We start from the raw sequence: 115,343 nt of genomic DNA, 5'->3' as shown, positions 1-115,343 counted from the left end.
TTAATTGTACGCTTCCAAAAGGCACGGTTGCCCCTGGATAGGTATGCCCCATTTTGGCCGTGCCTATCATGGGGTCCACGTAACGGGCAAGATCTGCAGTAGGGAAGTTCTTTTCTTTTTTTACTGTCCTTGTTTCCTGTTTATCCGCACAGCTGGCAGACAACAAAGAAACCACAGCGAAAAGTCCCGCCCATCCCTTCGGATAGAAAAGACGAAACGGAGACATATTTTTACTTTTAATGTTTTGCGACATAGATTCGGATTATTGGTTGGAAAGGGAATAAGGAAAATCCGCTTTCTTTACTCCCCTGTTCTTATTCGGTGTATCCGACATTTCCATATCGATAACGGCACCTTTCATAAGTGCTTTATGGCTCAACCAGTTTTTGGTATATTCTTTACCGTCAACACTCATCTTTTGTATATACCGGTTAGCATCGTTGTTCTGAGGGGCATTGATGATCACTTCTTTACCATTCTGCAATTCCAGGGTTACTTTTTTAAATAAGGGTGTTCCCATTACATACTCGTCGGTGGCAGGACAAACGGGATAGAATCCCATAGCGGAGAACACATACCAGGCGGATGTTTGCCCGTTATCTTCATCCCCGCAGTAACCATCGGGGGTAGGTCTGTACATCCTGTTCATCGTTTCTCTCACCCAGTACTGAGCTTTCCAGGGTTCGCCGGCATAGTTATAAAGGTATGTCATATGTTGTATGGGCTGGTTGCCATGTGCATACTGTCCCATGTTGGCCACCTGCATTTCCCGGATTTCGTGGATGACACCACCGTAGTAACTTTCGTCAAAAACAGGAGGAAGAGAAAATACTTTATCGAGTTGCCCTGCGAATTCTTCTTTACCGCCCATCAAATCTATAAGTCCCTGTACATCGTGGAACACGGACCAGGTATAGTGCCAGCTATTCCCTTCGGTAAAGGCATCACCCCATTTAAATGGACTGAAGGGCTTCATGAATTTACCATCTTCGTTTTTTCCCCGCATCAGCTTGGTTTCGGGATCGAAGAGATTTTTGTAATTGAGGCTTCGCTTTTTATAAAGTTCTATTTCCTTTTTCGGTTTGCCAAGGGCTTTTCCGAGCTGATATATGGTAAAGTCATCATAGGCATATTCCAGCGTCCGGGCGGCATTTTCATTGATCCCCACATCATAAGGCACGTATCCGAGCTTGTTGTAATATTCTACCCCGGCCCGACCTACGGCTGTGAGCGGACCTGCATTATTAGCCCCGTGTATCAATGCTTCATACAAGGTTTCTATATCGTATTTGTATTTTCCGTCTATTTTCAGGTAAGCATCGGATACTACGGAAGCAGAGTTGTTCCCTACCATTACATTCCGAAGTCCCGGGCTGGCCCATTCAGGTAACCATCCGCTTTCTTTATAGGCATTGGCCAGTCCTTCCTGCATCTGAGCGTTCAGTTCCGGGTACATAAGGTTCAGGAAAGGAAATAAGGATCGGAACGTATCCCAGAAACCTGTATCCGTAAACATATAACCAGGTAGTACTTTTCCGTTGTACGGACTGTAGTGTACTACGTCCCCGTTTTCATCGTATTCGAAAAATTTTCTCGGGAACAACAGGGAACGGTAAAGGCAGGAATAGAAGGTACGCATTTGTTCTACGGTGCCTCCTTCTGCTTTTATACGGCCGAGTTCTTTGTTCCAGATATCCCTTCCTTTTTTCTTTACGGTATCAAAATCGTCGTTTCCGATTTCTTTGAGGTTGCGTTCCGCCTGTTCGAAACTTATGAAGGAAGAAGCTACCCTGGCATTTACTTTTTCTCCTTTTTTGGTTTTAAACCCGATAACGGCCCCGGTATGATCTGCTTCCATTTCAAGAGCATCTCCGAGTTTATCCCCGTTAAACGTAGAAGTTACCTCAAAGGCTTTATCAAATTCGATAACGAAGTAATTTTTAAAGTTTTCCGGCACGCCACCACTGTTTTTGGTCGTATACCCTATAACTTTATTTTCACCCGGTATTATTTTTACATAAGACCCTTTATCCAGGGCATCGATAACCACATAAGAACTGTCTGTTTCGGGGAACGTAAAACGAAAACGTGCCGCTCTTTCGGTAGGCGCCAATTCCGTAGTAACATTGTGGTCGGCCAGGTATACGCTGTAGTAGTATGGTGTTACGGTTTCTGCTTTATGGGAATACCAGCTTGCACGGTCGTCTTCGTTGAAACGGAGCTCTCCGGTCACCGGCATAATAGCGAACTGACCGTAATCGTTCATCCAGGGAGAAGGCTGATGTGTTTGCTTGAAGCCTCTTATTTTGTCGGCAGTGTACATATAGGCCCAGCCATCTCCCATTTTTCCGGTTTGAGGGGTCCAGAAATTCATTCCCCACGGAAGGGCTATGGCAGGATATACATTACCGTTAGACAGGCTGTACTTAGAATCGGTACCCATAAGAGGGCTCGCCCAATCTACGGGATTATCCACTTTTTCCACCATCACGGTTTGCGCCTGTGACATCTGGAACAGGGCAATAATGGCGAAAAGAACTGTTGTTAACGATCTCTTTTTCATAGGAGGTTTTAAAATTTATTAAAAATACAGGTATAATCGAACTTATACAAGCATCCCGCTGAAGGAAAAATAAAAAAAGCTGCCTGAAAACGGCAGCTTTTTTTAGTCTATTTACCACCCCGGATTCTGGGTCAGTTTGGTGTTGTTACTGATCTCCCTCTGTGGTACGGGGAATAACAGATATTTCTCTGTAAGTGTTGGGCGACTTTCTCCTCCGTAGGAGAACTGGTGTCCTACAAAGTTTTCCCATTCCCCGGTTTCAAGGTTAAGCACTTTTCTCCTTCTTACCATATCGAACCAGGTTTTATTCTCGAAAGACAGTTCGTGGAAACGCTCTATCCAGATATCTTCCTGAGTTACGGAAGCGTCAAAGAAAGGCAGGTTTGCCCTGTCACGGACCTGGTTTACAGCATCCAGTACTTCCTGGGTAGGACCGTAAGCTTTCAAACCTGCTTCGGCATAGGTAAGCAGTACTTCCGCATAACGGAAGAATGTAAAGTTCAGGTCGTTCTGGGCCGTACTTAAAGCAGCTTCTTCATTAAAATATTTAAAGATATAACTTGCCCCGAAGTCTACAATTTTCGTTGTATCACTGTAAGACTTATACTCGGTAAAATAAAACTCCTGTTCTTCGGTACGTTTATCTCCCGGCTCATGTGAATTGATAAAAGCCTCGATAGGATACATCACACCAAATTCATCTGAGAAAGCAGAAATACCTCTTTGCCTGGGGAGTAACCACGCTGTAAGCCCGTTGGTGATATTTGCTCCTGCAAGATACTGGTTCTGGAAGATAAATTCTTCGCTGTTCTGATATCTTTTATCATGCAACTTTGAATATTCATCAAACAAATTATACCCGAAATCATTAATGACTTCTCCGGCTTTGTCAGCTGCCATTTGATAATATTGATCTCCAGCCTCTAAAGGATATCCTGCCATCGTCAGATACACACTGGAAAGTAATGTTTTAACCGCTCCGAGACCTATCCGGCCAGTATTATCCATCTTAGGAAGTCCGGAGTCCTCAGCCTCAACGAGATCTTTTACAATAGCGTCATACACTTCTTCCTGAGCGGTTCTTTCCGGATAAAGTAATTCGGAATTAGAATCCAGTACGGGTTCGAGAATCAAAGGCACGTCACCGAATATCCGCACCAGGTTGAAATAATTGAATGCCCGCATGAATTTTGCCTGTCCTATCAATCTTTGTTTATCTCCTTCATCCATTTCAATTTCAGGAATTCTTGCAATGGCAAGGTTTGCATTGGCTACGGATTTAAAAGATCTTTCCCACCAATAGATCAGATAATTGTTTTCTGCATTGGTAGTAAGGTTGCGAAGGTCCCTGTTAGACTGGCTTTGCCCAACTTCTGTATTCAACAGGCCTGTTGGAAACTCGAGCATCATAAACGGACTTTCTCCGTATGTCCCCGCCCCGTCAGACACAAACCGTAATTCGGAATACAGGGTATTTATGGCTGCTTCGGCATGTTCCGGTGTCTGGAAATAGTTTTCCTCTGTATAATCGGATTCGTTCTCTTCTTCAAGGAAATCCGAGCACGAACTTCCCAATAGTAAAACTGCACTACTGAAAGCTGCTATGTATGTACTTTTATTTATAAATTTCATTGCTTCTGATTTTAAGATTAAAAACTTACATTCAATCCGACGGTATATGTACGTGGCTTCGGATAATCGAAGAATGTAATTCCTTGTGCGAAGGAATCCCCGTACGTAGTAACTTCCGGATCATAACCACTGTAATCGGTGATCAGGAAGAAATTCTGTAAAGAAGCATATACCCTTAAACGTCCGAGCTTAAATTTATCCAATACATCGGAAGGAAAATTATAACCCACGATCAGGTTTCTTCCCCGGATAAAAGATCCGTCTTCCACCATTCTGCTGTCTACCGTAGAAGTATAGGTAGAATTAGCAGGGCGGTTCTCCGCGATCATAGTGTTCTGATTGTCCGGAGTCCATCCGTTAAGTACAGTGGCATAACTGTTCGCCTGTCCTGTCCGGTCTTCTCCCGAGTGTTTGGACAAGTTAAGAATGTCATTACCGTACATAAATTGAAGATCCAGGGTAAGGTCGAAATTCTTATAACGGAACGTATTGTAAAGTGCTCCGAAACCATCTGCATAGCCGTTCCCTAAAATAACGCGGTCCGAATCGTTAATCTGTCCGTCTCCGTTTATATCCGTATGTTTAATATCTCCCGGCAGCTTATCGTACCTTGATGCTTCTGCAGCCTCATTGGCGCCCCAGGTCCCCTCTCTTTTCAAACCATAGAAAGAACCTACCGATTCTCCTACTCTCAGAACATTAGTATTGGATAAGAACCACGGTCCGGGAAATATGTCATCATCAGCTGCTCCCAAAGCAAGTATCTCATTTTTGTTTATGGAGATATTGAAAGCGGTAGTCCACTCAAAATCTTCGGTTTGAATATTTACCGTATTCAAGGTTATTTCAAAACCTTTGTTTTCCATGCTACCGATATTGGTATAGATGCTGGAATAACCACTGGAAGTCGGCACCGGGGCATCCAATAGCATGTCCGTAGTTTTCTTGTAGTAAAAGTCTGTTTCCAGTTTAATACGGTTATCAAAGAAACCGAATTCCAGACCCGCATCGAACTGCGCTGTTTTTTCCCATTTCAGATCCGGATTGGTAAGTGTTCCTATACCTACACCAGACGCTCTTTCTCCTCCAAGAATAGCCGTGTTTGAAGACATACTTGCCAGGGACTGATATACTCCGATCTCAGAGTTTCCGGTTTCCCCGTAACTCGTACGGAATTTTAAGTTAGATAATCCGTGACTGTCTTTCAAAAAATCTTCCTCGGATATTTTCCAGGCAAAAGCCGCTGAGGGGAAGAAAGCCCTTTTCTGATCCTGACCAAATTTGGAAGAACCATCGAGACGACCGGTTACCGTAAATAGGTATTTGTTCATCAAGGAATAGTTGACTCTTGCAAAGTAGGAGTTCATTGCCCACTTTTCCGTATTGGATGTTGGAGTTATCGGGTTTGCTCCGACTTCCAGATTGTTCCACTCGTAAAAATCATCAGTAAATCCTCTGGAACCACCACGACTTCTAAAGAAATCCCATTGTTGCCATCCCAAACCGGCAAGAGCAGTAAGTCTGTGGTCCTCATTGAATTCTTTGGTATAGGTCAGGTAGTTTTCAAACTGCCAGTAGTTGGTCCTGGTGTTTTGTGCCCAAGCCTCTCCATCATAATCTGCACTTAACTGGCGAAGGTCTTTACCTGAATACCAGTTCTCCTGGATGTTCTGGATGTTTACCCCTAAGCTGGTTTTGAGCTCCAGTCCTTCCGCCAGATTCATAGTAGCACTAATATCCCCCAAAAGACTTTGTGTTTTGTGGATATTCTTTCTGTTTTTTAACAGGTTAACCGGGTTTTCGCCACCTTCCATATTCGGATAATCGGCATTACTGCCCCAGGTTCCGTTTTCATATTGTACTGGAATGATAGGAAGAGTTTCTACAACCATCCTTAACGGGGTTAGTCCTCCTACGGAACCGTCTACCCTGTTTTCTTCGATATGGTTGAATGTCATACCTCCACTTATTTTAAGCCATTCTTTTACCTGGCTGTCCAATACAAATCTTCCCGAATAACGCTTGAGGTAAGATTCTTTAACAATACCTTCCTGGTCCGCATAGTTCAGGAATACACCATACGAAGTATCTTCATTCCCTCCGGTAAAGGAAAGGTTATGGTTTTGAGTAACTGCTGTGCGCATAGCTTCTTTCTGCCAATCGGTATCGTACAGTGGGTTTCCATTAGCATCAAAAAGATTTCGGTCAGTCCGGTAATCCATCGGATTGGTATATTTACCTTCTGCCCAACCTGTAGGGTCGTACTTCTGTGCATTGTTGTATGAATTCATTTCCACCTGTAAAAACTCTTCGGCATTAAGCACATCAAGTCTGTTGGAAAGTTCTCCAATACTTAAGAAAGTATCATAACTTACACGCCCACCATCTTTATTTCCTCTTTTCGTAGTGATGATAATAACACCATTTGCACCCCTGGCACCGTAGATAGCAGTAGCGGAAGCATCTTTCAAGACTTCCATAGACTCAATATCATTAGGGTTTAAATAATTGATCGGACCGGCACCTATTACTCCGTCTACAACGTAAAGCGGACTGTTACTGGCGTTAATAGAGTTATTACCACGTATCCTTACATTAGTGTTACCACCGGGACGACCAGAGTTAGTGGATACGTTTACACCGGCTGCCCTACCTGCCAGGGCCTGTTCCGGGTTCGTTACCGGCGCTTCCTGTAAGGATTTGCTACTTACGGTGGATACGGATCCTGTAACATCCGATCTTCTCTGCGTTCCGTATCCGACAACTACCACTTCATCAAGAGCCTGGGTATCTTCCTGGAGCGTTACGTTTATAGAAGTTTTCCCATCTACGGAAACTTCGTTGTTTTTATAACCGATATAGCTGAACACTAATACGGCATCTTCAGGAACATCACTCAGCGTATAGTTCCCGTCAAAGTCGGTTTGGGTCCCGTTAGTCGTACCCTTTACCAAAATGTTAGCCCCGGGTAGGGGACCCATGGCATCGGATACGGTTCCGGAAACCGTAATCTGGGCCTGCACTGCTCCTACAGCACAAAACAATGCTGTGAAGAGTACAAGCTTTTTCATTAAAATTGTCTTCATAAATGCTGATTTAGTTTAGAATTAAGTTTTTTGGTTACAAACTATTGTTAAAAACACCTTTTTATTAAAAACGCTAAAACGTTTTAGCATTTCAGTAAAAAATTTAGCACCTTTTTAAATATCATTTTATGATATGGGGTGCCAGAGCAAAAAATTAACACTTTATTAGCAGGGTGCTAATTTGCGAAAAAAAATCTATCTCGCAAAAAAAGACTTATTTATTTAAGAGGTTTGTAAAGATTAAATCTCAAAATAATGGTTTTCACTTTTATATATTTACCTAAGCCTCAGTAAAACCAACTACTTTAACAGAATAACTCAATCTTATTGTAGGTAAAACCATATGGCACTCACGTTCCATCTATAACGGATAGTAAAGAAAAGCCGTCGCAGGTTTTCACCCGCGACGGACTTTCACACAACAATCTAAAACATGAAAAAATTTAGTTAAAAAGGACACGGAGTTCTTCTGGTATTTACACTTCGTAATTCTCCCAATCCATTATTTCCCCCCTTTCTTCGGGCTTAATACTCTTTTGCAACATCTTCTCATCGTAAGCCATTTTATGTTTGTCCAGGACATCCTGCGGAACTCCATCCCAAACGTTGGGGGTATTTCCCACATATCCCAGGTCCTTTATACCTATCTGACTGGTATAAAACCCGGTGGCAACCAGGTTCCTAATCCTGGAAAAGAATACCGCACCCTGTTTGAATTCCGGGGTCACTTCTTCCGGGTAGGCTATATCCTTTACAATACTTTCTCTTTCTTCTGCCGAACAGGAAATAAACTGCTTGTTATATCTAAGACCACTTTCACGATCCAGCCACATCAGCCCCCCTCGTAAAGGCACCTGGTGTTCCGGAATATCCTTAACAATAAACTCTATGAATTCCGGGACACCGGCTTCCGTTGCAGAGCCTGAAGTATCATCGGCCGGAATAATAATATCCGCCAGTATGGCGATTGTGGCCATTTCGTGTTCGGTAAAAAAGATCTTACCATTCAGCTCCGTATCCCGTGCAGCTTCTTCCGGGGTACGTCCGTAGCCTTCACCATTGTCCGTAGGCTGTGGGGCGGCTTCTTCCTTCTTTTCTTCTGCGGGCACACAGCCATGAAGCATTAACCCGGAAGCTACCCCTCCTATTACCAGTGTTTTAATTGTTGCTCTTCTGTCCATTTGTTAGTTTTTTTAGTTTGGAAGTTGATTCGTTTTGAATGATTTTTTGGTTTTTAGCGTAACTTGTTGTCTTCCATCTTTCTCATCAACTCATCAACTCATCAACTCATCAACTCATTCAAACATTCATTTTTTTCATTTCTTCCTTCAGGTAATCCGATGCTCTCCAGGCCAGTGCCAGAATAGTCCAGGTAGGATTTTTATCTGCCTGAGACACAAAAGGGCCTCCGTCTACTACAAAAAGATTAGGGACATCGTGTGCCTGGTTATACCGGTTTACTACTGATGTTTTGGGGTCATCACCCATACGGGTGGTCCCTACTTCATGAATGATCCTTCCGGGATTTTCCAGACCGTAATCGGTTTCGGCACCGGGTCTGTCTCCCAGGGCAATCCCTCCCATCGAATGGATCACCTCTTCGAAGGTATCATGCATATGCTGAGCCTGTTTCCGTTCTTCATCAGACCATTTATAATTAAATTTCAGTACCGGGATACCGTATTTATCCACTACATTATGATCGATTTCACAGAAGTTGTCTTTTCTCGGAATACTTTCTCCCCTTCCGGCCATACCGAAGGTAGCGCCGTAGAACCTGCGAAGATCGTTCTTGAAATCCGCACCGTATCCTCCTGCCTTTTTCTTCTGTCCGTCTTTTCCGGGAACCTGGCCATTCATCTTTTCCATATCAAAACCAAATCCGTAAGCAGGCATTCCCATCCCCCCCCAGTATTCGATATGATATCCCCGTGTAAACCCGAGATTTTTGCTATCGTTTAGCCACCATGGAGTATACAGGTGCATTCCGCCCACACCGTCTTCATTATAACGTTTTCTGTCCAGAAGAGATGGAATTAATCCCATTCGGGAAGCCCCGGTGGAATCGTGAAGGTATTTACCGACGAGATCACTGGAATTTGCCACCCCGTTAGGGTGTGCTGCCGATTTGGAGTTTAACAATATCCGTGCGGAACTACAGGCACTGGCAGCCATGATTACCACCTTTGCTTTTAGTTCGTATTCCTGAAGGTCTTCTTTATTTACATAAGAAATCCCGGTAGCCTTTCCTTCATCATTCGTAAGTACTTTGCGCACCATAGCGTTGACATATAGATCTACATTTCCGGTCTCCATTGCCGGGTTGACCAGCACGGAAGACGAAGAGAAATCACCATAAACGCTGCATGAACGGGAACATTGACTGCAAAAGAAACAGGCTCCCCGCTTGTTGTTCACTCTTTTAGTAAGAATGGAAAGCCTGGAAGGGATCATGGGAACGCCTACCTTTTCAGCTCCTTTTTTTATATATAATTCGTGTAACCTCGGCTTGGGAGGGGGAAGGAAGTAACCATCAGGTTCATTAGGGATGTTTTCTTTGGTACCGAATACTCCTATCATTTGGTCTACCTTGTCATAATAAGGTTTTACATCATCATAGCCGATAGGCCAGTTGTCTCCCTTACCATCAAAATCTTTTCGCTTAAAGTCCAGAGGGCCGAAACGGAGAGATATACGCCCCCAATGGTTCGTCCGCCCCCCGAGCATACGGGAACGAAACCAATCAAACTCTGTTCCGTGCTCTTTAGTGTAAGGCTCGCCATCGATCTCCCAGCCTCCATAGGCCATATCAAAATCACCGAAAGGCCTTACGGTACTGGCCCCACGCCTGGGAGATTCCCAGGGCCAGCGCAACTGCGTTCGCTGCTCCGGATTGGCAGGATCGAAATGCGGTCCCGCCTCCATCAGCGCTATTTTAAATCCGGCTTCCGAAAGTACGTGTGCCGCCATACCTCCTCCTGCTCCGGAGCCTACAATACATATATCATAGGTCTTGGTTTGTTCTTTGATCTGAAATGACATTCTCTATTTTTTACGGGTCTTCAATTAAACTGATTAGTAATTCTGCGTCTTTAATTTTTTATTATAAGCTTTTCATTCCAGCGGATCGCTTTTTACGCCCTCCCCGGTAATCTTAACGGGAAGGATAAATCCGTCATCATCAAAATGCATTTCCTCAATACAGGTTTCCCTGGAGTTCCCGTCCGTTTCGTCCAAAGGCCTTCGGTGGTAGACAATATACCAACGGTCCTTTCCGGGAACTTTAATCACCGAATGGTGCCCGGCTCCCGTAGCAACCTCCATATCCTGCTGAAGAATTTTGCCTATGCGCTTAAATGGCCCCATGGGAGAATCCGCAATAGCATAGGCCACACTATAATCCGGCCCCGTCCAGCCACCTTCGGACCACATGAAGTAATATTTTCCGTTACGGATGAACATAAACGGACCTTCAACATAATTTTCCGGAGTGATTTCCCGAAAGGTCTCTCCATTCTCAAAAGGAATAAAGCCGGTAAAGTCATCGTTAAGTTGTGCTATGTTACAATGCTTCCATCCTCCGTAAATAAGATAGTGTTTTCCGTCCGAATCCCGAAATACAAACTGGTCTATAGGTTGCGCGCCATTGTAGAATTTATCGATAAGCGGTTTTCCCAGATAATCCTTAAACGGACCTTCCGGCCCGGATGCAACCGCAACCCCGATACCGCCATACTCATCATCACTTTGTATATCATTGGCCCCAAAAAATAAAAAATACTTATCATCTTTTTCAATAATAGAAGGCGCCCAAACAGCTCTTTTCGCCCATTTCACGGAAGTCGTATCCAGTACTTTTTCATGTTTTGTCCAGTGTACCAGGTCGGGAGAAGAAAATGCGTCAAAAAAGACCTGTTTGTCGTAAGGTGCAGAGTAGGTTGGATATATCCAATACTTATTGTCAAATATAATGCCTTCCGGATCGGCATACCACCCTTCGAAAACCGGGTTGTTATTGCGAACCGGATTTTCTGCCTTGTCCTGGGCATTTACCGAAAAGCCGAAAATTAAGAATACGCTAAAAAATACTGTATATTTCAAAATCTGTTTTTTGTAGTTATACATCCCAAAAACCTTCATGCAGTAACAAAACAGAACCCATAATAACAGGTTTTTGGTATAAAAAATATGCTAAATCGATTTAGCATGTTATTGAAAAAACCAGAATTATGGGACCTTTTAATATCTCGGATTTTGTTAACAAATGAGGTCTATTGAACATTCATTGCGCTATTTTACGAAAAAAAATCTATCTGGCAAAGTACAGGTGTTTTTTTTACATAAAAACCAATAAAATACAAGTATAAATAAAAAACAGGCAAACGCATTAATTTAAAAAAATGGCAATACTCCGGGAATAACACTACTCGAAAAACAGCAGCAAGAAGAGACATGAGGGGGGTTGGGCACAAAAATATTATACGGTTTTCTTCTTTCCTGCCGTTGACTCCCTTACCATCAAACGGGCAGACAATTCAATTTCATTTCTACGGATTTCTCCCGAAGCTTCTTCCTGCATCAATTGGTACAGTACACTTTCCACCAATTTCTTTGATATTTCTTCTACCGGCTGGGTAACTGTGGTTATTGCAGGAGTATGCATCCGGAAAACCTCACTATCGTCAAAGGCTATGATACCAATATCATCAGGGATAGACAAATTCTTTTGTCTCACTGCTTTCAGTCCGCCTACCCCCAGGTAATTTGACGAAAAGAACAGACTATCTATTTCCTTATTCTCCGATAAAAATTCAGTAACGGCCTTTACAATAAAAGTTTCTGTGCTGCCATAGGGGATTCGCAGAACAAACTGTGGTAAACCGGATACTTCGATAGCGTTGACATAGCCAAGGTATCGGCCGACCATCTGGGTCTGGGTAGAATCGAGAGTCACAAAGCCTATGTTATTGTATCCCCGTTCTATGAAATGCTGAATAGCATTCCGGGTACTTTGTTCATTGTCTATTACGACATACCCGGCAGAAATACCGGCAAAATACCGGTCAAACAGCATTAGAGGCACACGGTTAGCAACCAGGTTTTCGATTTCTTTTTCGATACCTTCCGTAGGGGTTATGATATAGGCATCTACTCTTCTATCCTTAAAGGTTTTTATGAGTTCCCTCGTTTTCTCAGCATTGTTTTCCGTACTACAATAAACAATTTTATAACCGCTATTGTTTGCACCATCCTCAATAAGCCTTGCAATACTGGAGAAAAAGGGGTTGGATATATCCTCTGCCATAAAAGCTATGATCTTGGACTTTCCGTTCCTGAGGCTTCTTGCGAAATGATTGGGCCTGTAATCCACCTCCTTAACAAACTTTAACACCCGGTCTATGACCTCCTGGCTGATCCTGTTCTCTCTCGCTTTTCCGTTAAGCACCAGGGAAACTGTAGTAATGGATAGTTGAAGTTCATTTGCTATGTCCCGGATGGTTCGTTTGTTCTTCATTTTCTAATTGGTGTCGGTTAAGATTTAACCCTGCCAGTGGCAGGTGGGTCTGCAATCAGATTGCAGTACATGGGTTATATAAAAAATTATAGTCCAGATTATTGAGCTTATCAGTATCGGGGAAATGACTTAAATAATCTAACTAAAAAGCTATTTCAACACTTATTACAAAACAGAACATATTTTACATTCCTGTTATTTTTAACAAGTGCGCCACAAATATATTAAAACGAAAATTAGCAGTTTCTTCGGAAGGATAAAGAGTTCCGGACCTACATTTTCAGATAAAAATCGCGGGTAAGATTTATGTACTGTTCCGTATAGTGATGTCTTTCTTTTTCAATGATAAGCTCATCCGCTACGACTTCTCTTTCCCGGAAAGAAAATGATAAAAGCGACCTTTTAATTCCCGTTTTTCCTTTCTCTTCGGAACCTCTGACCCTGGTTATCCGGTATGCCAACAGCCCCAGCTCACCTGCCATCTCCGTAAAACTTTCTTCTTCTTTATAAGGAATGACAACATGAAAACTACCTTCTTTTGAAAGCAACAGAGACACAGACTTCAGCAATTTCTCAAAAGGAAGAGAAATCGTGGCCCGCGCTATATCCCTTTGTATATCGCCGGAAGGAACATTTTCTGTAAAAAAGGGGGGATTGGAGATTATCAGCTCGTAAGTATCCTCAGTTTCCTTTGTAAATTCGTCCAGTGAAGCATGATAGCAAAACAAACGATCGTTCCAGGGGGAATTCTCAAAATTTTCAACACACTGCTCATATGCCGCCTCATCTATCTCCAAAGCATCAATCAACTCCGCCCCGCTACGTTGCGCCAGCATCAATGCCAGAAGCCCCGTTCCGGCGCCTATATCCAGGACTGAAAAAGGATTTCCTGACACATCTGCCCATGCACCGAGAAGCACTCCATCCGTTCCGACCTTCATGGCACATTTATTCTGGGCTACGGAAAATTCTTTAAAACGAAATGGCTTATCAGACATCATTGGAAATTTAGTTCCTCCCGAAAATACCAAATCCTTTTACACAAAGGATCAATCGGAAAATCATTGAAAAAAGCCGTAACTAACTATAAATACAGGTCTATCAGTCCTTCGGGAGTGTTAACTTTAATCGTACGCTTATTACGGTCTATTTTTTCGATGAATTCATCATTCATAGGAATAAGCACTTCTTTACCCTCCCGGTCAATCAGGAAAAGGGATTGAGCCGTGCTATCGTTTACTCCTTTTACAATTCCAACTTTTCCGAAGGTTTTATCCATAACCGTAAAACCTATAATTTCATGAAAGTAGAATTTATTTCCGGAAAGTTTGGGTAATGCGGTCAACGGAAGGTAAAGTTCTGCCTTCATCAAGGCATCCGCATCTTCTTCGGTAAGAACATCTTCGAGTCGGAGTCTCAACAAATTTGACTTATGCAGGGATGATTCTTCAATAAAAAAAGGAATCAGGTCATGCCCCATGGCGATGAACACTGATTCCAGATTTTCGTACAATTCGGGCTCATCGGTATCCAGTTTTACCAATACCTCGCCCTTAAAGCTGTATTTCTTAACAATTTTTCCGAGATAGAAGCAATCTTCTTTCTTCATCCCTTCTAAATATTAACTACTCTGCAGCTTCTTTGTTTTCTTCAGCGGCTTCATCCCCGGCTTCTGCCGTAGCCTCTACTTCTTCTACCTCCTCAGGTGCAGCTTCTTCTGCAACTTCCTCTTCAGGAGCTTCTTCCTGGGTAGCTTCTGTTTTCCGCTTCTCGCTGATCTCTCTTTCCGCTTCTAATGCTTTTGCTCTAGCTTCTTCTTTAGCTTTGGACAATCCTTCGGTCTTCTCAGAAACCTTTCCGGTTTTTTCTTCCAGCCATGCTTCAAATTTAGCTTCTGCCTCTTCTTGGGTCAAAGCACCTTTCTTTACACCACCAAGTAAGTGTTTTTTGAGTAACACTCCTTTGTAAGAAAGAATTCTTTTGGCAGTTTCCGAAGGTTGAGCACCATTTTGTAACCACTTTACAGAACCGTCTACATCGAGGTCTATCTGCGCAGGGTTGGTGTTAGGGTTGTAAGTTCCCAGTTTCTCCAGAAATTTACCATCTCTTTTAGCGCGTGAGTCCGCAGCTACGATCCAATAAAAAGGCTTTCCTTTTCTACCGTGTCTTTGCAATCTTATTCTTACAGGCATAGTACATTAATTATATGGGGTTCCCGACCCCGGTTATTAATTATAAATCTCCTTCCGAAAAGGAGGGTGCAAATATAACGATTTTTTGCCGTATCCTATCCTTATAATTTATTTTCTTTTAGGTCATTACTTTTTTCAGGTGAAAAAATCTAATTTTGATCCGTCCTTCAGCAAATAACACATAAACACACAAGATCTTGAAAAAAGCAAAGATATTACATATAGACAGCAATCACCCCTTGTTATGGGAACAGCTCGAACAGACAGGTTTTGAAAACCATATGGATTATACTTCTTCCAAAGCCGAAATAGAAGAGGGTATAGACCAATACCAGGGCATTGTCATCCGAAGCCGTTTTAAGATAGACCGGGAATTTTTGGACAAAGCCGGAAAACTACAATTTATTGCCAGGGTAGGAGCAGGCCTTGAAAATATAGATTGCGACTATGCCCGGGAAAAGAACATTCATCTCATCGCCGCTCCCGAAGGCAATCGAAATGCTGTAGGCGAACAAGCGCTCGGAATGCTGCTCTCTTTGTTTAATAACCTCAACAGAGCAGATCGGGAAATCCGGGCGGGGCAATGGCTCCGGGAAGCGAATCGCGGTCATGAACTCGAAGGAAAAACCATAGGTATTATCGGTTATGGCAACATGGGAAAAGCTTTCGCCCGAAAACTAAGGGGATTTGATTGCCAGGTCATCTGTTACGACATCCTTCCGGATGTCGGCGATGAAAATGCTACGCAAGTCTCCCTGGACGAATTACAGCAGAAAGCCGACGTGGTGAGCCTGCACACCCCGCTCACTCCCTTTACGGATAAAATGGTGGACCGCAATTTTATTAATGGTTTTGCGAGACCTTTCTGGTTGATCAATACTGCCCGGGGGAAAAGTGTTATTACCAAAGATCTGACCGAAGCCCTAAAAGTTAAAAAAGTCCTCGGCGCAGGGCTGGATGTGCTTGAATATGAAAAAACTTCTTTCGAATCTCTTTTCTCCGAAGATCGTATACCCGAAGCATTTCAATACCTGTTACAAGCCGACAATGTATTGTTGTCGCCTCATGTCGCAGGATGGACTTTTGAAAGCAACATCAAACTGGCTCAAACTATCGCAGATAAAATCAAACTCTTTTATAACTGTTAACACAGATAAAATAACCAACCTCACAGACCTTCCGGAAAAGATCCTTTTTTAACAAAAAACCTCCCGGATCGCTCGTATATGAAAAATTTTCATATTTTTAACATACTATAATCAAACCGAAACCATTTTCAATCATGAGTGAAGAAAATAAAGACGAAAAAAGCTTTTCTGACAAAGCAAAAGAAATGGGCGAAGAAGCAAAGAAAACCGCTAAGGAAATAGGTGACGAGGCCAAAGAAAGTGCCAGGGAATTCAGTGACGGTGTACAAGAAGCCCTTAAAAGCCAGGAAAATAAAAAAATACTTGCAGGAGTATTGGCTATCGTGATAGGGGCTTTGGGAATTCACAAATTTATCCTCGGCTATAACAAAGAAGGGATCATTCAAATACTTCTTTCCTTCCTGTGCGGTCTCGGGGGCATCATAGGTCTGGTCGAAGGGATCATATACCTTACCAAGTCAGATGAAGAATTTTACAATACGTACCAGATCGGTAAAAAGCCCTGGTTCTGATATCCGGAACGGCTGATCCATGTCATTTTTCCGAACTATTACTTTTTCAACTAAGTTAAGAAGGGCAATACCCTGTAAACCATAATCTGAGAAGCTATCGGCGTATTCCGGTAGCTTCTTTTTTGATCGGAAACAGGATGCGGAATTTAAAAGATCGAAAGGTATTTGTTAGTTCACCGGTAACAGGTCTCAAAAAAACGATTGCCGATTTTCCTTTTTACACAAAGCCATTATCTTTGTCCGAAACCCTCGTATCTGTCAAAAAATGCTAGACATTAAGGATATTTCATTCCGTTTTTCGGAAAAACCAGTGCTAAATACTGTAAGTTTTCGGGCCAATCCCGGCCAGGTCATATCTGTGATCGGGGAAAGCGGTTCCGGAAAAAGCACACTTTTACGTGCCATCTACGGTCTCTATGACCTCGATGAAGGAGAAATTTACTGGAAAGACAAAAGAATACTTGGCCCTGCACATAATCTGGTTCCCGGGGAGCCCTACATGAAATATCTGGCGCAGGACTTTGACCTTATGCCCTATATATCGGTAAGGGATAATATAGGAAAGTTCCTGTCCAATTTTTACCGGGAAGAAAAATCCGAAAGAATAGATGAACTCCTGGAGATGGTAGAGCTCCGGGAATACGAAGATGTAAGACCGGGAAACCTTAGCGGGGGACAACAACAAAGGGTTGCGCTGGCCAGGGCCGTGGCTCAGAAGCCGGAAATACTGCTGCTGGACGAACCGTTCAGCCATATAGACAGTTTCCGTACCAATAAACTGCGCAGAGACCTCTTTGCCTTCATCCGGAAAAAGAATATTACCTGTATCATTGCCACTCACGACAGTGTTGACGCACTTTCGCATGCTGACAAAACATTGGTTATGAAGGAAGGCAAGGTCATTCGCCAGGACGACCCGGTGCAACTGTATCAAAACCCCGGCAATAAATACATCGCTTCTCTCTTCGGGGAAGTCAATGAAATCCCGGTAAACCTTCTCTTTCCCGGAGAAAATTATTCCGATGACAAAAGAATACTCGTATACACCCACGAATTACACCCCACCGAAGAATCCGCCCTTCGTGTACGTGTCAAGGAGTCCTATTTTGAAGGTAACCGCTACCTCATTAGGGCCCTGCACCAGGGAGCACCACTTTTCTTCGAACACCCTTACCCCATAACACCGGAGAAAACCGTATGTCTCAAAGCGGAAGAAAAGATAGTTAAAGAAAGACTAAAAGAATAAAAAGAAAACCCGCTACTCTATTCGGTAACTTATATTTGCGCCTGAAACCGGTTACGGTGGGCCGTACTAGCTAAATACCTGTTATGAAAAAAATATTGTCCTATCCGCTTTCTGCCCTGTTTTATTCGTGTTTCGGGCTATGTCTGGTTGTATTTCACGGCATCCAGTGGATATGTCTCAACCTTTTCGGGTACACTGCCCATAAGAAAAGTGTTTCCATACTGAACTTCTTTTTAGTACGTTGTACCAATATACTGGGGACTACCTACACATTCGAAAATCGTCATCTCGTACCGGAAGGTGTACCGCTTATTATCGTTGCCAACCATCAAAGCATGTACGACATCCCTCCGATCATCTGGTATATGCGGAAATTCCATCCTAAATTTATCAGTAAAAAAGAGCTTGGCAGAGGCATCCCCAGTGTTTCATTTAACCTGAGACACGGAGGTTCCGCGCTCATAGACCGCAAAGATCCGAAACAAGCGCTTCCCGCTATAAAAGCGATGGCGGAATACATTGAAAAACACAACCGGGCTACCGTTATTTTTCCGGAAGGTACACGAAGTAAAAACGGGGTCCCGAAACGCTTTTCGGAGAATGGTCTGAAAATCTTGTGCAAATATGCAACATCCGCTTATATTGTACCCTTAAGTATAAATAATTCGTGGAAAATTGTTAAAAACGGCAATTTTCCCTTAACTTTGTGTAACCGGATAACCTTCACCATACAACAACCATTTGCCATCCAAAATGTTCCTTTTAATGAAATAATAGAAAGAACGGAAAACGCAGTAAAACAAGGAATAACCATATAAATTTATTATGTCTATAAAAAACGTACGACTGGAAGTAATGCAGCTTCTGGAGAAAGATATCGATACTTTTGTGGATAAATATTTAATCCCTGTGGATACCATCTGGCAACCCAGTGACTTTTTGCCCGATTCCGAAAATGAAAATTTTCTGGAAGACGTAAAAGAGTTACGCGAACTGGCCAAGGAAATGCCATATGATTTCTGGGTAGTACTGGTGGGAGACACCATTACGGAAGAAGCACTTCCCACTTATGAATCCTGGCTGATGGATGTGGAAGGGATAGACCAGATCGGAAGAAATGGCTGGTCAAGATGGGTAAGACACTGGACAGGTGAAGAGAACCGTCACGGAGATGTACTGAATAAATACCTTTACCTTTCCGGAAGGGTTAATATGAAAGAAGTGGAACGCACTACACACCACCTTATTAATGACGGGTTTGACATTGGTACGGATACCGATCCTTATAAAAACTTCGTGTATACCAGTTTTCAGGAACTCGCCACATACATTTCACATAACCGTGTTGCCAAACTGGCGAAAAAATACGGCAACCAGAGACTCTCCAAAATGTGTAAGATCATTTCCGGAGACGAAATGCGCCATCACCAGGCCTACAGCGAATTTGTAAGGCGAATTTTTGAAGTAGACCCGAGCCAGATGATGTTGGCATTTCAGTATATGATGAAACAGAAAATAACCATGCCTGCTCATTTTTTGAGAGAATCCGGTCAGAAACTGGGAGAAGCGTGGGAACAGTTTTCGGATTCTGCACAGCGTATCGGAGTCTACACTTCTTATGATTATGTAGATATCATCCAGAAACTGATTGCCAAGTGGCAGGTCGACAAAATTACGGGGCTGACCGATGAAGCAGAAAAAGCAAGAGATTACCTGATGAAACTCCCTGCGAGAATGCTCAGAATTTCCGAAAGGATAAAAATCCCTCAGGAATCCCATATATTCAGATGGGTAGAACCCGCAACAGTAAGATAAAACAAAAACACTCATACTTTTAAGAATCCTTTCCTCAATCCGAAAGGATTTTTTTAATTTTCCATTATGAATAATCCCGATATAATTCCAAACACTATAGCTTTTGTAAAGCAGCAATTAGAAAACGCGGAGGGTGGCCACGACTGGTTCCATATTCAAAGGGTTTACAACAACACCTTGCTTATTGCGCGCCATGAAGAAGTAGACATGGTGATCGTACAACTCGGCGCCCTGCTCCATGATATTGCCGATAGTAAATTCCACAATGGTGATGAAAGTATTGGTCCCGCAATTGCCCGGTCTTTCCTCGAAGGGCAGAACGTGCCTAAGGAAATTACGGACCATGTCGTGCGGATCATTCAAAATATTTCTTTTAAAGGTAGTTACGAAACCAAAAGCTTTCGCTCCAGGGAGCTCGACGTGGTACAGGATGCCGACAGACTGGATGCCATAGGAGCTATTGGTATTGCGCGTACATTCAATTACGGCGGATTTAAGAACCGGGAATTACACAACCCGGATATCCCGCCCATACGCTACGAAACCAAGGAAGAGTATAAAAAAAGTACGGCTCCTACGATCAATCATTTCTACGAGAAACTCCTTCTTTTAAAAGATATGATGAACACGGAAACGGGCAAACGGATTGCCCTGGAAAGACACCGTTACATGGAAGGCTTCCTGGAACAGTTTTACGGAGAGTGGAATGGGGAAAAATAATTTTCACTACCTTTATTTATTATCAGGTATAACCAAATCTCCCATATATGAAAAATTTACTTATCCCTGCTTTTGCAGTTTTCTTTTTGTTTGTCGGATGTAAAGGCGAAAAAAAAGAACAGCAAAAAGATGAAAGCACTCCTAATGAAACCCAGACCTCAGCCCCGGTCGAGACCATAGACCTTTGCTTCTTATCCACCGGAAAGGACATCAAACGGGAAGATCGCGTTATCCGTGACTCGACCATATTGACGCTTCGTGTGGAACAGAAGAAAGCCCGTGGTATATTCAACTGGTTCCCCGCCGAAAAGGACGGAAGAAGCGGCACCTTCGAAGGAACCATGAAAGACGGGATCATCCTGGGAAAATACACCTTTAACCAGGAAGGAATGACCGAAACCCAGGACATCCGTATAGAGATAACCGATAATGAGGCAAAGATCACTACCAATCCCGGAAAAGAGGGAGCATTCGTTTTAACAGCTGAAAAAACAGACTGTACTCACTAAAAAAGTTTTAACTGTCCGTCTTTGTACCTTTCGTGAAGTGAAGTGTTGAGATGCGGGTAAGACGTATCTGCGAAGTACTTCCGTTTTGCTATCCGAAACAGCGTATGGATCTGCTCTGCTATTCTGCCCTCTCCTGTCATACGCTTACCGTAACGGCTGTCGTTAAGGCTCCCTCCGTGGCAATCTTCGATCTGGTGAAGTACTTTATCTGCCTTGTCCGGCATCGCTTTTCTTATCCACTCTGAAAATAGCTGTCCTATAGCTCCGTTCAGTCTTACAATGGTATGCCCGATAGAAACCGCTCCGTTATCCGCAGCGGCTTTTGCCAGCGGCAACACCTCATGGCTGTTTATCGAAGGGATTATCGGGGCGATCATTACATTCACGGGAATACCGTTTTCCGATAATTTCCGCACCGTTTCCAGCCTTTTCTTTATACTCGCTGTCCGGGGCTCCAGTATCCTCCTGGTTTCTTCAGAAAGAGAGGTTACCGATATATTGACCGCAATCAGATTATCCGCAGCCAGGTCTTTAAGAATATCCAGGTCGCGCATGACCAGGGCATTTTTAGTAATGATCCCCACCGGATGTCTGTATTTCAGGAACACCTTCAAACATTCACGGGTAATAAAGAAACGCTGTTCCGCCGGCTGGTAACAATCCGTATTTCCGGAGAGCACTACAGTATGCGCTTTCCAGTTCTTACTTCTAAGTTTTTCTTCCAGTAACTTCGGCGCGTTTTCCTTGACCAGGATACGCCTTTCAAAATCCAGTCCGGCGCTGTATCCCCAATACTCGTGGCTATTGCGTGCATAACAGTAAATACAGCCGTGTTCGCAGCCCTGGTATGGGTTCATCGAATATCCCATCCCCACATCAGGACTGTCCACCTTATTTACAATGGTCTTGGGAAATACTTTCAGATATTGTGTCTTGTTATTGTCCGCTTCATCGCCCTCCAGCCTGCAATATTCCAGGAAATCATCCCTCATTTCATGCGACATTTCCAGGAATCTGTTCTTCACATTTCCCTGTGCTCCCCTTCCTTTTATGTAGGCATCTTTTTCCATAGTTTAAATTTACAAAATAGGGATCCCTGAAAATGTTAAAGCATAAAATGATTATCAACAACAATTCTATTGCCTGAATATCAAATACATATAAAATTCAAAAGAAGTTCATCTCCGGATGGATGATTGTAAGTGGTGATAAAACGGGACAGGTTTAAAACCTGATGACAAGGGTATAAAAAAATTGTAGAATGTACTGCTCCGGTTGAATAAGCCATTGCCTTGTACATTCTACAATATATAAACAGAGGGACTGTTATCTATAACGTAACTATTCCCCTTTATTGTATTAGTTATACGCTCTTTTCCACATGGTCCATACCTACCAGCCAGGTACGCATGTCTGTCTCACGGAAAATGATGTTCCGCAGTTCCGCAACGGGAACACGTTGTTGCTCCATGGTATCCCTGTAGCGGATGGTTACCGTATCATCCTCCAGCGTCTGGTGGTCCACGGTGATACAGAACGGGGTCCCGGCGGCATCCTGCCTCCGGTAACGGCGCCCTACGGCATCCTTCTCGTCGTACTGTACCATAAAATCCCACTTCAGTTCGTCTACGATCTTACGAGCCACTTCCGGCAGTCCGTCTTTTTTCAACAGTGGAAGTATCGCCGCTTTGGTAGGGGCCAGCACAGCCGGTATTTTTAATACGGTCCTTGTAGTGCCGTTTTCCAGTTCTTCATCCTTCAGGGAATTGGAAAACACAGCCAGGAACATACGATCCAGTCCTATGGACGTTTCTACCACATAAGGCACATAACTCTCATTGAGTTCCGGATCGAAATACTGTAGTTTCTTACCGGAGAATTTTTCGTGGTTACTCAGGTCAAAATCCGTACGCGAATGAATCCCTTCCAGTTCTTTGAACCCGAACGGGAACCTGAATTCTATATCCGTAGCCGCATCTGCATAATGGGCCAGTTTTTCATGATCGTGAAAACGGTAATTGTCTTCTCCCATTCCCAGAGAAAGATGCCATTTCAATCGGTTTTCCTTCCAGGTTTCGTACCATTTCTTCTGCTCACCGGGGCGAACAAAAAACTGCATTTCCATCTGTTCGAATTCCCGCTGACGGAAAATAAACTGCCGTGCTACGATTTCGTTCCGGAAGGCTTTTCCGGTCTGTGCTATACCGAACGGGATCTTCATCCTTCCGCTTTTCTGAACGTTGAGGAAGTTTACAAAAATTCCCTGCGCTGTTTCCGGACGAAGGTACAGATCCATGGCGCTGTCCGCCGAAGCTCCCAGTTTGGTGCCAAACATCAGGTTAAACTGCTTCACGTCCGTCCAGTTCCTCGAACCCGTTTCCGGATCGGCGATTTCCAGCTCTTCTATAAGCGCCTTAACATCGGCCAGATCTTCATTTTCCAGGGATTTCCCAAGACGCTTGAGTATGGTATCGGCCTTTTCCTGGTATTCTATAACCCTTCCGTTTGTTGCCAGAAACTGTTCTTTATCGAAAGTATCACCAAAACGCTTCTGTGCCTTTGCGACTTCCTTCTCTATCTTAGCTTCAATTTTGGCAACATAATCTTCCACAAGCACATCGGCCCGGTATCGCTTTTTGGAATCCTTGTTGTCGATAAGCGGATCGTTAAAAGCATCTACGTGGCCCGAAGCTTTCCAGGTAGTAGGGTGCATAAAGATCGCAGCATCTATTCCCACAATATTTTCATGCATCTGCACCATAGCTTTCCACCAGTACTCCCGGATATTCTTCTTGAGTTCGGCCCCGTTCTGTGCATAGTCATATACTGCACTGAGTCCGTCGTATATTTCACTCGAAGGGAATATATAGCCGTATTCCTTTGCGTGAGCTATTACCTTCTTAAAATGTTCGTCTTGATTTGCCATAGCGCAAAAATAGAATTTTTAACTGCAAAAAATAAGACATTCCGACCGAAAAAAGAGGGTTTTGCCATTATTTTTTGTTACAAACCTTATGCTTCTGCATATTGCACAAAATACTGCTTTCATATTACTGTCAGGGCAAACACATCATAAAATTATAAATAGTCAAGGTTGCAGGTTACCAGTTGCCGTTCTGAGTGGGGCCGAAAGGCACCTGGTCTCCCGGTCATCCTTACAATCTCTGTCCTCTCATTTCCCAAGCTCCTTTAACTCATGGTCACATTCTCACATTATCAGATACTATGTACATGATGCGTTTGCCCTGACATTACCATCTGTTCGTGCATATTTCCCCGGTAATGCCTAAATTTGAAAAAACCAGGTCCTTAAAATGATATTTCCTCTCCGCATTGTAAGTGATATATACAACCTGCTCTTTCCGGAAATGTGCCCGGGTTGTTCTGTCCGTTTATCCCCCGGCGAACGTATTATATGTACGGCATGCAGACACCAGCTCCCGGTAACGGAATATCACCGTACCCGCGAAAACCCGGTAGAAAAAATATTTTACGGCAGGGTAAAAATAGAATTTGCCACAGCATTTTTACTGTTCCGTAAAAAAGGGGTTACACAGCAGTTGATACATCATCTGAAATATAAAGGCCATTCGGAAATAGGGACGTTTTTGGGAAAGTGGTACGGAACCTGTCTATTGGAAACCGATCTGTCAAACAAGGTAGATATGGTCATTCCGGTACCCCTACACCCTAAAAAACAGCGGAAAAGAGGGTATAACCAGGTTTCTGCCTTTGCAAAATGTATTGCCCAAGCCCTGCAAGTGGAATACAGGGAAGATATTCTTGTTAAAACAACCAATGCAAAAGCACAGACATTTAAAACCCGGCTTGCACGCTGGAAGGAAAGTGAAAGCATCTTCGATATACGGCAAGGCATGCCTTCTGTCCCCTGTCATATATTACTGGTCGATGATGTCATAACCACGGGGTCAACACTGGAACGTTGCACCCGAACCCTGCAAAAACACGGGAATGTTAAAGTAAGTATTGCTACCATGGCTATTACCGTATAATTTTTAAAAATAATCGTTACTTTGTCAGGCGATAAACAAGTTTGTTTACATGAGACAAAAGGCTATAAATACCGGGCTGTTCCTATGCATTTTTCTTACCCTTCTGAATTGTGCCAAACGTGGTTCCCCCACCGGCGGAGAGAAGGATATAACACCTCCGAAAATGGTATCGGCGGAACCGGATACATCCAGCACCAATTTCAAAGCGAAAAGGATACGTATCTATTTTGACGAATACATTAAACTGAAGGATATTCAGAAGCAGCTTATCGTATCCCCGCCTATGAAAACCACACCGCAGATCATGCCACAGGGGAGCGCCAGTAAATATATAGATATTAAAATAAGTGATACCCTGAGAGAAAATACTACCTATGTGTTTAATTTCGGGCAGAGTATCGTAGACAATAACGAGGAGAACCCGTATTCCTTTTTCAAATACGTATTTTCCACAGGGGACTATGTGGACTCCCTTACCGTAAACGGATATATAACAGACGCTATTCAGAAAAAACCGGACGACTTCGTATCCGTAATGCTCTATGAAATAGATTCGACATATACCGATTCCATTGTTTACAAACAGGTTCCCACTTATATCACCAATACCCTGGACAGTTCCAGTACATTCCAGATCACCAACATTAAGGCGGGGAAATATATGTTGATAGGGTTAAAGGATAATTCCAGCACCAATACGTATGTGCCTAAAACGGATAAAATTGCCTTTATTAAAGATTTTATCGACGTCCCTACCGATTCGGTGTACCGACTGAATTTATTCGAGGACAATTCATACTACCGGGCTGCCAGGCCGGTACTCGCTGCCAAGAACAGGATCATTTTCGGGTATGAAGGTACGGCAGATGCGGACAGCATTGCCATAGACATGCTCTATCCGGAGCCTCCTGCAGATTACAAGTACAGGATTATAAAGGACAAAGAAAAAGACACCCTGCATTACTGGTTTACCCCTGTTGAGGCAGATTCCCTTATTTTTAAGGTAACAAACCCACGTGTCATGGTCCGGGATACTTTTACGGTAAAAATAAAAGAATTATATAACGATACCCTTACCCTCGCTCCGGCACAAAAAGGAAGTTTGTCTTTCAAAGAACCTTTTTCCATAGGCGCCAATACCCCTATCAACGCTGTGACCATGGAAAAAATTTCCATTCTTAACAAAGATTCTGTGGCAGTTGACTTCACATCGGAGATCGATGAAAAAGAAAACCTTGTCCGGCTGAAATGGGAAACACTCCCCAATGAGAAATACCAGGTAACCATGCTGCCGGGCGCTATAGATGATTTTTTCGGGGAAACCAATGATACCCTGGGTTACAATCTGAGCACCAAAAGCTTTGCCGATTATGGAAACCTGCGCATGATCCTGAGTAATGTCGATTCTTTTCCGATTCTTCTTCAACTTACGACGGAAAAAGGTGAAGTTAAAGACGAAATTTATGCCCAAGAGGCAAAAAGCTATTACGATTTCAACTATCTCGACCCGGGAAAATATCTTCTTCGGGTGATTTATGACGATAATGGCAACGGAAAATGGGATACGGGTGATTACCTGGAGAAAAGACAGCCGGAAAGGGTAAGTCACTTCCCCGGTGTCCTGGACATAAAAGCGAACTGGGAGATCGAACAAGACTTTATTCTCAGGAACCCTGCGCCGCCGGAACCGGAAAAAGACAGTATTCCGGCCAATATCGAAGAATAATGTCCCGGATTTTCTTCGCAGAACAAAAGGATATCAAAGAAGTTTGAATTCATCCCTGTCATCCAGAAAACGAAGTTTATCCCGATAGTATGTTATTTTTTCCTTATCCGGTGTAGCATATACTGTTTCCTCATTTTCGGAAAATACCATCTGCTCCCCGAGTACATCATATACGGCGGAATGCCCCGGGTATTTATGCCCGTTGTGGTCTTCGCCCACCCGGTTCACGCCGATACAGTAGCACAGGTTCTCTACGGCTCTTGCTTTCAGGAGTATGTCCCAGGAACTTATCCGCGGGGAAGGCCAGTTGGCAACGAACAGAAGCATGTCAAAGTTCTCCGTGTTTCTCGCCCATACCGGAAAACGCAGGTCGTAACATACAAGCGGACAGATCTTCCATCCTTTATACGATACGATAAGTCGTTCAGTACCAATATCGTATACATCATTTTCCCCGGCCAGGGTAAAAGCATGTTTTTTATCGTAATGCTCCACCTTTCCGTCCGGATGAACAAATAACAAACGGTTATAATATTTCCCCTGTTCTTCGATGACAACACTTCCCGTTATCGCTACGTCATTTTCTTTCGCTGCTTCCCGCATCCATATCATAGTTTCACCTTCCATACTTTCGGCAACCGCTTCCGGCTTCATGGTAAACCCGGAGGTAAACATTTCCGGAAGCACCACCAGGTCGGTATCCCGTTGAAGTTCGTCTATTTTTTTTCGCAATACCGTTCTGTTTATATGGGGATTTTCCCAGACAAGAGCGGTTTGTATAAGTGCGGTTTTTAATTCCTTACTCATTATTTCATTCATTTTTTAATCGAGTCATCAAGCAAATTTACTCACTAAATGAAACTTGAAATACCCTCTGAGCTATCAGGATGCTTCGAGGTAGTTGTCTACAGTAATCTTTTGTCCCAATGATAATCTTCCGTGTCTTTCAGGATCACTTTGTCAAAATCGGGATGACGGGTATTAATTATATAATTATACTCTCCTCTCACCAAAACGGAAGGGACTTTTAATACCAACGATATCTGCTTCACGTACCAATCACTTCCCTTTTTTTGAAGATTCGCATAATTAGCGATGCTTTTCCAGTTTTGGGATAATTTTCCCGGATTTATTTCTTCATAATATTTTTTTTCATCGGGAAGCGTAATAGTCATAAGTTTATATGTAGCCCTGTTCATAATGGAATTCCTATGAACAACCAATTCCAATACGGCCAGTGCCCTGCTTTCCGCACAGTAAATAACGTATTCATTTTCCTTGTTCCACCTGTTTGCGGCACCCGAAGCCTTAAGAGAAAAAGCATATTTTGCCATTGAAATCCTGAAAACCTCCATATTCATCAAACATTGTCTCCATACTCCATTGCCGTCAGCCTACTGTCTATCAACCTGATACCGCTAATCGTATTAAGAAAACCAAGAGGTTTCCTGTTTTCCAGAAAGACATTGGGCATTTCCAGCCAACGATTAAAGTCCTGTGAACTTCCAAAAACTTCTGCCCCATGTTTTACTAATGACAAAAGCATTACGATATGCTCTTTGATATCAATCCTCACATTAGCCGCATCTTTACGGTACTTGATAAAAGTTTTGGGAGCAATATTGAGTATCCCGGACAGTACTTCATCACTAACACCTATCTTGGATTTTAGTATTGTAATATGTAAAGGAGAAAAAGGCTTTTCAGACAAATACGTCACCATCCAGGCTGCTTCTATTTCACTGGGGATTTTCCGGAACAATTTTTCTTCAGTAACCATACCCGACCCTGTTTCGGTAAAAATACCATTCATGATAAGTAAAATTACATATTTTTATCCATTTAATAAAATATCCGTTCTGATATTCATATGTTTTAACGCACTCCCAACCCGCTTACATCATCTGTCGGGTATTCTTCCCATTCGTTTTCATCATAGGATGTATTGGGCTTTATAACTTCTGCTTTTCTTCGAAATGTTTTGTCCATTCCCCAGTTCTCATCTCCGGGAATGCCTATATGGTCTATAATTATCCCGTTTTTCATGAGCACTACCTGGTCATTTCCATTAAAGCCGAGTGCCCGGCTATTTACATCTGCTACTTCTCCATTATACAAGGTTTCATCATATTGAGTATGTGCATAGACCAACACCTCACCGGGATGAATTATACCTGCGAGTCCTATTGTATAGTTTTCAAAATCCCCATCCCCGTTAAAATCCCTTGCCAAAACATAACCATCCATGTCAATATCCACATCTGTAGCATTATAGATCTCTATGAATTTATTATATGAAGACCCTTCCACATACTCTGTGATCATCAGGTTTGTTCCACCGAGACAATCTTCATAGGGTTCTGTAAAATCAATATCATCCGGGTTTCCGGGTACCAGGCAATATTCATCCTCATATACGGAGACAATTCCCGTGATACTTCCTTTCCCATCATTTACCGTTTCTCCCGAAAAAGAAGCTGCTTCCCTGGTAAATACTTTTGCGGCATCAGTACAATCCGTGATTATCTGTATCCCGGAATAAATCACTCCCAGGGTTTCGAACTGCACGTTATCCATCCTCACAAGCCTGCTTTCATAGGCTTTAAGATCATCGGAAAGCATAATATTTTCCGGTTCCGGAAGATGTCCGGGTTCTGCGGATACTATATTTTCCAACGGAATGTTCTTTATATAAAGCAGCCCATTAGTCTTTTCCAGGGATGCAGCAGCAACGGATAGTTCTACCTTGTCTCCCGGGTTCAACGTGTGCCCCGAGGTGAAAGAACAGACAATTCCGGCAGTGTCATCCTCTATTACGGCATTAACTTCATCCGTATTTCCGGCTTCCCGGTCAGATATGACCGTCGCTGTGATCTTTATGTTTTCGGATATCTCCACAGTCTTTCCGTCATACATATCCCTGACATAGGCAATGGTAGCATCGGCCCCGGTGAGGTCACACGAATATACAATACCTCCGCACCGTTCGCCATTAAAGTCCAGATCGTCCATATCGCGGATGGTAAGCTGATATTTATTACTGTATTTTCCGAGTACCGCAGTTATCGTTCCGTTACCGAGAGGCAGTGTTTCCGACTGGAAATCGGCATAACCGCTGTTTCGCAATACAATTTCTTCTCCGTTACAGTTCCTGAGTATACGGTCCGTTCCGCTTTCTCCGGCAACCGCATATGGCTGGCACATGCCTTCCGGGCTCACTTCCATCCCCGGAAGTCTCACCAGGGTATTTATCATCTTATCATCCAATTCACTCACCGAAGTCATTTCTGGAATAATGTCTTTGGTATCTTCACAGGAAACAAAAATATGATCGTGAACTTTGGAAGCGGGCAATCTGCCTACGGACAAGGTCCCTCCCGCATTGGCAAACACCCCGCCAACTTTCAGCACTCCCTGGCTTTTACCCAGGTACAACCCCTTTAACCGAATACGTATTTTTTTTCCTGTGGAATATAAAAGGTGGTAATCCCTTAAATCCAGATCGATCTGAAATCCCTCCTGCGGATGCTCAGGCCTGTCCTGGATATGCAGGGTTCCGTAAAAATTACCTGTCTTATCACTGGAAATAACATAGCCTTCTATCACAAGGTCTTCATGTATAAGCATTACCTCATCTTCATACAGTTGCTTGACTTCTGCAAACGTAATATTGGGCTCCAATTCTTTTTCTTCGCACCCTGTTGCCGGGGTATCGTAGGTACTATTCACACAGGCCCATTGTAGAACCATAAGTACTATTACCGCATGTTTTTTTACCCTTTCCATATTAGAAACTGACTGCCAGGTTTATAAAATAAGTTCGCCCGAAACCATACCAGTACTTTGGCCCGAACGAAGGGACTCCTCTAGCCATATCGGATGACAATTGCCCGAAGTTACCATTGCGGCTTTGTTCATATCCTCCTGTCCGGTACACGGTATCAAATACATTATTCACACTGACAAAAAGCCCTATATACGTGCCATTTATCAGCCAGGATTTCCCCCCGGTAAGGTTCAGAAGGTAAAAATCATCCGGTTTTTCCTGTTTAAGCAGGGCAGACACTGCTTCATCCGTAGCATCGGGAAAGCGCTCCCCGGTTTCGGGGTTCACATAAAAACTGTCAGTCCGGGTTATTTTGGATATATCCACATAGCTATCCGCCAGGTAATTTGCGGTCATCCCCACCCACCAGTAGTCCGGGTCCCTGTACTCTATTCCCAGGGAGTATGCCTGTTGCGGCCCTGTAGCCAGCCTGTAACCCTTTATCGATGCCTTGCCAATATCCAGGAACCCATCGGGATTTATAAGGTCTTCTTCTCTTCCCGAGGTATCAAAATTAATGGCCACATCAGCATTATCAGCATAGGTGAATTTCCCATAGGCCCCGACTGCCGTAAGCTTTACTTCCGGGGATACCTGGTAAGACACCCCCAGTTCACCACCTACATGACGTTTTTGTATGCCGCTGACCGTTTCCTGTACAAAGTCACTACCTACACCGGCATCCACATAAAAGAAATTCACATCGGTAACATCTTCGAAACCGGTGTAATAGCCACTCAGTTTTGCCGTAAGCCCGGGTAAACGAAGAAGATAGGAAATTTCGCCGCTAATAATCGTTTCCGTGGTAATATCCTTTACCGATTCATTATTCTCTCTCGGGTTCACAAAAGAATTTTGTAACAGGGGCGCCCTGGAAATATACCCTCCACGAATACTCAAGGCATGTCTTCCGGTTATATGATACAGTCCCCCGGCCTTTATGCCGTATTCCGAAAATTTAAGGATATCGCTTTTCCCGAAAGAATTATCCGCGAAACGCTCATTTAAAAAATGGCCTTCTCTCTGGTAACCGGTATATCCGAAATTCGCAGCAACAAACGCATTCCATTTTTTTCGCTCGGCCCGGAGTTGTACAAAACCCTGTGCCTGTTGCGCGTATATACTATAATTGTAATTAAATGTATCTCCTTTATATTTTAAAGCTTCACCGTTAACATCGTTCCTGGTGTCGGTAAAAGGGTCTTCGTCTTCATGAAAATCCCCTCCCAGAAGGTCACTTATACTTGCATAGTTTTCCGATGTCGATGTTTTATAGACACCCCCGGCATTTACAGTGACCGAGCCGCCCAGGCGAACAAGTGCAGAAGTATGGAACGTAAGTGTCGTTTCATCCGAATTGTCGTCATAAAGTATATATGCACTTTTTCCTGCCTGCGACGGATTGCTGTTTATCCGGTATAAAGCGCCCCAGTCTATCTGGGGGTTTTCATAAAATCCTTCCCTCGCCAGGGCGGCGTTTTCAAAGTTGGCGCCGGACGGACTATTAATGTAAAAGCCGGGCAAATACCGGTAATAAACCGGGTCCGGATTCGGGGCATTGTAATACCCCAACCTGCTTCTTCCGTAAGCACCGGACTGCCAGGAAGCTCCTGCCGAAAACCGAAAACTGTCGCTTTCGTGGAAATAGGAAAGCAATGCCACCGGTTCCTCTATGCTTCTTTCCCTGGAATTACGGATATCACCATCCTGCATTCCCCAATACGGATTGTATTTTCTTCCGGCCATATCAAACACTTCCCCGGTTATCGCCGCCGAACCTCCTCTCCGGTTCGGTGCATATATCCCGGAAACCTGAATACTGTTCTTCTCATTGAAACGGTATTCTACCGCACCGAAAAAAGACCAGGCATCATAAAGGGTACCATCCATATACGCTTCTCCGGCCCATCGCCTGGAAGTGGATAAGGTATATGCCAAACCATTCTCCTGCATACCCGAACTATATGTAGCCATAAGCCTGCCATTGTAAAACCTGTTGGATGCAGAGGACGATATCCGGAAACCGGGCCTGTATTCCGATGCCCTTATAATGATATTGGTACTACCCAGAACTCCGCCGAAATGATACGGGGAAGGGGACAACCCGAAGGAGAGTTCCTGGCTCCTGGTCACATCATTCAGACCGCCCCAGTTATTCCATTGCGGTCTGCCGTTGAACATCTTATTCATGGGAATCCCGTTGAGCATCACCACTCCTTCCCTGGAATCATATCCCCTTACTTTAAAAAAAGCCTGGCTAAAATCGAAAGCGGCCCTTTGCAGGTATATGTCTCTCGTAGCCTGTAATATGCCGGATGCCACATCTGCCCCGCTTTCATCATCAGCCAGTTCGTTATCTGTTATAATCGCAAGGGTTTCCGACATTTCCCCGGAAATATCCTGTTCCAGGAATATATCGCCGATATCCACATCTTCGTTCTTGGTCACATCCAGTGGAAAAGCCCTGGAAAGATATCCGTCCGCACTGATATGGAGTGAAAAGTTCCCCGGGGATATCCCGCCGAAGACAAACGTCCCGTCCGTTCCGCTACGCTGCCTGTGTGCGGTTCCTTGAATACGGACGTGAATGCCTTTCAGCGGGACCCGGGTACGATAGTCCAATATCCTTCCCTTGACACGGGAAAGCGTCTGGCCAAAGCTGCAATGTATATATGGTAATAAAAACAGTAAGAGTAGTTTTTGTTTCATATTCTGGTTTTTTAGTTGGAGCACAGGCTTTCAATACATTATACTATGCCCGCTATTAAATTCTACACCACAAAATGAAAGGAGTCCCAATTTTTCGTGATAAATTTTTTCTATAATATCCGTAAGCACCAAAAACACTGTACTTCAGCAAGTTTCATTTTTTTTAAGCCTTTACGGCTACAGATACTTTTTCTATCTTTCTCCCGGTAATTGTATTCATCCTATTCACATTTCATTATGACAAAACCCGTACTTCTTCTACTGTTTGTCTTAGTATTTTCTCTGCGGATGGTTTCCGCACAGAAAAAGTACTCCGTAAAAACCATCGCTTTCTATAATGCGGAAAACCTCTTTGATACGATTCAAAGTTCCGATACGGATGCTGACAGAACCCCTTCCGGAGCCTACAAATGGACTTCAGGGCGTTATGCGGATAAAATATCCAAACTGGCCCGGGTGATTTCGGAAATCGGGGAAGAAGTTACCGGAACCGCCCCGGATGTCATTGGCCTGGCAGAGGTAGAGAACGGGAACGTACTGCGCGATCTGGTCAGCGATAGTGCCCTCGGCAGATATAATTACGGGATCATACATTTCAACTCCCCGGACCATCGCGGCATAGATGTCGCTTTACTGTACAGGAAAAGTACTTTTACGCCTATCGGCTTTAGCAATATTCCACTAAAAATATACAACGAGGAAGGTTACAGAATATACACCAGGGACCAGCTCCTGGTCAGCGGTATTCTGGACGATGAACCCGTCCATTTTATAGTCAATCACTGGCCTTCCCGCTACGGGGGAGAAAAGAAGAGCAGACCAAACCGGCTAGCGGCAGCCGAACTCAATAAAAAGATCATAGATTCCCTTCTTACTGTAAACCCTTCTGCAAAAATTATCAGTATGGGCGACCTCAACGACGACCCTACCGATCCGAGCCTGAAAAAAATACTGAAAACCAGAAAAAAAAAGGCAGGAGTAAAAGACGGGGAACTTTTCAACCCGATGGAAGAAATGGCACAAAAAGGCATGGGTACCCTTGCTCACCGGGATCAATGGCATTTGTTCGACCAGATATTCTTTACGGGCGAGCTCCTTAAAAAGGATAAATCGTCTTATCGCTACTGGAAAGCGGGAATCTACAACAAACATTATCTGCTCACACCGACAGGCCCTTATAAAGGCTATCCGTTGAGGAGTTATGCCAATGGAAGTTATTCGGGTGGATACAGTGATCACTTCCCTGTGTACATATATCTCGTAAAACAGATACAGTAAAGATATTTCAACAAAACAGCCTGCCTCCGGACTACTTTCACCGGTTACATTTCTCACTTTTCAAAACAGAAAAACAACACTTTCTTAACACTAAGCGTTGCATAATATCTTCGCATTTAATATCTTGCAGGCTCTATATAGTTAGATATTTGATTTGGTATTTTTAGTAATTAACCTTAATTCTTTAAATTTTAAGTATTATGTCATTTAAAGCAACTTTATCTGTTGGCGGCAAGAAAGTCAACATTTTGAATGCCAATTATGACCTGGCACAAGAGGTAGATGCTACCGGACGCCCTTCTTCAATAACCCGTGGGGGACGTATTAATCTCACTGTAGAATCTACCGGAGATTCCTTTTTCCTGGAGTGGATGACCAACAACTTCGAGCGTAAGAACGGAGTAATCACTTACATTAAACGCGATACGGATGCCAAACTACGTGAAGTGAACTTCACCGAAGGCTATCTCGTTAAATACCGGGAGAATTTTGACCATAACGGCGATAATCCTCTCACGGAAACTTTCACCATATCGTGCCGTGTCATCGCCAGTGGCGGCGGAGAGCACATCAACGAATGGGTATAGTATTTAATTTCTCATTTGATATTGTAATAAGCGAACCGATCAAATATTACTATCAAAGGGAGTCCGTGTGACTCCCTTTATTTCCTTAAATACCCTGTAGAAAAAATTGTATCCCATGTAATAACCCAATAGCTTATGTCTTTTTTAGCCAAGTTCGAAATCGATGAAATGTCTTATAACGTTCTGGAATATGACATCCGGGTAGAAAAGGGTACGGACCACAACGGAAAGCCCTCTACTAATGCCAAAGGCGGTGAAATCCGCCTGGTACTGGAAACCGATATGAAAGATAGTTTTTCCGACTGGGTAATCAGCAACTCCCAAACCAAAGACGGAAAACTGATCTTTTACAAACGGGATGGTATGAGCCGTATGCGTACTACTTCCTTTAAAAAAGGATACTGTATCCGTTATCACGAAAAATTCCGGGCTATAGGTGACGAACCCATGACTACGGAAATTGTTATATCCGCCAAGGAAATAAACATCGGTAACACTTCTTACACTAAAAAGTGGCCGATGCAGGCATAAGGAACATTCCCGGATTTCCTTAAAAACATATGCCCCGGGAAAGCGTATTCCCGGAGCTTTTAGTTTATTTCCATGCGCCGGAGATCAGTGCGAGTGCTCCGTCTCTCCTTTTTTCATCTCCGCAAGCAGGTAATAGGCGCCTTCCGTTACCACTTCGGCCTTTCCGGGAATGGTGTCCAAAGGCTTTATCTCTATCCAGCCTTCCATCGTACCTCCTGTTATGATTTCCATCCTGGTAAAAGCCCATTTTTCCTGCCCGGCATCCTTAACTTTATCCTCTTCTATATCTCCCGTACTTTCTTTTTTGATAAAAATGTATTTTTTGCCTTCATCTTCCACTACAGCTAGTTCCGGCAAGGCAATCGTTTTCATGTTTTCCACAGCTATCAATCCTTCTACGAACATTCCGGGAACAAACGGTTCTTTGTCGCCTTCCAGGCTGGCATGCATCCGTACCGCCCTGATCGTGCTTTCGTAATTTTTGCCTATTTCCGTGATCTTCCCTGTCACAGGCCTGTCCCTGTCATTGGCAATATACAGGGTTACTTTCTGTCCTTCCTTCACCTTATTCAGGTCCTTTTCATACACCAGCAGATCGGCATGAATGTTTTCCTTGTCCATGATACGGAAAAGCTGGCTTCCGGTAGTGATCCGCTGTCCTATGGTCACTCCTATTTCCCTGACGTAACCTTTTATCGGGGAAACAACCGGAAGGGCATCGTAAGTTCTTCCGTTTATAATGGCGTTGGGATTTACCCGAAGTAACCGCAATTTGGCCTTCGTACTTTCCAGCCTGGCCGTAACCGATTTATAATCGGAAGTGATGCGTTGGTAATTTTTTCCCGAAGCCACTTTATTCTCATAAAGTTTCTTCTGCCGGTCAAATTCCTGACTGAGATATTCATATTCGCTCTGTAATTCCCTCAGATTGGCCTGCAGGTCGATAAATGCGGGGTCTTCGATATAAGCAAGTACCTGTCCTTTTTTTACTTTTTTGCCTGGTTTTACCAGTATACGGCTTATATTTCCGTCCATAAAAGAGCCCACTGTTGCTTCATCTTCCGGGTACAATTCCAGTTCGCCTGTAACCCTTATGGTTCCGTCCAGGTTAACTGCGGTAAGATCCCCCAGTTTCAAGTTTATGGCTTCCCGTTGCTCCCCGGTGAGGGTCACCGTATTTTCTTCAGTATGGTCCTGCCGGTCCTGTTCTTCCGCAATTGTTATTTTCCGGGCTTCAGATCTCCTATCGGCTTCCTTGTTTTTAGTCTTGCCACAGGCGGCAAATAAAAGGACCGTGGCGATAAACATTATTATTCGAATTGTTTTCATTGTTTTTCTTTTTATATTTTTGGGACACAGTGTGATTGAGATACACGGCCGTGTGTCTTTACTTTATATTTTTCCCGGGTTAATTATCGACTATGGTACCGGGTTCTAAAAGGTATTTAAGCTGTATTACGGTCATATTGTATTCGCACAGGCGGTCCAGGTAAACATTCTGGACCTCCTTGGCATTATTCAGGTTCTGAATAAAAGACACGTAATCGATCTCTCCTTCACGATAGCTCAGATCTGCCGCGGCAATCTGCTCAAGTGCCAGTGGCAATAGCTGTTCCCGGTACAGTTTTACCGTGGCGTTAAGCTTATCGTAATCGTTCAACATGGTACGCACCCGGGTTTGCAGGTTTATCTGCTGTTGTGCCGTTTGCTCCTTTGCCATTTCCACCTGTACCTTTGCCGCTTTGGCCTGTGCGTTCCGGTTCCAGAAAAACAACGGTACGGACACACCGAGATTCCAGGAATAAAATCCACTTTGCCCTGCTATTTCCTGCCAGCCATAAGAAGCGTTTAATTTGGGCAAAAAATCTGCCTTTTCCGTACGCCACAGGGATTTCCGGGTCTCCGTCTCCAATTGTGCAAGTTGCATAACCGGATGTTCCTTTACCTTTTCTTTCCATACTTCCTGCATTCCTTCCTGTTCTATAAACAAAGCAGCGGCATCTTCCACTTCAAAAGGGGTTTCTTTTAGTATCCAGCGGTTTAAGGTATTCAGCCCTTTTTTATAGTCATTTTCCGCTTCAATTTTCCTCGCTGCTATTGCCCCGTATTGTCCTTCCGCTGCCAGGAGTTCCAGTTTTGTGGTCGCTTCCGTTTCGTAACGCAATCTTGCCGCCTTTAAAAAATCGCTGTAAATACTGTCCAGCTGTACGGCAAGTCTGAGTTTTTCCCGGGCATTTACCGCATTGTAATAGGCGCTGTATACTTCCATGGCCATATTAAGCCGCACCACATTAAGTCGCCCGGTCTCTTCTGTCACACGGGCTTTAGTAAGCGCTGATTTTGCGATGGTACCAAAAACATCGATATTACTTTGCCCTATCGTCAGTGTGTTCCGTACCCTATCTGCTCCCCCGTATTCTTCGCCGCCGGTACTGATGCTGGTCTGCCCGGGATCAAAAGCCGTAGCCCGCAGCGCTTTTTTCTGCTCCACAGACAGTTCTGCCTGTTTTATTCCCGGATGTTCTTCCAGGGCTCTGGAAAGTGCCTCTTTTAGCGAAACAATTTCCTGCGACTGTTGTGCTCGCATAGTTCCGGGAAGCAAAAGCAACAGCAGTAATCCCAGTCCGGGCAAAACATTTCTGTTCTTCATTGGATTTTTTTCTTTTTTTACTTTTCTGTTTTCTATGATATAATAGAGAATAGGCACCACAATAAGTGTAAGCAGTGTAGCTGTAGCCAATCCTCCTATAACCACGGTTGCCAGGGGACGTTGTACTTCTGCGCCCGCGGAGGCAGAAACAGCCATCGGAAAGAAACCGAGCACGTCGGTCAGCGCCGTGAGGATTATGGGCCGCAAACGTTCTTTTGTCCCCAGGAGGATACGCTCTTTTATATCAGACACTCCTTCTTCTTTAAGGCTATTGAAGCGGCTTATCAGTACCAATCCGTTGAGTACGGCAACACCGAAGAGCACGATAAATCCTACCCCGGCAGATATGCTGAAAGGCATTCCCCGTATCCATAGGGAAAGTATTCCCCCTATCGCGGCCAATGGCACTGCCATATAGATCATAACGGTCTGCGACAGGGACTTCAGGGCAAAATAGAGCAGGATAAATATCATGGCCAGTGCAATGGGTACAACAATGGCAAGCCGGTCCTTAGCCCTTTGAAGGTTTTCAAAAGCGCCCCCGTATTTGATGTAATATCCCGCCGGGAGATCCAGTTCCGCTTCCATCTTTCCCTGAATTTCTTCTACCAGCGATTGCACGTCCCTGCCCCTTACGTTAACACCTACCGATACTCTGCGGGATGTATTGTCGCGGCTTATCTGCATAGGGCCGGGCTTAAAATCTATTTTTGCCACTTCCTGTATTGGTATCTGTCCTCCTTCCGGAAGGTCCACATAAAGGTTCCGGAGATTTCCAATATCTTTCCGGAACAGTTCATCGAACCGCAGTACCAGGTCAAAACGCCGCTCCCCTTCAAAGACAACCCCTGCCTTACGCCCTGCGAATGCTGTACTGATATAGGTATTCAGCTTTTCTATGGTAAGTCCGTATTTGGCCATGTTCTGCCGGTTATAGCTCACCGTCATCTGGGGGAGTCCGGATGTGGCTTCGGGCCGTACATCACCTACACCGTCAACACTCCGGATAATACGCGCCATCTGCTCCGCCTTTTCCGCAAGCACTCCCAGGTCCTCTCCGTATAGTTTAATGGCTATATCCTCCCTCACTCCCGTAAGAAGTTCATTGAACCTCAATTCCACAGGTTGGGTAAACACGGTGTTTATCCCAGGGATAACCTCTATGGCCTCTTTTATTTTTTCTATGAGCTCCTCCCTGGTCTCTACCGTTGTCCATTTGGATTTATCTTTTTCCAGGGTAAGGATACAATCGGCAATATCCATAGGCATGGGATCGGTGGGTATATCGGCAACCCCTATACGCGAAACCATGGTTTTTACTTCGGGGAAAGAGGTCACTATTTTCTCTACTTTGGTCGTTGCGGATATACTTTCGGACAAGGAGCTGCCCGGACGGAGCAAAACCTGCATGGCCATATCACCTTCATCCAGCCTGGGCAGGAATTCCCCTCCCATGCGGCTGAAAACAAAAACGGATAACCCGAGAAGCACTATCGAAAAGATGATCACGGCCTTCCCGCCCTTAAGTGCCTTTATCAATACGGGACGGTATGCATCCTGGCAGAAATTAATAATCCTGTCTCCCGTATTCTTAATAACCCGTTCAAAGCGGTAAAACCTCGTATTCCCTTTCGATGGTTTCAGAAATAATGCCGACATGGCAGGCACGTAGGTAAGGCACAGTACTATAGCCCCGATCATGGCAAACCCGAAAGTATAGGCCATAGGCTGGAACATCTTACCTTCTACCCCGGTGAGGAATAAAATAGGGGCAAAAACGATAAGGATGATCAGCTGCCCGAAAAAAGCGGAATTCATCATCTGGCTGCCGGATTCGTATGCAATGGTATCCATTTCCCGCCCGGTCAGCGATTTTGTTTTATTACCAAGCCTTTTTTCTATGAAGTGCACCGCCCCTTCAACTATAATCACCGCCCCGTCCACGATGATACCAAAATCGATTGCTCCTAACGACATCAGGTTGGCCCAGACCCCGAATACTTTCATCAGGATAAGAGCTACAAAGAGAGACAACGGTATCACGGAAGCCACCAGGAGCCCTCCGCGGAAACTACCCAGCAACAATACCAGGACAAAAATGACGATTAACGCCCCTTCCACAAGATTTTTGGTTACCGTGTCCGTAGTTCGTTGGATCAGGTCGCTCCTGTCTATAAAAGGTTTGATGGTAAGTCCTTCGGGAAGGGATTTTTCGATCTCCGTTACACGATTTTTTACATCCTGTATCACTTTATTGGAATTCTCCCCCTTGAGCAATAGAACCATGCCTCCTACAGCCTCTCCTTCACCATCGCGTGTTACGGCGCCATAGCGCACCTGGCTTCCGAAACGGACGTTTTCGGCGACCGAACTGATAAGTACAGGCTGTCCGTTTACGGTTTTTATAACGATATTCCGTATATCGTCGAGGGATTTGATAAGCCCTTCTCCCCGGATAAAGTTGGCCATATGGCCTTTCTCTATGTATGCTCCTCCGGTATTCGCGTTGTTTTGCTGCAAAGCCTCATATACTTCGTGGATGGACACCCCCGCGCTGTTAAGCCTTGCCGGGTTTAAGGTCACTTCATACTGTTTGACTTTTCCCCCGAAGGAATTGACCTCGACTACACCAGGCAACAGGGCCATTTGTCTCTTTACAATCCAGTCCTGGACCGAACGGAGCTCGGTAGGGGAATACTTGTCTTCATATCCCTTTTCCGGGACTATGGTATACTGGTATATTTCCCCGAGCCCGGTTGTAATAGGTCCCATAGAGGGTTCTCCGAAACCCGTGGGAATTTCTTCCTTTATTTCGGAAAGTTTTTCACTTACCAGTTGCCTGGGGAGGTAGGTCCCCATATCGTCTTTGAATACAACGGTAACTACGGAAAGCCCGAAACGGGAGACAGACCGTATTTCATCCACCCCCGGGAGATTGGAAACGGCGAGTTCTACCGTATAGGTTACGAATTGTTCAATGTCTTCCGTGCCCAGGTTAGGGGCCACGGTAATGATCTGTACCTGGTTATTGGTTATATCGGGAACGGAATCCAGGTTTATGGTCTTTACAGCGTACCACCCGCCACCGACAATAGCTATTACCATTAAGAACACGATAATTTTGTTCTTAATAGAAAAGCCGATGATCTTATCAATCATGCGAATTCAATTAAGTTTAACATTCGGTAAATAGGACTCCGCGTATTTTCGGCGAAATCCGTCCTATCAGAAAATGTTAAACCAATTGAGGCGGTTGTAAAACGGAATGGTGGTACTCCCTCGGCAAAGAATAGTGCAGGGGGAAATTATCGGTATAGTTCCCGACAGTTTTAAAATCGGGGTAAACGGGAAGAGCTTCTAAGGAAATTACAATCCCGCAACAGGCACAGGTGCAAAAAGGGGTACAGTCCAGGTGACCGACGTCCGTGCTATCCACATCGCAGTGCACTTCCTTAAGACTGCCATCATGCGGATCGGGGGTAACCGTATCCGAACAGGGTGTCACAGACAGCGCCAGTACATAAAGACTTAATAATATGGTTAATACTTTTCGCAACAATCTGCTGTTTTATCAAAACAAAGGTACACTTTTTAAGGTTTTCCGCACATAACGATATCTTAAAATTTATTCCAGTCAAGAATATTGCCCGAATTATAAGACAGGTTTGTCACATTACCAATAATAGTATAAATTTTTCTGTAATTTATAAAAGCATCATCAAATAAAATCCAAATATATTCCGGCATATTAACCATATATTAACGGTGATGCCCAAAAATACCACTTACCGCAATTTCATACTCCGCAAATATTTTCCGATATTTGTATATGATGAAACCTATATGGCAAGGATTATTAGCATATTTACAATTCCTCATAAAACGCAGTCCGGAATGAGGGAGGTGGACTTTTGTATTTAAAAAAAGTTTAACCTTAATACCACGTTATGCCATTCTATCATAAACTGGGTAACATACCCCATAAAAGACACACCATATTCCGGAAACCGGACGGGAGCCTTTATTACGAACAATTATTCGGCACGGTCGGTTTTGATGGCATGTCCTCTAATATTTACCACGAACACCGGCCTACGCAGGTAAAAGAAATAAAAAGTTCGGTTGATGTCGCTCCGAAAATTGCAGTGGGAAACAACATTAAATCCTATCGCTTTCACGGGTTTAAAATAGTCCCCGAGAACGATTACCTGCAAAGCAGGAAAACTGTGCTCACCAACAATGATTGCAGCATTATCCTCGCGGCACCTAAACATTCTACAAAAGATTACTTCTATAAAAACGCAGATGAGGACGAGTTGATCTTTATTCACAAAGGGAGCGGAAAACTTCGGACACACCTGGGAAATCTCGATTTTAAATACGGGGATTACCTGCTCATACCGAGGGGGACCATTTATAAAATGGATTTCAATTCCGAAGATAACCGCCTTTTTATAGTCGAGTCGCGCCGTCCGATCTACACCCCGAAAAAATACCGTAACTGGTTCGGGCAATTGCTGGAACATTCGCCGTACTGTGAGCGGGATATCCGCCAACCCGGGGAACTGGAAACTCATGACGAAAAAGGAGAATTCCTGATAAAGATCAAAAAGCAAAACGAGATCTTCGATGTCGTATATGCCACACATCCTTTTGATGTTGTAGGATATGACGGGTTTAATTACCCGTACGCCTTTTCCATTCACGATTTCGAACCGATAACCGGGCGTATACACCAGCCGCCACCGGTACATCAGACCTTCGAGACCGATGCTTTCGTGGTATGCAGTTTTGTACCGAGATTATACGATTACCATCCGGAAAGTATTCCTGCACCGTATAATCACAGCAATATAGACAGCGACGAAGTGCTCTATTACGTAGACGGTGATTTTATGAGCAGGAACGATGTTGCCGAAGGGCATATTTCCCTGCACCCGGCGGGCATTCCCCACGGGCCCCATCCCGGCGCTGTGGAACGCAGTATCGGAAAGGAAAAAACCGATGAGCTTGCCGTTATGGTAGACACCTTCAAGCCGCTGATGCTTACGGAAGACGCTATGAAAATCGCGGATGATTCCTATCACAAATCCTGGTTGGAATAATTCGATAATGGGATAATGTGCCAATGAGGCAATGAGTTAATTATCACATTTCTTAGTACGTGACAAAATTAGATTTTGGCACTATTTATCGGAAAATCAGTTTTACCCTAGCCCTAAAGGGAACCCGATTTTCCTCGTCCCGATATTTATCGGGATCTCCCTTTAGGGCCGTGGTCAAAAATCGAGGAAAATCCTGCGGAATTGAATTTTGTCATGTACTAAAATCACATTAACTAAAGAACGTATTCATTAAAATTTTAACCGATGACTTTCAATGAAAAATACAAGGGTAATATTATCCTCGTAAAATCATCGCCACATCCAAAACAGGAAGGAATTACCTGTCCGAACCCGCCGCCAATTGGCACATTGACTAATTAACAAATTATCAAATTAAAAAAAAGATGAAAACCGATAATACATCCCTTCACCTCGAAAAAACAGTTCCCCAGGCAGAAGATTTCCTGCCTATACTTGGAACGGACTATGTAGAATTATATGTTGGTAATGCCAAGCAGGCCGCACATTATTACCAAACCGCCTGGGGCTTCCAGCCCTTGGCATATGCCGGACTGGAAACCGGCGTAAAGGACAAGGTATCCTATGTATTGCAACAGGATAAAATACGTCTGGTACTGACATCTCCTCTGCAATCCGGTGGCGATGTCAACCGGCATATCGACGCTCATGGCGACGGGGTAAAAGTAGTGGCTCTATGGGTCGATGACGCCACCAAAAGCTACGAAGAAACCACCAAACGCGGTGCCGAGAGCTATATGGAGCCTAAAACCATAGAGGACGAACAAGGTAAAGTTGTGCTTTCCGGGATACACACTTACGGAGAAACCGTCCATATATTCGTAGAACGAAAAGATTACAAAGGCGTATTCATGCCCGGGTTCAAACCCTGGTCTCCTGCATATAAGCCGGAACCCACAGGACTTAAATATATAGACCATATGGTAGGAAATGTGGGCTGGAACGAAATGAACAAGTGGTGCGAATTCTACGCCAAGGTTATGGGCTTCGCCCAACTTATTTCTTTTGACGACAAGGACATCTCGACCGAATACACCGCTCTTATGAGTAAAGTAATGAGTAACGGTAACGGAAGGATCAAATTCCCTATCAACGAACCGGCGGAAGGAAGAAAAAAATCACAGATCGAGGAATACATCGATTTTTACAATGGCGCCGGTGTGCAACACATAGCGGTCGCCACGGACAATATTATCGAAACCGTAACACAGTTGCGCGACCGTGGGGTGGAGTTTCTCAAAGTCCCGAAAACATATTACGAAACCATCCTGGACAGGGTGGGGGAAATAGACGAAGACCTGGAACCACTAAAAGAACTCGACATCCTGATCGACCGGGATGACGAAGGTTATCTTCTCCAGATATTCACAAAGCCCATACTGGACAGGCCCACAATGTTCTTTGAGATCATCCAGAGAAAAGGGGCGCAATCTTTCGGAAAAGGGAATTTCAAAGCCCTTTTTGAAGCTATTGAAAGAGAACAGGAATTACGGGGAACCTTATAAAAATCGAAAACATGTATATACCATAAAAAAATCCCCGGATTTGACGATCCGGGGATTTTTATTGTTTTCCTTCAGAGCAATTAGTCCGCGAGGACAATCACCCTGTTGTTTTTCATCTCAATAGTACCGGAGTTAATCGGTAACAGTGTTTCGTTCTTCTCTCCTCTGGAAAATCTATCCTGAAACTCTTCCCTGATCTTTACATCCCCATAAATTTTCACATGGCCTTTTCCCAGCAGGGATACGATAGGCGCGTGATCTTTCAACATCTGGAACTCCCCGTTTATTCCGGGAACCGCAACCGAAGTCACATCTCCGCTGAACAAGGTCGCTTCAGGCGATACTATCTCTAAATACATATATTTATCTTTACGATTTATAGCTTACGGTCTGAACAGACCCGTAAACAACAATTCTAAGCTTCAGCAAGCATTTTCTCTCCGGCTTCGACAGCTTCCTCTATGGTACCTTTCAGGTTAAAGGCAGCTTCCGGAAGGTGATCCAATTCGCCGTCCATGATCATGTTAAAGCCTTTGATAGTATCTTTAATATCTACCAAAACACCTTTTAATCCCGTAAATTGCTCCGCAACGTGGAAAGGCTGGGATAAGAAACGCTGTACACGCCTCGCCCTCGAAACTACCAATTTATCATCTTCAGATAATTCTTCCATACCAAGAATTGCAATAATATCCTGCAACTCCTTATATTTCTGAAGAATTTGCTTTACTCGCTGAGCACATTCGTAATGATCTTTCCCTAAAATATCAGCAGACATAATTCTGGAAGTAGATTCCAGCGGATCTACTGCGGGATAAATCCCCAATTCCGCGATTTTACGGGATAGTGAAGTTGTAGCATCCAGGTGGGCAAACGTAGTCGCCGGCGCCGGATCGGTAAGGTCATCCGCAGGTACGTAAACCGCCTGTACGGAAGTAATAGAACCTTTTTTGGTAGAGGTAATGCGTTCCTGCATGGCACCCATTTCAGTTGCCAGTGTAGGCTGGTATCCTACCGCCGAAGGCATACGTCCGAGAAGTGCGGACACTTCGGAACCTGCCTGGGTAAAACGGAAAATGTTATCCACGAAGAAAAGTACGTCCTTTCCTTGTGCGTCACCGGCACCGTCACGGAAGTACTCCGCTATGGTAAGACCGGAAAGCGCCACCCTTGCCCGTGCTCCGGGGGGCTCGTTCATCTGTCCGAATACGAAGGTCGCTTTGGATTCTTTCATGGTAGCTTTATCTACCTTACTGAGGTCCCAGCCACCTTCTTCCATAGAGTGAAGGAAGTCATCTCCGTACTTAATAATTCCGGATTCCAGCATTTCCCGCAAAAGGTCATTCCCCTCACGTGTCCTTTCACCTACACCTGCAAATACGGATAATCCCCCGTGTCCTTTGGCTATGTTATTGATAAGTTCCTGGATCAATACGGTTTTACCTACACCGGCACCTCCGAACAGACCGATCTTTCCTCCTTTTGCATAAGGCTCTATGAGGTCGATTACCTTAATTCCGGTAAACAAGACTTCGGTAGAGGTGGACAGTTCGTCAAATTTAGGGGCTTCCCTGTGAATAGATAAACCATTGTTTCCTTCTTTCGGTAAATTTCCCAAACCGTCAATAGCATCGCCTATTACGTTAAAGAGACGTCCGTAAACATCCTCTCCGATAGGCATTTGTATCGGGCTTCCGGTTGCAACCGCTTCTGTCCCTCTGCTCAGACCGTCTGTAGAGTCCATAGAGATAGTCCTTACGGTATCTTCACCAATATGTGACTGAACCTCCAGAATGAGTTTGGAGCCATCTTCCCGGGTAATCTCCAGGGAATCATAAATTTTCGGGAGGTCGGAATCCGCAGCAAACGCGATGTCTACAACAGGACCAATGATTTGTGCAACTTTACCTACAACTTTCGACATTACTTAAATCTTTAATGTATAGCTTTTTATATACTAAAACAATCTTGCCTGCTTTTGCATCCTCCGGGATTTCCCCCGTGTGTTAACAAGATATTTTTTTCGCGGTGCAAAGATATATTTTTTGTATAGATATGGAAATGATTTTCACATGTTTTTTTGTGAAATATTTAACTCCTTAAAATTTTACCTCACGCATTTACACCACATTACATCTTATTGTATTCCGTTGTAGTGACTTCCCGGTAAACGGAGCCACCTTGCGTGTTAACCTCATCCACAACCGTGGTAAGTGTTCGCTTCGAAACGGAGTATTGCGCTCTCTTCAGGTCTTCTCCACCTTCACTATCCGCATATACCAGTATGATCTCATCTTCATCCACAGTATAAGTCCCAGTGTAAGACCCTTCGTCTTCCCCTCCGTTTTCACGATAGTACTGCACAAAAGATCCATCTTCGCGAAAACGCATTTCCAGAACATTGTTTTCATCGTAAAGGTTTTCCGTTTCACTTACCTTTTCCCCGTCCTTGTAACGGATAAAATGATAATTCTCCGCTTCCCAGACACCTTCTACAGCCTTTTCCGGGGACACGGAATCATCATCATTACTACAGGAAGTAAACACAAAACCGGTAATCGCTAAAACCAACAACAATATTTTTTTCATATGAATTATTATTTTGCCACAAAAATAGCCAAAATAGCCAAGGTTACCTGCCTCCTTCACAAACTTTAGCTTTTACCGTCGCCGGCATCCGGACAAAACTTTGCAGTAGCACGACAGATACGTAAAGCATTCCTTTTTCCTGATTAAAATCGTACTTTTGGAGTCTTCAAACCTATAAAAAATAAGATCATGACAAATCATGTCACTACGAAATGGCTCGGCGATATGGCTTTTGAATCCACCAATCCTGCCGGAACACTGAAAATAGATGCAAGCCCTGAAGACGGAGGAAAAGGAGAAGGCCTGCGCCCTAAAGCATTAATGCTCTCTGCCGTAGCCGGATGTTCCGGACTGGATGTCGCTTCTCTTATTAAGAAAATGAAACTGGAAGTAGACGATTTTGTCATTGAAATAGATGCCGAACTCACGGATGAACACCCGAAGTACTACCACGAGGTTACCGTAGAATACCATTTTCACGGCAACAACCTGGACGAGAAAAAATTACAAAGGGCCGTAGACCTGTCCGTGGAGAAATACTGCGGCGTTATGGAAATGTTCCGTCACTTTGCCAAAATGAACATTAAGACCTTTTTTCATCAAAAATAAGGGAAAAACCATAGTTACGGGCTCCATCAAAGGTATCCTCGGTTACCCGATCCGGCATGTCACACCCGGCTACTTTACGAATACGAAAGAAGATCATATAACAGGATACGACTAAAGGAATAAATTCTATGCGCTGGACCATAAAACCGCAACCGGATACGGAAAAAATAAGGCAGCTTGCCGCATCTCTCGGTGTGGACCCTATTATTGCAGCCCTGCTTATACAGCGCGATATCGAAACCTTCGAAGAAGCCAAACGCTTTTTCCGGCCGTCTCTCGACCATCTCCACGACCCGTTCCTTATGCTGGACATGGACAAGGCCGTTCATCGTATAGAACAGGCTGTCAAAGACGGGGAGAACATCCTTGTATATGGCGATTACGATGTGGACGGCACGACATCTGTAGCATTGATGTCCTCGTATCTCCAGAGTTTCTATCCGCATGTAGCCACCTATATTCCGGATCGTTACGGAGAAGGTTACGGCGTTTCTTTCCAGGGTATCGATTACGCGTCAGATAACGGGATAACCCTTATCATAGCCCTGGATTGTGGTATCAAAGCCATAGACAAAATAAAATACGCAAGAGAAAAAGGCATTGATTTTATTGTTTGCGACCACCACCGCCCCGGAGAAATACTTCCGGACGCGGTAGCCATACTGGACCCGAAGAGGGAAGACTGCGAGTATCCTTACAATGAACTGTGTGGCTGCGGAGTGGGGTTCAAACTCATTCAGGCCCTGGCATCACGCCGGGGGCAAAATATCACAGATCTTATTCCTTACCTGGACCTGGTGGCAACGGCCATTGCTGCCGACATTGTTCCTATTACCGGGGAAAACCGGGTACTTGCCCATTATGGGCTCAAACAAATAAATTCCAGCCCCAGAGCGGGTATTAAGGCAATAATCCACACCCTCAACAAACAACAACTGAACATCTCTGATGTGGTTTTTATCGTTGCCCCGCGAATCAATGCCGCAGGACGTATGGAACACGGTCTGCATGCCGTAAACCTCCTCACGGAGACCGATTTTGATACTGCGGTGGAATTTGCAGGCAAAATTGAGATTTTCAATACGGACAGGAGACTGCTCGATCAGCAAATAACCGAAGAGGCCCTGCAACAGATCACAGACCGGATGGAACAGGAAAAACACACCACTGTGGTCTATGACGAAAGCTGGCATAAGGGCGTTATAGGTATTGTAGCATCAAGGCTTACCGATACATACTATCGTCCCACCCTGGTCTTTACCAGGACCGGGAATAAACTGGCGGCATCCGCCCGGTCTGTAAAAGGCTTTGATGTTTACAATGCCCTGGAAAATTGTGCAGATTGTATTGAACAGTTCGGGGGGCATAAATACGCTGCCGGGCTCACCCTGTTGCCCGAACAATACGAAAACTTCAAACAAAAGTTTGAAACCGTGGTTTCCGCTACCATAGACAAAAAACTTCTCGTGCCGGAAATCTCCGTAGATGCCGAACTGGACCTGCATAATATCACTCCCAAATTCTATCGCGTCCTGAAACAATTCGCCCCCTTCGGCCCGGGAAATATGGCGCCTGTCTTTATGTCTTCCAACTTACGGGATACCGGCTATGGCAAAGGCGTGGGAGAAGATGAAAAACACCTGAAAGTAACGGTTATCCAAAACAATTCTCCTGCATTTGGCGGTATAGGCTTCGGCCTCGGGAACAAAAAGGAGATCATCAGTAATCAAAAGCCCTTCCAAGCGGTATATTGTATCGAGGAAAATCACTGGAACGGCAATGTGAGTCTCCAATTGCGCCTGCAGGACATCAAGGAATAATTTCTTTTTCAAAACCTCAAAAAAATAATTGTCCACGTTGACAAGTGGCCCATCCATATACCAAAGAATTACATTTTATTTAGATTTAATAAAAATAATTGTATATTTGTGCATAATATATTAAGGAAAATACGCTATCCCGGCGATTAAATGTAGCATATAAAACACTTAAACCTGCTGTTATGAACGAAATATATTGCATCTACCGGAACGATATAGGAATCGCCTTCCAATGGCAAAGGGATATTGCAAGAAACAATTTCGGAAAATTACAGATCGTCTTTCGCGATATGGGCTTTTACCTCTCTCCCGGCGAAGTCGCCCAATTTTATAATTGCGTACGCCACGCCAAAGAATTTGAACGCTGTGCGGAATGCAGGCACAATAAGGAATACCGTTCCATTCTGCTGCGCACACCCGCAGATAAAGTAGACCTGGCCGTCAATGTCTACGAACTCCAGCAAATAGAAGACCTGATCGAAGGAACCCTATTCCAGATAAAACTGGACAATTACCTCAACCAGATCTGTGGGGAGTAGTGTCCGGCTCCGGCAGGCTTTTACTTCTTATATTCCTTTAATTCCAGCGTTTGACCGTCAAAAACGGCATATGTATAATATCCTATCCAATCCCCCAGATTAACATACGTCGCTGTTTCGTTCAGGTGTACTTCCAGTGGCAGGTGGCGATGGCCGAAGATAAAATAATCGTAGTGTTTCTGTTCCAGTTTACGCCTGCAGTACTGTACCAGCCATTCTTTATCCTCCCCGAGAAATTCTACATCCTCATCTCCCGATATAACCTTATTCTTAACGGAAAGGTACTGTGCTAGTCTTACACCAATATCGGGGTGCAGCCATCGGAAGAACCATTTGGCAACCGGGTTGGTAAACACTTTTTTCATGCGTTTATACCCCTTATCCCCCGGGCCCAGACCATCTCCGTGACCTATCAGGAATAGTTTATCATTCAGCAAAAATTCCCGGGGGTGATGAAAAACGGGAATATTCAGCTCCCCTTCGAAATAACCGTTCATCCACAGGTCGTGATTCCCTACAAAATAGTATACCGGGATTCCGCTATCCGTAATTTCTGCCAGTTTTCCCATAGTCCGGGTAAACCCTTTGGGAACTACTGTCTTGTACTCAAACCAGAAATCAAACAGGTCTCCTAACAAGAAAATCGCCGCCGCGTCTTCCTTCACCATATCCAACCACTGTACGAACTTCTTTTCCCTGGGCAGGCTTTTATCTCCTGTTGGCGCCCCGAGATGGTTATCGGATGCGAAATATATTTTTTTACCGCCCGGTATGTGAATGTTTGTCGTCTCCAAATTCAAGATACAAAGTTCAAAATTACTTTTCGGCCCGTATGACCTTAACGGTTATCCTCCGCATACCACTCCGCATAAGATGTTTCCGTTTCATGGAGTTTCAGCGAGTGCAAAGCCACATCTTCCGGCAACCTTGATTTTATTTTTTCGGCAAAATCGATCACCATGTTTTCACTGGTAGGCTGATAATCCACCAGCAACACATTATGCCCATGTCTTTTTAATTCTTCCGCAAGTTCGGCATGCGGGGTATTCTTGTTAAACACGGTGGCATGATCAAATGGGTCGACAATCTCTTCCTTTACGATCTTTTTAAGGTCACCGAAATCGATCACCATTCCCAATTTTACGTGAGATGAGTCCGTAATGGGTTTTCCAATTACCGTAACCGCCAGTTTATAACTGTGCCCGTGTACATTTTTGCACTTGCCGTCATAACCATAAAGGGCATGCCCGGTTTCAAAACCAAACAGTTTGGTAAGGCGAATGTTGCTCATAACTCCTCCGGATGTTTTTGCTTTTCTGCTGCAAAGATAACCAATTCGGAAATGGCAGGTTTTACCTTTAAGCGATTATTTATTTCCCCGCGGATTCTCACCAAAAGTATTTTAACCGGTGTAATACAAAATTATGTACATTTGCCGGCTTTTTATCTGTTTATTAATGGCAGTGAACGAACTGTTTGAGCAGTTGGATTTTATCGAAAATCCGCTCTATGAAAAAATAATTGCCGACCTGATGGACCGGCAATACAGTATCGTAGAAAATTTCTTCCCCGGGGAAGAAGTCATCGCTTTACGCAATTCTCTTCTGGAAAAATACGAAGAAGACCGTTTTAAGAAGGCTGCCATAGGAAACCGTCTCAGTGAAGTTGTCGAAAAGGCGGTTCGGGGCGACTTTATCCTCTGGCTCAACGAAGCCGGGGCCAACAAAGCGGAAGAACACTTTTTCAACAGGATAAACGATCTCATCGCTTACCTCAACAAAACGTGTTTTATGGGAATCTTACATAAAGAGTTTCACTATGCCGTATATCCCAAAGGGACTTTCTATAAAAGGCACCTGGACACCTTCCAGAACGATGACAGGCGTAAACTCTCTATAGTGTATTACCTGAACGAAGAAGACTGGTTGCCGGAATACGGCGGGGAGCTCGTTATCTACCCTGATGAAAACGGTAAGCCCCCCATTACCGTGTATCCTTTCCCGGGAAAGATGGTGATCTTTGAAAGCCAGATACTGGAACACGAAGTAAAACCCGTGGAAAGGGAACGGCTGAGTATTACAGGATGGTTGAAAACCAGGTAAAACTATATAGCTTGCCCTTTTAACATATCGGTTTCGGACAGGTAATCCAGGTATTTCTCAAAATAACCCGCTTCGGCCTTATCTCCGGATATATAGTAATCAATTTTTTTTCCTTCGGAGGAGCTGCTGACATCTATCTTTGTCATCAGGTTATTCACCGTTCCTTCATTACCGTCCAGGATCCGAATATGTCCCGGTATCAATTTTCGTATTTGTTCCCGGAAGAAAATGAAATGCGTACATCCGAGAACGATAGAATTGTATTTGCTCCAGTCCGGTTGTGACAGTTTTTTCTCCAGGTAAGCATTCACCTCCGGCCCGTCCAGTTTAAAATGCTCTGCAAACATCACCAGTTCCTGGAGAGACAGGTAATCCACTCTGCCATCCGCTTTCAGGTTATGCACCAGATCGTTCAGTTTTTCTTCTTTAAGGGTAAGGTCTGTGGCACAAACAAGTACCTTATACGCTTCACTGCTTTCCACGGCAGGTTTTACGGCAGGTTCCATACCGATAATGGGAAAATCGTACTTTTCCCGAAGGTCCCGGACTGCAGCGCTGGTGGCCGTGTTACAGGCCAGCACCAGGGCCTTCAATCCCTTTGCCGCTAAAAAATCCACGGCCTGAAAGACCAACTCTTTTATTTCTTCCCTGCTCTTTGTCCCATACGGGGCATTCCGGGAATCCCCGAAGTATATAAAGTCTTCCCCGGGCATCTTCTTTATGGCCTCATACAATACGGTAAGCCCTCCGGCGCCGGAGTCAAAAAAAGCGATGTGCATACTATGTCTTTTAACTGCTCAGGTATGGAACAGACAATCTGTTTTAGCAAAGGTAACAAATGTACCCTAACTATATAAACTGCATATTTCCGGTTTCAGGGCAAACGCATTAAAAAAACTATAATTGCAACGTTTAATGGCTCCGGGTTTAAAATTCCAGGTTGCAAGTTGCAGGTTGTATTTAGCCAGTTCGCAGGTCCGGAACCTGCAACTTGTAACAAAAAAATCCCTCCAACTCCATCCCGATATATATCGGGACTCCTCAACCCCGAACTGTAACACGGTTACCGCTTACGGATTACTAATTACTGCTCCCCTGTTTCCGGTATTCGTATTATCTTTTTAATTTTAATATATTAGCCACAAATACTTAACCTAAATTTTCTGTGCTATGAAAGATTACAATCCCAGGGTAATTGAAGCATTGGCCAAAGAGTTCAAAACGACCCCGCAAAGCATTGTGTATTGCCTGAACAACCAGAACAATTTCCCGTTTTTTGCCAGTGAATTACGACTGGAATATAATTACCTGATCCGAAAATGGAAAATTTAGGTTAAAATCCCAGAATGAGTTTAGCGATAAGAAAGTAGATAAAAACGCCAAGTATATCATTGCTGGTGGTGATAAACGGTCCGGTAGAAACCGCCGGGTCCAATCCTCTTCTATCCAGAAAAATGGGAACAAACGTTCCAATAAGCGCCGCGTTGATAATTACGGTAACCAGGGCAACACAGATGGTCAGAGAAATCAGATAGGATGTATGAAAACCGAAATGGCTTATAAGGAAAACAATAGAAGAAATCCCTAAGGCATTGACCAGGCCCAGCATAAATTCCTTGAGCAACCGGTGAAATATCTTCCCTTTTATAGTGCCGTTGGCCAATCCCTGTACTACTATTGCAGATGACTGAATGCCGACATTCCCGGCTGTGGATTGTATCAGCGGCACAAAAATAAGCAGAATTACGTACTTTTCCATCGCGGTCTCAAATCCGTTGATAATACTCGCCGCTCCGAGTCCGCCGAACATTCCTATCAACAACCAGGGCAACCGGGCTTTGGTAAGTTTCCAGATACTGTCATCGGCTTCCACGTCCCGGGTGATACCCGCAGCCAACTGGTAATCTTTCTCCGCTTCTTCCCGGATAACGTCCACGATATCATCTATCGTAATACGTCCCACCAGCCTTCCGGATTCATCTACTACGGGAATGGCCTCCAGGTCATATTTGGACATCACCCTGGCCACGTCTTCTGCTTTATCGGTCACGGCCACGTAGTCTACTTTCGGAATATATACATCCCGGATATGGGTTTTCGTGGAGGTTGTCAATAAATCTTTGAGGGACAGTCTTCCTTTCAGCCTGTCATTGTCATCCACCACGTAAATGGAATGGACCCTGGTAACGTGTTCGGCCTGCTGCCGCATTTCTTTTACGCAGGTAAGTACGTTCCAGTTTTCATTTACCTTAACCAGCTCTTTCGCCATAAGTCCCCCGGCAGAGTTCTCATCATAACGGAGCAGCTCCACAATATCCTTCGCGTGCTCTTTATCTTCGATATGAGAGATAACCTGTTTCTTTCGCTCTTCGGAAAGTTCGGCTATAATGTCGGCGGCATCATCGGTGTCCAGTTCCAGGAGTTCGTCGGCAATTTCCCGGGCAGAGAGATTTCCCAGTATCCTTTCCCGGACATCATCATCCAGCTCGGTAAGCGTATCGGAAGTTTTCCCACTATCCAGCAGTTTGATGAGATAGGTAGCTTCTTCCAGGTTCAGCTCATTGATGATCTCGGCGATATCGGCATAGTGCAGTTCATTGAGGATCTGCAACAGGGTACTGTTGTTCCTTTCCTCTATGAGCTGTTCTATCTGCTCTAAAAGTTCATCACTGAGTTTAAACGGCGCCATCTTCTATCTTTTGTGTTAGCCGGATGAAGTCCTGAACACTTAATTGTTCCGGACGCTGGCCAAAGATAGCATCTTCTTTTAAAATATCGGATAATCCCAATGTTTTTAAACTATTACGTAGGGTTTTCCTCCTTTGGCCAAATGCTGTTTTTACTATTTTAAAGAAAAGCTTTTCATTGCACGGCAACCGGAAATCTTCTTTTCTGCGCAACCTCAACACTCCCGATTTTACCTTAGGCGGCGGTGTAAATACGTTTTCCGACACGGTAAAGAGATATTCGGCATCGTAAAAAGCCTGTACCAGCACGGAAAGTATACCATAGGCTTTACTTCCTTCTCTCTCACAGACCCGTTCTGCTACTTCCTTCTGGAACATCCCGGAAAACTCGGGTACCTGCTCGCGCATATCCAGCATTTTAAATACGATCTGCGAGGATATATTATAAGGAAAATTACCTATAATCGCAAAAGGTTCGTCTTTAAACACCTCACGGACATCATATCTCAGAAAATCTTTGCTGATGATCCGGCCGGAGAGATCGGGATAATGTTCTTTCAGATAAGCAACGGACTCCGTATCGATTTCTACTACGTAAGTGGAAATATCATCTTTCCTGAGCAGATATTTAGTGAGCACTCCCATTCCTGGGCCTATCTCCAGTACATTCTTATACCCCTGCATACTAAGGGTATCGGCAATTTTTACGGCGATATTCTCATCGTTGAGAAAATGTTGTCCCAGATGCTTTTTAGGCCTCACTTTTTCTTCCCCGGTGAAGGGAGATCGCTCTTTCCTGTTCCAGTTTTTTGTCATTTTTTCCCTCTATATCCCGGAGATAATCCCAGGTCTAATGTTCACTGATTATTTCCAGTTCCGTTCGAAAGGTCACAAATTTATCCGCAAAACGTTTCTGCCCTTCTTCTCTCAGGCGCGAAGCATCTTCTTTATAGTATTTCTCCAGGGTAGCCTTGCTGTCCGCTATATACTGCACGGAATACGTAACCCCTCCCATCTCTTCCTCTACAAGTACTTTGAGCATCCTGGCATTACTGAACTTCCCGGTAGCCAGCATATCCGGAATATGGGTATCACGCATCCAGACCAGCCATTCATCGTGAACGGCTTCATCAATATTTATGGTAACATTGTAAATATACATTTGTGTTTTTTATTTTAGTACATGACAAAATTAGATTCTGGCACTATTTGTCGGAAAATCAGTTTTACCCTTCCCGATAATTACCGGGACTAAAGGGAACCCTATATTTATCGGGATCTCCCTTTAGGGCCGGGGTCAAATCCCGATCCCGATATGTATCGGGACTTTCGGGAGAGGAAAATCCTGCGGGATTGAATTTTGTCATGTACTAAGGTTTTTTATATAAAGTTTGCCGCGTAATGTTTCAGGCTCCGTCTCCTCTCAACTTCCGGTACGCCTTCCTGGATTCAACAAAATAAATACTATCCTCGTGTTCAAAGATAATCTTCTCGTAATACGGAATGGCTTTTTCCGGTTCCTTCAAGCGATATTCGTATAATTGCCCGAGGGCAAAAAGGGCATCATCCATCCAGATATCATACGGATAAAATTCTATGATCTTCCGGTAATTGTATTCGGCCTTTTCGTACTGCTGCTGCTTTTCAAAAAGTTCAGCCTGCCGGAACAGTGCTTCGTCCTTGATACTCTCTCCCTGGTGATTGACAAGTACCGAATCGAGCAGCGCTATGGCTTTATCATTTTCATTCTGGTACGCGTATAAATCGGCACGGGCATAGGTTTTCAAGGCCGTGTGTGTGGAATCTTCCAGTATATTATCGGAGATAAGCAGGCTGAGTTGCATGGCGTCGTTGGCAATAAGCTGCGACGCAGACTCCCTTAAAACTTTTAACTGTGTGAGCGCCCAGTCAAAATCTCCCTTATAGAAACTGGTTTGTGCCACCTTGAACCGGGCTTCCTGGGCTATTACATCATTTTTTATCATCTTCTGCACCTGCGAATAGTAGATCAATGCACGGTTGAATTTCTCCGAGTACACCAACACATCCGCATAGGCCATTTTCACTCTGGCTTCTTCCAGGGTATTCAGCGGTACTTCATCAAGTATCTGCTTTAAAAGCTCCTCTGCCTTAACCGTATCTTCCATTTGAAAGGCCCGGAATCTGGCATAGGCCACCTGTACATGCAAGGTACTGTTATTAATTCCGTATTCCTCCAGCAGGGCCAGAAACTTATCGTCTATAGCCTCATAGACAGATGCATCTCCTTTTTCAATCTGCATCTGCAGTATATTGAGATGGGCCTGTAACTGCACGGAAACCGTACCGGTGTTTTCTATTACAAATTCAAATATCGCGGTTGCGGTATCGTTATCCTTGTCGTTCATGGCCATAATTCCCAGGCTTATGAAGGGTTGCAGACTAACGGCCTCGGCCCGTTTAAAAATGGCTTTTTCCTGGGTAAAAGCCGAAGCATACTGTCTTTGGCGGACGAACAGCCAACTCAGTAATTCGTTCCAAAGGATATCGGGAGAGGTCTGTGCCCTTTTAAGGATCAATTTCCGCAATAACTGGTTATTCGGATGGGAAGCATCGTCGGTAATAAATTGGGAAATGATCCGCTGTACATGCGACAGATCCATATTCTGTCGGGAAGCAATGAGATCCAGCAAGCTGTTATACATTTTCTCCATATCCCCTTTTTCCCCGTAAAGCTGTGCCACCTGGTAGTCGATATTCAGCCGTGGGTCCAGTTCCTTTCCTTTTTCGTAAACGGCGATGGCCTCATCCAGCATATTCTTCTCCTGGAAATTACGTCCCACGGTATAGGTATACGCCGGCCGATCTTCAACTGCTTTAAAAGCCTTGTCATAATATTCCCCGGCTTTCCCTTTTTCCCCTGCCAGGGCATAATTATATCCCAGTTCTATAAAGTAGACCGGCGAGGCATTGCTCTGTTGTTCTATCCGTTCGAGTAAAACGGCTTCGGCCTCGTCGTATCTTTCCAGTTGCTGATAGCATGTCACAAGGAGCTGCAACTGGTTTGTCCGGGGATTTTCTTTGTACAGTTTCTCATACAGGGCAAGTGCTTTTTCAAATTCCCCCCTGTCAAAATATTGCTTGGCAAGTATATCTTCCTGGGAAAAAAGTTGAAAAGCAAACAAGGCACATATGAGAAAACTGATTGCTTTCATGGATTTATAGGTTTGTAAGGCACAGGGATTACCCGGAGACTTTCCATCATCCCGGCTGGAGTTATAAACATCATCCTCAAGCAAATACCATATCCGTTTTATACAAAATGACAGCAGTAATTACTTCCGGGTATTCCCTTCACTCACCCAAGTTACGAAATTCTGTCAAACCCGGTATAAGGCACCAGTACTTCCGGTATCCTTATGCCGTCTTTATCCTGGTAGTTTTCCAGGATACCCGCAAGTACCCTGGGAATGGCAAGCGAACTGCCGTTAAGGGCGTGGCAAAGGGTCATTTTCCCTTCTTTATTTTTAAAGCGCAGTTTGAGTCTGTTACTCTGGTAGTCCTCGCAATTGGAAACCGAACTGATTTCCAGCCACCGTTCCTGCGCGGTTGAAAATACTTCGAAGTCAAAGGTTATGGCAGCCGTGAATCCCAGGTCCCCGCCACAAAGCTGGAGGATACGATAGGGGAGTTGCAGTTCCTTCAAAATACCTTTTACATGTTCTACCATTTCATCCAGGGCCTTATAGGAGTTTTCCGGACGGGTAATCTGAATGATCTCCACTTTTTCGAACTGATGCAAACGGTTCAACCCTCTGACATGAGCTCCATAAGATCCTGCTTCCCTACGGAAACAAGGTGTATGCGTTGTCGCTTTTACGGGAAGTTCATCTTCCTGCACAATGGTATCCCGGTAACAGTTCATCATCGGTACTTCCCCGGTAGGAATCACATAAAGATCGTCTTTATCTATGTGATACATTTGTCCTTCTTTATCCGGTAACTGCCCGGTTCCGTAACCCGAAGCTTCATTGACAAAATACGGCAGGAAATACTCAAAATATCCTGCTTCGCGGTTCTTATCCAGGAAATAGCTGATCAATGCCCTTTGCAACCTGGCTCCCTTACCCTTATAGACAGGAAAACCGGCCCCGGTAATCTTACTGCCGAGGTCAAAATCGATAAGGTCATATTTTTTGGCCAGCTCCCAATGTGGTAAAGCCCCTTCTTCCAACTGCGGGATATCTCCCAGGCGGAAAACTTCTACATTATCCTCGTCGGAAGTTCCCGGAGGAACGGTTTCATGAGGTACGTTGGGTATACGGTACAACACCTCGTTAAGTGCGGCAGCCGTTTCGTTCAGTTTTTCGTTCAGCTCTTTGGATTCTGTCTTAAGCACAGCGGTTTTTTCCTTGAGCTCATTTGCTTTCTGCTGTTCTCCGCTCTTAAAAAGGTTGCCTATCTCTTTCGACAATCTATTAGATTCTGCCAGGGTACTGTCTAATGTTGCCTGAACCCCTCTGCGTTCTTCATCCAGCCGTAGCGCCTCGTTTACCAGCTCTTCGGCCTCCTTACCCAGATTGCGCTTTTCCAGTCCGCGGATTACCCGGTCTTTGTTCTCTCTAATAAATTGTAATTGCAGCATTGTTAAATAGGTAATTTTTATGTTGAAAAAAATCCTGATCGCCCTTTTTTAGGCCGAGCGACAAATTTAAGAAGATTTCAGTCAATTTCAGGGCTTATTTTCCTGTGAATTCCCCTTCTTATTCGTATCCGGGGATAACCATTGTGTTTTTTCCTGCGGTTCGGGCAATATCCAGGTACTGTGCCGGAAAGGGTCCCACTTCTCTGCGGCAAGGTCCGTTTCGGGATCTATAAAAGGATAGGCCGGCCTGCGATTAACACTTAGCCTGCCAATGGCGTAGACGGCAACATCTTTCCCTTCCGCAGCATATTCTTTCTTCAGTCGCTGTGCAAATTGCCATATAACATCGGGTTTGGTGGCCACAATCCTCCGTTGTTTGGGAGAAAGACGATCTTTAGGATACACCAATTCCGTTTTCCCGCTTTCCTTGTCCACTACCTTAAAATGCATATATCCTCCCTTGCTGCGCAACATCATCCGCCAGCTCATACGATGCGCTTCTTCCGTCCAGAGCACATCCCCGGGGATAAACCAATGCCGTAACGGAAGGGCAAGTTGTATGAGAAAATATAGTATCCCTACACCTAAAACAAGGTTTTTATAGTCGGGCACTCTTACCTCTCCGGCAGTGTAAAGCGGTTTCTTTTTCAGAAAAATGTTCCGAATGACTCTCGGCTCAAAGAAAAAGAGGGTAAACCCAAGGGACATATATGGGAATATACCAATCTGAAAGACAAAGGAATTAAAAAGGTGAAAAACGACCGATGCCAGAAAAGCAATTTTTCTTGTAGGCTTCCACAGTAGCAACGGCACGATCAGGCCATCAAAAAGTATCCCTGCCCAGGTAATAAATACATGCACCCCATGCTGTTGCAAAAATTCACCGACCACGGGATAATTTTTTCTACCTAGCATCAGGTTTTCCACCACCGTGTAGTTCAACCAGTCCGGATACAACTTCGCCACGGAAGCATAAGTATACACAATACCAACCTGGAGAATAATGATAACCGAACACCATCCGGGCATGGAGATATCCCGGACATTCCCGTTTTGTTTCGCATCGACGGAAAGGTAACGGTTTGCCGGTTGCACCAGCATGAGCAGGCACATGAGAATAAGCAGGTAGTAATGATTGTTATAGGATGCCTTCTGCATAAGGTATGTCGCTGTCCACATCAGCGTAAAGGCTGCCATACTCCAACGATATTTATACCCTATCATAACAAACAACCCGAAAAGTCCCATCACAGCATAGTAGACATACATCCAGTTACCAGGAAGCGGTTGCAGCCAGTCGAAACCGATAAAATTAAACGTGAATTCCGGCTGGATCAATGTTCTTTTTATCCAACCGGTAAATATGGCCCCGACCGATTCCAATAAGATCAGCAATCCGAAAAGGACCCGGAAAACGATGAGCGGGGCATTGTCTATACGCTTAAACAGGAAGGTAGTCATGGATTTTTATGGATATTATAGATGAGGTTTCTAACACCCCCCTGCCCCCCTCAAGGGGGGGAACTGTAACGGTCTTTTAAAAAGACGAATAATTCCCCCCCTTGAGGGGGCCAGGAGGGTGTACCCGTTTTAAAAAATTAAAAATTCCTTATAGTTTCCCAATATAATCAAGGGCTTTTTCCTTGTCTTTGTCCAGTTGAGCAGACAAGATTTCCACCGATTCAAAACGAACCTCATCCCGCAATCTTTTCAGCATGTCCACCTGTATCTTTTCTCCGTAAATATCCCGGTCGAAATCAAAAAAGTGTATTTCTATGGACTGTGTCGTACCGTTTACGGTAGGATTAAAACCAATATTCATCATGCCATAAACAGTCTTTCCGGCTATCGCGCTCTTCACCACATAAACCCCGTTCCGGGGAATGAGCTTATATTTTTCCGCAATCCGCAAATTGGCCGTCGGAAAACTGATCTGTCTTCCGAGCCCTTTACCTTTTACGACTTCACCGGTAAGCATAAAATCATATCCCAGGTATGAATTGGCAGTTTCCATATCTCCATCGTGCAGTGCTTTGCGTATTTTCGTGGAACTTACCGAAACCTCGTTAACTTCCTCCACCCCTATCTCTTCCACTTCAAAATCGTAAGTTTCCCCGAATTTCACAAGGTCGGCGATCGTTGCCGTGCGGTTTCTGCCAAAACGATGGTCATAACCTATGATCACCTTTTTAGCACGGAGTTTTTCCACGATAATATCCTTTACAAACTCTATGGCCGTAAGCCGAGAAAACTCCCGGGTAAAAGGGTAGATAATCAGTTGGTCCAGGCCACTTTTTTCCAGTATAGATATTTTTTCATCCAGGGTATTTATGAGTTTTATATCCGCATCCTGCTGCAAAACCATTCGCGGATGAGGGAAGAAAGTAAAAATGGTAGATTTCAGATTATTGGCCTGAGCGCTCGAAATAAGTTTGTCTAATATTTTTCTGTGACCTATATGTACTCCGTCAAAAGTACCTATTGTTACTACAGAAAAGCCGGCTTCACTATCGTCTGAGAGTGTTTTTTTAATAATCACGAACAAAGGTTTTTATCCAACACTACAAAGTAACAAATTTTAATTGTCTAAAACTCATATTCCCACTTATAAAAAGGCAATGTCAGTCATACACCACACCCCTTTCTTATGGAATTTTACAGCTATCCGAACTAAGGGGCCAACAGGTAAAACCATAAAAACCGGGAGTGAGACTTCCCTTTTCTGCCGTATTAATTCCAATTTATTATTTACATTTACCATTATATATCCAACCTATGAAAAGACCTCTACTTTCTTTTATATTCCTGATTTTCCTTATCCTGTCTGCGAATGCACAGCAAACCCCGTGGGAAAAAGTTGCTCTCGATCATCAGCCGGCCTCCATTCTCCGTTCCGGGCAGAAAGCAGATGGATACCGCCTGGAACTCAACGCTCTTAAAAGCACCCTGGGCACGACCCCGGGCGCTCGTACCAGTTTACAAGGCAAAGGCAAAAAAGTAGTTTCCTTCCCGGTTAAAAACGGTGTTATGGAAGATTTTGAAGTGACAGAAACCCGGTTTCTCTCCGAGAAACTCTCTCAAAAATACCCTGGCATAAGGTCATATTCCGGAAGATCAGTGACCAATCCGCAAACGGAAATACGTTTCAGTATGGATGATTTTGGGTTCCACGGTGTAATCTACGACAAGACGGAGACCTACTACATCAACCCGGATGATCAGAACAGGGACATTTATTTCCTGGCATCCCGCCAATCCTTTTCCCCGTATGACCACGACTTCGAATGTATGGCAAAAGAACAAGCCAGGGCCATGGGATTGAAGCGTTCAACAGGGCAAAGAGGTCCGGATGACGGGCAGATGAGGACTTTTCGTCTTGCCCTGGCATGTACAGGTGAATTTACACAATACCATATCGATGCCGCCGGAGTAAACAACGGGACAAATACACAAAAAAAGGCTGCTGTACTTTCTGCTATGAACACCATTATGACCCGTGTCAATGGCATTTACGCAAGAGACCTGTCCCTCACCATGCAGCTTATAGACAACAACGACGAACTTATCTTTCTCGACCCGGATACGGACGGAATGACCAATAACCAGGGAAGGACACTTATTGATGAAATACAACCAATTATAGATAATATCATAGGGGCCGGAAATTACGATATAGGCCATGTTTTCAGTACTGGAGCCGGTGGGGTCGCACAGCTTAACTCTCCGTGTACTGCTTCAAAAGCCATGGGGGTCACCGGAACGTCATCGCCCGTAGGCGATCCTTTTGCGGTAGATTATGTAGCTCATGAAATGGGGCACCAGTTCGGGGCTACACATACGTTTAACAATGATTGCGACGGTGAAATAAGCAGCGGAACTGCCGTAGAACCGGGAAGCGGTTCTACCATTATGGCATATGCCGGAATATGCCCTCCAAACATACAAAATAACAGTGACGCCTATTTTCACGCGGTCAGCATTGCCCAGATATGGAAAAATATCACGGAAGGAAACAGCACCTGTGCCACACTGGAAAGCACAGGCAACCAGGCACCTTCGGCAAACGCGGGTGCAGATTACGTAATTCCGGCCGGCACCCCTTTTGTTCTTACCGGGACTGCTTCCGATCCGGACGGGGACGACCTGTCCTATAGCTGGGAACAGACAGACAACCAGATACACGAAGGTTATCCGGAAGCGTCTTCTGCCGGCGGTCCCGTATTCCGCTCTTACAATCCTGCCGGAGAGCCGACACGGTATTTCCCGCGGCTAAACGATATTCTTTCCGGTGAACTGGCCAATACATGGGAAGTCCTGCCGGCTGTTCGGCGCGAGTTAAATTTCTCTTTTCTGGTACGCGACAACAATGTGGCGGGAGGACAAACGGCAAGAGACGATATGTACATTACCGTAAATAATGATGCCGGTCCTTTTATCATAACCTCCCACCAAAACGAAAAAACAATGACCGGCGGGGATACGGAGACCGTTACCTGGGACGTGGCAGGAACCAATACGGGAACTATTTCTGCGGAACTGGTAGATATCCTGCTTTCTACGGATAGTAGTTTTAACGAACCTGTCACACTCGCTTCCGGCGTACCGAATAACGGATCGGCTACGGTGATTGTCCCCGGGGGAATCGGTACTACCAATGCCAGGATCATGGTAAAACCACAGGGAAATATCTTTTTTTCCGTCAATACGGCAAACCTTACGATAGAACCCGGCGATTTTGTCATGGATTTCGAAAGCCTGTCCGAAAAAATATGCAGCTCCGATGAGGCTGTCTATTCTTTCGTATACCGTACCTATGAAGGATTTGGCGATGAAACCGTATTTACTGCCGAAGTTCCGGCAGGTCTTAATGCAGCATTCACCCCCGGTTCGGCCACTTCCGACGGCACTTCGGTAGAAGTTAAAATCACAGATTTCTCCGCTACGGGAGAATACGACATCACGGTTAAAGGAACATCCGGAGAACAGATCAGGGAAATCCCTTTGTCACTACAGGTATATAACGAAGATTTTGAAAATGTAGCCCTTTCGGCCCCGGCGAATGGTGCGGAAGAACTTCGCCCTTCCTTCGGAATCACTCTCGAATGGGAAGAATCTCCCAATGCCATGGCCTATGATGTTCAATTGTCTGCAGAAAGCAATTTCTCCACAATACTGGAAACCGCGTCGGTGGCATTCCCTTACTACGAACCTGAAAATCTGGAAAACGACCGCACCTATTACTGGAGAGTAAAACCGAAAAACCCCTGCGGTGAAGGCGAATATGGCGATCCTTTTGCTTTCCACACGCTGGAAACACAATGCAAAACATATACCGGCAATGAAACCGTTACCATTCCGGAAAACACCGCCACTACCGTAACATCATCCCTCTCCATTGCAGATGATGATATCATTACCGGCGGCATTTCCCTGTCACTTGATATAACCCACTCCTGGATATCGGATCTTACTGTAAGCCTTACTTCCCCTTCGGGAACGACCGTGCGCATCCTTTCCGGTATTTGCGATGAAGCACAAAATATAAACGCCCTATTCAGTACCACAGGCGAAACTGTAACCTGTAATAACAATCCCGCTGTAAGCGGCACCGTAAGGCCCGAAGAAGCCCTTACCCTGTTTCGCGGGGAATCCATGCAGGGCACCTGGACGCTTTCGGTTACGGACTCCCATGCAGAAGACGGTGGCACGATCAATTCCTTCGGTATTACCAGGTGCCCTTCCCCGGCAGCAGATAATTTCAGGATAAAAATTACGGACGAATCCTGTAAAGGCACTAAAGACGGTATTGTTGACGTGCAGGCGGAAGTTGCTCTTAACTACCGGGTGGGATTCAGCGGAAATAATGTGGACCTCACGGAGAGTTTTACGGACAGCTGGCAAGCGACTGACCTGGAACCCGGCACCTATCAATTATGTTTTACCATAGAAGACAATCCGGTGTACATGCAGTGCTTTGATGTAGCTGTAGCGCCATCGGGAGACCTCTCCGTTTATTCCGAAGTCAGCGCGACGGACAACACCCTCAAACTGCAACTGGAGGGAGGAGCATTATACACTGTTGAACATAACGGAATCCGGATGGAAACTACGGAAAGCAATGTAGCCCTGGATCTGAAATCCGGAAAAAACACTATTCTTATTAAAACGGACAAGCCATGCCAGGGTATCTATGAAGAAGATATTTATATTGCCCCGGACGATGTGGTCATCTATCCCAATCCGTTTTCCGACAGCGCCAGTGCCTACATCGGCAGCAATATCCAGGGTGAACTCAATATATCCGTGTATTCCCTTTCCGGTAAATTAATGGCCTCCAAAAGTCATACCGATGCCCGCGAACACATAGACCTGGGGCTGCACGCTTTTCCCCCGGGCGTGTATCTTGTGAAAATCAAGGGAAAAGACATTCGTAAAACCTCCAAAATTGTAAAAAGATAAGAAATACGGCCTCTTTTTAAAAAACTCTCATTTCGACACCTTTAAAATATTTTTTATTACTCATAGCGATATTTAATGTTAAATTATTCTTATATTCGTTACCCCGATCTTATATTTATAACATTAATCTACGCCTATGAGAATTTTTTACTTCTTTATTTTATTGACCGGAATTCTTTTTTGGAGCTCGTGCGAGAGCGACGATGATTCCACCAGCAATGGTTCTTTAACCGTAAGTGCCGACACTACAATGGTACAGGTTGGGGAAACCATAACCTTCTCCGTTATAACAAACAAAGGAGATGACGTAACCGCTTCCGCTACCATAACAGTAAACAATAAGGTACTGGAAGAAAATACTTTTATCCCTGCCCAAACCGGCACTTACGAGGTAAAAGCAAGTTTTAAAAACCTTATTACCGCCTCGCATTACGAAGTGATAGCAGTAGATCGTGAAGCCTCTTCCATTGAAATTTCTTCGGAGCAGACCACGCTGAGCCTCGGAGAAGTATTTTCATTTCTCGTAACAACGGATACAGGAGTTGACGTTACCTATGAATCCGTCATCACCGTGGGTGAAGATACGCTGGAACGGGAAAGGTTCTTACCGGAAAGACCGGGCACTTTCTCCGCAATGGCAACTTATGCAGGACTGGAAAGCGCCCCGATCGATATTGAAGTACTGCCTAATTCCATTTCGGTTGAAGCAGATAAAAGCGATATTCTCCTGGGCGAAACCGTTACTTTCACGGTTTTTGCCGATTCTGATATAGATATCACTCCCGAAGCCACCATTATGGTTGGCGAAGAAGAGATAGAAGGCAACACATTTACACCCGGAGAAGCCGGTACTTACACGATAACAGCCAGCTACGGGGAATTCACCAGTGATCCTGTTGAAATTAACGTATCAGATAACTTCTTTGTTCTGAATGACACCACTTACGAAACTCCCACAGGTACTTTTGCTTATTTCGGGACTTTCCAGGGTGAAAACGGCCTGGAATCCATTTGGGCATTCAATCCGTTCCTGGAAATAGACAACGGCGACGGTACGGCCAGTTACCCCAATGACCTGTATATCTACATTGCATTGGAACAGCCGGAAACCGGAGATCTCGTATTCCCTTCAAACGGCACATATACCTACCTGGCCGGCACCCTTCCGGAAATCTTCGACGCACAGGTTTTCTATGATAATAATCCGTGGGTAGGGGCAGACGAATCCTTCGAGACTATTGCACTGGAAGTAACAGGAATGGGAACATGGGTCAATGCCGAAACTTCCGTAGAACGCATTGAATATACCATCACCAAAGAAGATGGTTCTGTCGTAACCGGACAATACAGCGGTCCTGTCTTTGCCTGGGATGCCTCCGGAGGCCGAAGGGAAAAAGAAAAAACTGTTATAAATGCTCCTTTCATAAAACAAGGGACTTTCAGTAAGAGATAATTCAATCCCCCGGATCATTCCACACGATTATGCGGAATTTTCCGGGGGAGATAAAACCAATACCCCCATTAATTACCATATAAACCTAAACCCGAATATCCATGATAAAAAAATTACTCCTTTTCGCGTTTGCCTTATGCCTGTTTGCCGGCTACGGACAAAATCCCGTATGGAACCCGGTAAACGGAACGGGAAGATCAAAAATATTACCTAACAAAGCACATCTATCCTCCGGAAAGACCTTTACACTGGATGTAGAGGGCCTTAAAAGATCACTGCGCAATGCTCCCTTGAGGGGACAAGCCATGGGAAGATCAAACACCATTCTGGAATTTCCCGATGCCGAAGGAAAAATGGAAAAGTTCCGTGTTTCCGAAGCCCCGGTCATGCACCCCGCACTTGCTGCCAGGTACCCGGGAATAAAATCGTACGCAGGACAGGGTATTGACGATCCTTCCGCAACGATCCGTTTCAGCATTTCACACCTGGGACTGCACAGTATGAAACTTTCCGGCAACCACGGATCGGTATTTATAGAGCCCTATTCCGAAGACAGAAAACACTATATAGTTTACGACCGGAAAAAGTCAAAAGCCATGTCTGCTTTCGAATGCACCCTCCGGGATGATGTTATCGGGAAAACCGGTACAACAGCCACCAGGAATGCGGATGACAGTACCCTGAGAACATATCGCCTGGCCTTATCCGCTACCGGGGAGTACACGCAATATTTCGGGGGTACCATAGAAGATGCACTGGCCGCCATAAATACAACCATGACCAGGGTCAACGGTCTTTTTGAGAACGACTTTGCCATCACAACGGTGCTGATTGAAAATACGGATGAAGTCATCTATATCGATCCGGACTCCGATCCGTACACCGGAAGTTACAACAGCGAGCTGCAAAGCACGCTGACCAGCGTTATCGGCGAAGAAAATTACGATATCGGCCATGTATTCGTGCAGGGAAGTAACAACGGAAATGCAGGGTGTATCGGCTGTGTATGTGTAGACAACAGTAAAGGTAGCGGCTTCACCTCACATTCCACACCCGAAGGGGATAACTTCGATGTAGACTATGTGGCACACGAAATGGGGCATCAGTTCGGCGCCAACCATACCTTCGCCATTCGGGATGAAGGAACAGATGCTCATTACGAGCCGGGAAGCGGTTCCACCATCATGGGTTACGCCGGTATAACCGGTGCTACGGACGTACAGCCACATAGTGACCCTTACTTCCATGCCTTCAGCATAGAACAGGTTACCAATTACGTAAAAACCACCACCTGCCAGACCGACACACCTACGGGCAATAACATCCCCACAGCCGATGCCGGCCCGGATTATACCATCCCCAAAGGCACTCCTTTCTTACTTACCGGGGAAGGTACCGATGCGGACAGCGATGACGAACTTACCTATTGCTGGGAACAAATGGATGAGGACGATGCTCTGAATCCATTTCCAAGCCCTACGGCAACTTCCGGCCCCGTATTCCGGTCCATTATGCCATCCACATCAAAAACACGTTCCTTTCCTTCAATCTCTACATTATTGGAAGGTAACACTTCCTCCCAATGGGAAGCTGTCCCCGAAGTAGCCAGGGAACTCAACTTCCGGCTTACGGTAAGGGATAACCGTGCCGGGGGTGCGGCCAATAACAGTGATGACCTGACCCTTACCGTAAATGACGAGGCAGGCCCTTTTATCATTACCTCCCATGATACATTGACAAATATTGCTTCCGGAAGTACACAAACCGTTACCTGGGATGTTGCCGGAACCAATAGCGGAGCTATTAACGTACAGACTGTGGATATCCTGTTTGCCGCTTCCAGCGACTTTTCCGAACTCATTCCAATGGCCGAAAATGTGGAAAACAACGGAAGCCATGAAATTACTTTCCCGGATAATGTAAACACGGATAACGGAAGGATTGTGATACGGGCGGTAGATCATATTTTCTATGCGGTAAGCAAGGGAGACCTGTCTATAAGAGAATTTGCCCTGGCTTTCGAGACTACTGAATTTATTGCCTGCAAACCCGATGACCTGGAATTTTCCTTTACTTATCAGGCCGCTCCGGGGTTTACGGAAGAAGTTACCTTTTCTGCCATTGATGTTCCCGGGGGAACGGAAGTAAGTTTCGAACCGGCAATAGCCACGGAAACCGAAACCGAAATACATGTTACCGTTTCCGGAATAGACAGTACGTCCGTAGGATCTTATGCATTTACCATTGTCGGGGAATCGGAAGAAGGCCTCACCGATCAGGGTGAAATAACTATGGAAGTCCACGACAGCGGGGAACTCGGAATGGTGTCCCTGACATCTCCCTATAACGCCAGTGATGTCAATACAGGCATCACCCTGCAATGGGAAGAGATCGCCGATATACAATCATATATCGTCCAGGTAGCGACCGATGAAGATTTCTCTTCCGTAATCGATGAAGCTTCCGTTACGGAACCCGGATACAGTCCGCAGGAACTGGAATATGAACAGACCTATTACTGGAGGGTAAAAATCGTTGGGTTTTGTGGTGAAGGAGAGTACAGTGATACCTTCTACTTCCACACCTCCACTACCGCGCCAAGTTGCGATATGACAGAAAACAATACACAGGTTATCATAGACGATTCCAGTTCCAATGTCATAACTTCTTCTATCGAGATTACCGAAGCGGAACAACTGCAACTGACAGACCTGTCCCTGGGCCTGGATATTTCCCACACTTATGTTTCCGACCTCACGGTAAGCCTTACCTCTCCGTCGGGTACTACAGTGATCGTTTTGGAAGGTGTATGCGGTGGTAATGAAGACATAAGCGCGACGTTCAGCGATACAGGTTCTCCGCTGGAATGCGGCTCCACATCACCGGCGGTCAGCGGCAATATACAACCACAGGAATTATTTGAAGCATTTCACGGGGAAGATATAGAAGGAACATGGACCTTAACCGTTGAAGACGGCTTTGCTTTAGACGGCGGCGCTCTCAACTCCTTTTCGCTGGATATCTGCTCGGAACCTCCTTCCCTGGCTTTGACCGAAGACAATTTTACACTTAAAACCACCAGTGAAACCTGTCGCGATAACCAGGATGGTTCCATAAGCGTGGAAGCTCTTGAAATACTGGACTACCAAGCGGTGATCACCGCGGAAGACGGCACGGAAATAACAGGGGCTTTTCAGTACTTTTGGGAGACTACCGGACTGGATGCCGGGAATTACACAATGTGTATTACCGTTGATGGTTATCCGAATTTCGAACAGTGCTTCGACCTGACAATTTCCCAACCGGAAGAATTGACCGTATCGTCCTCCGTAAATGAAACCGGACGCACCATTGACCTTGAATTGAGAGGAGGAGCGCTCTACACCATACAATTAAACGGCATGACCACACAGACTTCCGAAAACAGGATATCCCTTGATCTCGAACCCGGAGAAAATGATCTGACCGTGAAGACAGGTAAAGACTGCCAGGGGGAATACCGCGAAAAGATCTATGTGGCACCTGATGATGTGGTTATTTACCCGAACCCCTTCCGTGAAACCACCAGGGTATTCATAGGAAATGCCATTAAAGGTAATATTCACATCTCGGTTTTCTCCCTCACCGGGCGCCTGGTCATGACCCAAAATTACAACAGGAACAACGGGAGCAGTGAATTCGAATTACAGGCTGCCAGCCTTGTGCCGGGTGTTTATCTTATTAAGATACAAGGAGAACAGTTCAAAAAAACCTTTAAAATGGTAAAATTATAACCGTTTTCAACCGGAAAGAGACAAAATTTCTTAGTTTTAACCAATACTACGAACAATGAAAAAATTAGCATTAGGCCTGGGCATTGTATTATCATTTATCATCATGAGCTGCAGCAATGATGATGACAATACCCCTTCGGAGCCCGGAATGGCCACCCTTATATTCCCGGAAAACAACTCGGAGTGTACTGCCGGTATTTCCGTAAATGACCTCAACAGTAGAATCCCATTCGAATGGGAGCCTTCAGAACACACGGATAGTTATCGCTTACGGGTACAAAACCTGAATGATGGTACAAGCCAGGAATATAGCACGGAAGCTACTTCCCTGGAAATTTTATTACAAAAAGGCGAACCCTATTCCTGGACCGTAACATCTATTAGCGCTGAAATCCCGGAAACCACCGAAAGTGAAAGCTGGAAATTCTACAATGCCGGTGACGGTGTGGAATCTTACGCCCCGTTCCCCGCAACAGCGATTGCTCCCGAACCGGGTGAAAATATTACCGCAGAAGGAGGCGCTGTTTCCCTGCAATGGGAAGGCAATGATATAGACGGAGATATCACAGGATATGATATATATTTCGGAAATTCGAACCCACCGGAAACGCCCATCGCAACCGAGCTGGAAGAAAGTGAGCTGGAAGGGATAAGTATCAGTCCTAAAACGGTGTATTACTGGAGCGTGGTTACAAAAGATTCCCAGGGCAACCGCTCTCAATCGGAAGTATTTATCTTTAAAGTAGATTGACCAGGCTAAAATTTGACTAAAACCGATATTTGCCTTATTTGCCGTTAAATGTATTCATGGTATTGGTAATTCCGGCAGTGGCAAAAGACCGTATAAGTTCACAAGCCTTTCCCAACCGTTCGGGAAGGGCTTTGTTTTCTTCTTCATTCCACTCCCCCAAAACGTAATCTATCTGCCTGCCTTTTGTAAATTCGGCTCCAACCCCAAAACGAAACCTGTTGTATTGTGTGGTATTCAACTGTGCTTGTATATCTTTAAGGCCATTGTGCCCGCCATCACTCCCCCGGGTCTTCAGACGGATCGTCCCGAAAGGAATGTTTATATCATCGGTAATAACCAGCACGTTCTCCAGGGATATTTTTTCTTTATCCATCCAGTATTTTACCGCTTTGCCACTCAGGTTCATATACGTAGCCGGTTTCAGAAGGATGAGACTCCTTCCCTTTACTTTATATAAAGCTTTGTCCCCCAGTTTCACCGTTTCAAATTGAAGGGATTCTTTTTCAGCCAGATAATCCAATACTTTAAAACCGATATTATGACGGGTATTTTCGTACTCTTTCCCGATATTTCCCAGGCCTACGATCAAAAACTTCTTCATAGTGTCGTCTTCGTTAAATACGGATAGTTCCTTCTCTTTAAAAATTCTCTTTATGAAAGACAGCATTGTATACCGTTTAAGGACAGGTAAAAATAAAAAAACATCCCGACAAGAGCCGGGATGTTTCTGCAAAAAAATGATATGCAATTATTTGCCTGTCTTCTCCGCTTTCGCAGCTTCCTGCGCAGCTTTCATGGCCGCACGTGATATTCTCACCTGGCAAACCACGGTATTATCCGGGTGCAGGATCTTATAATCATCATTGCCAAGAGCAGTAACATAAAGTTTGTTGCCTATTTCCAATTCGGAAATATTTGCTGGAATATAATCCGGCAGGTTCGCAGGAAGTGCTTTTACTTTAAGCTTACGCTTCGTAAGACGCAGTACCCCACCTTTTAAAACACCGGGAGCGCTTCCTTCAATTTTAACAGGGATTTCCAGTGTAACTTCATTATCATCATACATCCGATAAAAATCGATATGCAAAATCTTGTCCGTTACCGGGTGGAATTGAATGTCCTGCAGGATTGCATTGTATTTTCCTCCTTTTTCCAGGTCAATCACTACGGTATGTACGTCCGGAGTGTAAACCAATTTGGAAAACGCTAATTCGTCTGCCGAAAAGTGTAAAGGGCTATCTCCTCCGTAAAGTACGCAAGGAACCTTTTCAGCATTACGTAAGGCTTTAGTCGATGCTTTGCCCACGCTTTCTCTTTGAGATCCTTTAATTGTAATTGACTTCATTGTATATAAAAATTAAAACATTTCTTCTTAACACTGCAATCCGTTTGGATTACATCAAAAATTTAGAACTTATAGAGGTGTTCTGATGTACCCTTTGCATAACATCTGCAAAAAGATTGGCACAGGTCAGCACCTTCACTTTCGGGCTTTCTTTCTTCAGCGGAATAGAATCGGTTACAATCAATTCTTCCAGCTTGGAGTCTTCTATCCTTTCATAGGCATTCCCGGACAACAGGGCATGTGTTGTAATAGCCCGTACACTGATCGCTCCTTTTTCTATCATCAGGTCTGCCGCCCTGGTAAGCGTTCCCGCCGTATCTACCATATCGTCAACCAGAACCACATTTTTTCCTTCAACATCACCTATCAGTTCCATATGGTCTATAACATTGGCTTTCTTGCGCTGCTTATAGCAGATAACCACGTCACTTTCCAGGAACTTGGAATAAGCATAGGCTCGTTTGGAACCTCCCATATCCGGTGATGCAATGGTGAGGTTATCCAGCTCAAGAGACTCCAGATAGGGTAAAAATATGGTAGATGCAAATAAATGATCTACCGGTTTTTCAAAAAATCCTTGTATCTGGTCCGCATGCAGGTCCATCGTAATGATCCTCGTTGCACCGGCAGTTTCCAGTAATTTCGCTACCAGTTTGGCTCCTATCGGCACCCTCGGTTTGTCTTTCCTGTCCTGCCTGGCCCATCCGAAATACGGTAACACAGCGGTTATGTGCCTTGCCGAAGCTCTTTTGGCAGCATCGAGCATCAGCAACATTTCCATCAGGTTTTCCGTCCCGGGATGGGTGGATCCGATTATAAATATCCTCGATCCCCTTATCGATTCCTCAAAAGACGGCTGAAATTCACCGTCACTATATTTAGAGAACGTTACACGTCCTAATTCTGTCCCGAAAGATTCTGCAATTTTTTCTGCGAGAATCATACTTTGCTCACAGGCAAAAATCTTGGGTTCAGGCACGGTATAAGACATTATTATGGTGTTGTTTAGTAGTTTTGTCCTGTTTGTTAGCGAGGTGCAAATTTAGAAATTATTTTGATATGAGCACTTTTAATCCGCTTTTTTATTGATTCCCATTCACTTACCTGAAACCCTATCAATTATACGATTTTCCGGTACCGGGCAAATACCCTTTACCCCAGCATCTGTGCGGCCTTTTTCACGGCAGCTACCAGCGCATCGATTTCCTGCCTGGTATTATAGAATGCAAAACTGGCCCGTACGGTACCGGGTATCCTGTAATAATCCATTACAGGTTGCGCGCAATGGTGACCGGTCCGCACTGCAATTCCAAGTTTATCCACAATGGTACCTATATCATATGGGTGGATACCTTCCAGGTTAAAAGAAATGACGGAAGTCTTATGACCGGAGGTCCCGTAAATACGCAATCCTTCTATTCCGAGAAGTTCTTTGGTCGCATAAGACAGCAATTCGTTCTCATAGGCTTCTATTCTATCGAAACCGATACCATTCAGGTAATCCACGGCAACTCCAAAAGCGATACCACCACAAATATTGGGCGTTCCGGCTTCGAATTTGTGGGGCAGACCGGCATACGTGGTTTTTTCAAACGTCACTTCGGCGATCATTTCTCCACCACCCTGGTAGGGCGGAAGTTCCTTTAACCATTTTTCTTTTCCGTATAGTACCCCTACACCAGTAGGCCCGCACATTTTGTGTGCCGATGCCACATAAAAATCTACATCAAGAGCCTGTACGTCCGGTTTGACATGCGGACAAGCCTGTGCACCGTCGATCAGGACCGCGGCACCAACACCATGCGCCTTTTCTATAATCTCTTCTATGGGATTTACCGTACCAAGTGCATTGGAAATATGATTACAGAAAACCAGCCTGGTCTTTTCAGAGAGCAAGTCTGTATAGGCGTCCATCACCAACTCCCCTTCTTCGTTCATGGGGATAACCCGGAGCACGGCCCCTGTTTTTTCGCACAACATTTGCCAAGGCACAATATTGGAATGGTGTTCCATAGCCGATACGATGATCTCATCCCCTTCCTCCAGGAACGAAGAAAATCCACTCGCAACCAGGTTGATACCATGTGTAGTACCTGAAGTAAAGATCATTTCATATGCTTTTGCCGCATTAAAATGCTTCTGCAGTTTTATCCGGGCTTGTTCATATGCATCGGTAGCTTCCTGCGACAGGGTATGCACACCCCGGTGTATATTGGCATTATACCGGGAATAATAATCTACAATGGCATCTATAACTACCTGCGGTGTCTGTGACGTCGCTGCATTGTCAAAATACACCAAAGGTTTTCCGTTCACCTGTCGTTGCAGTATGGGGAAATCCTTTCGTATTTCCTCTATATTAAAAGGGACCGTATGCGGTATTGTAGTGGCCATTGCAAAAAAATAATGAGTTAAAGAGTTAAGAAGTTAAAAACTAAAAGTATATAAACGAGAATAATCTAAATAACATAGGGCTTCTCCTTTTATATATTCGATCTAATTGGCTAATTGTTTTGAAATGAGCAAGACCGATTCTTTTAACTTTTTATACTCCTTTTCTTCTATATAGTCTATTTTCTGTAAAATATTAAGTAAGTTTCGAACTTCTCCCGCAGAACCTTTTGCGATACACAGGAAACGAACCAACTACTCCCTATCTGTCTCCCGTTCAAATCCTTCCGAAATATTGTTTGAAATGGAGATAACAGCTTTTTTGATCTGTTCATTCAAAGTATATTCATACCGGAAAACTTCTTTTTTGAGTAACTGAAAGATTTCTACAGTAAAAGTCCGTGTATCTTGATACACCTCAAGGTCTTCGGACGAATTATATGCCCCTATGTCTTGAACTTTTCCTCTTTACCTCTTTTTCTCTTAGCTTAAAGTTCAAAACCGAGATTAACACCCAGCTTTTTCGCGATAAGCTTGTTGATACGTGCTTTTACTTCCGGTATTTTTACGCTTTCGAGAACATTATTGGCAAAGGCATACATAAGAAGCGCCTTAGCTTCTTTCATAGGAATTCCCCTGGAACGAAGATAAAATAACGCTTCTTCATCCAGTTGTCCAATAGTACATCCGTGCGAACATTTTACGTCATCGGCAAATATCTCCAATTGGGGCTTGGCATTGATCGTGGCTTTATCGTCCAGAAGGATATTATTGTTCTGCTGGAAAGCATTGGTCTTTTGCGCCTCTTTTTCCACAATCACCTTACCGTTGAAAACCCCGGTACTGCGATCGGCATATATACCTTTATAATCCTGGTGACTTTCGCAATGGGGATATACATGATTTACAAGGGTATGATGGTCCACATGCTGTTTTTCCCCTATAATAGTAATTCCCTTCAGTGTGGAAGTGACATGCTCGTCCCTGTGATAAAAATTCAGGTTATTGCGGGTAAGGTTTCCGCCTATAGAAAATGTATGTACGGAAGCATGGCTGTTTTTCTCCTGAGACACATAAGTATTATCTATCAGAGAAGCCGCATGGTTGTCATTTTGAATCTTGTAGTAATCTACCAGAGCTTCCTTACCTGCAAATATCTCGGTTACAACATTGGTGAGTACAGGGTTTTCCGTAAGGCTCTGATGACGCTCAATGATCTGTACCTGTGCATTTTCACCTACGACGATCAGGTTCCTGGGCTGAAGCATCATTGCAGGCTCTTTACCGGTAGAAAAATGCAGGATCTGAATGGGTTTATCCACAACCTTTCCTTTGGGAATGTTTATGAATGCCCCTTCTTTTAAGAAGGCCGTATTAAGAGCGGTAAGACTATCTTCCGAATTAGCAGCCCGGTTAAAGTATTTTTCAATAATGGCCCTGTATTTTGGCTTGCTCAAGGCAGAACTCATAAGACATACATCCAGTCCGTCATGCGAGGTTGCCGACAGATTCGAACTGTACCTGCCGTCCACAAAAGCTATTTTATACGAATCTATATCATGGATAAAATACCGCATTACATCCTTAAACTCCAATCCTGTATCCTCTTTCGGGAACAGGCTGTAGTTCTGCTTCAGGATAGCATTTAAAGAAGTATATTTCCAAGCTTCTTCCTTCCTGGTCGGAAATCCCTTTTTGTCGAATTTCTTTATCGCATCCGAACAGATATCATGTATGGGCGAATGCACATCCAGTCCGTCTTCATACGCAAAGAAAGAAGAAACCAATTTATCTTTTAATTCCATCACTTACTTTAAGTTTCTGTGTTTTCTGTTTCTATTGTTTCTGGGTTTCTGTGTGTCCGGTTTCCTATCCCTCATCTTTGAATTTCAACCCCTTGTAATCTTTCTTATTTAAATAAATTACCAGGTTTGCAATGCGCTTACTGGGGGTTTTATAGTCATTTTTCAATCTCTCCGGTTTTTCTTCCGAAATATACCCGGAATCAAACACTCGGTACAATTGCGATCTTGTTTCACCTGCGGAACCTTTTGCTATAGAAAGAAAGTGTTTAAATTCCATATTTCCATCCCTTTCAAAGCCTTCCGAAATGTTATCCATCACTGACCTGGAAGATCCTTTTATCTGATATTGGAGTTTAAAATCATGTTTTAAATCCGTATCTTTCGAAATAGTTAAATCTCTTTATGCAACCTTCTTGCTTCCTTCCAGATATCCAAATCCTCAAAACTGGTAATCGTTGCCATAAGACGAAGGGTTCATTAGCATAAAAACATGAAACCAAAAACTATAGAAACAAGAAACTAATTATTAACTTTTTCCTGTTTTATCCAGTCGTACCCTTTTTCTTCCAGTTCATGTGCCAGTTCCGCACCTCCGGATTTTACGATCTTTCCGTCGAGGAGTACATGTACAAAATCCGGAACGATATAATCCAGCAATCTCTGGTAATGTGTAATTACGACTACGGCATTGTCTTTGGAACGCAAACGGTTGACCCCGTTAGATACAATACGAAGGGCATCGATATCCAGTCCGGAATCCGTTTCGTCCAGAATGGCCAGTTTCGGCTCCAGCATGGCCAGCTGGAATATTTCGTTTCGTTTTTTCTCTCCACCGGAAAACCCTTCGTTTAAAGAACGGGAAAGAAACTTACGGTCTATTTCCAGAAGCTCTGATTTTTCCCGTATTTTCTTCAGCATTTCATTAGCAGGCATCTCTTTCAGCCCCTGTGCTTTCCGGGTTTCGTTGATGGCAGTCTTCATGAAGTTAGTCACCGATACACCGGGAATTTCCACGGGATACTGGAAAGACAGAAAAATACCTTTGTGTGCTCTTTCCTCTGCAGAAAGTTCCTCCAGGTCTTCACCCTCAAAAACAATGTTTCCTTCCGTAACTTCAAACTCCTCCTTGCCGGCGATAACGGAAGACAACGTACTTTTACCGGAACCGTTAGGTCCCATGATAGCATGCACTTCCCCGGCATTCACCTCGATGTTTATCCCCTTTAATATCTCCTTGCCTTCTATACCGGCACGTAAGTTGTTTATCTTTAGCATTTCTTATTAAAATTTAAAAACCGGCACCTTGTTCTTTATCCTGTAAGGACAAAGGTTGGGCTACCATTTTTTGCATTACTACTGTTCGACTGTATTCCGATAAATAACGGTGATTTTTTTAGCGTTCTACCCGACAGAACCTTCCAGCGAGATTTCCAGTAATTTCTGTGCTTCCACGGCAAATTCCATAGGTAGTTTATTCAGGACCTCTTTACTAAAGCCGTTAACGATTAACGCAATGGCCTTTTCCGTATCGATTCCCCGCTGGTTACAGTAAAAGATCTGGTCTTCCCCGATTTTCGAGGTCGTAGCCTCGTGTTCTATCTGGGCTGTTTTATTTTTGACTTCTATGTACGGGAAGGTGTGTGCTCCGCAATTGTTGCCCATCAACAAGGAATCACACTGTGAAAAGTTCCGTGCATTTTCGGCCCTGCTGTTGATCTGCACCAGTCCCCGGTAACTGTTCTGTGATTTTCCCGCGGAAACACCTTTGGATATAATGGTACTCCTGGTATTTTTTCCGAGATGGATCATTTTGGTCCCGGTATCTGCCTGCTGATAGTTATTGGTTACGGCGATAGAGTAAAATTCCCCGACGGAGTTATCGCCTTTCAGTATACAACTGGGGTATTTCCAGGTAATGGCACTGCCCGTTTCTACCTGAGTCCAGGAGATCTTGGCATTGGTTTCGCACAACCCTCTTTTGGTTACAAAGTTATACACCCCGCCCTTACCGTCTTTTCCTCCGGGAAACCAGTTCTGAACCGTAGAGTATTTTATTTCGGCATCTTCGAGGGCGACCAGTTCCACTACGGCAGCGTGCAGCTGGTTCTCATCGCGCATAGGCGCAGTACAGCCTTCCAGGTAACTCACATAGCTCCCTTCGTCCGCAATGACCAATGTCCGCTCAAACTGTCCGGTCCCCGCCTGGTTAATACGGAAATATGTAGACAATTCCATCGGACAACGCACCCCTTTGGGTATGTAACAGAACGAACCGTCCGAGAACACCGCCGAATTAAGAGCCGCGTAAAAATTATCTTTTTTGGGCACTACGGAACCGATATATTTCTTTACGAGTTCCGGGTGCTCTTTAATAGCTTCACTGATAGAGCAGAAAATAATCCCTTTTTCAGCGAGCGTCTTCTTAAAGGTAGTAGCTACGGAAACGGAATCCATCACTACATCTATGGCCACTCCCGCAAGCTTTTTCTGTTCGTCGAGCGATATTCCCAGTTTACTGAACGTTTCCAGCAATTCCGGATCTACTTCATCCAGGCTGTTATATTTGTCTTTCTTCTTAGGCGCCGAATAATAACTGATATTCTGAAAATCGGGCTTTTTATATGTTACATTGGCCCATTCCGGCTCGATCATCAGCTCCCATGCTTTGAAAGCTTCCACACGCCACTCGGTCATCCATTCCGGTTCTTCTTTCTTCCTGGAAATGGCCCGCACGATCTCCTCGTTAAGCCCCACAGGAAATGTCTCCGACTCTATATCCGTATAAAAACCGTATTCGTATTCTTTGGTTTCAAGTTCTTTTTTTAATTCTTCCTCTGTATATGCCATCGCTTTTATTTCATACAATTAACATCCGTCCTGCCCTGTAAAGGAGAAGCAAAAATCCCGTTATCGTTTATAACGAAAAGCTCTCCCCGCATCCGCAGGTCCGCTGTGCATTCGGGTTATTGAACACAAATCCTTTTCCATTAAGTCCGCCCGAATATTCCAGTGTCGTCCCTACCAGATATAAAAAACTCTTTTTATCTACAAGGATACGCACCGCATTATCTTCAAAGATTTTATCATCTTCGTTTTGCAGCTTGTCAAACTTCAGTTCGTATGACAGGCCACTACATCCCCCGCTTTTAACGCCTACGCGCACAAAGTCCATGGAAGCATCAAAACCTCCTTCGGTCATAAGCTCTACAACCTTCCGCTTTGCTGTGTCTGAAACTCTTATCATGGTTTTATCGTGGTTTAATCTTAAATTGCAATGCAAAGATAGTAACTATAATAGACTTAATAAACTATTTACACAGCAATTACACAATCACAGTATAAGGGAAATTTATAACAATCGCATGCCGAAAAACGGGGCAAGGATACATTGCTCATTTTTTCTCATGACATCTTCCGTCCGGATAAATCAACACATTTGTTATCTTTCAAAAACTCCTACCTTTGCACTATGATAGAAGACAAAGACCCACAACGCACTTCGCTTTCCGAACTTGGTGAATTCGGGCTCATTGAACATTTGACCAAGGACTTTAAGGTTACGCGAAAATCCACGGTAAAAGGAGTAGGAGATGATGCTGCCGTGCTGGATTTCAAAAACAAAAAGACCGTGATCACCAATGACCTGCTGGTGGAAGGTGTTCACTTCGACCTGGCTTATGTACCCTTAAAACACCTGGGATACAAAGCTGTTATGGTTAACCTGTCCGACATTTACGCCATGAATGCCACGGCTACCCAGATCACCGTTTCCATTGCCGTTTCCAATCGCTTTCCGCTGGAAGCCCTGGAAGAACTTTACGATGGTATTGCACTGGCCTGCGAACTATACGACGTGGATATGATAGGTGGCGACACCACATCTTCCAATAAGGGATTATTTATATCCGTCACCGCCATAGGTGAAGCGAAAAGCGAGGACCTGGTATACCGTAACGGCGCAAAACCCAATGATCTCCTGGTAGTTTCCGGCGACCTGGGAGGTGCCTATATGGGACTACAGGTGCTGAAAAGAGAAAAAGAGGTGTTTAAAGTAAATCCCAACAACCAGCCGGACCTGTCCATGTACACCTACATTGTGGAAAGACAGCTGAAACCGGAAGCCAGAAAAGACATTCCCGTACTGCTTAAGGAACTCGGGGTGAAACCCACCTCTATGATAGATATATCGGACGGTCTTTCTTCGGAGATCTTACACCTTTGCAAGCAATCGGGCGTAGGATGCAACCTGTACGAAGACAAAATACCCCTGGACCCGCAGGTTATTTCCACCAGCGAGGAGTTTGACATAAACAGCACCATGGTTGCCCTAAGTGGCGGAGAGGACTACGAACTGCTCTTTACCATCACACAGGAAGATTATCCTAAAATTCAGGGAAACCCTCACCTGACTATCATCGGACACATGACTCTGGAAAATGAAGGCATGCATTTAATATCGCGGGCAAACACGAAAATCCCCCTCAAAGCAAGAGGCTGGAATGCCCTGAAAGAAGAATAATTTCAAGCGGCAGAACTGGAATGCTGCTTTTTCTGATGTAATTCGGCCAGCGTCTCGTTGATCTCTTTCAGTTGTGAGGTCAGCGAGGTCAGTCGCCCTTCATCATTTACGGTTACTTCGGCCCTGCAACAACTACACTGATACTCTTTAATGTAAGATGTCACTTCTTTTGTTACCCTGAATCGATGTCCGAAGATGAAGCAGAGTATCCGGGCCATAGAAAAAACGGATTTGTTAGACTTTATATGCATGGTTTGGGTAGTTTTGGATTCACGCCCCCGAATATACTATTTTATAAATCAAAAATCAAAAAAATTCCGGCTATTTCTTTAAAAACCAACATATTGCATACAAAACTTCTTTTTTATTCTCAATATGGCTCATATGACCGTCCGAAACTTCAAAAATCGCAACATCAGCGCCCTTTGTCTGGTCCATCAGGACATCAAAATTCAGGACGGGATCTTTTTTCCCGAGGATCATCATCTTTTTGTAAGGTGAAAAATGCAGAAGCACTTCCCTGTCCTCCCGGATCTTCATCCCTTCCAGGGCAGCTACAATACCCTGCAAAGGTGTTTTAAGAGCCTCCGTTTTAATTTCTTTTATTTCCTCGCGGAATATTGTACGGTTTTTGGGCCGGAAAAGATTGGAAATAGCCATTCTGATAAAATTCCGATGGTTCTGTTTTACTGCAACAATGGCACGGTCCCTGTTTTGTCTCCGGGCCTCATCATCCGCCCGGGCGGTAGAATTGAGCAATACCAGACCCTTTATGGCATCCGGGTTCTTCTCCGCAAAGGCCAGGGCCACATAGCCTCCCATTGAATGCCCCACCAGTACGGATTTGCGTATCTTCAGGTGTTTTAACACCTCTTCTACGGCTTCGGCCATCATCTCCATGGTATGCACATAGCCGAGACACCCCGTCTGCCCGTGCCCCAGGAGATCTATGGCGACCACCCTGTTTTTATCGGAAAGTCCCGGAATCAGGCCTTTCCACATACCGGAGTTCTCTAAAAAACCATGTAAAAGTACCAAAACAGGCCCTTTGCCTTCTTCCGTATAAAAAACGGGAATACCTTTGTGATTAATTGTCATTTGCCGTTCTGCTTTATGATCCCATAAGAAAATGCAAAGTTGTGCATTTCGTACACAAAAGCCAAAATCCTTCTCAATATTAATTTCTCTAATATAGTTGAAACCTTACGGGATATATCCAGATACAAAAAGCCGGTAAAGGATTTCCCCCTTTAAAGCCCGGAAAACGGCCATTAAAGCAATCCCTTTGACACCGGAAGTAATTGGTTTAGCGGCTTAACCATTTCCTTTAGCCGCGAAACGGGTTACTTTGACGGCTAAACGAGTTAAGTTGACCGCTTAACCAAATACGTTTGCCGCTTACACAGTTATGTTGACCGCAGAAGTAGTTCGGTTAGCGGCTAAACCATTCCCTTTAGCCGCGAAACGGGTTACTTTGACGGCTAAACCGGTTAAGTTGACCGCTTAAGCAAATACATTTGCCGCATAAGTAGTTCGGTTGACCGCTAAACCGGTTGGTTTAGCGGTCAACCCAAACCGGTCCGCCGTCAACGCATTCCCTTAAATGGCATTATCGGGACTTGTCCGCAAATAAAAAGCGGTGTTACGTTTGCTGTAGATCACCACCTTTTCGGCAATCTGTTTCCAATACTCATGGGCTTTCCCTAAAAACCAGCCTATGGGCTCACCACCCAAGAAATATAATACTGTGAACCGACGAGCCCGGTACCTACTGCGGTAAAATATTCATTTCCGCCAATATTGGTCCCGCCGACCTTAAAGGTGGACTTTACGGCGGGAACCCGGTAATTAAGCTGTACATCCATAACGGAAAACGCCGGAACATTCCCGTCGGCAAAACTGGCCTGCCAGAAAAACGCATCACTCCATCTCCAATTGATATTAAACCCGAAATTTTCAAACAGCTCCGTATTACCGAAATGGGCTTTTACCTTGTGTTTAGGCGTATTGAACCCGGGGCGAAAATCAGGGTCTTTATCTTCGTCAAAGTCAAAATCGGCAAAGGTATAGTTGACCCCGAGATCGAAATTTCCCATTACTTTAGCATCCAGTCCCAGGGTAGCTCCATACGAATTTATATCCACCGAGGAGTTGGTATACGCCTGGTACGCCTGAAAATCACCCTGGCTCAGGGCGATAAGCGCCCGGGGGGTAGGTCCCGTACCCAGATCAACCGGGTCCGAGAGGTCCAGTGCCCCGTAAAAAGGGACCACGACCGTTTCATTGGCAATAAAATCTTCATACTTATTATAGTAAACACTCGCGTCTATAGTAACTTTTTGTAATTGCCCGCGGTATCCCACCTCAAAAGCCGTAACCTTTTCGGGCTTCACCTTTTCCACATCGGCAATTGCCAGTAAAGCCGGGTTTGGAGCGCCCGCCTCTGCAGAGGCGCTGAATGCCTGTACTGACCGGGCGGAATACGCCTGCTCGTAAGCATGCCTTCCGGAAATATCGGCAGTAGGACTTCCTGCCACCATAGCCCCTATATCACTCAATTCATAAGTACGTACATAACGATCGAGATTCTCCTCGGCAGAACCTATTAAAACAGCTCTTCCCGCATCCAGACCGATAAAGAGGTCCTGCGTGGTAGGATTCCGGAACCCGGTCTGGAAAGAAGCCCTTAAATTGTGGTTCCTGTTTTGTCCCGCCGTGTATCCCAAAGACACCCTGGGGGAGACAAAGCCATCAAAAAGCTGTGACTTATCATAACGGAGCGATCCGGTGAACTTCAACCGCTCATCGAGTACCTTTTTCTGTATCTGTGTGTAAGCCCCATATTCCGAATAGGTAATGGGGCCATCGTAGTCGGTAAAGATAGTCCCGTAAGAATTCAGGACATATTCCCGAAACGATCCTCCTACCTGGATATCGGCAAAGCTTTCTGTCCAGTGACTAAAATTGTAGTTGGCATCTATATGTCTCATTTTCGTATTATCCTGAAACCTGGAACCGCTGGCCAGGTCCGGGCTTCCTGTCACTTGCCGAAAGGCACTCTCAAATTCGGCTGTTCCCGGCTCCAGTCGCCCTGTATCGGCAATCTGCCGGGCAAAAGAATGAGAAGCGGTGGCATCGCCCGGAGCAAAACCGGCGCCTCCCTGAAAAGCAGTGAGATAAGCACCAACATATTCTCCAAACCATTGTTCATCGGGCTTCCATAGCCTGTTCATGTTAATTCCGGTAAAACGCATGTCGTAAGAATCTCCTGCTTTTTCCGCGGTAATGTATCCCCGAACAAAAAAATTGTTATTGCGGAACTCGATTTTGTGTTGCTGTATAAAGAAGTCGCGTAAAGCATAGCGGTTCGCCCCCTGGTAAATCGTAGAACCGCGGCCCAGTCTGCCGTTGTATATAATCTCAAAATCGTTGGCAAAAGGGCGATAGTGCAATGAAAAATCGGCTTTAACACTTTCGGCCTTGTAATCGGTAAGGTCCCTTTCGGCATACCCTGTACGGCTTACCACCTGGTCCGGCACCAGGTTTTGCGCTCCGTCGGGAAGTAATCCCAGGGCTACCATATCGTTGGCAACACTTTTTATACTCGTACTTACTTCATCTCCATAGATATTCATCCCGTCATAATCCGGATTGGCACGGGTTGCCCCCGGATTGAGCACATCTTCCTCGTTTACGGCATACCAGTCTGTCCCCCGCAAATAGGAAAAGTTGGCTTTTACCGCAAATTTATCACTGAACGCATGAGCCATTCTTATACCCAAGTCATAAAAAGCATTGTCTCCGGCAGCCTCCTGGGAGGTGATCCCGCTCTTGACATAAGCACTTATTCCCTGGTAATCGAAGGGGTTTTTACTGGTCATGAACAAAATTCCGTTAAAGGCATTTGCCCCGTACAAGGCAGACGAGGCTCCCGGGAGCAATTCCACACTGTGTACATCGAGTTCTGACATACCCACCAGGTTTCCCAATACAAAGTTTAATGCCGGCGAGGTATTGTCCATACCATCTACCAATTGCACAAAACGCGTATTGGCGAATGAAGCGAATCCGCGTGTGTTTACGGACTTAAAGGTAAAGGAGTTGGTGTTGATATCCACCCCTTTGAGATTTTCCAGGCCGTCATAGAAATTCGCCGAGGAAGTATTCCTTATTTCCCGTACCCCGAAACGCTCTACCGTTACCGGCGATTCAAAGATACGTTCCGGTGTACGGGATGCGGAGATCACAATTTCGTCCAGCAACGTCTCCTGTTCCTGAAGCCGGACATTTATTTCCTGACCGGAGGAGGTCACATCTACTGTTACCGATGCATAGCCTATACTGGAGATAGACAATACAAATGGCAGGGATTCGGAAGTTTCCAGGGTAAATACCCCGTGCATGTCGGTAACCGCTCCCACGGTTTTACCAACCAGAACCACATTGGCCCCGGGAACAGGCTCCCCGTTTTCATCGGTCACCGTCCCGGAAACCGTAATTTGTGCATAGGAGAAGGCCCCCCACAAAAAAAGAAGGATAAAAACAAAAGTTCTCATAGTATACAATTATTGATTTAGCAATAACAATATACTAATTTTTAACATTTAATTAATATTTATGCCTGATATTTTATTATCAATAATATCATGTTTGTTTTTATAAATTTCCCGCATTTTCATTTTGTTTCTTACCAGGTAAAATGATTACCGGGTATCGTTTTTCCATCCCGGCAGATTCCGGAATACAGGACCAGGTTTCGTTACGGGAACATTTTTGGTCATAGTGAGATTAGTAGGCAACATTCCTTGAACACATATAAAAAACTCTGACAAATAAAAAACCCGCTCCGGGACCGGAACGGGTTTTTCTCCAAATATCATTTTTTCTTTTACGATCTGCTACTCTACAGTAACCGACTTGGCCAGGTTACGTGGCTGATCCACATCACAACCCCGCATCACTGCAATATGATAGCTAAGCAGTTGCAACGGTATGGTGGTCAGAAGCGGGCTCAACGCCTCCGTAGTTTCCGGCACTTCTATAATATGATCTGCCAGTTCTCTTACCGTGGTATCTCCTTCCATAACTACAGCGATAATCTTCCCTTTTCTGGACTTTATTTCCTGGATATTGCTCACTACCTTATCATAGTGTCCGTTCTTTGTAGCAATGATCACTACGGGCATCTGTTCATCGATAAGGGCTATGGGTCCGTGTTTCATTTCCGCAGCCGGATAACCTTCGGCATGGATATAGGATATTTCTTTTAATTTCAACGCCCCTTCGAGGGCTACAGGGAAATTATAGCCTCTTCCCAGATAAAGACAGTTAGGCGCTTTTTCATAGAGGGAAGCTATATATTTCACATGGTCGTTAATTTTGAGACAACCCTCTACTTTTGCCGGAATAGCTTCCATTTCCGCCAGGTAACGCTGTAATTCCGTCCTGGATATGGCACCCTTGGCAGATGCCATTTTAAGAGCCATAAGGGTAAGCACGGTGATCTGCGTTGTAAACGCTTTGGTAGATGCCACGCCAATCTCCGGGCCGGCATGGGTGTAAGCCCCTGCATGAGCTTCTCGTGCGATGGATGATCCTACTACATTACACACCCCGAATACAAAGGCACCTTTTTCTTTAGCCAGCTTAATCGCCGCCAGGGTATCGGCCGTTTCCCCGGATTGCGATATAACAATCAGCACATCCCGCTCCGTAATTATCGGGTTGCGGTAACGGAATTCCGATGCGTATTCTACTTCTACGGGAACCCGGGCCAGGTCTTCAAAAATATATTCCGCCACCAGTCCGGCGTGCCATGACGTACCACAGGCCGCAATAAGTATCCTGTCCGCATTTAGAAACTTCTCCAGGTTGTCTTCCATTCCGGCCATCTTTATGATGCCCTCATCTACCCGAAGTCTTCCCCTGTAGGTATCTCTGATCGCCTGGGGCTGTTCGTAGATCTCCTTAAGCATAAAATGGTCGTATCCGCCTTTCTCTATCTGCTCCAGGTTCAACTGAAGCTCCTGAACATACGGATCTACCAGTGAATCGTCTTTTATTTTTCTTATTTTTATTTCCTTCCCTCTTCTCAAGATAGCCATCTCTTCATCTTCAAGGTAGATCGCGTTATTGGTATACTCAATAAAAGGAGAAGCGTCCGAAGCCACAAAAAACTCATCTTCGCCTACACCGATAGCCAACGGGCTACCGAGCTTGGCCACTACAATTTCATTGGGCTTGGTCTTGTCAAAAACCACTATGGCATATGCTCCATATACCTGGTTTAAAGCTATCTGCACAGCTTTACCAAGTTTCAGATCGTGATTTTTCTTTACGTCCTCTATCAGGTTTACGAGTACCTCTGTGTCCGTATCCGAAGTAAAAGTGTACCCTCTTTTGGTCAATTCCCGGCGAAGGGGTTCATAATTCTCAATAATTCCGTTGTGGATAATAACAAGGTCACCGGAATTGGAGTAATGCGGATGGGAATTGACATCATTGGGCTCTCCGTGGGTGGCCCACCGGGTATGCCCTATACCTAATGTTCCCTGCAGGGCGATCTCCGCTTTGGCCTTAGCTTCCAGATCTGCCACTTTACCTTTGGTTTTGGACAATTGAATCTTTGCACCGTCATACAATGCCACTCCCGCACTGTCATAGCCGCGATATTCCAATCGCTGAAGCCCTTTTACCACTACCGGGTAAGCTTCTCTGTGACCGATATATCCTACAATTCCACACATTCTGTTTGCTCTTTAGTTATTCCTGATTTGGGGTTTAGTTTATTCCACTTGCGTATAGAATATCTCCAGCTTCAGCCGCTTATCTTTATCCTCCTCTCCCACATTATTCCCGTACAGCACCGTACTCAAAGGTGTAACTACCGATGCTTCAGCAGCAATAAGTTCCGGATCTTCGCCATTTCCTTCGGCAGAAACCGTTCTCGTATTATTTATATTGGATGTCAGGGCAAGGCCGAGCCGGACATTCGTGGCATTATCATTCAGAATGCGGTCCACATGCTCCGTAAGCCTTATTTTATAACTAATCCCTTTATCGTCCTCTTTCTTCAGTATGCCTCCGTAGATCTGCCTGGACAATTCCTTATCCTGATTAACAGTATAATCCAGTTCTACATCAGCAACTATACTGTCATTATCCATATTGTAAACATATATTCTGGAGGGCTCCATAACTTCCGGATAAGCGTCCAGCTTCTCCCTGTCCACATAAAAAGTAAGGTTAGCTTCGTTGATGATCCATCCTTGCTTTTCATTAGCTTCCAAAACATCAGAACTTCCCTTAGGATCAAACAAGCGGAGCTCCGTCACTGTCCCCGCACCTCCTTTGAGATAAAGACGCGATGCATTGGCCCCGTTATCCAGCTGTTCGTCGATCTCTGCCGGATAAGCTTCACTGGTCATGGTATTTGCTACATTATTCCTCCTTGTTCTCGCCCCGGAGCTGGCATCTGTTGTAAAGGCACCCAGACTGAGGGTAAAAGAAGAATTCCCCTTTACAATTTCATTGTTATTTGCCGTATCTACCCTATCGTATTCGTATTCAACTTCTACATTCGCATTATTCCAGTCGAGGAGCATCAGCGCATCTTCCGAAAACCCGGAGGCTGAAAACCGAAGGCCTTTGATAAACTCCTTGAAGTTACTGTTGCTCATCAGCTCTGACGATCCTTCTTTATCAAGTATCTGCTGGAAATAAGACGGCTCGAGCTTTACTCTTATCCTGGGGCTAAGCCTGGTTTCCACTTCCTGGGATTCGTCCACATCGGGGGTATCCGGATCATCTTCTTTTAAAATCAGTTCTTCCAGGTTACTTATCTTCACTATACTATCGCGAAGCACCATGCCCGTATTGGAGGAAAAATCCTTATCTGAAAAATATTCCTGTTGTTCCAGGAATCCGCTGGACGGATCGAGATCGCGAAGGTAATAGGTCAACTCTTCGACCTTTAAACGGAACTCCGCGGTTTTACTTCCGTAGATGGAATCCAGGTCGTATTTCCGGGCGACCGGAGTCCCCGAATCGTTATTTTCGGTCTCTCCGTCCGCAACTTCTCCGAAAAAGGGAATGTTCAGGTACACTGTTGTTACGGTTTCATTTTCCGGTGTGGTCTCCGCATCGTTGTCATTGGCATATTCATCTTCCCTTTCCTGGGTACTCGCCCCAAAGACCGGCCGGGTATTGGTAAGGTACAACTGCGATACGATACTGGCTTCGGTCCTTCCGTATATAGGATCGTTATAAACCCCGAGCTGGTACAGGGGCATTCCGTTGGTCTGTACCCCGCTGAGTTTGCGGTTGTAAGCGTACACTTCAAATTCTGCCCGCTCCGTTTCAAAGTTTCCGTCACCTATAATATCCGTTCCTATCGTATTGACATCGTCACTACAAGAAGCGAAAAAAGCAATGCCGCCCAGGAGCAGTATTGCCTTGTATGACTGAAAGTTTACTTTCTTCATGCTGTCTTTAATTTTTTTTGGGCTGAAAACCGGCGACTGTCCCCTGCTTTCCGGCAGGCATTCTTTCCATCCTGTATGCGGTATTCACCCGGCATGGCAAAGAAAACCGTCACTCTGGTATCCACCCCGATTTAACCTAAAACCTTTGTTTCGTAAAATTGTTCGTAGGCATCTTCAAATTCGTAAATAGATACGTAGGGTAATACCGGTTTATCTGCACTTTTCAAATATTCTTCCAGGTCCGAAGGTATTTTTTCCGATGCAATGACCACCGCATCGGAATTATCTATAGCCACCTTGAGTATTCCTGAATAATCCGGGGTTTCCAATGCCCTGACATCATCTTCGGCAATACCGTCGAACTTCACTTTTTCCATCATCTGCTTATCTAACGTCCCTTCGAAATCTTTGTTGTACACCGATGTCACTATTTTACTATCGGCAAACAAGGGCTCATCGGCATAGTATTTCTTCAGGTATAGCGGGAGCATACTGGCCATCCAGCCGTGTACATGGATAATATCGGGAGACCAGTTTAGTTTTTTAACGGTCTCCACAACTCCTTTGGCAAAAAATATGGCTCGTTCGTCATTATCCGGAAAAAGGTTTCCGTCCTCATCGGAAAAGGTAGCCTTTCGCTTAAAATATTCTTCGTTATCTATGAAATATACCTGTATCCTTTCTTTGGGGATAGATGCCACTTTTATGATAAGAGGCATGTCCATATCGTTAATCACCAGGTTCATTCCGGAGAGGCGTATGACTTCATGAAGCTGGTGCCTTCTCTCGTTAATGTTTCCAAAGCGAGGCATAAAAATTCGTATTTGTCCGCCCCTGTCATTTACCATTCTCGGATTTTCATATGCCAGTGAAGATACTTCGTTCTCCGGCAAATAGGGTATCATTTCGGAGGCAACAAATAACACTTTTTTATCAGTCATAAATTCGTTTTGTTTACAATAAAACTTTTGTATAAGAAGCTGTTCAATTTTTCCGAAAAACTCCCAAAGCATGCAAAAATACAAAAAATATGCCTAACGCACTCATTTCGACTCTCTCTATTCCCTGTAAAATCATCATTTTAATCCCGGAATTTATTTCCGAAAGCGCGCTTCGGGAAGGGTGAACATGTGCTTCCCTCCCCTTATCTACAAGGTTTTAGGGGAATATCCGCACACAAATGCATTCAATTCCACGAAAATATATAGCTTTGCAGGCTGTTAATTCATTAACTCATGGTTATATTCCATAAAAGGGAGCTGTTGCACAGGGAGTTGCTTTCCCTAAAAAAGGAAGGAAAGACCATTGGTCTCGTCCCTACTATGGGAGCCCTGCACCAGGGACATTTGTCGCTGGCAGAAGAGGCTGCTGCCGAAAACAATGTTGTCGTAGTAAGCATTTTTGTGAACCCGACACAGTTTGACAACAAGGACGACCTTCATAAATATCCGAGAGACCTGGAGAAGGATGTGGACCTGCTTCATTCTGTACATCCGGGCATCCTGATCTTCGCCCCGGCCGTAGAAGAAGTTTATACCGATGATATCGCTTCTTCTTCTTTTGACTTTGACGGATTGGAATTCCAGATGGAAGGTAAATTCAGACAAGGCCATTTTGACGGGGTCGGCACCATCGTAAAACGCCTTTTTGAGATCGTGGAGCCGGACAATGCTTATTTTGGCGAAAAGGACTATCAACAGTTACAGATCATCCGGACCCTTGTAAAAAAATATCATCTGCCTGTAAAAGTTCACGGATGTCCCATAAAAAGAGAGGAGAACGGACTGGCCATGAGCTCACGTAACGAGCGCCTGTCGGACAAACAACGAAAAGAGGCCGGCTTTATATACGAAACCCTGCAGGCTGCCAGAGCAAAATTTGGCACGAAAAGTGTAAAGGAGATCAGGGAATGGGTGTCGGAAGAATTTAAGAAGCATCCTTCATTCCGGTTAGAATATATGGAAATCGCCAATGCGGAGACCTTGCGACCGGCAGAACAGAAAGAAACAAACCAGAAATACCGGGCTTTTATAGCAGCTTATGCCGGGGAAGTCCGCCTGATAGACAATATAGCACTAAATTGAATTCCGGAAACACGACACCGTACCGGTATAAAAAACAGCGACGGGAAAGGCTATCCGGCAATCCGCTTTAACATCTCTTAACACATAACTCCCAATTTATAATTACCTTTGCAACATGCAGATAGAAGTAGTAAAATCCAAGATACACAGGGTAACGGTCACCGGGGCCGAACTCAACTATATCGGCAGCATCACCGTAGACGAAGCACTGATGGAAGCCGCTAACATCATCGAAGGGGAAAAGGTGCAGATCGTCAACATCAATAACGGAGAGCGCCTGGAAACTTATGTTATCAAAGGAAACAGGGGCAGTGGAGAAATAACACTCAACGGCCCTGCAGCCCGAAAAGTCCAGAAAGGAGATATCATCATCATCATATCCTACGGTATCATGGATTTTGAAGAGGCCAAATCCTTTAAGCCATCTTTGGTTTTTCCCAATGAAAAAGACAATTCTCTCAAATAATAAGGGGACTGTTCATGGCTCTAATACCCTATGTAATCATTAATAACAGTATTTGCCCTTAAGGCAAACGTGCAGTGAAAAAGAAATTATCCAAGATCATTCAGATAGTACTCCCGCTTGCCCTGGGGTTATTCCTGATCTGGTATACCTATAACAAGTTCAGCCCGGAGCAGTTAAAACAACTGAAGGAAAATTTCCTGAAGGCCGATTACCTGTATATCTGGATATCCATGCTTTTCGGTGCCCTGAGCCACTTTTCCCGGGCATACCGCTGGAACTACCTGTTGGAACCCATGGGTTACCGGGCAAGACTTCCCAACAGCTTTATGGCGGTAAGCATAGGCTACCTGCTGAATTTTGCGATCCCCAGATCCGGGGAAGTTTCGCGGGCCCTCGTCATCAATAAATACGACAAGGTGCCTTTTGAAAAGGCCTTCGGTACTATTGTAGCTGAAAGGATTGCCGACCTCTTTATTTCCGTATGTATCCTGTTTGTCGCCCTGCTCCTCCAGTTTGATACGCTCTGGGGATTAATGGACACGCACAATATCAATGCCCAAAAACTGGCTATCCTGGGCGTTGCGGGCATAGCAATGGCATTGCTGTTCTGGATTTACCTCAGGCGCACGAGATCCGCTTTGGGTCAGAAGATCAGAAAATTCATAAGCGGGCTTAAAGAAGGCGTACTCAGTATACTATCCATGAAAAAGAAGTGGGCATTTATCACTCATACCGTTTTTATCTGGACGATGTATGTTCTCATGTTTTACATTTGCATTTTCGCCTTTCCGGAAACACAAACCATAACGTTTTCGCAGACACTTTCCCTTTTCGTAGTGGGTTCTTTCACTATTGCTTTTACAAACGGTGGTTTCGGCACTTACCCCTTTCTCATCGCAGAGGCAATTTTACTGTATGGTGTAGACTATACCGTAGGCACTTCGTTCGGATGGATCGTATGGCTGTCCCAAACCGCGGTCATCGCAATTCTGGGAGTCACCTCCTTTCTTTTCCTCCCGGTATACAATAAGAACAATTAGGCGGCAGTCTCAAAATCTTTTTCGTTAAAAAAGTTGTTCGCGATTTGAGATTATTCCAATAATCACTATCTTGCCCTATCAACCAAACCCCCTATATACAAGTTAATTAAGGGCATAAATGAAGAAATTCGGCCTGCTCATACCCCGAAAAAATTGTATATCAAACCAAATAATACACCTGCTGACGTATGAAATCCCTGTGCTACACTCTGCTTGGACTTTTCTCACTAGTCAATGTACACTCCCAGATCAAACAAATTCCGTTTGATTCCGAATACCTGGAAGAGACAAGAAACATCCGGTTATACATCCCGGAAAATTATTCCGACGACCGGCCCTATCCCCTGATCCTTGTACTGGATGCCGATCACCTTTTTGACCTGGTTGTGTCAAATGCCAAATTTTATGCCGCAAACGGGCAAATGCCGGAAAGCATCATTATAGGGATTGACCAGGAAGGACAATCGGAAGCAGATTGCATTTACGATACGGAAAGCGGTTTCCCCGCAGGTAAAGGGGCCGATTTCTTTGAGTTTATAGGTATGGAACTGCTGCCTTCTGTTGCAGACAAGTACAACCTGGCTAATTTTAAGATGATCGTCGGGCATCTTTTCACAGGTAACTTTATAAACTATTACATTTTTAAAGAAAATCCCCTCTTTGACGCTTATATTGACATTCATCCGGAGTTTGCTCCTAAACTCGAAAACCGACTGGCAGAACGGTTGCCTGCCATGAATACCACAAAATTCTATTACCTTGCCGCAGGGGAAGACGGGGACAAAAACCAGGTTCAGCGTATCCACAACCTGAATACTTCGATGAAAAATGTAAAGAACGACCACTTGTTCTATTTTTTCGACAGTTTTGAGAATACGGACGGATACGCGGCCGCTTCCAGTGCTATCCCCAGGGCGCTCAACCACATTTTCGCCGTATACAGACCCATCACTCCATCTGAGTACAAAAACAGTATCCTCGCTTCGGACTCGCCTGTTTTTGAATATCTCGATAAAAAATATCAGAGAGCGGAGGACTTGTTCGGCTTCCGAAAGCCGATAAGCCTCAATGACATTATGGCCATTTACGCGGGCTGCCTGAAAAAAGATGACATGGCTTCACTGGAACAACTCAGTAAACTGGCAAAAAAGGAATTTCCGGAAACCATGCTCGGCTATTACCTGGAAGCGGAATATTTCGAAAAAACAGGCGATCTGAAAAAGGCTACGAGGACGTACAAAAAAGCTTTCGGAATGAAAGAGATCGATTTTATCCATAAAGATCTTATTATGGAAAAGATTGAAGCCATCAATGACTAGGGCAAACGCATTATACACAGAGCATCTGAAAAGGTGAGAAGGTGAGAATGCGACCATGAGGTAAAGGAGCTTTGGGAATGAGAGGATAGGGATTATAAGGATGACCGGGAGACCGGGAGACCGGTGGCTTCGATACATTCCGGCGGAGCCGGAACACTCAGCCACCTACGCTCTATGCTGCAACCTGGAACCTGCAACTTGGAACTATTTATAATTTTATGATGTGTTTGCCCTGCATCAATTACTAAAACCGTAGTCGATCCGAAAATAATGCCTATTTTAGACCGGGAAAAACATCTTATCCGAACCCTGAAAATATGGCTAAAGTTAAAACCTCCTATTTTTGTCAGAACTGTGGCGCCCAGTATGCCAAGTGGCAGGGTCAATGCACTTCGTGCAGGGAATGGAACACCATTGTAGAGGAGGTCATCCAGAAAGAAGAAAAGAGTTCCTGGAAGCAGGGGACCACAATTTCCGGCAGCAAAAGGGCTTCCAAACCTCTCAGGATAAACGAAATAATCCGGTCTGAAGAGAACCGCCTGTCTTCAGGAGATAACGAATTCAACCGGGTACTTGGCGGAGGCATCGTACCGGGCTCCGTGATCCTTCTCGGGGGCGAACCTGGGATCGGAAAAAGTACGTTGCTCCTGCAGATTGCACTGCAACTCCCCTATAAAACCCTGTATGTTTCCGGGGAAGAGAGCCCGTCGCAGATAAAAATGCGTGCAGAACGCATTAACCCGAACAGCGAGAATTGCTATATACTCACGGAAACCAAAACCCAGAACATCTTTAAACAAATAGAGGGTACATCCCCCGATATTCTTGTTATTGATTCCATACAAACCCTTCATTCCGATTATATAGAGTCTTCCGCGGGCAGTATATCCCAGATCCGGGAATGTACGGCAGAACTCATCAAATTTGCCAAAGAAACGGATACCCCTGTTATTCTTATAGGACACATCACCAAAGAAGGGAATATCGCAGGGCCGAAAATACTAGAGCACATGGTAGACACTGTCCTGCAGTTCGAAGGGGACAGGAATTATGTATACCGTATACTCCGGGCTTTAAAAAACCGGTTCGGGTCTACGGCGGAACTGGGTATCTACGAGATGCTCGGGAACGGTCTGCGGGAAGTGGCCAACCCTTCGGAAATACTGATCTCACGAAGTGAAGAATCATTGAGCGGCACAGCTATTGCAGCCACCCTGGAAGGCATACGCCCGTTGATGATAGAAATACAGGCATTGGTGAGCACCGCGGTTTACGGCACACCTCAGCGAAGTACTACAGGTTATAACGTAAAACGCCTGAATATGCTACTGGCAGTCCTGGAAAAAAGGGCGGGATTCCGCCTCGGAGCAAAAGATGTTTTCCTGAATATTACCGGGGGGATTTCCGTAGATGACCCGGCCATAGACCTGGCTGTTGTGGCAGCCATACTCTCCAGTAACGAGGATATTGCTATTCCCAAAGATGTTTGCTTTGCCGCGGAAATAGGACTTGCCGGCGAAGTACGGCCGGTACAACGGGTAGACCAGCGTATCCTGGAAGCGGAAAAACTCGGGTTTTCCACGATTTTCGTATCCAAACAAAATAAGGTAACGGTAAAAAACAGCGGGATACGGGTCGCCCTGGTATCCCGGATAGAAGATGTTATCGCCGATCTGTTCGGATAACGTTCACAGAAGCACACGGCCGTACACTCTTATAATGTCATTTCGGGGATGTCGCCTTCTATAACCAACCGGCCTTCAGTTGCCTGTTTTATCTCTTCCACCGAGACACCGGGGGCGCGTTCCAGCAATTTAAATCCTTCACCGGTAACTTCCAGTACCGCCAGATTAGTGACGATCTTTTTCACGCAGTTCACCCCCGTAAGCGGCAATGTACATTTTTTGAGCAATTTGGATTCCCCGGCTTTATTGGTATGCATCATGGCTACAATAATATTTTCTGCCGAAGCTACAAGGTCCATCGCTCCTCCCATTCCTTTCACCATCTTTCCGGGGATCTTCCAGTTGGCTATATCCCCGTTATCGGCAACCTCCATTGCGCCCAGGATCGTAAGATGCACATGTTGTCCGCGTATCATGGCAAAACTCAGGGACGAGTCAAAAAAAGATGCCCCGGGCAGTGTGGTAATGGTCTGCTTTCCGGCATTTATGATATCCGCATCTTCATTTCCTTCATACGGAAAAGGTCCCATCCCCAGAACACCGTTTTCACTTTGAAATTCCACATCTATCCCGTCCGGAACATAGTTGGCTACCAACGTAGGGATACCGATACCGAGATTTACGTAATATCCGTCTTTTACTTCTTTTGCTATTCGCTTTGCAATGCCGTCTTTATCTAACATAACTGGATGATTGAAATTTACTCACTAAGCGAGATTTGAAATGCTCCGCCGCCTGCCTACTGTCAGGAAGGCTTGAGCCGAAATGCTTTTATCGTTTTTCATCTGATGCCCGGGGTAATTGACGAGTTACCTTTTCCGAACGGTTCGTTGCTCAATTCTTTTTTCGTAGTTATTCCCCTGGAAGATACGCTGTACAAAAATTCCGGGGATATGTATCCGGTTCGGATCCAGCTCCCCTACGGGCACAAGCTCTTCGACTTCAGCTATTGTGATCCCGGCCGCCCCGCACATACAGGGATTAAAATTTCTTGCGGTCCCTTTGAAGATCAGGTTTCCCGCCTCGTCTCCCTTCCACGCTTTTACTATGGCAAAATCTGCCCGGAAAGCCTCTTCCATGACATACATCTTCCCGTCAAATTCACGGGTTTCTTTTCCTTCGGCGACTTCGGTACCATATCCGGCAGGAGTGTAAAAAGCGGGTATCCCGGCCTGCGCCGCGCGGCATTTTTCCGCCAGGGTACCCTGCGGGGTCAACTCTACTTCGAGTTCTCCACTGAGCATTTGCCTCTCGAACTCATCGTTCTCGCCCACATATGACGATATCATTTTTTTGATCTGACGTTTCCGGAGCAAGAGGCCGAGACCAAAATCATCTACCCCGGCATTATTGGATATACAGGTAATATCCTTAACACCGAGGCGAACAAGTTCTGCTATACTGTTTTCGGGAATTCCGCACAAACCAAAACCTCCCAGCATAAAAGTCATCCCGTCCCGGACTCCCTGCAGGGCTTCGGTAACTGAAGCCACCCTCTTGTTTATCATTTCGTAATTTTTACCGGAAAAATACGAATTATTCAACAAAAAAGACAGCTGAAGCGGCTTATATTTTAAATATATGAAAAATAGTCTCTAAAAGTCTATTTCTTCAAAATTCAGTTCTTCAGGAGTTTCATTTTCCCCGACTTTAGAGCAATCCATCTCTATGGAAAGGTTTTCGGGTCTCCTGAAATCTTCTTTGGAAATGTCGAGTTCTTTATCTTCATAACACTTTCTCATATACAATCCCCAGATCGGCAATGCCATACTGGCACCCTGCCCGTAGGCGATCCCTTTAAAGTGTATAGCCCGGTCTTCTCCGCCTACCCATACCCCAGTAACCAGGTTGGGGACCATACCCATGAACCATCCGTCACTCTGGTTTTGAGTAGTACCGGTTTTACCGGCAATGGGATTGGTAAATTCATACGGATAACCGGTAATTATCTCCTTATACAAAGCATTATTCACCGCCCATTTGTTTCGCAGCCGTGCCCCGGAACCGGATTCGGTCACCCCCTCCATGAGCTTTACGGTAGTGTAGGCTACCTCTTCACTTATCACATCCCTGGTCTCCGGAACAGATTCGAACAATACGGTGCCGTTCTTATCCTCAATACGGGTTATCATCACAGGCTTCACATACACTCCCTGGTTGGCAAATGTACTGTAAGCCCCAACCATTTCATATACGGTAAAATCCGGTGTACCCAATGCAATGGAAGGTACCGGCGGAATATCGGACTCAATACCCAGACTTCGCACCAGTTGCGTTACCGGAACCGGGCCTACTTTATCTATCAGGGTAGCCGTAATCGTATTTACCGAATTGGCCAGCGCTGCTTTAAGCGTCAGCATTTTTCCGGTATATTTTCCATTGGAATTTTTAGGGCACCAGGGAGCTATATTTCCATACTTATTGGCCTCGATACAGTGCTGTACATCGGGCAACCTGTCACAAGGAGACATGTGCAACTGGTCTATAGCGGTAGCATAGACAAACGGTTTGAATGTAGAGCCCGACTGCCGGGCCCCCTGTTTCACCTGGTCGTACTGAAAATGTTTGTAGTTTATACCACCTACCCAGGCCCTTACATGACCGGTTTGCGGCTCCATGGACATCATTCCGGTCCGAAGGAAGAATTTATAGTAGCGGATGGAATCCATCGGTGTCATGATCGTATCCTTTTCACCGTCCCATGCAAATACACTCATTTCCGCTTTTTCTTTGAACGATGCCCTGATCTCCTTTTCGGATTTTCCCAGGTCATATTTCATTTTACGCCAGCGTTCCGACTGTTTCATGGCGCGCTCCATAGCGGCATCTATCTCTTCGCTACTCACCCCCAGGAAAGGAGCTGTTTTATTCCTTTCCGGTGTATTCTGGTTAAAAAACTCCGCCTGTAGTTTTTTCATATGTTCGGAAACCGCTTCCTCCGCGTATTTCTGCATCCGGGAATCTATGGTGGTGTATACCTTTAATCCGTCCAGGAATATATTGTATTTATCCCCATCGGGTTTGCGATTCTCGGGGTCGTTGGTCCAGTCTTTAAGGAAGCCCTGGAGGTACATCCTGAAGTAGGTGGCCAGGCCTTCCCTGTGGCTTTCCTCAGAAAAATTGAGTTTTAAGGGAAGTTGTTGCAGTGAATCTTTTGCTTCTGCCGTTATAAAATCATTCTTTTCCATCTGCCGCAGCACTACATTACGCCTTTGCTGTGTTAACTCCGACCGCCTGACGGGATTATAAAGGGACGAATTCTTTAACATCCCAACCAGCATGGCTGCTTCTTCCGCTTTAAGATCATGCGGTTCTTTACCAAAATAAATCCTGGATGCAGACCGGATACCATCCGCACGATAGCCAAAATCATAAATATTGAGATACATACTTATGATCTCTTCTTTAGTATATTGTCTTTCCAAACGTACCGCTATTACCCATTCCTTTATTTTCTGAAGGACACGGGCAACAATATTATTAGAAACCCTTTCGGTAAACAACTGCTTTGCCAGCTGCTGTGTTATAGTACTGGCACCTCCTCTTTTACCTAAAAAAACCATTGCTCTTAGCGTCCCCTGCGCATCGATTCCGGAGTGTTGATAAAAGCGTTCATCCTCGGTAGCCACCAGTGCTTTAACCAGGTGATCCGGCAATTCGTCAAAAGAGACGGGGGTCCTGTTATCGTTCAGGTAGTATTTACCGAGTGTTTTCCCGTCGGAAGAAATAATTTCGGTAGCAAGATTGGTCTGCGGGTTTTCGAGAACCTCAAAAGTCGGCATTGTACCAAACGCCCCCCAGGAAGCCAGTAAAAATAACAATATCACGAGGAGAGCACCCCCGAAAAACAATCCCCAAAACCACTTTAAATATTTACCGAAGCCCTGTTTCTTCTCTTTCTTGGCAGGCGTTTTTCCCATTTTATTCTATTATTGGATTTATGAGTATCCGGAGACAAAAGGCTGTCCACCGGTAAACTCATTAACTGTTACTCTATATTTGATTTTTCGATCTGCAAACCAATATCAGTGATCCCCTCCAGCTCTCCTATACCTTCCTCTTCACCCATTTTTCGCATAGCGTGTTCTATGGCAACGGTATATTCACCGGAAATCGGAAAAACAACATTTTCCTTATACCAGAGCTTACTTTCTTTCAGGTCGGTAAAGCCTTCGCCCAACCATTGCCCGTCCGGTTTTGCCATCTCGTATTCCAGGGTATCCGCAATCACCTTGCCATCCGGAAAATTGAGCTTAACAATAAGAAAAAGATTACTGAACGGATAATTATTATCGTTCCGCAGGTTAATAAACATGTTATGGGGCTGTATGGTATCGGGGGGTTCGAAGGTAAAATCCACGCTTTCCTCTTTGTCCCAGGGATGATTCAGTGCCTGATAGTCGGAATAGGCACTGTCCGAATCACAGGATAGCAATAGTATACTTCCCATCCAAAAAAACAATCTGAAGATCTTACCCATTTTATAGTTAACGGTTTTCTGTTGCGATAGTATTCGCCCCTTCAGGGGGTTTGTAAAAGATAAAAACCGCAGTCATTCATTTCTCGTTATTCTTTTTTCCTGGCGGTCTTTTTATTGCTTCTTTTTTTCCGGTTCTTACTCTTGCGTTTCTTTTTAGGTTCGTCGAACCTGGACAAGCTGTCTTGTCCTACAACGTTTTCAAACTCCCGTTTAGTATTTTCTTCGGCAATTTCCGAAGCATATTCTTCGAGACTTTCCACCTTAAGATCATTCTGGTTTTTATCGATGATCTCCTGTACCTGATCCAGTATAAGTTTATGCCAGTTGGCGCTGTTTTCTTCGTAGGCATACCAGAGAAAACCTTTGAAGATGTCGATTTTCTGGCATACCGCCCTTCCTTTCAGGGTATTCAGTTTTACATCTGCTTTGGGAAATTCCTGCAGCGCATCGAGATAGGCATCGAGTTCGTAATTGAGACAGCACTTCAGTTTGCCACACTGTCCGGCAAGTTTCTGGGGATTAAGGGATAGTTGCTGGTATCTGGCCGAAGAAGTATTAACCGAACGAAAGTCTGTCAACCAGGTAGAGCAGCACAGCTCCCTTCCGCACGATCCGATGCCGCCAAGACGGGACGCTTCCTGACGAAAGCCAATCTGCCGCATCTCAATCCGCACGTTAAACGCCCTGGCCATATCTTTAATAAGCTGCCTGAAATCCACACGCTCTTCTGCCGTGTAGTAAAAAGTAGCTTTGGAACCATCGCCCTGGTATTCGATATCGGAAATTTTCATCTGAAGGTTCAGCGCTATTGCCAGTTCTCTCGACCTTTTCTTTACCTCTTCTTCCTTGTTCCTTACACCGGTCCATACATCAATATCCCGTTGCGAGGCTTTCCTGTATATTTTAGGGAGTGCAGGGTCTTCCCAGTCTGTTTTTTTCTTTTTCATCTGCACCCTTACCAGTTCTCCGGTTAGGGTTACAATCCCCACATCATGCCCCGAAACTGCTTCGGTAGCCACCACATCTCCGATAGAGAGCGGAAGATTTTCACTATTCCGGAAAAACTCTTTCCTGCTATTTTTAAAACGGACTTCCACACAGTCAAAAGATTGTTGACCCGAAGGAAGTGACATATTGGAAAGCCAATCAAAAACAGTAAGTTTATTACAACCATCGGTCCCGCATGTACCATTGTTTTTACATCCCCGTGGCTGTCCATCCTTACCGGTTGAACAACTGCTACATCCCATATTTCCTCTATATTGTAACTGCGTCTTTCCGGTCAAAACCATAGAAAGAAGCAGAAAAGGTTCATAATTAATTGTTGTACAGTAAAGCACATTCGCGCCTTACAGCATGTAAAGATACAGTTTTTTACTTTACCCGGTTCGCGAACATTGCGGTTTTACCGATCCCCGAAAACCGGTATTTTCACACAAAAAAGGATTCGTTATCCCTTAAATCTGAGTACTTCCGAACGACCTTTTTTAAAGATGTTATTGCTCTTGTACTTCCCTTTGCGCAACGCTTTCTGCTCTTCGTAGGGCAGGGCAACAATTTCCGTACAGGCATCCGAACAGCACCCGTTCATTTTCTCAGCACATTCATCGCATTGTATAAAAAGCAGGTGACATGCTTCATTGGCACAATTTACATGCGTGTCGCATGGTTTACCACACTGGTGGCAATGTGCTACGACATCCTCAGAGATACGCTCGGCACGGCGTTCGTCGAACACAAAGTTCTTCCCTATAAATTTATTCTCCAGTCCTTTTTCCTTAACCTGCCGGGTATATTCTATAATACCGCCTTCCAGTTGGTACACATCTTTAAAGCCTTTGTGCTTGAAGTACGCGCTTGCTTTTTCGCAGCGAATTCCCCCGGTACAGTACATAACCAGCTTTTTATCTTCTTTGTGCTCTTTAAGATCATGCTCTATAATCGGCAGGGAATCCCGGAAAGTGTCCACATCCGGGGTAACGGCATTTTTAAAATACCCTATTTCACTCTCGTAATGGTTGCGCATATCCACAAGAATAGTGTCCGGGTCTTCTATAAGATCGTTAAACTTAACGGCGTCCACATGTACTCCCTTGTCGGTAACATCGAACGTATGGTCGTTCAATCCGTCCGCAACAATTTTGTTCCTGATCTTCACCTTTAGCTTCAGGAACGATTTGTTGTCCTGCTCCACGGCAATATTGAGCCTTACATTTTCCAGGAAAGTAATACCGTCAAGGTGTTCTTTAAAGGCCTTAAAGTTATCTGCCGGAACCGAAAGTTGTGCATTTATACCTTCTGAAGCTATATAAATCCGGCCCAGCACATCCATTTCATTCCAGGTGACGAACAAGTGATTCCGGAATATTTGCGGATTTTTAATGTGATGATATTTGTAGAAAGAGAGAGTAAGACGCTCTTTACCGGCCTTTTCGATAAGCTCTTCCCTTTCTCTAGCGCTTAAAGTATTGTACAGTTGCATGCTATACCAATTATTAAGGTTAAAGAATCAAATAAAAATTTTTGCAAAAGTAATATTTTTTACCGGACATGCCAAAGTCAGTCAAAACCGCATAACACCAACTCTTTTTCTGTTCCGCAGGTCTGCTGCCCCAAAAACAACTCATGCCTACCCGTTGCCACTCTGAAAAAGAAATGGTATTTTAGCACGGATTATTTTTTACAAAAAACGCAGCAATGAGTTCAGATAAAGATGCAAAATTAAAGGCCCTTAAGCTTACCCTGGATAAGCTGGATAAGACCTACGGAAAAGGGGCAGTGATGAAAATGGGAGATAATGTTGTGGAAGATGTAGAAGTCATTCCCACGGGTTCCATAGGCCTGGATATCGCTCTCGGTGTAGGTGGCTATCCCAGGGGAAGGGTTATAGAAATATACGGCCCGGAATCTTCAGGTAAGACCACGCTTACCCTGCATGCCATGGCCGAAGCTCAGAAAGCGGGTGGAATTGCGGCTTTTATCGATGCGGAACACGCGTTCGACCGGTTTTACGCCAAAAAACTGGGAGTGGATGTAGACAACCTCATCATTTCTCAACCGGACCACGGGGAACAGGCATTGGAAATAGCCGACAATCTGATTCGTTCGGGGGCTATTGATATTGTGATTGTCGATTCTGTTGCCGCACTGACCCCTAAAAGCGAGATAGAAGGAGAAATGGGAGATTCCAAAATGGGTCTGCATGCCCGCCTTATGTCACAGGCACTCCGAAAGCTTACGGCAAGTATAAGCAAAACCAAATCTACGGTGATCTTTATCAACCAGCTCCGGGAAAAGATCGGGGTTATGTTCGGTAACCCGGAAACCACTACCGGGGGTAATGCCCTTAAGTTCTATGCTTCCGTACGGCTGGACATCCGCAGGTCTACCCAGATCAAAGACGGCAACGGTGATGTGGCCGGAAATAAGACCAAGGTAAAAGTGGTAAAAAACAAAGTGGCTCCGCCATTTAAGGCTGCCGAATTCGATATCATGTACGGGGAAGGTATTTCCCGCGTCGGTGAAATACTCGATCTCGGTGTGGAATACGAGATCATTAAAAAGAGTGGCTCCTGGTTCAGTTACGGTGATACCAAACTCGGACAGGGAAGAGACGCCGTTAAATTACTGCTCGAAGACAACCCGGAACTCCTCGAAGAACTGGAAAGCAAGATCAAAGAAGCCCTTAAAGTGATCAAAGCGTAACAATCAAACAAATAAAATTTTTATAAGTCCTGTCTTCTTTAACGGAGGCAGGATTTTTTTTCGCACTTCACGCAACCTTACCCGACCGGCTGCATCTTTTGAGAAGAAAACGACCAAAAAAGGTATATGTACGTATATACAATAACAAAGGCCCTTTTCATAAAAACCAAACAAAAACATACTTATAAATTTTTAAACACATAAAAACCTCCTAAAAATTAAACTAGAAGCAACATGAAAAAAGTAAGTATCGCAGCAGTGTTTTTAACCTTGGCCCTGTCTTTATCCGGATGTTTGAATGATGATGGCGCAAACTTTTATTACACTACTCTGCCTATTGAAAGTGTAGAAACTCCGGACACTCTTGTGTATGAAGAAGCGGATACTATTAAATTCACGTATTCCATCCCCAACCTGTGTCACGAATACCTTAACATTGATTTTCGCGATGATACACAACCCGACGATACCATCCAGAGAAGGACATTCTGGGCAGTAGCACAGGCACAGACAGGGGATGAGTGCGAAGGGGCAGAAACCGTAATTCAGGACAATGAATTTACATTCGAAGTAAGGTACAATGAAACCTATGAACTCCGTTTCATAACCGGTGTGGACAGTGATGGCGAATACACCTTCATAACACGCACCATACCCGTTAAGGAAGAGGAATAATAATATCAACCAGTTAAGTTAACCTTTAATCCCTGCAAAAACAGGAAATCCGGAAAAGAAATAAGAACTGTCAAACGGGTGAATCCGGGAATCTCTGACAAAAGAAGAATGTCATCCCGATTTCACCAGGAAAGACAGAAAATAAAAAGTCTTTAGCTATTCCGATTTTGGCAGGCAAACCAAAACTAACGCAGACTATTAAGTGAGTTTAGAAGAACTCATAAACCGGTGCAAGGACCGGGACAGAAAGGCGCAAGAGCAGTTATACCGTTTATTCAATGGTAAATTATACAGCATTTGCCTCAAGTATTCCCGTAACCAGACAGAGGCGGAAGATAATCTGCAGGATAGTTTCATGGCCATATTTAACAAGATAGGCCAGTACCGTTTCAAAGGCTCTTTCGAAGGATGGATACGCAGGGTAACGGTGAACACCGTACTTCAGAAGTACCGTAAAGAAAAAGTTTTTAATATCGTTTCGGAAGAAATAGAAGACGAGGTAGAAATAGAGGTAGAAGATGACGATATCAGCCTGGACTACCTCCTCGGTCTCATACAAAGGCTTCCGGACAAATACAGGTTGACATTTAATTTATATGTACTGGACGGGTACTCTCATAAGGAAATTTCCGAAATGCTCGGAGTTTCCGAAGGGACGTCCAAATCTAACCTGTCCAGAGCCAGAACGATCCTCAAAACACATATCGAAGAGGATCTTAATAAAAAAAAAGTGAAGTCACTATAATCTGATGGGCGACAAAAAGAACATAGACAGGCTTTTCCAGGAAAAATTCAAGGATTTTGAAGCTTTTCCGGAACGGAATTTATGGTCCGGACTTGAAGCCAGACTCAATGCCGATGCTGCCCCGGCCGCAATTACAGAAAGGCGGAAAAAAGCTATTCCGCCGTTATGGTGGCGCCTGGGCGGTATAGCCGCCGCCATCGCCTTATTACTCTCCGTAGGCCTTAATTTAATGCTCCCCGACCCGGAATCTCCTGCAATGGATCCTGTGGAAAAGGTTGTAAAAGAAAATACCACGACAAAAGATACCGAAGCAGGTAAAGAAGCCACACGATCTACGGATAACAATAACTCTCACGCCCGTGGGACTCAACAGGAAGACAATACGACAAACGATAATAACCAAATCACTCAACAGAACGATAAAGTAAAGCCAAACAGCCGCGGGACCCAACAGGAAGGCAATACGATAACCGACAACAACCAAATCGCTCAACAGGACGGTAAAGCAAAGCCAAACGACCATGGGACCCAACAGGAAGGCAAAACGATAACCGATAATAACCAAATCGCTCAACAGGACGATAAAGTAAAGCCAAACAGCAGTGGTGGGTCTCAACAGGACGGCAATACGATTACGGATAACAGCCAAGTCGCTCAGCAGGGCAGCGACAAAGAGGAAAACAAAAAATCCTTACTGGAGGCCATCGCTGAAATGGAAAATGACGCAGAACATGAAAAGGAAACGGCATTGAAGGAAAAAGGCGATAAGAAATGGAGCGTAAATCCCAATATAGCTCCCGTTTACTACAATTCGCTCAGTGGCGGGTCGCCCATTGACCCTGAGTTTAAAGGCAATTCCAAATCCGGAAAAGTAAACCTCAGTTACGGTGTCAACATAGCGTACCAGGTAAATGAGAGGCTAAGTCTTCGTTCCGGCATAAACAAAGTAAACTACGGTTACAATACAAACGACATTTCTTTTGCTCCGGATTTTGAGGCCCGTTCGCTGAGCAATATCAATTATGCCCGTCAATCCGAAAAGGCTTCCGGGCTTTATGTGGCCAACAGCCCCGTGGAAGGTCCTCCGTTAGCCGCAAGAGATGAGGTAGCTTCCAGCTTTGCCCCACAGGAAGGATTAATGCAACAGGAATTCGGCTACATAGAAGTTCCCATGGAACTCAAATACCGGTTATTGAATGAACGATTCGGCCTTAACCTCATAGGAGGGGTCAGTTCCTTATTTCTCACGGACAATTCCGTATTATTGAAATCGGATGCCCTGGCAACGGAACTGGGAGAGGCCAACAACATAAACAGTGTGAATTTCAGTACCAACGTGGGCCTTGGCGTAGATTACCTGTTATCGGACCAACTCCAATTACAGGTAGAACCCATGTTTAAATACCAGTGGAATACATTCTCCAATGACAACGGTGGTTTCAAACCGTATTCATTTGGCGTATATACAGGCTTTAGTTTTAGGTTTTAGTTAGTTAGGTTAGTTTTAATTTACTCAAAAAGCGCGTTAACGCTGTTAAAAGGTTGTCCTGTTGTGTGACAACCTTTTTTCATTGCAGTACTTTTCACTGTAAATAGCAGGAAAAAATCCATTATTTTTTAAACTTTTCCAATGCTTTCCGGGTAAACTCCGAAAGGACAAGATTTCCGGATATTTCTGCACGGGAGTTCAGCAATTCATCCCAGTGGGAAGTTCCCTCCCATAATATTTTTTTCATTTCCGAAAGGGCTTCGGGATTATACGATGCCAGTTTTTCGGTAAAAACGGTTATTTCCTTGTCCAGTTCACCAATACGGTCAAAGACCCGTGCATACAAGCCTTTTTCCTTGGCCCAATAGGCATTTTTCCATTGGTCCGGCGCCAGGGTGAGTTCCGCCAGTGCGGCATTGCCCATTTTACGCGCTACTGCAGGAGCAATTACAAAAGGACCTATTCCCACGGTAAACTCGGATAATTTAATGGCGGCCGCTTCGGTAGCCAGGACATAATCGCAGGCAGCAGCCAGGCCAACACCGCCTCCTACCGCTTTTCCCTGCACCCGGCCCACGATAAGTTTACTGCATTTGCGCATGGCATTGACGACTCCGGCAAAACCACTGAAAAATTTTTTCCCCTGGCTGACATCGGTTATCTCCACAAGTTCGTCAAAAGACGCCCCGGCACAGAATGCCTTTTCTCCTTCGCTCTTCAGTACTATTACCCGGATATCTTCGTTTTCCGAAAGCGTATAAAATTCTTTTTCCAGGCGCTTCAGCAATTCCAGGGGAAACGAATTACTGGCAGGATGACCGAATTCCACAATGGCAATACTGCCTTCGGTTTTGGTATACAAACTTCCGTGGGGACGTGTGGTAGACATAATGCAAGGTTTTTACTAAATGAAGTGTTATTACGAAATTACGAATATTAATCGACTGCATTCAGATATTTTCTCCTGAATTTGAAAACCAGCGCACCTGCCCGCACCAGCATCCACGCCATAAAAGCCATCCAGATGCCATATAACTTCAGGTCAAAATAATCCGTTATCAAAAGTGTAGGGGCAAAGCCGAGAAAAGTAGCTGCGAGCAATACATTCCTGAGATATGCCGCTTCGCCCAACCCCTTAAATACACCATCGAACATAAAAGCAACCGCATTTACGGGCTGCATGAGAAGTACCATCCAGAAAACGGATGCGAAGGAAGCCAGTACCAGGGGGTCCTTATTAAATACGAGGCCTATGGAATCGTAAAAGATACCGCAAACCACCATAAGGATCACAGCTATACTGATGGCATATTTACAAATATCCACACTGAGGTACCACAATCTCCTGTAATCTCCCGCTCCCAGCAATCTTCCTGAAATAGCGTTACCCGCGTTGGCATACCCATCGATAAAAAAGGAAAAAAACAGCCATATGTTCATAAGCATACTCTGGGCCGCGATATAGTTCCTCCCGTAATCCGTAGCATAGGCATTGGCCAGGTATATGGCAAAATTAAGTGCAGCCGTCCTGATAAAAAGATTAAAGCTCATACCCAGCAGGTCTTTTATCCGGGGATTGATCTTTCGGCGTAATTTGAAGGAAAACGGGGTCCTGGCAATATAAAAATACAATGCGATGCACAGCATCACTAACTGGGCTGCCAGGCTGGCATAAGCCGCACCTTTGAGATGTAAAGGCGGCACAACACCTTCTATACCGTATACCAGCACATAATCGAGTACCACATTAATAAGGGCACCGGCAAGACTGGCCTTCATAGCCCACAATGTATTCTGTAGCCCACGGAATACCCCGAACAGGGCAAAGGTGACCAGCGTGAGGGGATACCCTATGGCCCTTATCCGGTAATAATCCACACTGTACTGCAAAATCAGGCCTTCCGCATTATAAGCTCCGAATATCAATCCGGCAAACAGGGAGGTGGAAACAAAAATGACCAGGCTTAGCAGCAGATTAAAAGCAATGGCCTGTGGGACAAGGGTACGCACGGCATGAAGCCTGTTGGCCCCCAAATGCCGGGAAACTATAGCCGAAATAGCTGTTTTCGTCTGGGCAACGATCCAGATTATCGCAGAAAGAAAAGAACCGACAATACCTGCCGCAGCAAGGGCTTCCACAGGATGTTCATCCACATTCCCTATAACCGCAATATCCGTGAGAGAGATCAACGGTTCTGCTATACCTGCAATAATGGCCGGAACGGCCAACCTGTTAATCGCCCCGAACGATACCTTTTCTTTTCTGTCTTTTGCTTTGGATACGGACAAAATATTCTCTTTAGGCAGACAAAAATAATGCGAATATAATTTTCAGAGGTAACAAAACCGCTTTCAATCCAGCCTAAATAATTTTCTGCCTGAAAAATATTACCCCGGCATTAGCGTTGATTATCTAGTTAAACAGGATGTAAGATGAGACGAATGAAGCTAATAGCTGGGCACCAGCAGGTAATGCCATATATACTTGCCGAAGAGGCAGACACCCTTGTGGAGTTTATCAAAAAAATCTTCGGAGGGCAGGAAATGATACGGATTCTCAACACGGATAAAAAAATCCAGCATTCGGAAGTAAAAATAGGTGACTGCACTATTCTTTTAGCGGAGGCCCCGGCAGCAGGCCGGGCCATACCGGGCTGCATGTATGTATATGTAAAAGATACGGACAAGACCTATTATGAGGCATTGGATGCGGGGGCACAATCCCTGATGATTCCCTTCGATGAAGATGACAATACCAGGAGCGCAGGTTTCCGGGATCTCTTCGGGAATACCTGGTGGATTGCCACACTAGCCTAAAAAACTTACAAACTTTTATTATTTGACTTTTGCCCCGCCAACGATAACTACTATTTCGCCCCTGGGTGGTTTTTCTTTAAAGTGGTTAAGGACTTCTTCCGCGGTTCCGCGGATGGTCTCTTCATAGATTTTGGTAAGTTCCCTGGATACGGAAACCGAACGGTCCGCCCCGAATACATCGACAAAATCAGTGAGGGTCTTTAATAATTTATAGGGAGATTCGTAAAATATTATGGTTCGGGTCTCTTCGCTAAGGGCTTTCAGGCGGGTTTGCCTCCCTTTTTTAACAGGAAGAAAGCCTTCGAACACAAATTTATCGTTAGGCAGTCCGCTGTTCACAAGCGCCGGCACGAAAGCGGTTGCTCCGGGCAGGCACTCTACTTCCAGCCCATTTTCCAGGCAGGCCCTGGTGAGCAGAAATCCCGGATCGGAGATTGCGGGAGTCCCCGCATCGGAAATAAGGGCAATGATTTCACCACCGGCAATCCTCCGCACTATGCTATCTATCGTTTTATGCTCATTGTGCATATGATGACTTTGCAACGGCGTAGTAATACCAAAATGTTTAAATAATTTCCCGCTGGTCCGCGTATCTTCGGCCAGAACGGTATCTGCTTCCTTCAGGACCGTAACTGCCCTGAAAGTCATATCTTCCAGGTTACCAATAGGAGTTGGTACAATGTAGAGTTTGGACATGCTCATTATACTCACCAAGTGTCCCGATAATTATCGGGATTAAATGTTTCGACGCTTACGTCGAAATGTTGTTTTTCATCTGATGTCTTGCGTCCGAACTATAGGGACACTCCGGGGTCGTTGATTTCCCCGCATTTAAAACGGCCGGGGGGCCGGAAACTATCCGAACTTCTGCTCGAGGATGTACATGAAGCGCTCCTCGTACTTTTCTTTTCCTTCCCAGTTGTTATAATCCGGTTTTATCATATGGCGGATAAAGTTTTTGACCTCTTCCTCACTGTCTATCGTATTTATCTGCGAGATCACCCGGTTATAATCTTCCGTACTATCGTTAAAAAGGTGTTTAATAAAGGCAAGCTTATCGTTCAGCCCTATGGCGACACCGTCTTTAAACCTGTCGTTAAGTGAAGATATTTTTTGTTGTACCCCGGTTTTTTGCATTACGGGCACTATATCATCCGAATCCCGTTTTTCAAATACGGGATCGGGCATAATGTCGGCAAGAATATCTTCCAGTGTTTCTGCTTCCGGCATTTCGGCAACCATATCTTTGATGGTATCTATCCCCGGTACAATAATATCTTCACTGTGCGGATTGCTTTCCGGCACCCGGGTATTTTCTTCTATTACCGCTCCGGCAAGTTGTTCGAATTTCCGGAGGGCCTCACTCTTCCCCGTAGAGGGCTGTATAACCCCGAAATGTTCTTCCACAAACTTCAGCAAGGTAAGTTTCTCATAAACTTTCTGCGCCTGCACCTGTAGTGCAGCCACATCTTCCTTACCTCTGAGCTTGAGGATATCATGGGCTATACTGACCAGTTCGGATTCCAGTTTCTTTTTCATTGCTTTATTTTTAATGTTTGTCCATAGTATCTTTTCAGACTACCGGGGATTATGTCAATAATATAACTTTTTCCCGGAACAGATACAAAAATATTAGTATTATTATAACATCTCATTTGTAAAAAGCCCTTTTCTTCCCTAAAATGCGTCACATTTTTTTCCTTAGCTTTGCATGGATTTTAATGAAAAAAAATTACTTTAGTTCACACAAGTTTCATACCAAACGGGTATGGCACCTGTTCCGACGGTTTAAAAATTTTATTTTCTTTAGTATCGCAATAATATTTTACACACCATCGGTAATATGCATAGGGGTTAAGCCATCTTTCCCTGACTGAAGGGAAGGCTAAAAAGACAACATTGGCCTATGTCTGTTTCTGAGTTGAAAAATACGAAATGTTTCTCGAAAATACGGTTAATCATAAAGAACAATTTGGCTGGATAGAAGTTATTTGCGGCTCCATGTTTTCCGGAAAGACGGAAGAACTTATCCGAAGATTGCGGCGGGCGCAGATAGCCAAACAGAAAGTGGAGATTTTCAAACCTGCTATCGACACCAGGCACAGCGAGGATATGGTGGTATCTCACGACGCGAACGAAATACGGTCTACCCCAGTCCCTGCCGCAGCCAACATCCGTATACTGGCTGACGGTTGTGACGTAATCGGCATTGATGAAGCCCAGTTTTTTGATGACGAAATAGTAACCGTATGTAATGATCTGGCCAACAAAGGTGTCCGTGTCGTGGTAGCCGGCCTGGACATGGACTTCAAGGGAAATCCCTTCGGCCCCATGCCTGCCCTGATGGCCACCGCAGAATACGTTACCAAGGTACATGCCATCTGCACCAGAACAGGAAACCTGGCTAATTACAGTTTCCGGAAATCGAATGACGACAAACTCGTATTGCTCGGGGAAACGGAAGAATATGAGCCATTGAGCAGGGCTGCCTTCTACAAGGCCATGCTAAGACAAAAAGTAAGCAAAATAGACGTAAAGGACCCGGAGGACCTATCCGAAAAAAAGAAAAACGATTCAACAGGATAAAGGCTTAAACAAACCATTTTCCCCGATCAGAACACGGTCCCGGCGCATTACTAAAGATCATTCTAACAGCTGAACGAAAAAACATGTCAAAAGTTGCAGAAACCGTACTCGAAGTAGACCTCGGGGCTCTCCGGCACAACTATGAATACTTGAAATCCACACTTCGGCCGGAAACAAAGTTTGTCGCTGTTGTAAAGGCATTTGCCTATGGGCACGATTCCCGCAGGATAGCCCCGTTCCTGGAAAAACTGGGCGTGGACTACTTTGCCGTAGCTTATACCAGCGAAGGAATAGAGCTCCGGGAAGCGGGCATACGAACCCCCATCATGGTTTTACACCCGCAAAGTGTACATTTTGACGATCTTGCAGACTATAAACTCGAACCCTGTATTTATTCGGACCGCATCCTGTCACTCTTCCTGGAAACCGCGAAAACAAGAAAACTGGAAGCTTACCCCGTACACCTGAAGTTCAACACCGGCCTTAACAGGCTGGGATTTGACGAAAATGAAGTGGAAAGGATAACCACTGCACTTAAGGCACAAACAAACATAAAAGCAGTTTCTCTATTCTCCCACCTGGCCGCTTCCGAAGATCCGGACGAGGAGGTATTTACGAGAAATCAGATCGCGGCGTTCCAAAGGATTTCGGATAATTTCGAGAAACTGGCAGGATACAAACCTTTATTACACCAATCCAATACCTCCGGCATACTATGTCATCCGGAAGCCCGGTTTGATATGGTAAGAAGCGGGATAGGACTTTATGGCTACGGTAACGATGAAACAAAAGACAAACTCCTGCGCCCCGTAGGCAGCCTGAAAACCGTGATCTCCCAGATACACCAACTGGAGAAAGGGGACAGCCTGGGGTATAACCGGGGATTTATAGCAGATAAAAGCACCGTAACAGCCACTCTGCCCCTCGGACATGCCGATGGTATAGGCAGACAATACGGCAAAGGCCGGGGATATGTATCCGTTAACGGCCAAAAAGCCTCTATTATCGGTAATGTCTGTATGGATATGCTTATGATAGACATTACCGGAATAAACTGTAAAGAGGGAGATGAGGTCATTGTGTACGGCAAAAACCCGACTGCCGAAGAATTTGCAATCACGGCCAATACTATCTCCTATGAACTTATAACAGGAATTTCCCGAAGGGTCAAAAGGGTGTATATCGAATAATCCTTTGCGTGATGATCACCCTATTTCAGCAGGGCGTTATATTTTGTTTTGTCTTTCAAAAGACCGGCTGCGGCAACGATAGCCTCGTCGTTGGACAGGTAATAGTCGTATAATCCTTCCCTGTAGAAATACCTTTTGATGATCTCGTCTTCTATTTCCTTGGACAGTTCTTGCTTGTAATTGTCCAGGGTAGTTATTTTACTGCT

General features: G+C 44.7%; 96 protein-coding genes and 1 pseudogene (2 of these 97 running past the window's edge). 36 read left to right on the top strand and 61 right to left on the bottom strand.

Annotation, left to right across the window (positions count from 1 at the left end; all coding sequences use genetic code 11):
* From ACVBDY_RS19580 to ACVBDY_RS19530, 11 genes are all read right to left on the bottom strand, one after another.
* On the bottom strand, positions 1–253 hold the 5' end (the start) of the coding sequence (locus ACVBDY_RS19580) for a GH92 family glycosyl hydrolase (protein ID WP_447177156.1). It extends 2,141 nt beyond the left edge of the window; the window shows 253 of its 2,394 coding nt (coding positions 1–253); its start codon is at positions 251–253; the stop codon falls past the left edge of the window.
* Between the two features lie 9 nt (positions 254–262).
* Positions 263–2,563 carry a GH92 family glycosyl hydrolase gene (locus tag ACVBDY_RS19575; protein WP_447177155.1) on the bottom strand — a complete coding sequence of 767 codons (2,301 nt, stop codon included), beginning with the start codon at positions 2,561–2,563 and terminating at the stop codon, positions 263–265.
* 111 nt (positions 2,564–2,674) lie between these two features.
* A complete protein-coding gene (locus ACVBDY_RS19570; protein ID WP_447177154.1) occupies positions 2,675–4,195 on the bottom strand; it encodes a RagB/SusD family nutrient uptake outer membrane protein in 1,521 nt (506 codons plus the stop codon).
* A gap of 17 nt (positions 4,196–4,212) precedes the next feature.
* On the bottom strand, positions 4,213–7,281 hold the full coding sequence (locus ACVBDY_RS19565; RefSeq protein WP_447177153.1) for a SusC/RagA family TonB-linked outer membrane protein: 3,069 nt from the start codon (positions 7,279–7,281) through the stop codon (positions 4,213–4,215).
* Positions 7,282–7,757: 476 nt separating this feature from the next.
* Positions 7,758–8,462, bottom strand: a complete 705-nt coding sequence (locus tag ACVBDY_RS19560) for a gluconate 2-dehydrogenase subunit 3 family protein (RefSeq protein WP_447177152.1) — start codon at positions 8,460–8,462, stop codon at positions 7,758–7,760.
* Between the two features lie 118 nt (positions 8,463–8,580).
* Positions 8,581–10,323: a GMC family oxidoreductase gene (locus ACVBDY_RS19555; protein ID WP_447177151.1), complete on the bottom strand. Its 1,743-nt coding sequence runs from the start codon at positions 10,321–10,323 to the stop codon at positions 8,581–8,583.
* Between the two features lie 72 nt (positions 10,324–10,395).
* A complete protein-coding gene (locus ACVBDY_RS19550; RefSeq protein ID WP_447177150.1) occupies positions 10,396–11,382 on the bottom strand; it encodes a glycoside hydrolase family 43 protein in 987 nt (328 codons plus the stop codon).
* 376 nt (positions 11,383–11,758) lie between these two features.
* On the bottom strand, positions 11,759–12,796 hold the full coding sequence (locus ACVBDY_RS19545; RefSeq protein WP_447177149.1) for a LacI family DNA-binding transcriptional regulator: 1,038 nt from the start codon (positions 12,794–12,796) through the stop codon (positions 11,759–11,761).
* Between the two features lie 272 nt (positions 12,797–13,068).
* Positions 13,069–13,794 carry a tRNA1(Val) (adenine(37)-N6)-methyltransferase gene (locus tag ACVBDY_RS19540; protein ID WP_447177148.1) on the bottom strand — a complete coding sequence of 242 codons (726 nt, stop codon included), beginning with the start codon at positions 13,792–13,794 and terminating at the stop codon, positions 13,069–13,071.
* 86 nt (positions 13,795–13,880) lie between these two features.
* Positions 13,881–14,405: a ribosome maturation factor RimM gene (rimM, locus tag ACVBDY_RS19535; protein ID WP_447177147.1), complete on the bottom strand. Its 525-nt coding sequence runs from the start codon at positions 14,403–14,405 to the stop codon at positions 13,881–13,883.
* A 16-nt stretch (positions 14,406–14,421) separates the two neighbouring features.
* Positions 14,422–14,988 (bottom strand): 30S ribosomal protein S16, encoded by a 567-nt coding sequence (locus tag ACVBDY_RS19530; protein WP_447177146.1) that lies wholly within the window; start codon positions 14,986–14,988, stop codon positions 14,422–14,424.
* 197 nt (positions 14,989–15,185) lie between these two features.
* On the opposite strand from ACVBDY_RS19530, the gene ACVBDY_RS19525 reads away from it, so the two are divergent.
* The 7 genes from ACVBDY_RS19525 to ACVBDY_RS19495 all read left to right on the top strand — a co-directional run bounded on the left by ACVBDY_RS19525 (position 15,186) and on the right by ACVBDY_RS19495 (position 20,938).
* A complete protein-coding gene (locus tag ACVBDY_RS19525; protein WP_447177145.1) occupies positions 15,186–16,136 on the top strand; it encodes a 2-hydroxyacid dehydrogenase in 951 nt (316 codons plus the stop codon).
* A 134-nt stretch (positions 16,137–16,270) separates the two neighbouring features.
* Positions 16,271–16,648, top strand: coding sequence for a TM2 domain-containing protein (locus tag ACVBDY_RS19520; protein WP_447177144.1), 378 nt, complete (start codon positions 16,271–16,273; stop codon positions 16,646–16,648).
* 265 nt (positions 16,649–16,913) lie between these two features.
* Entirely contained in the window at positions 16,914–17,894 is a 981-nt protein-coding gene (locus ACVBDY_RS19515; RefSeq protein WP_447177143.1) for an ABC transporter ATP-binding protein, read from the top strand.
* 83 nt (positions 17,895–17,977) lie between these two features.
* On the top strand, positions 17,978–18,712 hold the full coding sequence (locus ACVBDY_RS19510) for a lysophospholipid acyltransferase family protein (protein WP_447177142.1): 735 nt from the start codon (positions 17,978–17,980) through the stop codon (positions 18,710–18,712).
* A gap of 7 nt (positions 18,713–18,719) precedes the next feature.
* The gene (locus ACVBDY_RS19505) at positions 18,720–19,709 is read left to right on the top strand and encodes an acyl-ACP desaturase (RefSeq protein WP_447177141.1); all 990 of its coding nucleotides are present in this window, start codon (positions 18,720–18,722) and stop codon (positions 19,707–19,709) included.
* A gap of 66 nt (positions 19,710–19,775) precedes the next feature.
* Positions 19,776–20,429, top strand: a complete 654-nt coding sequence (locus ACVBDY_RS19500) for an HD domain-containing protein (protein ID WP_447177140.1) — start codon at positions 19,776–19,778, stop codon at positions 20,427–20,429.
* Positions 20,430–20,476: 47 nt separating this feature from the next.
* A complete protein-coding gene (locus tag ACVBDY_RS19495; protein ID WP_447177139.1) occupies positions 20,477–20,938 on the top strand; it encodes a hypothetical protein in 462 nt (153 codons plus the stop codon).
* Here ACVBDY_RS19495 and ACVBDY_RS19490 read toward each other — a convergent pair.
* On the bottom strand, positions 20,935–22,008 hold the full coding sequence (locus ACVBDY_RS19490; RefSeq protein ID WP_447177138.1) for a PA0069 family radical SAM protein: 1,074 nt from the start codon (positions 22,006–22,008) through the stop codon (positions 20,935–20,937). The two genes, ACVBDY_RS19495 and ACVBDY_RS19490, sit on opposite strands and share 4 nt — an antisense overlap.
* Positions 22,009–22,301: 293 nt before the next feature.
* Positions 22,302–23,864 carry a glycine--tRNA ligase gene (locus ACVBDY_RS19485; RefSeq protein ID WP_447177137.1) on the bottom strand — a complete coding sequence of 521 codons (1,563 nt, stop codon included), beginning with the start codon at positions 23,862–23,864 and terminating at the stop codon, positions 22,302–22,304.
* 388 nt (positions 23,865–24,252) lie between these two features.
* Here ACVBDY_RS19485 and ACVBDY_RS19480 point away from each other — a divergent pair, with 388 nt between their 5' ends.
* Both ACVBDY_RS19480 and ACVBDY_RS19475 read left to right on the top strand, forming a co-directional pair.
* Positions 24,253–24,951, top strand: coding sequence for a ComF family protein (locus ACVBDY_RS19480; RefSeq protein WP_447177136.1), 699 nt, complete (start codon positions 24,253–24,255; stop codon positions 24,949–24,951).
* Positions 24,952–25,000: 49 nt separating this feature from the next.
* Positions 25,001–26,677: an Ig-like domain-containing domain gene (locus ACVBDY_RS19475; RefSeq protein WP_447177135.1), complete on the top strand. Its 1,677-nt coding sequence runs from the start codon at positions 25,001–25,003 to the stop codon at positions 26,675–26,677.
* Between the two features lie 33 nt (positions 26,678–26,710).
* On the opposite strand, the gene ACVBDY_RS19470 is transcribed toward ACVBDY_RS19475, so the two are convergent.
* The 5 genes from ACVBDY_RS19470 to ACVBDY_RS19450 form a co-directional block, all read right to left on the bottom strand.
* The gene (locus ACVBDY_RS19470) at positions 26,711–27,484 is read right to left on the bottom strand and encodes an amidohydrolase (RefSeq protein ID WP_447177134.1); all 774 of its coding nucleotides are present in this window, start codon (positions 27,482–27,484) and stop codon (positions 26,711–26,713) included.
* A 98-nt stretch (positions 27,485–27,582) separates the two neighbouring features.
* A complete protein-coding gene (locus tag ACVBDY_RS19465; protein ID WP_447177133.1) occupies positions 27,583–28,011 on the bottom strand; it encodes an RES family NAD+ phosphorylase in 429 nt (142 codons plus the stop codon).
* Positions 28,012–28,037: 26 nt separating this feature from the next.
* Complete coding sequence (locus tag ACVBDY_RS19460) at positions 28,038–28,490, bottom strand: Xre family toxin-antitoxin system antitoxin (protein ID WP_447177132.1); 453 nt, start codon at positions 28,488–28,490, stop codon at positions 28,038–28,040.
* A gap of 62 nt (positions 28,491–28,552) precedes the next feature.
* Positions 28,553–30,406 (bottom strand): DUF5689 domain-containing protein, encoded by a 1,854-nt coding sequence (locus ACVBDY_RS19455; protein WP_447177131.1) that lies wholly within the window; start codon positions 30,404–30,406, stop codon positions 28,553–28,555.
* Between the two features lie 58 nt (positions 30,407–30,464).
* Positions 30,465–33,212, bottom strand: a complete 2,748-nt coding sequence (locus ACVBDY_RS19450; RefSeq protein WP_447177130.1) for a carboxypeptidase regulatory-like domain-containing protein — start codon at positions 33,210–33,212, stop codon at positions 30,465–30,467.
* 237 nt (positions 33,213–33,449) lie between these two features.
* On the opposite strand from ACVBDY_RS19450, the gene ACVBDY_RS19445 reads away from it, so the two are divergent.
* The 3 genes from ACVBDY_RS19445 (at position 33,450) to tssD (ACVBDY_RS19435) (ending at position 35,608) form a co-directional block, all read left to right on the top strand.
* Positions 33,450–34,490 carry an endonuclease/exonuclease/phosphatase family protein gene (locus ACVBDY_RS19445; RefSeq protein WP_447177129.1) on the top strand — a complete coding sequence of 347 codons (1,041 nt, stop codon included), beginning with the start codon at positions 33,450–33,452 and terminating at the stop codon, positions 34,488–34,490.
* 200 nt (positions 34,491–34,690) lie between these two features.
* A complete protein-coding gene (gene tssD, locus ACVBDY_RS19440; RefSeq protein WP_447177128.1) occupies positions 34,691–35,077 on the top strand; it encodes a type VI secretion system tube protein TssD in 387 nt (128 codons plus the stop codon).
* Between the two features lie 135 nt (positions 35,078–35,212).
* Positions 35,213–35,608 (top strand): type VI secretion system tube protein TssD, encoded by a 396-nt coding sequence (gene tssD / locus ACVBDY_RS19435; protein WP_447177127.1) that lies wholly within the window; start codon positions 35,213–35,215, stop codon positions 35,606–35,608.
* Between the two features lie 84 nt (positions 35,609–35,692).
* Here tssD (ACVBDY_RS19435) and ACVBDY_RS19430 read toward each other — a convergent pair whose 3' ends face one another.
* The 3 genes from ACVBDY_RS19430 to ACVBDY_RS19420 form a co-directional block, all read right to left on the bottom strand.
* Positions 35,693–36,937: an efflux RND transporter periplasmic adaptor subunit gene (locus ACVBDY_RS19430; protein ID WP_447177126.1), complete on the bottom strand. Its 1,245-nt coding sequence runs from the start codon at positions 36,935–36,937 to the stop codon at positions 35,693–35,695.
* Between the two features lie 79 nt (positions 36,938–37,016).
* Positions 37,017–41,417 carry a CusA/CzcA family heavy metal efflux RND transporter gene (locus tag ACVBDY_RS19425; protein ID WP_447177125.1) on the bottom strand — a complete coding sequence of 1,467 codons (4,401 nt, stop codon included), beginning with the start codon at positions 41,415–41,417 and terminating at the stop codon, positions 37,017–37,019.
* A 76-nt stretch (positions 41,418–41,493) separates the two neighbouring features.
* Complete coding sequence (locus ACVBDY_RS19420; protein ID WP_447177124.1) at positions 41,494–41,814, bottom strand: DUF6660 family protein; 321 nt, start codon at positions 41,812–41,814, stop codon at positions 41,494–41,496.
* 391 nt (positions 41,815–42,205) lie between these two features.
* Between ACVBDY_RS19420 and ACVBDY_RS19415 the strand changes: the two genes are divergently transcribed.
* Positions 42,206–43,363, top strand: coding sequence for a homogentisate 1,2-dioxygenase (locus ACVBDY_RS19415; protein ID WP_447177123.1), 1,158 nt, complete (start codon positions 42,206–42,208; stop codon positions 43,361–43,363).
* 404 nt (positions 43,364–43,767) lie between these two features.
* On the top strand, positions 43,768–44,907 hold the full coding sequence (gene hppD, locus ACVBDY_RS19410; RefSeq protein WP_447177122.1) for a 4-hydroxyphenylpyruvate dioxygenase: 1,140 nt from the start codon (positions 43,768–43,770) through the stop codon (positions 44,905–44,907).
* An 80-nt stretch (positions 44,908–44,987) separates the two neighbouring features.
* On the opposite strand, the gene ACVBDY_RS19405 is transcribed toward hppD, so the two are convergent.
* The 3 genes from ACVBDY_RS19405 to ACVBDY_RS19395 form a co-directional block, all read right to left on the bottom strand.
* Positions 44,988–45,266 carry a F0F1 ATP synthase subunit delta/epsilon gene (locus tag ACVBDY_RS19405; protein WP_447177121.1) on the bottom strand — a complete coding sequence of 93 codons (279 nt, stop codon included), beginning with the start codon at positions 45,264–45,266 and terminating at the stop codon, positions 44,988–44,990.
* A gap of 56 nt (positions 45,267–45,322) precedes the next feature.
* Positions 45,323–46,831: a F0F1 ATP synthase subunit beta gene (atpD, locus tag ACVBDY_RS19400; protein WP_447177120.1), complete on the bottom strand. Its 1,509-nt coding sequence runs from the start codon at positions 46,829–46,831 to the stop codon at positions 45,323–45,325.
* A 206-nt stretch (positions 46,832–47,037) separates the two neighbouring features.
* A complete protein-coding gene (locus ACVBDY_RS19395; protein WP_447177119.1) occupies positions 47,038–47,496 on the bottom strand; it encodes a lipocalin family protein in 459 nt (152 codons plus the stop codon).
* Positions 47,497–47,685: 189 nt separating this feature from the next.
* Between ACVBDY_RS19395 and ACVBDY_RS19390 the strand changes: the two genes are divergently transcribed.
* The 3 genes from ACVBDY_RS19390 to ACVBDY_RS19380 all read left to right on the top strand — a co-directional run bounded on the left by ACVBDY_RS19390 (position 47,686) and on the right by ACVBDY_RS19380 (position 50,464).
* On the top strand, positions 47,686–48,105 hold the full coding sequence (locus ACVBDY_RS19390; RefSeq protein ID WP_447177118.1) for an OsmC family protein: 420 nt from the start codon (positions 47,686–47,688) through the stop codon (positions 48,103–48,105).
* Between the two features lie 128 nt (positions 48,106–48,233).
* The gene (gene recJ, locus ACVBDY_RS19385) at positions 48,234–49,925 is read left to right on the top strand and encodes a single-stranded-DNA-specific exonuclease RecJ (RefSeq protein WP_447177117.1); all 1,692 of its coding nucleotides are present in this window, start codon (positions 48,234–48,236) and stop codon (positions 49,923–49,925) included.
* 182 nt (positions 49,926–50,107) lie between these two features.
* The gene (locus tag ACVBDY_RS19380) at positions 50,108–50,464 is read left to right on the top strand and encodes a hypothetical protein (RefSeq protein ID WP_447177116.1); all 357 of its coding nucleotides are present in this window, start codon (positions 50,108–50,110) and stop codon (positions 50,462–50,464) included.
* 20 nt (positions 50,465–50,484) lie between these two features.
* Here the strand turns inward: ACVBDY_RS19380 and ACVBDY_RS19375 are convergent, their stop codons facing one another.
* Positions 50,485–51,243 carry a UDP-2,3-diacylglucosamine diphosphatase gene (locus ACVBDY_RS19375; RefSeq protein WP_447177249.1) on the bottom strand — a complete coding sequence of 253 codons (759 nt, stop codon included), beginning with the start codon at positions 51,241–51,243 and terminating at the stop codon, positions 50,485–50,487.
* A 59-nt stretch (positions 51,244–51,302) separates the two neighbouring features.
* The gene (locus tag ACVBDY_RS19370) at positions 51,303–51,755 is read right to left on the bottom strand and encodes a 6-pyruvoyl trahydropterin synthase family protein (RefSeq protein ID WP_447177115.1); all 453 of its coding nucleotides are present in this window, start codon (positions 51,753–51,755) and stop codon (positions 51,303–51,305) included.
* Between the two features lie 166 nt (positions 51,756–51,921).
* Here ACVBDY_RS19370 and ACVBDY_RS19365 point away from each other — a divergent pair, with 166 nt between their 5' ends.
* Positions 51,922–52,566 carry a 2OG-Fe(II) oxygenase gene (locus ACVBDY_RS19365; RefSeq protein WP_447177114.1) on the top strand — a complete coding sequence of 215 codons (645 nt, stop codon included), beginning with the start codon at positions 51,922–51,924 and terminating at the stop codon, positions 52,564–52,566.
* Positions 52,567–52,568: 2 nt separating this feature from the next.
* Here the strand turns inward: ACVBDY_RS19365 and murI are convergent, their stop codons facing one another.
* Complete coding sequence (gene murI / locus ACVBDY_RS19360) at positions 52,569–53,345, bottom strand: glutamate racemase (RefSeq protein WP_447177113.1); 777 nt, start codon at positions 53,343–53,345, stop codon at positions 52,569–52,571.
* A 391-nt stretch (positions 53,346–53,736) separates the two neighbouring features.
* On the opposite strand from murI, the gene ACVBDY_RS19355 reads away from it, so the two are divergent.
* Entirely contained in the window at positions 53,737–53,898 is a 162-nt protein-coding gene (locus tag ACVBDY_RS19355; protein WP_447177112.1) for a hypothetical protein, read from the top strand.
* A 1-nt stretch (position 53,899) separates the two neighbouring features.
* Here ACVBDY_RS19355 and mgtE read toward each other — a convergent pair whose 3' ends face one another.
* The 7 genes from mgtE to ACVBDY_RS19320 form a co-directional block, all read right to left on the bottom strand.
* Positions 53,900–55,255, bottom strand: coding sequence for a magnesium transporter (gene mgtE, locus ACVBDY_RS19350; protein WP_447177111.1), 1,356 nt, complete (start codon positions 55,253–55,255; stop codon positions 53,900–53,902).
* The gene (gene rsmA, locus ACVBDY_RS19345) at positions 55,242–56,069 is read right to left on the bottom strand and encodes a 16S rRNA (adenine(1518)-N(6)/adenine(1519)-N(6))-dimethyltransferase RsmA (RefSeq protein ID WP_447177110.1); all 828 of its coding nucleotides are present in this window, start codon (positions 56,067–56,069) and stop codon (positions 55,242–55,244) included. The genes mgtE and rsmA overlap by 14 nt, the downstream gene beginning before the upstream one ends.
* A gap of 34 nt (positions 56,070–56,103) precedes the next feature.
* Entirely contained in the window at positions 56,104–56,415 is a 312-nt protein-coding gene (locus tag ACVBDY_RS19340; RefSeq protein WP_447177109.1) for a DUF4286 family protein, read from the bottom strand.
* 244 nt (positions 56,416–56,659) lie between these two features.
* Positions 56,660–58,447, bottom strand: a complete 1,788-nt coding sequence (locus ACVBDY_RS19335; protein WP_447177108.1) for a tetratricopeptide repeat protein — start codon at positions 58,445–58,447, stop codon at positions 56,660–56,662.
* Positions 58,448–58,599: 152 nt separating this feature from the next.
* Complete coding sequence (gene serS / locus ACVBDY_RS19330) at positions 58,600–59,877, bottom strand: serine--tRNA ligase (protein WP_447177107.1); 1,278 nt, start codon at positions 59,875–59,877, stop codon at positions 58,600–58,602.
* A gap of 87 nt (positions 59,878–59,964) precedes the next feature.
* Positions 59,965–61,338: an HTTM domain-containing protein gene (locus tag ACVBDY_RS19325; protein ID WP_447177106.1), complete on the bottom strand. Its 1,374-nt coding sequence runs from the start codon at positions 61,336–61,338 to the stop codon at positions 59,965–59,967.
* Between the two features lie 148 nt (positions 61,339–61,486).
* Complete coding sequence (locus ACVBDY_RS19320; protein WP_447177105.1) at positions 61,487–62,416, bottom strand: bifunctional riboflavin kinase/FAD synthetase; 930 nt, start codon at positions 62,414–62,416, stop codon at positions 61,487–61,489.
* Positions 62,417–62,652: 236 nt separating this feature from the next.
* Here ACVBDY_RS19320 and ACVBDY_RS19315 point away from each other — a divergent pair, with 236 nt between their 5' ends.
* The 4 genes from ACVBDY_RS19315 to ACVBDY_RS19300 all read left to right on the top strand — a co-directional run bounded on the left by ACVBDY_RS19315 (position 62,653) and on the right by ACVBDY_RS19300 (position 72,313).
* Positions 62,653–66,336 carry a reprolysin-like metallopeptidase gene (locus tag ACVBDY_RS19315; protein ID WP_447177104.1) on the top strand — a complete coding sequence of 1,228 codons (3,684 nt, stop codon included), beginning with the start codon at positions 62,653–62,655 and terminating at the stop codon, positions 66,334–66,336.
* Positions 66,337–66,472: 136 nt separating this feature from the next.
* The gene (locus ACVBDY_RS19310) at positions 66,473–67,789 is read left to right on the top strand and encodes a hypothetical protein (protein WP_447177103.1); all 1,317 of its coding nucleotides are present in this window, start codon (positions 66,473–66,475) and stop codon (positions 67,787–67,789) included.
* 101 nt (positions 67,790–67,890) lie between these two features.
* Positions 67,891–71,562, top strand: a complete 3,672-nt coding sequence (locus tag ACVBDY_RS19305; RefSeq protein ID WP_447177102.1) for a reprolysin-like metallopeptidase — start codon at positions 67,891–67,893, stop codon at positions 71,560–71,562.
* 55 nt (positions 71,563–71,617) lie between these two features.
* A complete protein-coding gene (locus ACVBDY_RS19300; RefSeq protein ID WP_447177101.1) occupies positions 71,618–72,313 on the top strand; it encodes a fibronectin type III domain-containing protein in 696 nt (231 codons plus the stop codon).
* Positions 72,314–72,347: 34 nt separating this feature from the next.
* On the opposite strand, the gene pth is transcribed toward ACVBDY_RS19300, so the two are convergent.
* From pth to ACVBDY_RS19250, 10 genes and pseudogenes are all read right to left on the bottom strand, one after another.
* Positions 72,348–72,980 (bottom strand): aminoacyl-tRNA hydrolase, encoded by a 633-nt coding sequence (gene pth, locus ACVBDY_RS19295; protein ID WP_447177100.1) that lies wholly within the window; start codon positions 72,978–72,980, stop codon positions 72,348–72,350.
* Positions 72,981–73,061: 81 nt separating this feature from the next.
* The gene (locus ACVBDY_RS19290; protein WP_447177099.1) at positions 73,062–73,658 is read right to left on the bottom strand and encodes a 50S ribosomal protein L25/general stress protein Ctc; all 597 of its coding nucleotides are present in this window, start codon (positions 73,656–73,658) and stop codon (positions 73,062–73,064) included.
* Positions 73,659–73,707: 49 nt separating this feature from the next.
* On the bottom strand, positions 73,708–74,649 hold the full coding sequence (locus ACVBDY_RS19285; protein WP_447177098.1) for a ribose-phosphate pyrophosphokinase: 942 nt from the start codon (positions 74,647–74,649) through the stop codon (positions 73,708–73,710).
* A 161-nt stretch (positions 74,650–74,810) separates the two neighbouring features.
* Positions 74,811–76,052 carry an aminotransferase class V-fold PLP-dependent enzyme gene (locus ACVBDY_RS19280; RefSeq protein ID WP_447177097.1) on the bottom strand — a complete coding sequence of 414 codons (1,242 nt, stop codon included), beginning with the start codon at positions 76,050–76,052 and terminating at the stop codon, positions 74,811–74,813.
* A 102-nt stretch (positions 76,053–76,154) separates the two neighbouring features.
* Positions 76,155–76,466: pseudogene (locus tag ACVBDY_RS19275) on the bottom strand (four helix bundle protein).
* Positions 76,467–76,537: 71 nt separating this feature from the next.
* Entirely contained in the window at positions 76,538–77,854 is a 1,317-nt protein-coding gene (sufD, locus tag ACVBDY_RS19270; protein WP_447177248.1) for a Fe-S cluster assembly protein SufD, read from the bottom strand.
* Positions 77,855–77,918: 64 nt separating this feature from the next.
* The gene (locus tag ACVBDY_RS19265; RefSeq protein WP_447177247.1) at positions 77,919–78,194 is read right to left on the bottom strand and encodes a four helix bundle protein; all 276 of its coding nucleotides are present in this window, start codon (positions 78,192–78,194) and stop codon (positions 77,919–77,921) included.
* Between the two features lie 179 nt (positions 78,195–78,373).
* Entirely contained in the window at positions 78,374–79,129 is a 756-nt protein-coding gene (gene sufC / locus ACVBDY_RS19260) for a Fe-S cluster assembly ATPase SufC (RefSeq protein WP_447177096.1), read from the bottom strand.
* A 126-nt stretch (positions 79,130–79,255) separates the two neighbouring features.
* On the bottom strand, positions 79,256–80,701 hold the full coding sequence (sufB, locus tag ACVBDY_RS19255; RefSeq protein WP_447177095.1) for a Fe-S cluster assembly protein SufB: 1,446 nt from the start codon (positions 80,699–80,701) through the stop codon (positions 79,256–79,258).
* A gap of 67 nt (positions 80,702–80,768) precedes the next feature.
* The gene (locus ACVBDY_RS19250) at positions 80,769–81,098 is read right to left on the bottom strand and encodes a HesB/IscA family protein (protein ID WP_447177094.1); all 330 of its coding nucleotides are present in this window, start codon (positions 81,096–81,098) and stop codon (positions 80,769–80,771) included.
* A 225-nt stretch (positions 81,099–81,323) separates the two neighbouring features.
* Here ACVBDY_RS19250 and thiL point away from each other — a divergent pair, with 225 nt between their 5' ends.
* Positions 81,324–82,373 carry a thiamine-phosphate kinase gene (gene thiL / locus ACVBDY_RS19245; RefSeq protein ID WP_447177093.1) on the top strand — a complete coding sequence of 350 codons (1,050 nt, stop codon included), beginning with the start codon at positions 81,324–81,326 and terminating at the stop codon, positions 82,371–82,373.
* 2 nt (positions 82,374–82,375) lie between these two features.
* Here thiL and ACVBDY_RS19240 read toward each other — a convergent pair whose 3' ends face one another.
* The 6 genes from ACVBDY_RS19240 to ACVBDY_RS19215 all read right to left on the bottom strand — a co-directional run bounded on the left by ACVBDY_RS19240 (position 82,376) and on the right by ACVBDY_RS19215 (position 91,797).
* Positions 82,376–82,624 carry a DUF1660 family phage protein gene (locus tag ACVBDY_RS19240; protein ID WP_447177092.1) on the bottom strand — a complete coding sequence of 83 codons (249 nt, stop codon included), beginning with the start codon at positions 82,622–82,624 and terminating at the stop codon, positions 82,376–82,378.
* Between the two features lie 70 nt (positions 82,625–82,694).
* Complete coding sequence (locus ACVBDY_RS19235; RefSeq protein ID WP_447177091.1) at positions 82,695–83,471, bottom strand: alpha/beta fold hydrolase; 777 nt, start codon at positions 83,469–83,471, stop codon at positions 82,695–82,697.
* Between the two features lie 617 nt (positions 83,472–84,088).
* Positions 84,089–86,929: a TonB-dependent receptor gene (locus ACVBDY_RS19230; protein WP_447177090.1), complete on the bottom strand. Its 2,841-nt coding sequence runs from the start codon at positions 86,927–86,929 to the stop codon at positions 84,089–84,091.
* Between the two features lie 342 nt (positions 86,930–87,271).
* Positions 87,272–89,119 (bottom strand): glutamine--fructose-6-phosphate transaminase (isomerizing), encoded by a 1,848-nt coding sequence (gene glmS, locus ACVBDY_RS19225; RefSeq protein WP_447177089.1) that lies wholly within the window; start codon positions 89,117–89,119, stop codon positions 87,272–87,274.
* Between the two features lie 39 nt (positions 89,120–89,158).
* Positions 89,159–90,856: a BamH family beta-barrel-assembly machinery protein gene (gene bamH / locus ACVBDY_RS19220; RefSeq protein WP_447177088.1), complete on the bottom strand. Its 1,698-nt coding sequence runs from the start codon at positions 90,854–90,856 to the stop codon at positions 89,159–89,161.
* Positions 90,857–90,987: 131 nt separating this feature from the next.
* Positions 90,988–91,797 carry a glycogen/starch synthase gene (locus ACVBDY_RS19215; protein WP_447177087.1) on the bottom strand — a complete coding sequence of 270 codons (810 nt, stop codon included), beginning with the start codon at positions 91,795–91,797 and terminating at the stop codon, positions 90,988–90,990.
* A gap of 294 nt (positions 91,798–92,091) precedes the next feature.
* Between ACVBDY_RS19215 and panC the strand changes: the two genes are divergently transcribed.
* The 5 genes from panC to radA all read left to right on the top strand — a co-directional run bounded on the left by panC (position 92,092) and on the right by radA (position 97,450).
* A complete protein-coding gene (gene panC / locus ACVBDY_RS19210; protein WP_447177086.1) occupies positions 92,092–92,940 on the top strand; it encodes a pantoate--beta-alanine ligase in 849 nt (282 codons plus the stop codon).
* Positions 92,941–93,055: 115 nt separating this feature from the next.
* Entirely contained in the window at positions 93,056–93,406 is a 351-nt protein-coding gene (gene panD / locus ACVBDY_RS19205; protein ID WP_447177085.1) for an aspartate 1-decarboxylase, read from the top strand.
* 74 nt (positions 93,407–93,480) lie between these two features.
* Positions 93,481–94,446 carry a lysylphosphatidylglycerol synthase transmembrane domain-containing protein gene (locus tag ACVBDY_RS19200; RefSeq protein ID WP_447177084.1) on the top strand — a complete coding sequence of 322 codons (966 nt, stop codon included), beginning with the start codon at positions 93,481–93,483 and terminating at the stop codon, positions 94,444–94,446.
* A 188-nt stretch (positions 94,447–94,634) separates the two neighbouring features.
* The gene (locus ACVBDY_RS19195; protein ID WP_447177083.1) at positions 94,635–95,765 is read left to right on the top strand and encodes an alpha/beta hydrolase; all 1,131 of its coding nucleotides are present in this window, start codon (positions 94,635–94,637) and stop codon (positions 95,763–95,765) included.
* A gap of 317 nt (positions 95,766–96,082) precedes the next feature.
* Positions 96,083–97,450 carry a DNA repair protein RadA gene (radA, locus tag ACVBDY_RS19190; protein ID WP_447177082.1) on the top strand — a complete coding sequence of 456 codons (1,368 nt, stop codon included), beginning with the start codon at positions 96,083–96,085 and terminating at the stop codon, positions 97,448–97,450.
* A 29-nt stretch (positions 97,451–97,479) separates the two neighbouring features.
* Here the strand turns inward: radA and ACVBDY_RS19185 are convergent, their stop codons facing one another.
* From ACVBDY_RS19185 to trhO, 6 genes are all read right to left on the bottom strand, one after another.
* Positions 97,480–98,133: a CoA transferase subunit B gene (locus ACVBDY_RS19185; protein ID WP_447177081.1), complete on the bottom strand. Its 654-nt coding sequence runs from the start codon at positions 98,131–98,133 to the stop codon at positions 97,480–97,482.
* A gap of 126 nt (positions 98,134–98,259) precedes the next feature.
* On the bottom strand, positions 98,260–98,958 hold the full coding sequence (locus ACVBDY_RS19180; protein ID WP_447177080.1) for a CoA transferase subunit A: 699 nt from the start codon (positions 98,956–98,958) through the stop codon (positions 98,260–98,262).
* An 87-nt stretch (positions 98,959–99,045) separates the two neighbouring features.
* Positions 99,046–101,370: a penicillin-binding protein 1A gene (locus ACVBDY_RS19175; RefSeq protein ID WP_447177079.1), complete on the bottom strand. Its 2,325-nt coding sequence runs from the start codon at positions 101,368–101,370 to the stop codon at positions 99,046–99,048.
* 68 nt (positions 101,371–101,438) lie between these two features.
* Positions 101,439–101,930 (bottom strand): gliding motility lipoprotein GldH, encoded by a 492-nt coding sequence (locus ACVBDY_RS19170; protein ID WP_447177078.1) that lies wholly within the window; start codon positions 101,928–101,930, stop codon positions 101,439–101,441.
* An 86-nt stretch (positions 101,931–102,016) separates the two neighbouring features.
* Positions 102,017–103,180, bottom strand: coding sequence for a PSP1 domain-containing protein (locus ACVBDY_RS19165; RefSeq protein ID WP_447177077.1), 1,164 nt, complete (start codon positions 103,178–103,180; stop codon positions 102,017–102,019).
* Between the two features lie 200 nt (positions 103,181–103,380).
* Positions 103,381–104,412, bottom strand: coding sequence for an oxygen-dependent tRNA uridine(34) hydroxylase TrhO (gene trhO / locus ACVBDY_RS19160; RefSeq protein WP_447177076.1), 1,032 nt, complete (start codon positions 104,410–104,412; stop codon positions 103,381–103,383).
* A gap of 215 nt (positions 104,413–104,627) precedes the next feature.
* Between trhO and recA the strand changes: the two genes are divergently transcribed.
* From recA to ACVBDY_RS19140, 4 genes are all read left to right on the top strand, one after another.
* On the top strand, positions 104,628–105,635 hold the full coding sequence (gene recA, locus ACVBDY_RS19155; RefSeq protein ID WP_447177075.1) for a recombinase RecA: 1,008 nt from the start codon (positions 104,628–104,630) through the stop codon (positions 105,633–105,635).
* Between the two features lie 234 nt (positions 105,636–105,869).
* The gene (locus ACVBDY_RS19150; protein ID WP_447177074.1) at positions 105,870–106,310 is read left to right on the top strand and encodes a hypothetical protein; all 441 of its coding nucleotides are present in this window, start codon (positions 105,870–105,872) and stop codon (positions 106,308–106,310) included.
* Between the two features lie 202 nt (positions 106,311–106,512).
* Positions 106,513–107,055: an RNA polymerase sigma factor gene (locus tag ACVBDY_RS19145; protein WP_447177073.1), complete on the top strand. Its 543-nt coding sequence runs from the start codon at positions 106,513–106,515 to the stop codon at positions 107,053–107,055.
* 4 nt (positions 107,056–107,059) lie between these two features.
* On the top strand, positions 107,060–108,544 hold the full coding sequence (locus ACVBDY_RS19140) for a hypothetical protein (protein ID WP_447177072.1): 1,485 nt from the start codon (positions 107,060–107,062) through the stop codon (positions 108,542–108,544).
* A gap of 121 nt (positions 108,545–108,665) precedes the next feature.
* On the opposite strand, the gene ACVBDY_RS19135 is transcribed toward ACVBDY_RS19140, so the two are convergent.
* Positions 108,666–109,433, bottom strand: a complete 768-nt coding sequence (locus ACVBDY_RS19135; protein WP_447177071.1) for an enoyl-CoA hydratase/isomerase family protein — start codon at positions 109,431–109,433, stop codon at positions 108,666–108,668.
* Positions 109,434–109,480: 47 nt separating this feature from the next.
* Positions 109,481–110,833: an MATE family efflux transporter gene (locus ACVBDY_RS19130; protein WP_447177070.1), complete on the bottom strand. Its 1,353-nt coding sequence runs from the start codon at positions 110,831–110,833 to the stop codon at positions 109,481–109,483.
* Positions 110,834–110,986: 153 nt separating this feature from the next.
* Between ACVBDY_RS19130 and ACVBDY_RS19125 the strand changes: the two genes are divergently transcribed.
* The gene (locus tag ACVBDY_RS19125) at positions 110,987–111,361 is read left to right on the top strand and encodes a VOC family protein (RefSeq protein WP_447177069.1); all 375 of its coding nucleotides are present in this window, start codon (positions 110,987–110,989) and stop codon (positions 111,359–111,361) included.
* A gap of 18 nt (positions 111,362–111,379) precedes the next feature.
* Here the strand turns inward: ACVBDY_RS19125 and rsmI are convergent, their stop codons facing one another.
* The gene (gene rsmI / locus ACVBDY_RS19120; protein WP_447177068.1) at positions 111,380–112,057 is read right to left on the bottom strand and encodes a 16S rRNA (cytidine(1402)-2'-O)-methyltransferase; all 678 of its coding nucleotides are present in this window, start codon (positions 112,055–112,057) and stop codon (positions 111,380–111,382) included.
* Positions 112,058–112,216: 159 nt separating this feature from the next.
* Positions 112,217–112,900, bottom strand: a complete 684-nt coding sequence (locus ACVBDY_RS19115; protein ID WP_447177067.1) for a DUF8457 domain-containing protein — start codon at positions 112,898–112,900, stop codon at positions 112,217–112,219.
* A 396-nt stretch (positions 112,901–113,296) separates the two neighbouring features.
* Here ACVBDY_RS19115 and ACVBDY_RS19110 point away from each other — a divergent pair, with 396 nt between their 5' ends.
* The gene (locus tag ACVBDY_RS19110; RefSeq protein ID WP_447177066.1) at positions 113,297–113,947 is read left to right on the top strand and encodes a thymidine kinase; all 651 of its coding nucleotides are present in this window, start codon (positions 113,297–113,299) and stop codon (positions 113,945–113,947) included.
* An 83-nt stretch (positions 113,948–114,030) separates the two neighbouring features.
* Complete coding sequence (alr, locus tag ACVBDY_RS19105; RefSeq protein ID WP_447177065.1) at positions 114,031–115,137, top strand: alanine racemase; 1,107 nt, start codon at positions 114,031–114,033, stop codon at positions 115,135–115,137.
* Positions 115,138–115,157: 20 nt separating this feature from the next.
* Here the strand turns inward: alr and ACVBDY_RS19100 are convergent, their stop codons facing one another.
* Positions 115,158–115,343: the final stretch of a S41 family peptidase gene (locus tag ACVBDY_RS19100; RefSeq protein ID WP_447177064.1), read on the bottom strand. The gene runs 1,449 nt beyond the window's last position; 186 of the gene's 1,635 nt are visible here — the last part of the coding sequence; the start codon falls outside the window, past its right edge; it ends in the stop codon at positions 115,158–115,160.

The organism is Sinomicrobium halophytocola (genome assembly GCF_052983395.1).
Note: the sequence above shows the minus strand (reverse complement) of the source record. Positions and strands in the feature narration are given on the sequence as shown.

Excerpts from the sequence above, each read along its gene's own strand:
- glmS (WP_447177089.1), bottom strand. The coding sequence starts at position 89,119 with ATGTGTGGAATTGTAGGATATATCGGTCACAGAGAAGCTTACCCGGTA.
- ACVBDY_RS19560 (WP_447177152.1), bottom strand. The coding sequence starts at position 8,462 with ATGGACAGAAGAGCAACAATTAAAACACTGGTAATAGGAGGGGTAGCT.
- radA (WP_447177082.1), top strand. The coding sequence starts at position 96,083 with ATGGCTAAAGTTAAAACCTCCTATTTTTGTCAGAACTGTGGCGCCCAG.
- ACVBDY_RS19430 (WP_447177126.1), bottom strand. The coding sequence starts at position 36,937 with ATGAAAACAATTCGAATAATAATGTTTATCGCCACGGTCCTTTTATTT.
- ACVBDY_RS19185 (WP_447177081.1), bottom strand. The coding sequence starts at position 98,133 with ATGTTAGATAAAGACGGCATTGCAAAGCGAATAGCAAAAGAAGTAAAA.
- ACVBDY_RS19485 (WP_447177137.1), bottom strand. The coding sequence starts at position 23,864 with ATGGCAAATCAAGACGAACATTTTAAGAAGGTAATAGCTCACGCAAAG.
- ACVBDY_RS19380 (WP_447177116.1), top strand. The coding sequence starts at position 50,108 with ATGAACGAAATATATTGCATCTACCGGAACGATATAGGAATCGCCTTC.
- ACVBDY_RS19310 (WP_447177103.1), top strand. The coding sequence starts at position 66,473 with ATGAGAATTTTTTACTTCTTTATTTTATTGACCGGAATTCTTTTTTGG.
- trhO (WP_447177076.1), bottom strand. The coding sequence starts at position 104,412 with ATGCAACTGTACAATACTTTAAGCGCTAGAGAAAGGGAAGAGCTTATC.
- ACVBDY_RS19500 (WP_447177140.1), top strand. The coding sequence starts at position 19,776 with ATGAATAATCCCGATATAATTCCAAACACTATAGCTTTTGTAAAGCAG.
- rsmA (WP_447177110.1), bottom strand. The coding sequence starts at position 56,069 with ATGACAAAAAACTGGAACAGGAAAGAGCGATCTCCCTTCACCGGGGAA.
- ACVBDY_RS19510 (WP_447177142.1), top strand. The coding sequence starts at position 17,978 with ATGAAAAAAATATTGTCCTATCCGCTTTCTGCCCTGTTTTATTCGTGT.
- ACVBDY_RS19575 (WP_447177155.1), bottom strand. The coding sequence starts at position 2,563 with ATGAAAAAGAGATCGTTAACAACAGTTCTTTTCGCCATTATTGCCCTG.
- ACVBDY_RS19545 (WP_447177149.1), bottom strand. The coding sequence starts at position 12,796 with ATGAAGAACAAACGAACCATCCGGGACATAGCAAATGAACTTCAACTA.
- thiL (WP_447177093.1), top strand. The coding sequence starts at position 81,324 with ATGATAGAAGACAAAGACCCACAACGCACTTCGCTTTCCGAACTTGGT.
- ACVBDY_RS19555 (WP_447177151.1), bottom strand. The coding sequence starts at position 10,323 with ATGTCATTTCAGATCAAAGAACAAACCAAGACCTATGATATATGTATT.
- ACVBDY_RS19280 (WP_447177097.1), bottom strand. The coding sequence starts at position 76,052 with ATGGCCACTACAATACCGCATACGGTCCCTTTTAATATAGAGGAAATA.
- ACVBDY_RS19495 (WP_447177139.1), top strand. The coding sequence starts at position 20,477 with ATGAAAAATTTACTTATCCCTGCTTTTGCAGTTTTCTTTTTGTTTGTC.
- tssD (WP_447177128.1), top strand. The coding sequence starts at position 34,691 with ATGTCATTTAAAGCAACTTTATCTGTTGGCGGCAAGAAAGTCAACATT.
- ACVBDY_RS19395 (WP_447177119.1), bottom strand. The coding sequence starts at position 47,496 with ATGAAAAAAATATTGTTGTTGGTTTTAGCGATTACCGGTTTTGTGTTT.
- sufB (WP_447177095.1), bottom strand. The coding sequence starts at position 80,701 with ATGGCATATACAGAGGAAGAATTAAAAAAAGAACTTGAAACCAAAGAA.
- ACVBDY_RS19250 (WP_447177094.1), bottom strand. The coding sequence starts at position 81,098 with ATGATAAGAGTTTCAGACACAGCAAAGCGGAAGGTTGTAGAGCTTATG.
- murI (WP_447177113.1), bottom strand. The coding sequence starts at position 53,345 with ATGCACATCGCTTTTTTTGACTCCGGCGCCGGAGGGCTTACCGTATTG.
- ACVBDY_RS19465 (WP_447177133.1), bottom strand. The coding sequence starts at position 28,011 with ATGGCAAAATATGCTTTTTCTCTTAAGGCTTCGGGTGCCGCAAACAGG.
- ACVBDY_RS19565 (WP_447177153.1), bottom strand. The coding sequence starts at position 7,281 with ATGAAGACAATTTTAATGAAAAAGCTTGTACTCTTCACAGCATTGTTT.
- ACVBDY_RS19415 (WP_447177123.1), top strand. The coding sequence starts at position 42,206 with ATGCCATTCTATCATAAACTGGGTAACATACCCCATAAAAGACACACC.
- ACVBDY_RS19520 (WP_447177144.1), top strand. The coding sequence starts at position 16,271 with ATGAGTGAAGAAAATAAAGACGAAAAAAGCTTTTCTGACAAAGCAAAA.
- bamH (WP_447177088.1), bottom strand. The coding sequence starts at position 90,856 with ATGAAGAAAGTAAACTTTCAGTCATACAAGGCAATACTGCTCCTGGGC.
- ACVBDY_RS19365 (WP_447177114.1), top strand. The coding sequence starts at position 51,922 with ATGGCAGTGAACGAACTGTTTGAGCAGTTGGATTTTATCGAAAATCCG.
- ACVBDY_RS19480 (WP_447177136.1), top strand. The coding sequence starts at position 24,253 with ATGATATTTCCTCTCCGCATTGTAAGTGATATATACAACCTGCTCTTT.
- ACVBDY_RS19170 (WP_447177078.1), bottom strand. The coding sequence starts at position 101,930 with ATGGGTAAGATCTTCAGATTGTTTTTTTGGATGGGAAGTATACTATTG.
- ACVBDY_RS19335 (WP_447177108.1), bottom strand. The coding sequence starts at position 58,447 with ATGAAAGCAATCAGTTTTCTCATATGTGCCTTGTTTGCTTTTCAACTT.
- ACVBDY_RS19470 (WP_447177134.1), bottom strand. The coding sequence starts at position 27,484 with ATGAGTAAGGAATTAAAAACCGCACTTATACAAACCGCTCTTGTCTGG.
- ACVBDY_RS19150 (WP_447177074.1), top strand. The coding sequence starts at position 105,870 with ATGAAAAAAGTAAGTATCGCAGCAGTGTTTTTAACCTTGGCCCTGTCT.
- ACVBDY_RS19305 (WP_447177102.1), top strand. The coding sequence starts at position 67,891 with ATGATAAAAAAATTACTCCTTTTCGCGTTTGCCTTATGCCTGTTTGCC.
- ACVBDY_RS19405 (WP_447177121.1), bottom strand. The coding sequence starts at position 45,266 with ATGTATTTAGAGATAGTATCGCCTGAAGCGACCTTGTTCAGCGGAGAT.
- ACVBDY_RS19230 (WP_447177090.1), bottom strand. The coding sequence starts at position 86,929 with ATGAGAACTTTTGTTTTTATCCTTCTTTTTTTGTGGGGGGCCTTCTCC.
- ACVBDY_RS19175 (WP_447177079.1), bottom strand. The coding sequence starts at position 101,370 with ATGGGAAAAACGCCTGCCAAGAAAGAGAAGAAACAGGGCTTCGGTAAA.
- ACVBDY_RS19215 (WP_447177087.1), bottom strand. The coding sequence starts at position 91,797 with ATGACTGATAAAAAAGTGTTATTTGTTGCCTCCGAAATGATACCCTAT.
- ACVBDY_RS19530 (WP_447177146.1), bottom strand. The coding sequence starts at position 14,988 with ATGCCTGTAAGAATAAGATTGCAAAGACACGGTAGAAAAGGAAAGCCT.
- ACVBDY_RS19445 (WP_447177129.1), top strand. The coding sequence starts at position 33,450 with ATGACAAAACCCGTACTTCTTCTACTGTTTGTCTTAGTATTTTCTCTG.
- atpD (WP_447177120.1), bottom strand. The coding sequence starts at position 46,831 with ATGTCGAAAGTTGTAGGTAAAGTTGCACAAATCATTGGTCCTGTTGTA.
- ACVBDY_RS19290 (WP_447177099.1), bottom strand. The coding sequence starts at position 73,658 with ATGAAGTCAATTACAATTAAAGGATCTCAAAGAGAAAGCGTGGGCAAA.
- ACVBDY_RS19135 (WP_447177071.1), bottom strand. The coding sequence starts at position 109,433 with ATGTCTACCACACGTCCCCACGGAAGTTTGTATACCAAAACCGAAGGC.
- serS (WP_447177107.1), bottom strand. The coding sequence starts at position 59,877 with ATGCTGCAATTACAATTTATTAGAGAGAACAAAGACCGGGTAATCCGC.
- ACVBDY_RS19515 (WP_447177143.1), top strand. The coding sequence starts at position 16,914 with ATGCTAGACATTAAGGATATTTCATTCCGTTTTTCGGAAAAACCAGTG.
- panD (WP_447177085.1), top strand. The coding sequence starts at position 93,056 with ATGCAGATAGAAGTAGTAAAATCCAAGATACACAGGGTAACGGTCACC.
- ACVBDY_RS19325 (WP_447177106.1), bottom strand. The coding sequence starts at position 61,338 with ATGACTACCTTCCTGTTTAAGCGTATAGACAATGCCCCGCTCATCGTT.
- tssD (WP_447177127.1), top strand. The coding sequence starts at position 35,213 with ATGTCTTTTTTAGCCAAGTTCGAAATCGATGAAATGTCTTATAACGTT.
- alr (WP_447177065.1), top strand. The coding sequence starts at position 114,031 with ATGTCAAAAGTTGCAGAAACCGTACTCGAAGTAGACCTCGGGGCTCTC.
- ACVBDY_RS19115 (WP_447177067.1), bottom strand. The coding sequence starts at position 112,900 with ATGAAAAAGAAACTGGAATCCGAACTGGTCAGTATAGCCCATGATATC.
- ACVBDY_RS19315 (WP_447177104.1), top strand. The coding sequence starts at position 62,653 with ATGAAAAGACCTCTACTTTCTTTTATATTCCTGATTTTCCTTATCCTG.
- ACVBDY_RS19125 (WP_447177069.1), top strand. The coding sequence starts at position 110,987 with ATGAAGCTAATAGCTGGGCACCAGCAGGTAATGCCATATATACTTGCC.
- ACVBDY_RS19165 (WP_447177077.1), bottom strand. The coding sequence starts at position 103,180 with ATGGGATGTAGCAGTTGTTCAACCGGTAAGGATGGACAGCCACGGGGA.
- rsmI (WP_447177068.1), bottom strand. The coding sequence starts at position 112,057 with ATGTCCAAACTCTACATTGTACCAACTCCTATTGGTAACCTGGAAGAT.
- ACVBDY_RS19370 (WP_447177115.1), bottom strand. The coding sequence starts at position 51,755 with ATGAGCAACATTCGCCTTACCAAACTGTTTGGTTTTGAAACCGGGCAT.
- ACVBDY_RS19390 (WP_447177118.1), top strand. The coding sequence starts at position 47,686 with ATGACAAATCATGTCACTACGAAATGGCTCGGCGATATGGCTTTTGAA.
- recA (WP_447177075.1), top strand. The coding sequence starts at position 104,628 with ATGAGTTCAGATAAAGATGCAAAATTAAAGGCCCTTAAGCTTACCCTG.
- ACVBDY_RS19240 (WP_447177092.1), bottom strand. The coding sequence starts at position 82,624 with ATGCATATAAAGTCTAACAAATCCGTTTTTTCTATGGCCCGGATACTC.
- ACVBDY_RS19285 (WP_447177098.1), bottom strand. The coding sequence starts at position 74,649 with ATGTCTTATACCGTGCCTGAACCCAAGATTTTTGCCTGTGAGCAAAGT.
- ACVBDY_RS19460 (WP_447177132.1), bottom strand. The coding sequence starts at position 28,490 with ATGAATGGTATTTTTACCGAAACAGGGTCGGGTATGGTTACTGAAGAA.
- mgtE (WP_447177111.1), bottom strand. The coding sequence starts at position 55,255 with ATGGCGCCGTTTAAACTCAGTGATGAACTTTTAGAGCAGATAGAACAG.
- ACVBDY_RS19570 (WP_447177154.1), bottom strand. The coding sequence starts at position 4,195 with ATGAAATTTATAAATAAAAGTACATACATAGCAGCTTTCAGTAGTGCA.
- pth (WP_447177100.1), bottom strand. The coding sequence starts at position 72,980 with ATGCTGTCTTTCATAAAGAGAATTTTTAAAGAGAAGGAACTATCCGTA.
- ACVBDY_RS19475 (WP_447177135.1), top strand. The coding sequence starts at position 25,001 with ATGAGACAAAAGGCTATAAATACCGGGCTGTTCCTATGCATTTTTCTT.
- recJ (WP_447177117.1), top strand. The coding sequence starts at position 48,234 with ATGCGCTGGACCATAAAACCGCAACCGGATACGGAAAAAATAAGGCAG.
- ACVBDY_RS19235 (WP_447177091.1), bottom strand. The coding sequence starts at position 83,471 with ATGACAATTAATCACAAAGGTATTCCCGTTTTTTATACGGAAGAAGGC.
- ACVBDY_RS19140 (WP_447177072.1), top strand. The coding sequence starts at position 107,060 with ATGGGCGACAAAAAGAACATAGACAGGCTTTTCCAGGAAAAATTCAAG.
- ACVBDY_RS19425 (WP_447177125.1), bottom strand. The coding sequence starts at position 41,417 with ATGATTGATAAGATCATCGGCTTTTCTATTAAGAACAAAATTATCGTG.
- sufD (WP_447177248.1), bottom strand. The coding sequence starts at position 77,854 with ATGGAATTAAAAGATAAATTGGTTTCTTCTTTCTTTGCGTATGAAGAC.
- panC (WP_447177086.1), top strand. The coding sequence starts at position 92,092 with ATGGTTATATTCCATAAAAGGGAGCTGTTGCACAGGGAGTTGCTTTCC.
- ACVBDY_RS19355 (WP_447177112.1), top strand. The coding sequence starts at position 53,737 with ATGAAAGATTACAATCCCAGGGTAATTGAAGCATTGGCCAAAGAGTTC.
- sufC (WP_447177096.1), bottom strand. The coding sequence starts at position 79,129 with ATGCTAAAGATAAACAACTTACGTGCCGGTATAGAAGGCAAGGAGATA.
- ACVBDY_RS19505 (WP_447177141.1), top strand. The coding sequence starts at position 18,720 with ATGTCTATAAAAAACGTACGACTGGAAGTAATGCAGCTTCTGGAGAAA.
- ACVBDY_RS19110 (WP_447177066.1), top strand. The coding sequence starts at position 113,297 with ATGTTTCTCGAAAATACGGTTAATCATAAAGAACAATTTGGCTGGATA.
- ACVBDY_RS19300 (WP_447177101.1), top strand. The coding sequence starts at position 71,618 with ATGAAAAAATTAGCATTAGGCCTGGGCATTGTATTATCATTTATCATC.
- rimM (WP_447177147.1), bottom strand. The coding sequence starts at position 14,405 with ATGAAGAAAGAAGATTGCTTCTATCTCGGAAAAATTGTTAAGAAATAC.
- ACVBDY_RS19340 (WP_447177109.1), bottom strand. The coding sequence starts at position 56,415 with ATGTATATTTACAATGTTACCATAAATATTGATGAAGCCGTTCACGAT.
- ACVBDY_RS19195 (WP_447177083.1), top strand. The coding sequence starts at position 94,635 with ATGAAATCCCTGTGCTACACTCTGCTTGGACTTTTCTCACTAGTCAAT.
- ACVBDY_RS19180 (WP_447177080.1), bottom strand. The coding sequence starts at position 98,958 with ATGATAAACAAGAGGGTGGCTTCAGTTACCGAAGCCCTGCAGGGAGTC.
- hppD (WP_447177122.1), top strand. The coding sequence starts at position 43,768 with ATGAAAACCGATAATACATCCCTTCACCTCGAAAAAACAGTTCCCCAG.
- ACVBDY_RS19490 (WP_447177138.1), bottom strand. The coding sequence starts at position 22,008 with ATGGAAAAAGATGCCTACATAAAAGGAAGGGGAGCACAGGGAAATGTG.
- ACVBDY_RS19450 (WP_447177130.1), bottom strand. The coding sequence starts at position 33,212 with ATGAAACAAAAACTACTCTTACTGTTTTTATTACCATATATACATTGC.
- ACVBDY_RS19540 (WP_447177148.1), bottom strand. The coding sequence starts at position 13,794 with ATGTCTGATAAGCCATTTCGTTTTAAAGAATTTTCCGTAGCCCAGAAT.